97 protein-coding genes and 5 pseudogenes (2 of these 102 running past the window's edge) are annotated in these 115,343 nt (G+C 40.0%); 6 read left to right on the plus strand and 96 right to left on the minus strand.

What is annotated here, in order from left to right; all coding sequences use genetic code 11:
* The 39 genes and pseudogenes from ACZ47Z_RS08020 to ACZ47Z_RS08210 form a co-directional block, all read right to left on the minus strand.
* Nucleotides 1-667, minus strand: the 5' portion of a protein-coding gene (locus ACZ47Z_RS08020) for a BaiN/RdsA family NAD(P)/FAD-dependent oxidoreductase (RefSeq protein ID WP_054751215.1). 554 nt of this gene lie to the left of the window's left edge; 667 of the gene's 1,221 nt are visible here — the first part of the coding sequence; the start codon lies at nt 665-667; its stop codon lies off the left edge, out of view.
* Nucleotides 668-777: 110 nt separating this feature from the next.
* Complete coding sequence (locus ACZ47Z_RS08025; RefSeq protein ID WP_054751216.1) at nt 778-2,091, minus strand: methionine gamma-lyase family protein; 1,314 nt, start codon at nt 2,089-2,091, stop codon at nt 778-780.
* 82 nt (nt 2,092-2,173) lie between these two features.
* A complete protein-coding gene (gene miaA / locus ACZ47Z_RS08030; protein ID WP_270347173.1) occupies nt 2,174-3,133 on the minus strand; it encodes a tRNA (adenosine(37)-N6)-dimethylallyltransferase MiaA in 960 nt (319 codons plus the stop codon).
* A 21-nt stretch (nt 3,134-3,154) separates the two neighbouring features.
* On the minus strand, nt 3,155-5,281 hold the full coding sequence (mutL, locus tag ACZ47Z_RS08035; protein WP_270347172.1) for a DNA mismatch repair endonuclease MutL: 2,127 nt from the start codon (nt 5,279-5,281) through the stop codon (nt 3,155-3,157).
* A 16-nt stretch (nt 5,282-5,297) separates the two neighbouring features.
* The gene (gene mutS, locus ACZ47Z_RS08040; RefSeq protein ID WP_015529249.1) at nt 5,298-7,964 is read right to left on the minus strand and encodes a DNA mismatch repair protein MutS; all 2,667 of its coding nucleotides are present in this window, start codon (nt 7,962-7,964) and stop codon (nt 5,298-5,300) included.
* A 235-nt stretch (nt 7,965-8,199) separates the two neighbouring features.
* A complete protein-coding gene (locus ACZ47Z_RS08045; RefSeq protein WP_054751219.1) occupies nt 8,200-8,847 on the minus strand; it encodes an ABC transporter ATP-binding protein in 648 nt (215 codons plus the stop codon).
* A 20-nt stretch (nt 8,848-8,867) separates the two neighbouring features.
* Nucleotides 8,868-9,782: a hypothetical protein gene (locus ACZ47Z_RS08050; RefSeq protein WP_117826243.1), complete on the minus strand. Its 915-nt coding sequence runs from the start codon at nt 9,780-9,782 to the stop codon at nt 8,868-8,870.
* The gene (locus ACZ47Z_RS08055; RefSeq protein WP_288598148.1) at nt 9,779-10,534 is read right to left on the minus strand and encodes a hypothetical protein; all 756 of its coding nucleotides are present in this window, start codon (nt 10,532-10,534) and stop codon (nt 9,779-9,781) included. Before ACZ47Z_RS08055 ends, ACZ47Z_RS08050 begins: the two co-directional genes overlap by 4 nt.
* A 6-nt stretch (nt 10,535-10,540) precedes the next feature.
* Nucleotides 10,541-12,142, minus strand: a complete 1,602-nt coding sequence (locus tag ACZ47Z_RS08060) for a DUF6034 family protein (protein ID WP_054751222.1) — start codon at nt 12,140-12,142, stop codon at nt 10,541-10,543.
* A gap of 154 nt (nt 12,143-12,296) precedes the next feature.
* Complete coding sequence (locus ACZ47Z_RS08065; protein WP_054751223.1) at nt 12,297-13,637, minus strand: sensor histidine kinase; 1,341 nt, start codon at nt 13,635-13,637, stop codon at nt 12,297-12,299.
* Between the two features lie 2 nt (nt 13,638-13,639).
* Complete coding sequence (locus tag ACZ47Z_RS08070) at nt 13,640-14,356, minus strand: LytR/AlgR family response regulator transcription factor (RefSeq protein ID WP_464525431.1); 717 nt, start codon at nt 14,354-14,356, stop codon at nt 13,640-13,642.
* A gap of 141 nt (nt 14,357-14,497) precedes the next feature.
* Complete coding sequence (locus ACZ47Z_RS08075) at nt 14,498-15,541, minus strand: hypothetical protein (protein WP_464525432.1); 1,044 nt, start codon at nt 15,539-15,541, stop codon at nt 14,498-14,500.
* Between the two features lie 193 nt (nt 15,542-15,734).
* Nucleotides 15,735-16,229: pseudogene (gene udk / locus ACZ47Z_RS08080) on the minus strand (uridine kinase); the annotation flags it as partial.
* Entirely contained in the window at nt 16,193-16,315 is a 123-nt protein-coding gene (locus ACZ47Z_RS08085) for a hypothetical protein (protein ID WP_264292605.1), read from the minus strand. The gene ACZ47Z_RS08085 and the pseudogene udk, both read right to left, overlap by 37 nt.
* Nucleotides 16,316-16,317: 2 nt before the next feature.
* Nucleotides 16,318-17,766 carry a tRNA (N6-isopentenyl adenosine(37)-C2)-methylthiotransferase MiaB gene (gene miaB / locus ACZ47Z_RS08090; RefSeq protein ID WP_238013356.1) on the minus strand — a complete coding sequence of 483 codons (1,449 nt, stop codon included), beginning with the start codon at nt 17,764-17,766 and terminating at the stop codon, nt 16,318-16,320.
* 11 nt (nt 17,767-17,777) lie between these two features.
* Complete coding sequence (locus ACZ47Z_RS08095; protein WP_020437024.1) at nt 17,778-17,960, minus strand: DUF4250 domain-containing protein; 183 nt, start codon at nt 17,958-17,960, stop codon at nt 17,778-17,780.
* A 4-nt stretch (nt 17,961-17,964) separates the two neighbouring features.
* Complete coding sequence (locus tag ACZ47Z_RS08100; RefSeq protein ID WP_015529262.1) at nt 17,965-18,198, minus strand: DUF896 domain-containing protein; 234 nt, start codon at nt 18,196-18,198, stop codon at nt 17,965-17,967.
* 122 nt (nt 18,199-18,320) lie between these two features.
* Entirely contained in the window at nt 18,321-18,695 is a 375-nt protein-coding gene (locus ACZ47Z_RS08105) for a hypothetical protein (protein ID WP_054751224.1), read from the minus strand.
* A gap of 46 nt (nt 18,696-18,741) precedes the next feature.
* Nucleotides 18,742-20,436: a putative polysaccharide biosynthesis protein gene (locus ACZ47Z_RS08110; RefSeq protein ID WP_464525433.1), complete on the minus strand. Its 1,695-nt coding sequence runs from the start codon at nt 20,434-20,436 to the stop codon at nt 18,742-18,744.
* 52 nt (nt 20,437-20,488) lie between these two features.
* Nucleotides 20,489-20,986, minus strand: coding sequence for an rRNA maturation RNase YbeY (gene ybeY, locus ACZ47Z_RS08115; protein WP_464525434.1), 498 nt, complete (start codon nt 20,984-20,986; stop codon nt 20,489-20,491).
* Nucleotides 20,983-21,975, minus strand: a complete 993-nt coding sequence (locus tag ACZ47Z_RS08120; protein ID WP_015529266.1) for a PhoH family protein — start codon at nt 21,973-21,975, stop codon at nt 20,983-20,985. Before ACZ47Z_RS08120 ends, ybeY begins: the two co-directional genes overlap by 4 nt.
* Entirely contained in the window at nt 21,950-23,218 is a 1,269-nt protein-coding gene (locus ACZ47Z_RS08125; RefSeq protein ID WP_464525435.1) for a sporulation protein YqfD, read from the minus strand. Before ACZ47Z_RS08125 ends, ACZ47Z_RS08120 begins: the two co-directional genes overlap by 26 nt.
* Complete coding sequence (gene yqfC, locus ACZ47Z_RS08130) at nt 23,215-23,502, minus strand: sporulation protein YqfC (RefSeq protein ID WP_117541321.1); 288 nt, start codon at nt 23,500-23,502, stop codon at nt 23,215-23,217. The genes ACZ47Z_RS08125 and yqfC overlap by 4 nt, the downstream gene beginning before the upstream one ends.
* Before the next feature lie 84 nt (nt 23,503-23,586).
* On the minus strand, nt 23,587-24,066 hold the full coding sequence (rlmH, locus tag ACZ47Z_RS08135) for a 23S rRNA (pseudouridine(1915)-N(3))-methyltransferase RlmH (protein WP_015529268.1): 480 nt from the start codon (nt 24,064-24,066) through the stop codon (nt 23,587-23,589).
* A 48-nt stretch (nt 24,067-24,114) separates the two neighbouring features.
* A complete protein-coding gene (locus ACZ47Z_RS08140) occupies nt 24,115-26,184 on the minus strand; it encodes a HelD family protein (RefSeq protein WP_464525436.1) in 2,070 nt (689 codons plus the stop codon).
* A gap of 298 nt (nt 26,185-26,482) precedes the next feature.
* Complete coding sequence (gene gltA / locus ACZ47Z_RS08145; protein WP_054751225.1) at nt 26,483-27,871, minus strand: NADPH-dependent glutamate synthase; 1,389 nt, start codon at nt 27,869-27,871, stop codon at nt 26,483-26,485.
* Nucleotides 27,871-28,758: a sulfide/dihydroorotate dehydrogenase-like FAD/NAD-binding protein gene (locus tag ACZ47Z_RS08150; protein ID WP_015529271.1), complete on the minus strand. Its 888-nt coding sequence runs from the start codon at nt 28,756-28,758 to the stop codon at nt 27,871-27,873. The genes gltA and ACZ47Z_RS08150 overlap by 1 nt, the downstream gene beginning before the upstream one ends.
* A gap of 218 nt (nt 28,759-28,976) precedes the next feature.
* Nucleotides 28,977-30,158: an iron-containing alcohol dehydrogenase gene (locus ACZ47Z_RS08155; protein WP_015529272.1), complete on the minus strand. Its 1,182-nt coding sequence runs from the start codon at nt 30,156-30,158 to the stop codon at nt 28,977-28,979.
* Nucleotides 30,159-30,308: 150 nt separating this feature from the next.
* Nucleotides 30,309-31,661: a chitobiase/beta-hexosaminidase C-terminal domain-containing protein gene (locus ACZ47Z_RS08160; protein ID WP_054751226.1), complete on the minus strand. Its 1,353-nt coding sequence runs from the start codon at nt 31,659-31,661 to the stop codon at nt 30,309-30,311.
* A gap of 13 nt (nt 31,662-31,674) precedes the next feature.
* Nucleotides 31,675-32,514, minus strand: coding sequence for a bifunctional methylenetetrahydrofolate dehydrogenase/methenyltetrahydrofolate cyclohydrolase FolD (gene folD, locus ACZ47Z_RS08165; RefSeq protein WP_464525437.1), 840 nt, complete (start codon nt 32,512-32,514; stop codon nt 31,675-31,677).
* A gap of 92 nt (nt 32,515-32,606) precedes the next feature.
* The gene (locus tag ACZ47Z_RS08170; RefSeq protein ID WP_055145409.1) at nt 32,607-34,277 is read right to left on the minus strand and encodes a formate--tetrahydrofolate ligase; all 1,671 of its coding nucleotides are present in this window, start codon (nt 34,275-34,277) and stop codon (nt 32,607-32,609) included.
* A gap of 40 nt (nt 34,278-34,317) precedes the next feature.
* Nucleotides 34,318-37,062, minus strand: a complete 2,745-nt coding sequence (locus ACZ47Z_RS08175; protein WP_464525438.1) for an FtsK/SpoIIIE family DNA translocase — start codon at nt 37,060-37,062, stop codon at nt 34,318-34,320.
* Between the two features lie 142 nt (nt 37,063-37,204).
* Nucleotides 37,205-37,894, minus strand: coding sequence for a ClpP family protease (locus ACZ47Z_RS08180; protein ID WP_020437035.1), 690 nt, complete (start codon nt 37,892-37,894; stop codon nt 37,205-37,207).
* A 216-nt stretch (nt 37,895-38,110) separates the two neighbouring features.
* Entirely contained in the window at nt 38,111-39,388 is a 1,278-nt protein-coding gene (locus ACZ47Z_RS08185) for an O-acetylhomoserine aminocarboxypropyltransferase/cysteine synthase family protein (RefSeq protein WP_020437036.1), read from the minus strand.
* A 26-nt stretch (nt 39,389-39,414) separates the two neighbouring features.
* Nucleotides 39,415-40,146: a YebC/PmpR family DNA-binding transcriptional regulator gene (locus ACZ47Z_RS08190; RefSeq protein ID WP_020437037.1), complete on the minus strand. Its 732-nt coding sequence runs from the start codon at nt 40,144-40,146 to the stop codon at nt 39,415-39,417.
* A 139-nt stretch (nt 40,147-40,285) separates the two neighbouring features.
* Complete coding sequence (locus ACZ47Z_RS08195) at nt 40,286-40,633, minus strand: type II toxin-antitoxin system PemK/MazF family toxin (protein WP_020437038.1); 348 nt, start codon at nt 40,631-40,633, stop codon at nt 40,286-40,288.
* A gap of 147 nt (nt 40,634-40,780) precedes the next feature.
* Nucleotides 40,781-41,947 (minus strand): alanine racemase, encoded by a 1,167-nt coding sequence (gene alr, locus ACZ47Z_RS08200; protein WP_054751228.1) that lies wholly within the window; start codon nt 41,945-41,947, stop codon nt 40,781-40,783.
* Between the two features lie 3 nt (nt 41,948-41,950).
* A complete protein-coding gene (locus tag ACZ47Z_RS08205; protein ID WP_054751229.1) occupies nt 41,951-43,468 on the minus strand; it encodes a bifunctional ADP-dependent NAD(P)H-hydrate dehydratase/NAD(P)H-hydrate epimerase in 1,518 nt (505 codons plus the stop codon).
* A 118-nt stretch (nt 43,469-43,586) separates the two neighbouring features.
* Nucleotides 43,587-44,222 (minus strand): redox-sensing transcriptional repressor Rex, encoded by a 636-nt coding sequence (locus ACZ47Z_RS08210; protein WP_054751230.1) that lies wholly within the window; start codon nt 44,220-44,222, stop codon nt 43,587-43,589.
* A 165-nt stretch (nt 44,223-44,387) separates the two neighbouring features.
* Here ACZ47Z_RS08210 and ACZ47Z_RS08215 point away from each other — a divergent pair, with 165 nt between their 5' ends.
* Nucleotides 44,388-46,328, plus strand: a complete 1,941-nt coding sequence (locus ACZ47Z_RS08215; protein WP_464525439.1) for an ABC-F family ATP-binding cassette domain-containing protein — start codon at nt 44,388-44,390, stop codon at nt 46,326-46,328.
* A 104-nt stretch (nt 46,329-46,432) separates the two neighbouring features.
* Here ACZ47Z_RS08215 and ACZ47Z_RS08220 read toward each other — a convergent pair whose 3' ends face one another.
* The 7 genes from ACZ47Z_RS08220 to ACZ47Z_RS08250 all read right to left on the minus strand — a co-directional run bounded on the left by ACZ47Z_RS08220 (nt 46,433) and on the right by ACZ47Z_RS08250 (nt 54,113).
* Nucleotides 46,433-48,421, minus strand: coding sequence for a 2-isopropylmalate synthase (locus ACZ47Z_RS08220; protein ID WP_464525440.1), 1,989 nt, complete (start codon nt 48,419-48,421; stop codon nt 46,433-46,435).
* Nucleotides 48,422-48,519: 98 nt separating this feature from the next.
* The gene (locus ACZ47Z_RS08225) at nt 48,520-49,812 is read right to left on the minus strand and encodes a D-alanyl-D-alanine carboxypeptidase family protein (protein WP_464525441.1); all 1,293 of its coding nucleotides are present in this window, start codon (nt 49,810-49,812) and stop codon (nt 48,520-48,522) included.
* Between the two features lie 80 nt (nt 49,813-49,892).
* Nucleotides 49,893-50,465, minus strand: a complete 573-nt coding sequence (gene scpB, locus ACZ47Z_RS08230) for an SMC-Scp complex subunit ScpB (protein WP_054751233.1) — start codon at nt 50,463-50,465, stop codon at nt 49,893-49,895.
* Nucleotides 50,466-51,218, minus strand: a complete 753-nt coding sequence (locus tag ACZ47Z_RS08235) for a segregation and condensation protein A (protein ID WP_055163155.1) — start codon at nt 51,216-51,218, stop codon at nt 50,466-50,468.
* A 12-nt stretch (nt 51,219-51,230) separates the two neighbouring features.
* Nucleotides 51,231-52,160, minus strand: a complete 930-nt coding sequence (locus ACZ47Z_RS08240; RefSeq protein WP_464525442.1) for a metallophosphoesterase — start codon at nt 52,158-52,160, stop codon at nt 51,231-51,233.
* Nucleotides 52,157-52,822: a deoxyribose-phosphate aldolase gene (deoC, locus tag ACZ47Z_RS08245; protein WP_015529287.1), complete on the minus strand. Its 666-nt coding sequence runs from the start codon at nt 52,820-52,822 to the stop codon at nt 52,157-52,159. Before deoC ends, ACZ47Z_RS08240 begins: the two co-directional genes overlap by 4 nt.
* A 133-nt stretch (nt 52,823-52,955) precedes the next feature.
* Complete coding sequence (locus ACZ47Z_RS08250; protein WP_464525443.1) at nt 52,956-54,113, minus strand: D-alanyl-D-alanine carboxypeptidase family protein; 1,158 nt, start codon at nt 54,111-54,113, stop codon at nt 52,956-52,958.
* A gap of 159 nt (nt 54,114-54,272) precedes the next feature.
* Here ACZ47Z_RS08250 and ACZ47Z_RS08255 point away from each other — a divergent pair, with 159 nt between their 5' ends.
* Nucleotides 54,273-54,980 (plus strand): J domain-containing protein, encoded by a 708-nt coding sequence (locus ACZ47Z_RS08255; RefSeq protein ID WP_464525444.1) that lies wholly within the window; start codon nt 54,273-54,275, stop codon nt 54,978-54,980.
* 51 nt (nt 54,981-55,031) lie between these two features.
* On the plus strand, nt 55,032-55,496 hold the full coding sequence (locus tag ACZ47Z_RS08260) for a low molecular weight protein-tyrosine-phosphatase (protein ID WP_118173927.1): 465 nt from the start codon (nt 55,032-55,034) through the stop codon (nt 55,494-55,496).
* Between the two features lie 40 nt (nt 55,497-55,536).
* Here the strand turns inward: ACZ47Z_RS08260 and ACZ47Z_RS08265 are convergent, their stop codons facing one another.
* The 13 genes and pseudogenes from ACZ47Z_RS08265 to ACZ47Z_RS08325 form a co-directional block, all read right to left on the minus strand.
* Nucleotides 55,537-55,821 carry a hypothetical protein gene (locus ACZ47Z_RS08265; protein WP_015529291.1) on the minus strand — a complete coding sequence of 95 codons (285 nt, stop codon included), beginning with the start codon at nt 55,819-55,821 and terminating at the stop codon, nt 55,537-55,539.
* Nucleotides 55,822-55,958: 137 nt separating this feature from the next.
* Nucleotides 55,959-58,604 (minus strand): ABC transporter permease, encoded by a 2,646-nt coding sequence (locus ACZ47Z_RS08270; protein ID WP_464525445.1) that lies wholly within the window; start codon nt 58,602-58,604, stop codon nt 55,959-55,961.
* Between the two features lie 15 nt (nt 58,605-58,619).
* On the minus strand, nt 58,620-59,291 hold the full coding sequence (locus ACZ47Z_RS08275) for an ABC transporter ATP-binding protein (RefSeq protein WP_054751236.1): 672 nt from the start codon (nt 59,289-59,291) through the stop codon (nt 58,620-58,622).
* 135 nt (nt 59,292-59,426) lie between these two features.
* Entirely contained in the window at nt 59,427-60,326 is a 900-nt protein-coding gene (locus ACZ47Z_RS08280) for a sensor histidine kinase (protein ID WP_464525446.1), read from the minus strand.
* Nucleotides 60,319-60,996, minus strand: coding sequence for a response regulator transcription factor (locus ACZ47Z_RS08285; RefSeq protein ID WP_054751370.1), 678 nt, complete (start codon nt 60,994-60,996; stop codon nt 60,319-60,321). Before ACZ47Z_RS08285 ends, ACZ47Z_RS08280 begins: the two co-directional genes overlap by 8 nt.
* 29 nt (nt 60,997-61,025) lie before the next feature.
* The gene (locus ACZ47Z_RS08290) at nt 61,026-61,232 is read right to left on the minus strand and encodes a hypothetical protein (RefSeq protein WP_054751238.1); all 207 of its coding nucleotides are present in this window, start codon (nt 61,230-61,232) and stop codon (nt 61,026-61,028) included.
* 28 nt (nt 61,233-61,260) lie between these two features.
* On the minus strand, nt 61,261-62,151 hold the full coding sequence (locus ACZ47Z_RS08295) for a Fic family protein (RefSeq protein ID WP_054751239.1): 891 nt from the start codon (nt 62,149-62,151) through the stop codon (nt 61,261-61,263).
* A gap of 154 nt (nt 62,152-62,305) precedes the next feature.
* Nucleotides 62,306-62,389: pseudogene (locus ACZ47Z_RS08300) on the minus strand (SDR family NAD(P)-dependent oxidoreductase); the annotation flags it as partial.
* 154 nt (nt 62,390-62,543) lie between these two features.
* Nucleotides 62,544-62,702, minus strand: coding sequence for a rubredoxin (locus ACZ47Z_RS08305; RefSeq protein ID WP_054751241.1), 159 nt, complete (start codon nt 62,700-62,702; stop codon nt 62,544-62,546).
* A gap of 137 nt (nt 62,703-62,839) precedes the next feature.
* Nucleotides 62,840-63,796: an L-lactate dehydrogenase gene (locus tag ACZ47Z_RS08310; RefSeq protein ID WP_054751242.1), complete on the minus strand. Its 957-nt coding sequence runs from the start codon at nt 63,794-63,796 to the stop codon at nt 62,840-62,842.
* 15 nt (nt 63,797-63,811) lie between these two features.
* Complete coding sequence (rbr, locus tag ACZ47Z_RS08315) at nt 63,812-64,354, minus strand: rubrerythrin (protein WP_426743212.1); 543 nt, start codon at nt 64,352-64,354, stop codon at nt 63,812-63,814.
* Nucleotides 64,355-64,396: 42 nt separating this feature from the next.
* A pseudogene (locus ACZ47Z_RS08320) lies at nt 64,397-64,555 on the minus strand (rubredoxin-like domain-containing protein); the annotation flags it as partial.
* Entirely contained in the window at nt 64,519-64,926 is a 408-nt protein-coding gene (locus tag ACZ47Z_RS08325; RefSeq protein WP_054751243.1) for a Fur family transcriptional regulator, read from the minus strand. The gene ACZ47Z_RS08325 and the pseudogene ACZ47Z_RS08320, both read right to left, overlap by 37 nt.
* A gap of 333 nt (nt 64,927-65,259) precedes the next feature.
* Between ACZ47Z_RS08325 and ACZ47Z_RS08330 the strand changes: the two genes are divergently transcribed.
* The gene (locus ACZ47Z_RS08330; protein WP_008688150.1) at nt 65,260-65,466 is read left to right on the plus strand and encodes a DUF6219 family protein; all 207 of its coding nucleotides are present in this window, start codon (nt 65,260-65,262) and stop codon (nt 65,464-65,466) included.
* A gap of 245 nt (nt 65,467-65,711) precedes the next feature.
* A pseudogene (locus tag ACZ47Z_RS08335) lies at nt 65,712-66,065 on the plus strand (transposase); the annotation flags it as partial.
* A gap of 177 nt (nt 66,066-66,242) precedes the next feature.
* Here the strand turns inward: ACZ47Z_RS08335 and ACZ47Z_RS08340 are convergent.
* The 29 genes and pseudogenes from ACZ47Z_RS08340 to ACZ47Z_RS08480 form a co-directional block, all read right to left on the minus strand.
* Nucleotides 66,243-66,953 carry a succinate dehydrogenase/fumarate reductase iron-sulfur subunit gene (locus ACZ47Z_RS08340; RefSeq protein ID WP_464525447.1) on the minus strand — a complete coding sequence of 237 codons (711 nt, stop codon included), beginning with the start codon at nt 66,951-66,953 and terminating at the stop codon, nt 66,243-66,245.
* Nucleotides 66,950-68,494, minus strand: coding sequence for an FAD-binding protein (locus ACZ47Z_RS08345; protein ID WP_464525448.1), 1,545 nt, complete (start codon nt 68,492-68,494; stop codon nt 66,950-66,952). Before ACZ47Z_RS08345 ends, ACZ47Z_RS08340 begins: the two co-directional genes overlap by 4 nt.
* Complete coding sequence (locus ACZ47Z_RS08350; protein WP_054751244.1) at nt 68,491-69,030, minus strand: hypothetical protein; 540 nt, start codon at nt 69,028-69,030, stop codon at nt 68,491-68,493. Before ACZ47Z_RS08350 ends, ACZ47Z_RS08345 begins: the two co-directional genes overlap by 4 nt.
* Before the next feature lie 10 nt (nt 69,031-69,040).
* Nucleotides 69,041-69,559, minus strand: a complete 519-nt coding sequence (locus ACZ47Z_RS08355; RefSeq protein WP_005608562.1) for a DUF6921 family protein — start codon at nt 69,557-69,559, stop codon at nt 69,041-69,043.
* Nucleotides 69,560-69,575: 16 nt separating this feature from the next.
* On the minus strand, nt 69,576-71,699 hold the full coding sequence (locus ACZ47Z_RS08360; protein ID WP_464525449.1) for a heavy metal translocating P-type ATPase: 2,124 nt from the start codon (nt 71,697-71,699) through the stop codon (nt 69,576-69,578).
* A gap of 59 nt (nt 71,700-71,758) precedes the next feature.
* Nucleotides 71,759-72,118, minus strand: a complete 360-nt coding sequence (locus ACZ47Z_RS08365; RefSeq protein ID WP_005330964.1) for an ArsR/SmtB family transcription factor — start codon at nt 72,116-72,118, stop codon at nt 71,759-71,761.
* Between the two features lie 131 nt (nt 72,119-72,249).
* On the minus strand, nt 72,250-72,612 hold the full coding sequence (locus ACZ47Z_RS08370) for a PBECR4 domain-containing protein (RefSeq protein WP_054751246.1): 363 nt from the start codon (nt 72,610-72,612) through the stop codon (nt 72,250-72,252).
* A gap of 624 nt (nt 72,613-73,236) precedes the next feature.
* Nucleotides 73,237-74,919 (minus strand): hypothetical protein, encoded by a 1,683-nt coding sequence (locus tag ACZ47Z_RS08375; RefSeq protein WP_464525450.1) that lies wholly within the window; start codon nt 74,917-74,919, stop codon nt 73,237-73,239.
* A 100-nt stretch (nt 74,920-75,019) separates the two neighbouring features.
* Nucleotides 75,020-78,163, minus strand: a complete 3,144-nt coding sequence (locus tag ACZ47Z_RS08380; protein ID WP_464525451.1) for a type I restriction endonuclease subunit R — start codon at nt 78,161-78,163, stop codon at nt 75,020-75,022.
* Between the two features lie 22 nt (nt 78,164-78,185).
* Nucleotides 78,186-79,322, minus strand: a complete 1,137-nt coding sequence (locus tag ACZ47Z_RS08385; RefSeq protein WP_464525452.1) for a DUF3800 domain-containing protein — start codon at nt 79,320-79,322, stop codon at nt 78,186-78,188.
* Between the two features lie 2 nt (nt 79,323-79,324).
* A complete protein-coding gene (locus ACZ47Z_RS08390) occupies nt 79,325-80,548 on the minus strand; it encodes a restriction endonuclease subunit S (RefSeq protein ID WP_464525453.1) in 1,224 nt (407 codons plus the stop codon).
* Entirely contained in the window at nt 80,545-82,371 is a 1,827-nt protein-coding gene (locus tag ACZ47Z_RS08395; RefSeq protein ID WP_464525454.1) for a class I SAM-dependent DNA methyltransferase, read from the minus strand. The genes ACZ47Z_RS08390 and ACZ47Z_RS08395 overlap by 4 nt, the downstream gene beginning before the upstream one ends.
* 19 nt (nt 82,372-82,390) lie before the next feature.
* On the minus strand, nt 82,391-82,582 hold the full coding sequence (locus ACZ47Z_RS08400; RefSeq protein WP_022400559.1) for a MerR family transcriptional regulator: 192 nt from the start codon (nt 82,580-82,582) through the stop codon (nt 82,391-82,393).
* Between the two features lie 462 nt (nt 82,583-83,044).
* Nucleotides 83,045-83,134 carry an integrase DNA-binding domain-containing protein gene (locus ACZ47Z_RS08405; protein ID WP_464525455.1) on the minus strand — a complete coding sequence of 30 codons (90 nt, stop codon included), beginning with the start codon at nt 83,132-83,134 and terminating at the stop codon, nt 83,045-83,047.
* Nucleotides 83,134-83,343, minus strand: coding sequence for a MerR family transcriptional regulator (locus ACZ47Z_RS08410; RefSeq protein WP_054751253.1), 210 nt, complete (start codon nt 83,341-83,343; stop codon nt 83,134-83,136). The genes ACZ47Z_RS08405 and ACZ47Z_RS08410 overlap by 1 nt, the downstream gene beginning before the upstream one ends.
* Nucleotides 83,344-83,576: 233 nt before the next feature.
* On the minus strand, nt 83,577-83,714 hold the full coding sequence (locus ACZ47Z_RS08415) for an NAD(P)H-dependent oxidoreductase (protein ID WP_181981432.1): 138 nt from the start codon (nt 83,712-83,714) through the stop codon (nt 83,577-83,579).
* 2 nt (nt 83,715-83,716) lie between these two features.
* The gene (locus tag ACZ47Z_RS08420; RefSeq protein ID WP_464525456.1) at nt 83,717-84,715 is read right to left on the minus strand and encodes an alpha/beta hydrolase; all 999 of its coding nucleotides are present in this window, start codon (nt 84,713-84,715) and stop codon (nt 83,717-83,719) included.
* A gap of 53 nt (nt 84,716-84,768) precedes the next feature.
* The gene (locus tag ACZ47Z_RS08425; RefSeq protein WP_054751255.1) at nt 84,769-85,536 is read right to left on the minus strand and encodes a carboxymuconolactone decarboxylase family protein; all 768 of its coding nucleotides are present in this window, start codon (nt 85,534-85,536) and stop codon (nt 84,769-84,771) included.
* A 28-nt stretch (nt 85,537-85,564) separates the two neighbouring features.
* Nucleotides 85,565-85,789: pseudogene (locus tag ACZ47Z_RS08430) on the minus strand (flavodoxin); the annotation flags it as partial.
* A gap of 81 nt (nt 85,790-85,870) precedes the next feature.
* The gene (locus tag ACZ47Z_RS08435; protein ID WP_006426953.1) at nt 85,871-86,614 is read right to left on the minus strand and encodes a hypothetical protein; all 744 of its coding nucleotides are present in this window, start codon (nt 86,612-86,614) and stop codon (nt 85,871-85,873) included.
* A 140-nt stretch (nt 86,615-86,754) separates the two neighbouring features.
* Nucleotides 86,755-87,138 (minus strand): DUF6262 family protein, encoded by a 384-nt coding sequence (locus ACZ47Z_RS08440; RefSeq protein WP_015513361.1) that lies wholly within the window; start codon nt 87,136-87,138, stop codon nt 86,755-86,757.
* Entirely contained in the window at nt 87,113-88,612 is a 1,500-nt protein-coding gene (locus ACZ47Z_RS08445) for a tyrosine-type recombinase/integrase (RefSeq protein WP_006426955.1), read from the minus strand. Before ACZ47Z_RS08445 ends, ACZ47Z_RS08440 begins: the two co-directional genes overlap by 26 nt.
* Nucleotides 88,602-89,663 carry a tyrosine-type recombinase/integrase gene (locus tag ACZ47Z_RS08450; protein ID WP_226853056.1) on the minus strand — a complete coding sequence of 354 codons (1,062 nt, stop codon included), beginning with the start codon at nt 89,661-89,663 and terminating at the stop codon, nt 88,602-88,604. Before ACZ47Z_RS08450 ends, ACZ47Z_RS08445 begins: the two co-directional genes overlap by 11 nt.
* Before the next feature lie 697 nt (nt 89,664-90,360).
* Nucleotides 90,361-91,485 (minus strand): tyrosine-type recombinase/integrase, encoded by a 1,125-nt coding sequence (locus ACZ47Z_RS08455; RefSeq protein WP_006426957.1) that lies wholly within the window; start codon nt 91,483-91,485, stop codon nt 90,361-90,363.
* Nucleotides 91,486-91,640: 155 nt separating this feature from the next.
* Nucleotides 91,641-93,608 (minus strand): ATP-dependent DNA helicase, encoded by a 1,968-nt coding sequence (locus tag ACZ47Z_RS08460; RefSeq protein WP_007886452.1) that lies wholly within the window; start codon nt 93,606-93,608, stop codon nt 91,641-91,643.
* 534 nt (nt 93,609-94,142) lie between these two features.
* Complete coding sequence (locus tag ACZ47Z_RS08465; protein ID WP_007886453.1) at nt 94,143-94,577, minus strand: helix-turn-helix transcriptional regulator; 435 nt, start codon at nt 94,575-94,577, stop codon at nt 94,143-94,145.
* 328 nt (nt 94,578-94,905) lie between these two features.
* The gene (locus tag ACZ47Z_RS08470) at nt 94,906-95,532 is read right to left on the minus strand and encodes a hypothetical protein (RefSeq protein ID WP_007884654.1); all 627 of its coding nucleotides are present in this window, start codon (nt 95,530-95,532) and stop codon (nt 94,906-94,908) included.
* A gap of 17 nt (nt 95,533-95,549) precedes the next feature.
* A complete protein-coding gene (locus tag ACZ47Z_RS08475; RefSeq protein WP_007884653.1) occupies nt 95,550-96,410 on the minus strand; it encodes a contact-dependent growth inhibition system immunity protein in 861 nt (286 codons plus the stop codon).
* Nucleotides 96,411-96,476: 66 nt separating this feature from the next.
* Nucleotides 96,477-104,660, minus strand: coding sequence for a DNRLRE domain-containing protein (locus ACZ47Z_RS08480; protein WP_464526050.1), 8,184 nt, complete (start codon nt 104,658-104,660; stop codon nt 96,477-96,479).
* A gap of 278 nt (nt 104,661-104,938) precedes the next feature.
* Here ACZ47Z_RS08480 and ACZ47Z_RS08485 point away from each other — a divergent pair, with 278 nt between their 5' ends.
* Nucleotides 104,939-106,147 carry an IS110 family RNA-guided transposase gene (locus ACZ47Z_RS08485; RefSeq protein ID WP_054751258.1) on the plus strand — a complete coding sequence of 403 codons (1,209 nt, stop codon included), beginning with the start codon at nt 104,939-104,941 and terminating at the stop codon, nt 106,145-106,147.
* Nucleotides 106,148-106,234: 87 nt separating this feature from the next.
* Here the strand turns inward: ACZ47Z_RS08485 and ACZ47Z_RS08490 are convergent, their stop codons facing one another.
* The 8 genes from ACZ47Z_RS08490 to ACZ47Z_RS08525 all read right to left on the minus strand — a co-directional run.
* On the minus strand, nt 106,235-107,437 hold the full coding sequence (locus ACZ47Z_RS08490) for a hypothetical protein (protein WP_464525457.1): 1,203 nt from the start codon (nt 107,435-107,437) through the stop codon (nt 106,235-106,237).
* A 192-nt stretch (nt 107,438-107,629) separates the two neighbouring features.
* Complete coding sequence (locus tag ACZ47Z_RS08495; protein ID WP_138373598.1) at nt 107,630-108,904, minus strand: sensor histidine kinase; 1,275 nt, start codon at nt 108,902-108,904, stop codon at nt 107,630-107,632.
* A complete protein-coding gene (locus ACZ47Z_RS08500) occupies nt 108,901-109,614 on the minus strand; it encodes a LytR/AlgR family response regulator transcription factor (RefSeq protein ID WP_054751262.1) in 714 nt (237 codons plus the stop codon). Before ACZ47Z_RS08500 ends, ACZ47Z_RS08495 begins: the two co-directional genes overlap by 4 nt.
* 403 nt (nt 109,615-110,017) lie before the next feature.
* The gene (locus ACZ47Z_RS08505; protein WP_006426967.1) at nt 110,018-110,578 is read right to left on the minus strand and encodes a hypothetical protein; all 561 of its coding nucleotides are present in this window, start codon (nt 110,576-110,578) and stop codon (nt 110,018-110,020) included.
* An 80-nt stretch (nt 110,579-110,658) separates the two neighbouring features.
* Nucleotides 110,659-112,920: a glycoside hydrolase domain-containing protein gene (locus ACZ47Z_RS08510; protein WP_007884642.1), complete on the minus strand. Its 2,262-nt coding sequence runs from the start codon at nt 112,918-112,920 to the stop codon at nt 110,659-110,661.
* 170 nt (nt 112,921-113,090) lie between these two features.
* The gene (locus tag ACZ47Z_RS08515) at nt 113,091-114,782 is read right to left on the minus strand and encodes a lysozyme family protein (protein ID WP_006426969.1); all 1,692 of its coding nucleotides are present in this window, start codon (nt 114,780-114,782) and stop codon (nt 113,091-113,093) included.
* Between the two features lie 29 nt (nt 114,783-114,811).
* Nucleotides 114,812-115,162 carry a hypothetical protein gene (locus ACZ47Z_RS08520; RefSeq protein ID WP_006426970.1) on the minus strand — a complete coding sequence of 117 codons (351 nt, stop codon included), beginning with the start codon at nt 115,160-115,162 and terminating at the stop codon, nt 114,812-114,814.
* Nucleotides 115,162-115,343, minus strand: partial view of a VirB4-like conjugal transfer ATPase, CD1110 family gene (locus tag ACZ47Z_RS08525; protein WP_199596345.1) — the 3' end only. Its footprint extends 2,149 nt past the window's final position; only the last 182 of its 2,331 coding nucleotides appear in the window; the start codon falls outside the window, past its right edge; it ends in the stop codon at nt 115,162-115,164. Before ACZ47Z_RS08525 ends, ACZ47Z_RS08520 begins: the two co-directional genes overlap by 1 nt.

Raw genomic sequence — 115,343 nt, forward strand, 5'->3', positions numbered from 1 at the left:
CAGCAGCAGTTAATTCACCGTCAACAAACAACGAAACTTTTCCCTGTGCACGTACTCCGGCAATTGCGCGGAAATGCTTTCCGGTACAATGTAAAGCACAAAGAGCAGGAAGTACAGGAATTATCTGATGCCCAAGCTGTTTGGCTAAAGCGTATCCGGAACCGTCAGAACCGGTGGAAGGTGCAGCTTTTGAACCATTGCAGAGAATCACTTGATCTACGGTTAAAGAACCGTGTGATGTCTGCAAGGAAAATCGTTCATTTGTTTTCTGTATTCCAGTACAGGAGATTCCTGTACGTACATCAACTCCAAGACGGTATACTTCCTGTTCTAATACATCACGGACTGCGCTTGCCTGATCGGAGAATGGATACAGATATCCATTTCTGTCTTTTGGATAGATTCCGAGTTCTCGGAAAAAAGCAATGACTTTTTCCGCCGGAAATTGATCCAGTACCTGCGTGATAAAGTCAGGCTGCTCCGAACGATAACAGGAAGCGTCTTGATAAGTATTCGTATAATTACACCGGCCATTTCCAGTCACTAATATTTTCTTACCCAATCTATCGTTTTGCTCCAGAAGGAGAACTTTCGCTCCTTTTCTGGCAGCGAAAATGGCGGCCATCATTCCTGATGCACCGCCACCTATAATTGCAATTGTGTTCATTAAAATTCATATCCTCTTACTTTCTTAGCAGATTACATCTGTCTGAATTTTAACATAACAATTGATTCAACTCAACTGAATTTTCGATAGAATTCTCTCGAAAAATTGTTTTACAGAAGTTCTCTCACACGCTCGATAGAAAGAACGCCTGCATCAATAACGCTCTGCAGTGATTTGAGAATACCAAGCTTTGCATGATACCATGTAAGTCCACCCTGGAAATAAACAGCATACGGTGGTTTTACCGGTCCATCAGCACTCAGTTCAATCGAGGAACCCTGAACGAAAGCACCAGCTGCCATGATCACATCACTGTCATATCCCGGCATTGCCCATGGTTCCGGGCTTACATAACTGTCTACCGGAGCAGCTGCCTGAATTCCCTTACAGAATGCAATAACACCTTCTGCTGATCCAAGTGTAACCGCCTGGATGATATCATGACGGGATTCAGAACCGTTCGGGATCACCGGATATCCTAAAGCTTCGTAGATATTTGCTGCAAAAGTAGCACCTTTTAAAGCACCGCATACAACAGTTGGTGCAAGGAAGAATCCCTGATAGAAGGACTGCGTAACACCAAGTGTAGCACCGACTTCTTTCCCGAGTCCCGGAGAAGTCAGACGGTAAGCGCAGTTTTCGATCAGATCGGCTCTTCCGGCAACATATCCGCCGATCGGAGCAAGTCCGCCACCCGGGTTCTTGATCAGAGAACCGACGATCATGTCTGCACCGACATCACTTGGCTCGATTCGCTCAACGAATTCACCGTAACAGTTATCTACCATACAGATAACATCCGGGCGACGCTCTTTGATAAATGTAATCAGTTCGCCGATTTTTTCTACGGAGTAACTTGGGCGTGTCTGATATCCTTTGGAACGCTGGATCGTTGCCAGTTTGATTGTTTTATCTTCCAGAGCTTTTTCAATCGCTGGATAGTCGAAATATCCATCTTCCAGAAGTTCTACCTGTTTATAGGAGATTCCATATTCTGCAAGAGAGCCGTTAGATGGACGGATTCCGATTACTTCTTCAAGTGTATCATATGGTTTTCCAACCGGAGATAATAAAGTGTCTCCAGGACGAAGATTCGCTGCAAGCGCAAGTGCAAGCGCATGTGTTCCGCAAGTGATCTGTGGACGTACGAGTGCAGCTTCTGTATGAAAAACAGAGGCATAGACATCCTCTAAAGTATCTCTTCCCTGATCATTGTATCCATATCCGCTTACATAGTTAAAGCATCCTTCACTTACGCGGTTCTCCTGCATGGCATGAATTACTTTTAACTGATTGTATTCAGCGTTTCTGTCAAATTCTTCAAAACGTTCTTTTAGTTTCTCTTCTGTCTTCTGTCCGAACGCCCAAACTTCTTTGCTGATTCCTAGCTGTTCGTAAATTGTTTTTGTAGTTGGTGTATTCATTTTTCTTCTTCTTTCTTTTTAAGTTTTTTATCGTTTGATTTACATGGCAAAGCTGCATTTTATCTAAATGCAGCCTGATATCCTAATGAGTAATTTCTTTTTCCTTTAAAACAGTGAGCATCTGTTGGATCAGTTGTTTATCTTCTCTTTCAATCTCACTTTTATCAAGCCAGATGACATCTCTTTCTCTTCTAAACCAGGTCAGCTGTCGCTTGGCAAAATGTCTTGTGTCTCTCTTAATAATGCGTACAGCTTCTTCCAAAGGATACTCTCCTTCAAAATAGCCAAACAGTTCTTTGTATCCAAGTCCCTGCATCGCAACACTTTCTCTTTTAAGTCCGCGCAATCTTAATGCATTGACTTCTTCAAGAAGTCCTTCCTGCATCATCAGATCGACACGTTTATCAATCCGGTCATAGAGAATCTTACGATCATCTGTCAGCACAAAATATGCGGAGTTATAAGCAGATTCTTTCTCACGCTCCGCCTCATTGTGCTCGGAAATCTTCTGTCCGGTCTGCTGATAATATTCCAGCGCACGGATCACACGTTTTACATTATGAAAATGAATTTGTTCCGCAGATTCCGGGTCTACTTTTTCAAGCATTTCATGAAGATATTCTGCACCCTGGGTTTTGGCAAGTGCTTCTAATTCTTCCCGATAAGCAGTATCGGCATTATTTTCTGTGAAATCAATGTCGTAAAGTAATGCCTGAATATAGAATCCTGTTCCGCCGACAACGATCGGAATATGTCCCCGCTGATAGATTCCTTCCATTGCTTCTTTTGCCATCTGCTGAAAGAGAACAACGTTAAAATCCTCAGACGGATCAAGAACATCTACCAGATGATGCGGCACACCGTCCATCTCTTCCGGACGGATCTTGGCAGAGCCGATGTCCATCTCCTTGTAGACCTGCATAGAGTCAGCAGAAATGATCTCTCCGCCGATCGTTTTGGCAAGTCCGATGGAGGCAGCAGTCTTCCCGACAGCTGTCGGTCCGGTCAGAATGACCAGTGGGCGTTTATTTGTCTGTTCCATCTTGTGTTTCCTCGATTCCAGTTATACAATTCGTTTAAATTTCTTTTCCAGATCACGCTTTGTCATGGCGATAATCGTCGGTCGCCCATGTGGACAGTGATATGGATTGTCCAGTGTCAAAAGCTCACCGATCAGTTTATCTACTTCTTGTGTAGATAGGCGGTTATTCCCCTTTACAGCAGCCTTACAGGACAAGGATGCAACCTTTTCATCGATCAGCTCCGGTGTCATAGAAGTAGAAAGACCTTCTGTCAGATCATCGATCATTTCCATCAGTAACTCTTTCTTGGCAATGCTGAATAGATTGTCAGGTACAGCTCGGACGGCATACTCTTCCCCACCAAAAGGCTCAATCTCAAACCCAATACGTGAAAAGCGGTCCATATTTTCATTCAGAAGCTGTGCTTCCTGCATGGATAAGCTTAAAATGATCGGAGGACTTAAGTACTGAGAAGTAAATTCTCTGCTTTTCATTTCACGTAAGGTACGTTCATATAAGACACGTTCATGAGCCGCATGCTGGTCAATGATATAGAGGTTATCTTTGAATTCTACGAGCCAGTAGGTGTCAAAGACCTGACCGATCAGTTTATATTCTGCACGGACATCCCTTTTTAAGAAATTTTCTTCAAAGAGATCCATCTGAGTGCCTGTTCCTGGATCTGATTTTGCATCAATTGCATCACGATCCGATGTTGTGTCTGCACTCGTGGCAGCAGTCTGTGTTTCAACTGCCGGTTCAGATTTCTGAACTGCTGCCGTAATTTCCGGTGCAACTGTCCTATCTGTTGTTTCAACGGCGTATTTAACATGTTCAGCGATTTTGTCTTTCTGTTGATCTGCACGGAAAATTTCTTTCCGGTCTGCAACTTCGGCGGAAGAAGAACGATTATGGTAAGAAAGTACGCGCTCTTTCATCTTACGGATAAAATAATCCTCATCTTGAACATCATCCTTAACCGTTTCCCTGGATTCTTTGATCAATTCCGCAGCTGTTACTTTTTCATTCTCCTTACGCGGACGAAGAAGAAACGGACTGCCGGTATCCTCTTTATCTTTGGTCGAAGCGGATGTGAATGTCTTTTTCACTCGCTCCGGTCTTTCTGCCTTGTTTTCGTTCGATTCCACCGGATCAGGAACCTCTGCTTTCTGGATCAGTTCCGGTTCCAGCAGGGTTCTGTGTACAGCTTCAAAGACGGTATTATAAACCTCCTGCTGCCGTGAGAAGCGAAGCTCCATCTTTGTCGGATGCACATTGATATCTACATTTTCCCCACTCAGATGAAAATGCAGAACTGCAAATGGAAACTTGTGCTGCATCACAAAATCACGATAAGCATCTTCCACGGATTTAGAGATCATTGCACTTTTGACATAACGGCCGTTTACGAAGAAATTTTCAAAATTACGATTTCCTCGTGTGATGATCGGCTTGCCGAGAAAACCTGTAATGTGGATTCCATTTTTCTCATAATCGATTTCAATCAGGTTAGCTGCTACGTCACGACCATAGACATTGTAGATCACATCTTTCAGTTTTCCGTTTCCGGACGTACGCAGTTTTTCCTGTCCGTTATTCAAAAACTGAAAAGCAACTTCCGGATGAGACAGGGCAAGATGCATTAATAGATCCTGCACATGTCCGGCCTCTGTCATAGGTGTTTTCAAAAATTTTCTTCTCGCAGGAACGTTGTAAAATAACTGATGGACAAGAAAGGTTGTTCCGTTTGGCGCGCCGGTATCTTCCAAGGATACTTCTTTTCCGCCTTCAATGACATAACGGGTACCAAACTCTGCATCGGCAGTCTTTGTGATCAGTTCCGTCCGAGTGACAGCTGCAATACTTGAAAGAGCCTCTCCACGGAATCCCAAAGACGCAATATGAGACAGGTCTTCCACTGTCTCAATCTTGCTTGTAGAATGCCGCAAAAATGCACGCTGTACTTCATCCTGCGGTATGCCACAGCCGTTATCTGTAATACGGATGAAGGAAATGCCGCCGTCTTTGATCTCTATTTTGACGGAAGTTGCTCCTGCGTCGATCGCATTTTCAACAAGCTCCTTTACAATTGACGCAGGACGCTCGATCACTTCACCTGCGGCAATCTTATCAATTGTGATCTGGTCTAATACATGAATGTGTGGCATATTTCCGCCTTTCCTTTTACCAACGGTTCTTCAGCTTATTCTGTAACCGGTAGATTGTATTTAAAGCATCGATCGGTGTCAGATTACCGACATCGATATTTTTCAATTCATCAAGTACGTCATCATCTTTTACAGTGTCAAACAGAGACATCTGTGCCATATCGACTTCGTCATACTTCTTTGCCTTACTTTTTTTCTTTGCAGTATGTTCCTTGGCCGCGATCTCACTGACGCGGTTTGTGATATCCTCATCGCTGAGTTCCTCTACGATTTCCTTCGCACGGGAAATGACAAGATCCGGAACGCCGGCAAGCTTTGCAACCTGGATACCATAACTCTTGTCAGCACCGCCTTTTACGATCTTTCTTAAGAATACGATGTCATCGCCCTTTTCTTTTACAGCAATACAATAGTTGTTGACATTATCAATCTTTCCTTCGAGTTCTGTCAGTTCATGATAATGTGTAGCAAATAAAGTTTTTGCTCCCAACAGTTTGCTGTCGCTGATGTATTCTACAACAGCCCAGGCAATTGACAGACCGTCAAATGTACTTGTTCCGCGTCCGATTTCATCAAGAATGAGAAGACTTTTTGAGGTTGCATTTCTTAAAATATTGGCAACTTCGGTCATCTCAACCATGAATGTACTCTGTCCGGAAGCAAGGTCATCGGATGCTCCGACTCTGGTGAAAATACGGTCGGAAAGACAGATGTTCGCGCTCTCTGCCGGGACAAACGATCCGATCTGAGCCATCAGTGCGATCAATGCAGTCTGACGCATGTAAGTTGATTTACCTGCCATATTCGGACCTGTGATGATTGAAATTCTATGTTTCTTATCATCCAGATAAGTATCATTGGCAATAAACATATCATTTGGAATCATTCGCTCAACGACCGGATGACGGCCTTCTTTGATATCAAGGATTCCTTTTTCATTAATTTTCGGACGGACATAGTTGTTGCGCTCTGCAACAAGTGCGAGAGAACTGAAAGCATCCAGTGCGGCAACTGCTTTGGCAGTTTGCTGGATTCTCTCCACCTGTCCGGCAATCGTTTCACGGACTTCACTATAAAGCTCATATTCCAGTGCATACAGTTTATCTTCCGCACCAAGGATCATATCTTCAAGTTCTTTAAGCTCCGGTGTGATATAACGCTCAGCATTCGCAAGTGTCTGTTTTCTTGTATAATAATCCGGGACAAGATCCTTGTAAGAATTCGTCACTTCCAGATAATAGCCGAATACTTTGTTGTATTTTATTTTCAGGTTTTTAATGCCTGTCTTTTCTCGTTCATCATTCTCAAGTTTTGCAAGCCAGTCTTTTCCGTCCGATTTCGCCCGGCGAAGCTTATCAACTTCTTCGTTATAACCGTCGCGGATAATATTTCCCTCTTTCATGGCAAGCGGCGGATCCTCACGAATGGCTTTCGTGACGAGCTCGCAGAGATCTTCTAATGCATCCAGATCTTCATAAATCTCTTTTAAAAGCGGTGCCTGCAGATCCTGTAAAATATAGCGGATCGGTGGCAGCATCTCCAGAGAACCTTTGAATGCGGTGAGGTCTCGCGGATTCGCAGAACCGTAAGTGATCTTCGTGATTAGACGCTCCAGATCATAGACCGGAGATAAATATTCTCTGATCTCTTCACGGGCAATGGCCTGATTTTTCAGTTCTTCTACTGCATCCAGTCTGCGGTTGATCTCGGATTTATCGATCAAAGGCTGTTCTACATTTTTGCGAAGCGTACGTGCGCCCATTGCAGTACGTGTTTTGTCAAGAACCCAGAGAAGGGAACCACGCTTCTGCTTTTCACGTAAAGTTTCGCACAGCTCCAGATTTCGACGTGTAGAACTGTCGATCAGCATATATTTTCCTGTGATATATGGTGTAATATGTGTCAGGTTGGAAAGTGAATTTTTCTGTGTCTCAAATAAATAGATTAGCAGCGCTCCGGCACTGATGATTCCACAGTCATAATCAGCAAGTCCAAGCCCTGCAAAATTCTTTACTTTGAAATGCTCAAGCAGCTTATCTTTGCAGACAGCATCATCAAAATACCAGGAATCGAGAGAATAAATCGTGATCCCAAGCTTGTCTCTCATCGCATCCAGATCCATACCGCTCATATAGAACGCTTCGTTGCAGATGATCTCAGACGGACTGAATTTATAAATCTCATCCATAAGACGACTGCTGTCCGGAAGTTCTGTGACAAAATAATCCCCGGTGGAAATATCTGCGATCGCAACTCCATAACGGTCTGCAATATAGACGATACACATGATGTAATTATTCTTCGTTTCATCTAATGCCTGTGTATCCAGATTCGTTCCAGGTGTAACAATTCTTACAACTTCACGCTTTACAATCCCCTTTGCAGTCTTTGGGTCTTCTACCTGTTCACAGATTGCGACTTTATATCCCTTCGCAACAAGACGGTTCAAGTATCCTTCCACGGCATGGTATGGGATTCCGCACATCGGGGCACGTTCATCCAGACCACAGCTTTTCCCGGTCAGTGTGATCTCAAGCTCTCGAGATGCAGTCAAGGCATCATCAAAGAACATTTCGTAGAAATCGCCGAGGCGGTAGAATAAGATGCAATCCTTGTACTGCTCTTTCGTCTCGCAATAAATTTTCATCATGGGCGTCAGCTTATCTATGTCAATATTTTCCATCAATTTCTCCTTAGTTTTCAAGGGTTTTCTAAAAACTCTTTAGAATGTAAGTTCGCAAATCATTCTAACAAATTTTAACATGAATTTCAAGCTGATGTTGAAGATGTTGAGAACGTAGAAATGTATCATTTTGTCGGAGTACCTATATCGCAATGTGCGAAGAGAGCGAACTGAAGAATATTCGTTTAATATTCTTGGGTTCGCTCTCTTCTTTTAATTTGAAAAAATTATTATTTCATTTTTCATAAACAACTTCTAACTGTCCGGCATCCATTTCGCACACTGTATCACACAACCATTCCATTTCCATCACATTGTGTGCAGCTAACAGAATAGTTGTCCCTTTTTCTTTCAATTCAACAAAGAGTTCGCAGACATCCTGTGCGCCTCTTTTATCCAATCCATTGAATGGTTCGTCTAAAATTAATAATTTTGGCCGCTCCATGATCGCCTGTGCAATTCCAAGGCGTTCTCTCATCCCGAGTGAATATTGACCTACTTTCTTTTTAGAAAACGGATCAAGACCAACTCTTGCGATTGCATCCCGGATCTCAGTATCTCCTATTTTTCTGTTAAGTTGTGCAAGTCGTTTTAAGTTTTCATATCCACTGATATATGGAAGAAATCCCGGACTCTCAATAATCATTCCGGTATTTTCCGGAAAATCAATATCTTTTCCAATTCTTTTTCCATAGACATATACGCTCCCTCTGTCAGGTTGAAGAAAACCGCAGATGCATTTGAACATTACTGTTTTACCGGAGCCGTTGAATCCCATGATTCCGTGGATTTTTCCTGCCTCAAAGGTATGACTGATTCCTTTTAATACTTTTTCTTTCCCAAAAGATTTTGTTAGATTTTTAACTTTCACAGCAGCTTTCATAATTTTCCTCCTCTATTCAGTCAGGATTCATCAACCTGAGAAAATGTAAAATTATATCGTTTAATACATTTTCTCGAGATGAAAAGCAAAATACATATCACTGCAAGGAATAACAGGATGCTTATTTTTATTTGTGGCAAATAATCATATCCGAAATTATGCATTGGAAATGTTGCGTGATTTAAGGGCGATAACCATCCGCAAAGAACATTTGCCCGATAGGAAAGCCCACCACCCAGATGAAAAACTTTTTGAAAAATATCCGGAGTCAGAAGAATTCCATAAAGATTTATCAAGAGTGCTCCAACAACGCCTCCGGCTCTTCCTTTCTGTAGATTTAATACAAGCATGACGGAAGTAATAAATAATGAATAAAAAAGCATAAGAAATACAACACAGATTGCACATTTATATGGTGTTGTCATTTCCATTGTCTTTATTGATACAGGAACCGTAAGATGATTATTGCTTCCATATCCAATGCTTGCAGCAGTCTGGCTCCATACATTTCCAACATAAGCCCAAGGACTTGCAATTAGAAGTTCTGTCAGGCAAAGGAAGACGGTATAAAGGCAAGTAGCCAGGATTACATACAGTATCTGACTTGCCATCCATACGCTTCGCTTCGTCCGGATTAGCCAATAAGGCGTCATCTGATTTACAAAAGGCATATCTGCAAATAATAACAGTAGCAAAAGAGACGAAAGCATCACAGACTGCGCATCACCGAAAGTCCAGATCAGTGGCTCGAACATCTGCACCGGTGTCTGGAATGTCTGTGCCTGCTCTAAAATCTGATTTGTCAACATTAGACAAAGTACAAAGCCTAATGCAAAAGTCATCCAGATTCTTGGATTTTTGCCCCAGTCAGAGAAATTTCTTTTTGTTAGAAGAAAGATTTGATGAATGTCCGTTTTAAATTGCGATTTTTTCATGCAACCACTCTCCTTACCACGCATTTACGCAAAGCCAGTGCCAGAAGACTGCTAATCAGAAGCAGAGCCAGAAGGCAGAATCCGTTTCCATAATATGCCGGGCTTGCCCACTGCTTTGGACTGAGGAAAAAATAATTGCGGTAATAGCGTTCTTGAAACACTGTGAGTACATAATATAAAATAAATGGAACAGCACAGCTCAGATACTTATTTTTAGTCAAAACTGCTGTCAGTGAACCGCATAAAGACCACAATGCTCCATTTAGAAAAAGTCGGATAAATCCAATTCCTGTGCTACTTATTACCTCTGATATATTTTGCAAAGTATTCAGAGTCGGGATATTTCTACAGATAACTATAAAAACAACCAATGCAATTCCTGCCGCTGAAACGGAAATGGCACCACCTGTGAATGCGACTCCAAAACTTTTCATCCAAATATAATTTCTTTTTCCTATTCGGTTAATAAGAAACCATGCATAGCGGCTGTGTAATTCTTCCTGTATATCTGCGGCTGTTGCCAGAGGAACCAACAGTGGAAAGAAAAGCAAGGCTTTTTCTGAAGTGATTGCATAGTTGAAGGTGCATAACCAGGCTTTCCCTTCTGTTGATCCACCGAAAGCGATCAGATGATTTCGATAAGGAAGTGCAACAATCAAAAGAACCGCACACAATGCCAGTACAGAGATATAAAATCTTCGATTTCCAAAGTCATATTTCAATTCTGTTCTAAAAAGATGTCTTCGCTTCATATTCTATCATCTCCAATAAGAACCTATTCTTCCACCGTCTGTTGCATTTAATACAATGTAGTCGGTCTGATATCCTTCTCTTTTTCTTCCGGCTGTTCCAAGTTCGGCAGTTGTATCTGTACTCTCGCTTATAGTGAAAAACCATGCCGGAACCAGCCAGGCATTTTGTGGATTCTTATATGCCGGTATATAAGTATATCCCAGTTCGACAGTTGCAACATCATAACCAAATATCATCTTGTCCTCAGCAGGCTGACTGGAAGGGTAAAGATATTTCACCTGATCGATCAGACGGCTTTCTATTTCATCAAATGCAAGGAGTTTTACATTTTCTGTAACTACCTTTTCTTCCTGACTCATGCCCTTCCATTTGAAGGAGCGAATCCCATCTTCTGTCACTACAATATAAATCTGCTCTACCGGCATGGAAGGTGCATATGCAAATCCACTATCATCTAAATATCCTGTTTTATCCTGATTTATTTTTAATCCGGAAACAGAAGGAACGTAAGTAAGCTGATAACCTGTTTTTCCAAGATTTGGATCAGCATTCCATAATGCTTCCTGTTGTTCTAATATAGTGGTTTCCGGATAATCAGACTGTGCATACCAGAGGATTTTGTCTGATGACAACAACTGCATATTTTCGAGGTTCAGATCTTTCAGAACTTTTTCAGCTTCATCTTCTGCTGTCTCTTCTAAGAGAGTGGTTTCTTTCATCTGGTCTTTCAGTGTTTGTAGTTTCTCCATAAAAGATTCTTTTACGCTTCCTGCAGGAACTCCATATTCGGCTGTGCGATTCTCTCTTGCCAGATAGTTTTCAATAGTTGCCAGTTCAATCCCATTTCCTTCTGACCAGGAGAAAATACTATAATTTCCTGCTTCCGGATCGTAAGTTTCTGCATTGATCGTACCTTTTGCATCTGCACCAACCGTTGCCTGAAAATGAATCTCCATTCCATCCTGCTTTGTGGTATCCGGAAGAATATCATATCCGTCAGCTTCCAGTGATTTTCTTTCTGCTTCATACGCCGGATCCGTCTTTTTTGATGTGTACTCAATCTGTCCAATCTCTTGCAATGGTGTTTGTTCCGGCGCAAGAGGAAGAACTTCTTCCACTAACTTTTCAAACCCTGTTAAATCATACTCCACACTTTTGTCAGCATAGAATCCTTCCCTGTTCTTAATCTTATCTAAGAGGTTCTGATAGTATTCTCTGGTAAGTTCCTGCGCCTGATACAAAGTCTCTCCGCCTGCAAAATAGGAAATCAGTTCTTTTAATTGTTCAAGCTCCAGTTTTTTCTGACTGACTTCAATCACCGGAAGATTTCCTGTCGTAACAGATTCTAATTTCTGATCTGCGCGAAAAACTCCGCGGTCATTACTCCATGTTACTGTTGTGTCCCAGTGTTCCGGCAGATCTAGTGTCTGTGTCTCTCCATCTTTCAATGGTTCTGCAATTACATCCTCGCTTAATCCTCCGGCCTTACTGACAACTGCACTCTGGTCAGGTGTCTTCTGACATCCCGTAAGTAACAGACCACAAGTAAGACTGACTGTCAGAATCGATGGTAAAATGATTTTAGTTCTCTTTTTCTTAATCGTCATGGCATCATTCCTCCATTTCCATTCCTGTTTGTGTGATACGAATTTCGTATCCTGAAAATTTGGAACAGTTTTTTTTCTTATATTCAGTTTAATCTTGTGGTGAAAGTACTGCAAGCGGATGGCCTTCAAGTACTGGATTACTGGACATGAGTATTTATAAATCGAAAAATGTTATTGAAACAACAAACATTCCATCTTCCATTTCATAGGCCAGATCTCCATCATATCGTGTAACAATCCGTTCCACACTTTTCAATCCATATCCATGAAGAGATTTATCCTGCTTCGAAGTCAGAAAAGTATGTCCTGATTTGGCAGGAAGCTTATCGGTTCCATTCTTAATTTCAAGAAACAACATTTGCATGTGCTGCTCAATCTTTATACTGATTTTCTTACGTTCTTTATCAGTCACTTTCTCACAGGCTTCCAAGGCATTGTCTAACAGATTCCCAAAGAGTGAACAGATCTCTCTTTCTTCCATCGTCAGACTGGATAGTGGTGTTACATCCAATTGGAAGTCAATCCCTTTTTGTACTGCCAGGATTCGCTTTTGCCCAAGAATCAGATCCACTACATGATTTCCTGTATAAATCTGTGGATTGATTCTTACGAAATTTCTTCTGATTTCATCTACATAATTTTCCAGTTTTTCATATTCCTGATTTTTCATATATTCACTGATCACAAGATAATGATTCTTTGTGTCATGAACCAGTTCTTTGTTCTGCTCGATGGAAGCTCTTATTTCCTCATACTTTTGCTTCTCCATCTCTTCTTTCATCAGAAGAAATGTATTTTGTCCCGTTATGTTTCTGTTTTTCCATATAAGAAATGTCATGACGCTGACAAGCACGATCATAGTAAGAAAACTGATGAGACTTCCTTTTAAGACATCCTGAATCACCGGAATTCCAGCTGTGGAGTACAGTAGTCCATACTTTAAAAGTTTCTGATACTCCAAAACGAGTGCTGATAACAGTACACCACATAAAACAAATACCCATTGAAATGCTTCTATGTCTTTTTTCTTCTTCCAGCTTCTTATTTTGAAAATGATAAAAAAGGAAATAATTAATAACAGGCTTTGTATCACACAAAATACTTCATTTTCATGGTAACGGAAAAATAAAATCTGAGGGTTTTCTGCCTGATTCCCATAAATAAATGCGAGAAGGTAAGCAATGACATATAAAAATAATGTCATTGCTGCTTCATACATAGATGCGATCCCTGTAAGAAGAATCAATTTCTTTCGATAGGCAAGGAAACTTCCGAAAACCAAAATCAAAATTGTCAACAGGTATCCATAAGGACTAAACACAGATCTTTTGACCCATACAGAAATAATTGTTGAAGTGACGATTAAAACAAAATAGAGAATCCATTTATCTTTCGTTTTCAGAGTCTTTCTGTCTATAACTGTTCCGAATAACAGATAATAGAAAAGGAAGGTTTCAAGAAAATTCAGTCCAATACATATTCCAAGTGTGTCCATTGTTACGAATTCCTCCAGTAGAGATTGATTTCTCGCTTTACTTCTGCAAGTCTTGCCTTACTTACCGGTACTTCATATCCTTTTTCGAGATAGATAGTGTCACCACTTACTCTGCAAATCTGCTTTATATTAACAGCGTATCCACGTTCCACCAGAAGAAATTGTTTATTATTTAACATTTTCAACGCATTTTCCAAAGAAGTTCGTTCCCTCACAACGCCTTGGGTAGTAACATAATTTACATACTTAGCACCTTTGGATTTATACAGATAAAGAATATCCTTATAAAGCAATTTCACCTGTTCTGTACCGTCTTTTATAATACAGAATTCTTTCTTTTGTTTTTGCAGCTTTTCAATAAGCTGTTCAGCAACTCCGGGAAGACGAAATTCTAGATCCTGTTTCAAAATATACTGATATGCTTCGATCCGATAACTTTCTGCCGCATATTCTTCATAAGATGTAATGAAGACAATGTACATGTCAGGGCAAATCCTTCGGACCAATTTCCCCAGTTCCACTCCATCCAGCTGTTGCATCTGAATGTCTGTAAATAAAATATCTGTTGTTTCGCCCTTCTGAATTTCCTCAAAGAAACTTTCTCCGGATGCATATAGTTTAATCTCTACTTCGTGTTGTTTCTGTATATTTTCCTTTAGAGTCCGGAGAATTTGTTCTCTTGTCTGTTCTTCATCGTCAACGATTGCAATTTTTATCATAAGTTGAATTCACCTCGCCTTACATAATCAGTATCAGTATAACATACTTCGAACACGCATTCCTATCATGGCCATAAAATATATTGGTTTGGGACATAAAAAAACGAAAGGCTCCTGCAGGAGCCTTTCAGACTACGGACTTCACACGTTTCCGTTTTCATCTAGAAGATATATAGCAAAGACTTTTCCAAGTTGCAGAGGATAACTTTCCTTGATGATGCCATCAAATGCAATACGAATATGGTCACCGGCATTCAAATCAGGGAGCTCACCACTTTCTACTCTATTCGTTGTTACAGAGAATTCTTCATCAACAGGAATACCACTATCAAAGGATTCTGAACATTTTACCTTAATTGATTTTTTCTTTACTTCAAGAACAGTTGCATCAAAATATACTTGTTCTTTTTCCTGACTTGAATTCAAATCTGCTACAGCTCCATCATAGACCATTAATTTTATCGTTTCATTTTCAGGAACATCAGCGTATACACCTACAGTACATGCCTTGTTTTGGGATATCTGATACAAGGAACTAACACCGCCCGCTGGAATTTCTGCTGTTCTTTCTTCTTCATCCGGTATTTGTAGATGAACAATAATATTGAAATTATTGCTGTTTTGAAAGGTGAGTATTCCAGTTTGGGAGAATACTTTTTTATCAGAATATGTAACTACATAGTTATTTGTCTCAGAGGTTTCTGCGCAAGTAACAGAACAATCCCATTTGTCTTGCTGAGAGGTATCTTGTTTACTATTGAAAGTGACAAATTCATCCCACAATTTATCGAAATTAACAAACTCATAATACTTTTCATCAACACCGAAATAATGTCCCGGACAGAGTGTAACGATGTCTTTTCCTTGGAAATAAAGCTTATAGTAAGTAACTGCTCCACTTGATAATGCTTGATTTTTATCAACTTCATCACCAAGCTCAACTTGATTTAGCAAATGGACGAACTCCTTCTTTTCCTGATCAGACAATGTATAGGAATAATTTCCATCTTTTCCACCTGTTGTGCCAGAAAGTTCGATTTTATCAATTTCAGACACATCTATAGTTCCAAACTCAATAGCAGAATTGATGGTATTCTTTTGACAGCCGGACAATAGAGTTACCGTAATCAGTATGAATGATAGGATCATTTTTGAAACTGTTTTTTTACATTCTGTGTTAAACATTTTTCTGCCCTCCTGCTAGTGTACTGCCTCATTGTTCGCTATTTTATCAAGTTTGGCAAAGTATTTTTACCATTTTTCTTTGAATCAATTATAACATGAACAAGTTTGCTTTTCACTTGTTATATGATAAATAAACGAAAAAATACATGTGTATGATTTTTAGTTTCATACTCATGCATTTTTTCTTACTTAATTATTGATTCATTTCATCCAACAGCTGTTCGATTTTCGATACAAATAGATCGAATGCTACATCATTTTTTCCACTGTTGATCACGATGTCTGCCTTGGAACGTGTTGGTTCTACATACAGATAATGCATTGGTTTTACAGTTGTCAGGTATTGTTTAATGATACCGTTAAGATCTCTTCCGCGCTCTTCCACATCTCGGGATATTCTGCGGAGAATTCGTTCATCTGCGCCAGCCTCTACGTAGATTTTGATATCCAGAAGATCACGAATCCGTTCATCGGCTAAAAGAAGAATTCCTTCTACGAGAATTACAGGTTTTGGTTCGATTCGAATCACTTCATCAGAACGATTATGAAGACTATAGTCATATACCGGACAATCAATTGCTCTTCCGGCTTTTAATTCTTTTAAATGTTCTACCAGAAGATCTGTTTCCAGAGAATCCGGATGATCATAATTCATAAGAACTCTTTCTTCGAATGGAACTCCTTCTTGTTTACATTTCTTCCGGCAGGAATATACGGTGAGATCGAATATCCTTTGATATCGATAAAAACTGCCCCAATTACAACAATCCCCATATTTAGTTACTCTCTATTCTTCCCATATAGTAAAATCCTTTACATTCATCAAGATGAACGTCAACCAGCTGACCGATCAGGCTTTCATCCCCTGGGAAATGAACGAGCAGGTTGTTGCTCATACGACCTGTCATCAGGTGATTGTCATGTTCATTGACACACTCTACAAGAACGGTCTGTACCGTTCCCTCATGAATTGCACATTGTTCTGCGGAAATTGTCTGAACCTCATGTAAAAGACGATTGAAACGATCTTTTACAACGTCTTCCGGAATCTGATCTTCCATTACAGCAGCAGGTGTTCCGGTACGTTTTGAATAAATAAAAGTAAATGCACTGTCATAGCGGACTTTTCTTACAACATCAAGAGTCTCCTGGAAGTCCTCTTCTGTCTCACCCGGGAAACCGACAATAATATCTGTAGTAAGTGATATATCCGGAACTGCTTTGCGGATTTTTTCAGCAAGTGCAAGATACTGTTCTTTGTTATAATGACGGTTCATAAGTTTCAGGATCCGACTGCTTCCGGACTGAACCGGAAGATGCAGATGTTTACAGATTTTTTTTGATTTACTCATCACTTCAATCAATTCATCTGACAGATCCTTCGGATGTGAAGTCATGAAACGGATTCTTTCAAGTCCTTCAATTTTTTCAATCTCCTGAAGAAGCTGTGCAAATGTCATCGGTTCTTCAAGGTTCTTTCCATAAGAATTGACATTCTGTCCAAGCAGCATGACTTCTACAACACCATCTGCAACAAGACGTTCAATCTCACGGATGATTGCCTTCGGTTCACGGCTTCTTTCACGTCCACGCACATATGGTACGATACAGTAACTACAGAAGTTGTTACATCCAAACATGATATTTACACCGGATTTGAATGGATATTTTCTTTCAACCGGAAGATCTTCTACAATCTTGTCTGTATCTTTCCAGATATCAATGACTGTTCTGTCAGACTGTATTGCAGATGTTAAAAGTTCTGCAAATTTGTAAATGTTGTGTGTGCCGAAAATAAGGTCAACAAAGCGGTAGCTCTTTTTTAGTTTCTCAACAACTTCCGGTTCCTGCATCATGCATCCGCAAAGTGCGATCATCTTATGTGGATTCTTTTTCTTAATGGAACCAAGTTGTCCAAGACGTCCATAAACACGAAGGTTTGCGTTTTCACGAACAGTACAGGTATTGTAGATTACAAAATCCGCTTTCTCTTCATCCGTTTCTTCTGCATACCCAACCTTCTCTAAAATACCAAGCAGTTTTTCAGAGTCCCTCGAATTCATCTGACAACCAAATGTCGTCACACACGCAGTTAATGGACGCCCCAGTTTCTCAGACATTTCAGCAACATATTCTTTTGCTTTTTCCATAAAATAATACTGGCGTGCAGGCTCTTCCAACGGAGCATTCTCCACCAGCTTTACATTTTCAATTATTTCTTTCATTCTCATTTCCTTTATACAAACTGATTGCAGGATGCATCATAAGCATAGTCAATCAGATCTAATTTATCTGTAAGTTCTTTTTTATTCACTTCCATCTCTTTACATAACTGATCCAGTGATGGATAAAAATCTCTGAGCTTTGTATTTATGACGCTCAGAAGGATGACAGGATCCTGTGGTAAATTCTGTAACATGATCCTAGTTTCCTTTCTTGTTCATATATTTTTCGCCATACTTCTCACCAAGATTAACAATACTTCCATCTTTTTGTTCCATGTCAATATTGTTCAGCTGGCTTCTTAAGTTCACCCGGATAAGTTCCATATATTCTTTACGAAGAATCTTCTGTTCTTTCGCTTCTTCCGGAGTGAGTCCTTCCGCTTTTGATTTTTTATATAATTCATTGATGCGATCAATCTTCTTTTGTTCCATTGTCTATCTCTCTCCTTTTTCTTGTTCCGTTTAATGTTGCGATATTCTTTACTGTTCACTCCCGTGTCAATCACTCCGCTGATTCTGTATTATACACGATTCTGTGCACTTCGTCCACTTTTTTAACTGGAATAATTCTCAAGAAAACCATACAGTTCTTCGGCAGACTTAAGATAGATTCCATTTTTCAGATCCTGTTGTACTTCATCCGGCAGATTATTTACGGATAGGCTGGTTGTTTCGTAAAGGGTTGTCCCATCTTGCAGATAGACAGCAACATATCCATGCAGCTCTTTCAGATAATAGGCATCATCTGAAACAGACTCTCCTTTGGCTGAACTGCGTCTGGTTTGAATGGAATCATTTTTTTCATTTTTAGTCAGTTCTATAGCTTTTTCCTTTTCCAGTAGATTGTTGTAACTAACCTGATAACCTGCAATCAAACATCCGGTAATCAGAAATAAAACAGAAAAAAAGCCAATCATGTATTTTTTCATCGCAAATCGCTCCTTTTTTCATACAGTATTGGCTTTTTTATTTTTTTTATTCTTCTACTTTTACGGCTGGAAGCAGATGGAATTTCTTAGAAATTCTCAGGATACGTTCACCCATTGGAAGATCAAGGATATCATCTTCAGAAAGTGTTCCGATCTTCAACATAAAAACCGCATAAACAAGTATTGCTACAAACAGTGAAATGCATACTGGAATTACACGACCGCCGATCAGTGTATCAAACAGTCTGAATACGCCGAAAGTTACAATGCCCATCACTGCTGCTGCAGCGAATGGTTTTCCGAAAGTGCTTACAAAATCGATTTTGAAACCGCTGACTTTTCGAATCTTGAGCAGGTTCAAAATACTCATTGCAAGTGCAAATACAATATTTCCACCCACCAGTGCATAGACGTTCATCTTGAATACAGTCATCATCAGTACAAATGCTACCAGATGAATCCCAAGAGCTGCTGCAGCATTCTTTGCGGGACTTGTCATGTAGTTTAATCCATGAAGAATGGAATTCGTTACAGAGGAAAGTCCATACAGTACAACAACGATAGCTCCTGCCATCAATAGATGTGCCGGTGTTGCACTGGAGTCATTGTACAGCAGAACCATAATTGGGGAAGCAAGTACGAAATAACCGATACAACTCGGAATAGCAATTACCATTGTAAGACGTAATGTCTGGTTAATCTTACTGTGAACCTGTTTTTTTGTACCTGCTGTAACAACAGCTGTAAGACTTGGCACAAGAGATGTTCCAAGTGCATTTGCAATTGCCATCGGGACATTGATCAGGGTGTCGTATTTACCGGTGTAAATACCCTGAAGAGCCATGTATTCTTTCTCTACATAGCCTTGTGACTCCATAACATGATTAAAGATTGTAAGGTCGATAATCTGGTTAATATTATATACAGCGGTACTGAATACAACGGGGATTGCTGTTAAAAGTAATGCTTTCAGAAGGAAAGAATAACTTTCAACATTCTGGGTGCGGTCTCTTTTAAGCTGTTTGCGTATCACATTTTTATATAAAAAAATGACAAACAAAAGAAATAACAATCCAGATAAAGAGCCGACAACCGTTCCAAGTGTACTTCCGGCAGCACCGTAAGCAGGTCCGAGAAGCTCCTCTCCGGATTTTTCTCCTGCTTTTGTTCCGATACCAAAGAGGACACTTGCGCCGACAATACTGATCACGGCATTAAATACCTGCTCAATGATCTGTGAGATAGCTGTTGGAAGCATTGTTCCCATTCCCTGGAAATATCCACGGATAACAGCCATAACTGCAACAATCAGAAGTCCCGGGGCAAGAACCCGCAGTGCGTAAACGCTAAGTGGAGATTTCATTAAATGTGTTGAAATCAGTCCTGCTCCCAAAAAGATTGTCAGCGAGATGAATAATCCAACACCGATTGCAAAAGCAAGAGAACAGATAAATACACGGAATGCATTTCGTCTCTGACGCTTTGCAAGTCGGATCGATACCAGCTTGGATACGGCAGTCGGAAGGCTGAATGATGAAATCATCAGAGCGATTGCATAAACCTGATAGGCATATCCATAAAATCCGTTTCCTTCATCTCCTAAAATATTCGTCAGCGGAATCCTGTAGACTACGCCTATGATTTTTGTAAGTACAGCTGCTGCTGCAAGTATCGAACCCTGGACAATATAATCATCCTTTTTCGTTCGTTTTTTCGTTGTTTGTGCCTCAGTTTCAGACATAACTTCCTCCTAGTGTCCCATTCCTTAAAATCTATTTAATATATGTATCCAATCAGCGGAAAATACCGACTTTTTCCATGATTTCTTTCTGTTTTGCTTCCATAACAACACGCTCTTCATCAACCATGTGATCGTATCCAAATAAGTGAAGCATACTGTGTGCAATCAGGAAAGCATACTCTCTTTTGGGTAAATGTCCATATTCTTCAGCCTGGGATAACACTTTTTCCTTTGAGATAACGATATCACCAAGCATCAATTCTCCGGATTCCGGATTAAAGGCTTCTGCACTTTCTTCATCAATCATGGAAAAATCTCCCGGTTCTTCGTATTCGATCATAGGGAAAGAAAGTACATCTGTTGGGCGGTCAATTCCACGTTGTTCCAGATTCATTTCGTGAATCTGGGCATTCTCAGTCAAAAGAAGATTGATCTCTGCTTCATAAGGACAGTCTGCAAGTTCTAATGCAGCGTCAATAACTAATGCGGCAATCTCTTCTGTATCAAAGTCTAACTTTATATTCCCCTCTTCTTCGATAAAAAGACTCATCCTTTTTTCCTCCTGTTTTCTCTCGGTCTGGACGATTTCTTCTCATAGTCCTCATATGCTTTTACAATTTTCTGAACTAATGGATGTCTTACAACATCTTTGCTTGTCAGCGTACAGATGTTGATCCCTTCCAGATCTTTTACAACCTTTACAGCAACATCAAGTCCGGATATTGTTCCGGACGGAAGATCTTTCTGCGTAGAATCACCTGTAATGACAACTTTGGATCCAAAACCAATTCTTGTTAAGAACATCTTCATCTGGGCCGGCGTTGTATTCTGTGCTTCATCAAGGATAATGAACGCATTATCTAAAGTACGCCCGCGCATATATGCCAGAGGAGCAACCTCAATCAATCCTTTTTCAGAATTCTTAAGAAAACTGTCAGCTCCCATGATCTGATAAAGCGCGTCATATAAAGGTCTTAAATACGGATCAATCTTGCTTTGCAGGTCTCCCGGAAGAAATCCAAGCTTCTCTCCGGCTTCAATTGCCGGGCGCGTCAGGATGATTCTGCTTACTTCTTCGCGTTTGAATGCTGTGATTGCCATTGCCATCGCAAGATAGGTCTTTCCTGTTCCGGCAGGTCCGAGACCGAAAGTGATCATTCCATTACGAATTGCATCAACATATTTTTTCTGACCTAATGTTTTAGGTTTGATTGGTTTTCCCTGTAGTGTATGACAGATCAGATCTTTATCAATAGAAACAAGGGCTTCTTCCTGATCTTCAAATACGAGCGAGATTGCATAGTCTACATTCTGTTCCGTAATCGTATTTCCTCGTTTAGCAAGTTCCACAAGCTGTGTAAGTACACGCTGGGCTTTCTGTGCAGCAATTGTATCTCCTACAATCTTAGTTGCACCGTCACGTGAAATCAATGTGACATGAAAAGTTCTTTCTATTTTCTTTATATAAGTATCAAACTGGCCAAATACATTCATCTCGTATTCAGCCGGAATATCAATGATCAGTTCCGACAGACTCATCCGGTTCGTTCCTTTCTAAAGTTATTCTTTCGGTCTCTGTTTCCTCTTCAATCTGCTGATTCAGATAGAGCGTACCTGAAGCCGTTGCCTTTTCGGCAGATATATATATCTTAACATTTTTTTCATTAATTTGAATACCCTTTTCCTCTAAATCTTTACAAAAATAGCGAAATCGACTGCTTAAAATTGTCTGTATCTCTTTTTTTGTATATTTTATTTTCTTGAAGCTGTATTTTTTTATTGTTTCATGACCATAAAAAACAGGAAGTGAAAAATTTTCTCCCAGTTTTAACTGATGCTCTATACAAAGTTTTTCAGAACGGTCAGATGGTTTCGGTTTCCATGTTTCTAACCGGACAGATCCGATTTGAATAAATCCGGACTTTTTTGTTTCTTTTGTATATACTTTTTTATTATGATAACAGGAAATTGTATCCAGATAAGAAATCTGTGTATCAGCGAAAATATCTGCATCGGCATGCGTATATTGATATCCGGTAATTTCACCACTGTCATCCAGGATGTCAATCCGCCCAGATACAAGTAAAGTTCCTTTTGTTACAGAATCCCCGATATGTACCTGGGGAATGCCGGTGCGTGTAATTAATTTTGTAATGATTCCATCAGTAGAAGCAACAAGATCAGCAGGTAAAGGATCTGTCTTGTTACTCTTATCTGCCTGAGTAGATGAGATGATAGGAAACGCATCTTCATTTTCTTTTATCTGTATTTTTAATCGGCTGCCGTCAAGAGAAGCAGATACCCAAACGATATCATTATATTCTTTTCGAAGGGCTTTGACAATCCCTTGACAATCTACATTTTTCTTTTGCATTCCAGGATAAATCCCCTCTTCTTTCAGAAATGTTGTTAAGGTCGTGTCGGTCCATCTTTTATTTCCCTGAAAATGAATATCCCATAGAAATTGTGAGTAACAATTGATTAGAAAAATGCATAGGAAGATGCTGATAAAGAATAGTTTTCTTTTTCGATAGCGAGAAAGAAAAAAAGGAAAGCCATACCGTTTTTTTAGTATGACTTTTGTATGTGTTTTTCTGACATAGGGACGAAGCTTTCGAAAATCAGATAAACTCAAGTATAATTCATAATTTGTTCCGATACGGGTCAATCCCCAGAATCGGATGCGGTGATAACAGCAGAGATTCAGAAATCGTTCAGGGGAGTATCCTTTGATCTGAATCTTCACATAACCGGACAAGTAGCGGATCAGGCAATGAATCACCCCGGATTCCTCCCCTCGGTAAATTCTAAAGATGATAATGTTCCAGATACTTTCATCTCATCATTTGTGTAATATTGAATCCGGAGTCGTTTTCCCTGAATCCGGATCTGTCCTGCCCGCGTCTGCACACGGATCAGTGTATCTGTGTATTCAATAATGCCTCGATAATTTTCAATGCATAATTCATTTCGGCCTAAAATGGTTATAACAGAAGCATTCTGAATCACATCTTTTGGGAGATCCATTGCGGATATCATCTTTTCTTTGATCTGCTCTCTGTTCATTGAAGTTTTTATATAAAAATCCTTTGTCATCAGTATATGAATATATCACGATGTCCTATACCAGTTGTTTTCTGTGACAGATTTCTATTTATGATATGGTTCACCGTTGATGATCCGATAACTTCTATATATCTGCTCCAACAGAATGACCCTCATCAACTGGTGTGGAAAGGTCATCTTGGAAAAGCTTAATGCATAGTCCGATCTTGCGAGCACTTCTTTGCCCAAACCAATGGATCCGCCAATGATAAATGTGATATGGCTTGTCCCCTGGATTCCAAGCTGATTGATCTTTGCAGAAAGTTCTTCGGAACTAAGAAGTTTTCCGTTAATCTCAAGCGTGATCACATAGGCATCCTCTTTTACATATTTCATAATGCGCTCAGCTTCTTTGTCGCGAATTGTATTTTCCACGACATCACTTGCATGGTCAGGTGTCTTTTCATCAGCTACTTCTATAATCTCCAGTTTGCAGTATCGGCTTAATCGCTTGCTGTATTCTGCGATCGCATCTCGCAGATATTTTTCTTTTATCTTTCCTACGGTTATTAATGTAATCTTCATTTTTCTGTTCTTTCTGAATAAATTTTAATCATGCATGCCTGTCAACTGTTATTTTGATAAGCTGTCAGCAATTTCGTAAACATAGAGTTCGTGAAGAGCTCTTGTTGCACAAATATATTCCGCCTGATTTTTAAGCGGATTTTCTTTTGCACCGCGAAGTGCGAAAACCTGGTCAAATTCCAGCCCTTTTGCAAGATAAAATGTGGTTACTGTGAGGCCTTTCTTAAATGCGGAACTGTTACGATCCACATAGGATACGTTGATACCACGAAGTTGCAGGAGACGGCTTAAGTCAAAAGCTTCCTCTTCTGTTGTTGTGATCAGGGCAGCAGTTTCAAAGTCTCCCGGACATTTTAAATGACAGACAAGTTCATCAAGCAATTCCGTATCTGTGTTAAATGTCTTTTCTACTACTTCTTTCCCATGGCGGTCCAGTAACTCAAGATCAGATACTCCACTGACTTTTTCTGCATACCGGGCAATTTCTAATGTATTCCGGTAACTCTTTTTGATTTCAATCGTTCGGATCTCACGTCCAAGTAATTTGGGAAGAAATCTCAATACATCCTGTTGCTTTGTATCCAGGGTCTGTGCACGGTCTCCAAGGATAGTCATTCTGCAGTGGAATAGCATTTCTAAAATTGTATATTGCAGATAAGAATAATCCTGCATCTCGTCGATTACTAAATGTTTGATATTCTTATGAGTAGAATTGCCACCTGACAGGCGATATTTCAGATACAGCATAGGAAATACATCCTCATATGGTAATTTTCTTTTCTCATAAAGGACGTCTGGCAGCAAATTACACCCGCAGTCTTCTAACATCCAATTATAGATGGCATAAATGTCTTTTGTTTTGTACATCTTATCGAATTTCATCTGAAGTGTTTCTTGATCATCATCTGAAATATTTCTTCCGTTTAAAGTTTCCCAGGAATCAATGAAATAATCTTTTATGGCATCCATACGATTTAAAAGAGGAGTCTCTGTAAATTTGAAATAAAACAGTTCAATCATTTCTTCTTCCGTCAATGTCATCCCGCGGAAATAGACTTCCTTAAACTCAATCAGACGATCTTCTAAAACTGCAAGAAATCCTTCGATCTCACCAATGAAAGCTTTTGATTGTTTCCAGTCAAAACGATCCTGTGATTCTTGATCTGGAAATCTCATTCTGCGTTCTAATTGATCATATCTGTCTTCGCAATCAGCAGAAACACCTTTCCGAAGCTCTTTGTAGGCGTAGAGATCAAAACTCATCTCACGGATATTCTCTTCTCCTAATTCCGGAAGAATATGTGAGATATAATCTGCAAATACGCTGTTCGGTGAAAGAATCAGTATGTTGGATGATTTCAGAGTGTCGCGTTCATGATATAAAAGATATGCAATTCGGTGTAAAGCAATCGAAGTTTTTCCACTTCCGGCAGCTCCCTGGATTACAAGGATCTGATCTTTTGTATTTCGGATAATTGCATTCTGTTCTTTCTGGATCGTGCGGACGATATTTTTTAATTTTACATCACTGTTTGTTCCAAGTTCTTTTTTCAGTATATCATCATCGATCTTTGTATCACTCTCAAAGGCATAGACAAGTTCTCCATTCTGAATCTTAAACTGCCATTTTGAAAGAATCTCTCCATCCAGTTTTCCGGCAGGAGCCTCATAGCTTGCCGGCCCTTTATCATAATCATAAAACAAACTGCTGACTGGAGCTCTCCAGTCGTAGATCAATGGTTGCATGCCGTTCTTTGCAGCGAAATTTCCGATTCCAATATAAAACGGTTCCGGTTCGTCATCTCCATCATACATAAAATCAACACGTCCGAAAAAAGGTGCATCTAACATTTTCTCAAATCTATGCTTTAATTGCAGCTTCTCATTATTAGCGTTGACCTGATGCAGAAGTGCTTGCTGATTATCATAATCTTCGTAACCATATTCATCCATCTCCGTATAATTTTCCCAGTAATATTCCTGCATGTTATCAATCTCTTTCTGTCCATCAGAGAGAGACTGCCCTATTTCTTCCAGTCGTTTTTGTAACTTTATCTCAACATCTTCAAGGAAGCATCTTCCATCAAATCGATTGTCATTGCTGTTATAATTCGTCATATGTTTATATTTCCCCCAAAATAGATTTTTGCTTCTTAGGTTTATTGAAATTTGCAAATATTTGGTTTATTATTTTACCATATCTTCGAACAGGTTGTCATCTGATTTGAGCAAAATTGCTGTATGTCACAAAAACTTTTCCGTTGTCTCCCTCAAATTATAACACGACAAATTCATTTTTAATATATAAAAAATATCCTGACAAGCACAGAGTTTTCTGTATCCTGTCAGGATATTCTGTTTTCAAATTCCGATTTTCTCAAAGAAGCTTATGCTCCTATATACAATCTTCCTTCTATTATTTATTTCTCAGATATTCATCGATACCTTTGGCACCTGCTTTACCAGCTCCCATAGCAAGGATAACTGTAGCAGCTCCTGTAACAGCATCTCCTCCGGCAAATACGCCTTCTTTAGATGTCTGTCCGTTCTCTTCTTCCGCAACGATACATTTTCTGCGGTTTGTCTCCAGACCTTTTGTTGTAGAAGAAATCAGCGGGTTCGGTGATGTACCAAGAGACATGATAACTGTATCAACCTCGATGTCGTACTCGGATCCCTCGATTTCAACCGGACGTCTTCTTCCGGATGCATCTGGCTCACCAAGTTCCATCTTAATCACTGTCATGCTTGTGATATTACCGTTCTCGTCAACATTGATCTTCTTCGGATTTGTAAGAAGATCGAAGATGATTCCTTCTTCTTTTGCATGATGAACTTCTTCTGCTCTTGCAGGAAGCTCTGCTTCACTTCTTCTGTATACTACATGAACTTCTGCGCCGAGACGAAGAGCTGTTCTTGCAGCATCCATAGCTACGTTACCACCACCAACAACGGCTACTTTCTTACCGGCAGCGATCGGTGTGTCGTAATCCTCACGGAAAGCTTTCATCAGGTTACTTCTTGTCAGGTATTCATTTGCAGAGAATACTTCGTTTGCATTCTCTCCCGGAATTCCCATGAACATTGGAAGTCCTGCACCGGATCCGATGAATACTGCCTCGAATCCTTCCTCTTCCATCAGCTGATCGATGGTTGTGGATTTACCGATAACAACATTTGTCTCGAATTTAACACCGAGCTCTTTTACTTTCTCGATCTCTTTCGCAACGACTTTCTGTTTTGGAAGACGGAACTCAGGAATACCATATACAAGTACTCCACCGAGCTCATGTAATGCTTCGAATACTGTTACATCATATCCGAGTTTTGCAAGGTCTCCGGCACATGTAAGTCCGGACGGGCCAGAACCGATAACAGCTACTTTGTGACCGTTCATAGTCTCTGCGCCTTCTGGTTTGATATCGTTCTCAAGTGCATAATCAGCAACGAAACGCTCCAGTTTTCCGATAGAAACAGGCTCACCTTTGATTCCACGGATACATTTTCCTTCACACTGGGATTCCTGCGGGCAAACACGTCCACAGATAGCCGGAAGTGCACTGGATTTACCAATGATCTTGTAAGCTTCTTCGATATTTCCTTCTTTTACCTGCTGGACAAATGCCGGAATGTTGATGGATACAGGACAGCCCTGGATACATTTTGCATTCTTACAGTTAAGGCATCTTGTAGCCTCTTCCATTGCTTCTTCTTTGTTATAACCGAGACAAACTTCTTCAAAGTTTGTTGCACGTACTTTTGGATCCTGCTCTCTTACAGGTACTTTTTTCATCATATCAGCCATTATTCGTCACCTCCACAATGTCCGCATCCGCCGTGATGTGTATCGCCTTCCTGAAGCTTCAGCATTGCGCGTCCTTCTTCAGATTTGTACATCTGGCTTCTCTTCATTGCCTGATCAAAGTCAACAAGGTGTCCGTCGAACTCTGGTCCGTCAACGCATGCAAATTTGATCTCGTCACCAACCTGAAGACGACAGGCACCACACATACCTGTTCCGTCTACCATGATCGGGTTCATGCTGACGATTGTCGGAATCTCAAGTTTCTTTGTTAAGAGACAGACGAATTTCATCATGATCATCGGTCCGATTGCAACGCAGACATCGTATTTATTTCCGTTGTTTACAAGTTCTTCTACCATAGTTGTAACCATTCCGGCGTGTCCGTAGGAACCGTCATCTGTACATGGGTAGTAATTACCTGCAACAGCTTCCATCTGATCTTCAAGGATCAGCATATCTTTTGTCTTAGCACCAACGATAACATCAGCATCGATTCCGTGTGCTTTCAACCATTTTACCTGTGGGTAAACCGGAGCAGCCCCAACTCCACCGGCTACAAACAGCATCTTCTTATTCTTAAGGGACTCCAGGTCTTCATGAACAAACTCAGAAGCGCATCCAAGCGGTCCTGTAAAGTCACGGAAACTGTCTCCGGCTTTGAGTTCTCCCATTTTCACTGTAGAAGCTCCAACTTCCTGGAAGACGATTGTGATTGTTCCTGCTTCTCTGTCATAATCACAGATTGTCAGCGGAATACGTTCGCCTTTCTCGTCCATTTTAACGATGACAAACTGACCAGGCTGACAGTGACTTGCTACACGTGGTGCATGAACATTCATCAGATAAATCTTATCAGCCAGTTTTTCAGCTTTTAATATCTTATACATGTTTCTCCTCCTTGTAAATAAATCGACGTTATTGTCTTCAAACATTGTGTAAACAATAACAGCTCGCTCTTTGTTAATAATACGACACTTCAGCTATGAATTCAAGTAAAACATACGGGCAGACACACAATTTCATGCATCTACCCGTATTGTTTAAGACAAGTTTACAGCGTTATCTTATTTTATAAGAACACTGAAACCTTTATTAATTTTTGATTTTAGAAATCAACTTCTGTTCCGTAGTATGTACATGTAAGAAGTTTAGCCATAGCAGCCGGATCGATTGCACGTGGGTTGGATCCTGTACAGGCATCTCCTACAGCCAGTTCTGCAATCTTGTCAACTTTTTCTTTGAATTCTTCTTCATTGATTCCGAAGTCTTTCAGAGTCTTAGGAATGTTCAGTCTTACATTGAACTCATCAATCTTCTCAACAAGGCTGTTGATCAGAGCCTGCTCAGATGTTCCGGCAAGTCCCATTCTGCGTGCGATTTCAGCATAACGTTTTGCAGCTACAGCATCTTTGGCGTTGTATTTGATAACGTATGGAAGGTAAATTGCGTTAGCACATCCGTGCGGAATATGTCCTGTAGAGAATGCAGCACCTGTTTTATGAGCCATTGAATGAACGATACCAAGTAATGCATTAGAGAATGCCATTCCTGCAAGGCACTGTGCATAATGCATCTGCTCTCTTGCAACCATATCACATTTGTAAGATCCTGGCAGATAATCAAGAACCATCTCAATTGCCTGCAGTGCAAGTGGATCTGTGAAAGGTCCGTTCAGTGTGGATACATATGCTTCAATTGCATGTGTAAGAGCATCCATACCTGTATATGCAACCTGTTTAACCGGGAGTCCTGCAACAAGGTCAGGATCAACGATTGCAACATCTGGTGTGATGTTGAAGTCAGCCAGTGGATATTTCACACCAGTCTGATAGTTTGTGATAACTGAGAATGCTGTAACCTCTGTAGCTGTTCCTGAAGTTGTAGGAATTGCTGCAAATTTAGCTTTCTGTCTCAGTTCCGGGAAGCTGAATGGTGTGATCAGGTCTTCAAAGGAGATCTCCGGGTACTCATAGAATGCCCACATAGCTTTCGCTGCATCGATTGGTGATCCACCACCCATAGCAACGATCCAATCCGGCTCGAAAGCACGCATTGCTTCAGCACCTTTCATAACAGTTTCAACAGATGGATCTGGCTCAACACCTTCAAACAGCTGAACTTCCATTCCGCCTTCTTTCAGATAATTAACTGCTTTATCCAGGAATCCCTGACGTTTCATAGAACCGCCACCAACTACAAGAATGGCTTTCTTTCCTTTCAGGTTCTTCAGTTCTTCCAGACATCCTTTTCCATGATAAATGTCTCTTGGTAAGCAAAATCTACTCATAACAAATCTCTCCTTTTTTATGTAGTATTGTTATTTTTTTAACAGATATTATTATAACTCTGTATGCTAAAAAAAGCAACCCTATTTTGGAAAATTTACATAATATTTTCCAAAATCAAGGTTGCTTTCTAGTTACTTTACACAGTTTACTTAATATGTAGTAATATAGTTTCGTGTTGTTGCTTCCGTTGCTTTTCCATTTTTATCGTTCACGAGAATTGCTGAAAAAGTTGTTTGTGAATTTTCTGGCATATCAATCGGGTCAGTATATTTCTCAGAGGATGCGGTTGGAGTTGAACCGTCCATCGTGTAGTATGCCGTATATCCATCCGGTACCGTAATCGTGATCTGAGTGGCTGTACTATATTGTCCGGTTGATGGAGAAACTGCCGGAGCGTCTACAAGTGGAAATTCAATGGAATATTTTGCACTGGAAACAGCACTTGGTATTCCCTTTTTATTAACAGCAATTGCACGGATCTCTGTGTCACCTTCGGACTGAAGCAAAACAGCTTCTTTGTATTCTGTACTTGACTCCGTCGGATCAGAACCATCTGTTGTATAATAAATCGTTCCGCCTGTAGCAGATGTTAATGTTACCTGCTGTACTTCATCATAGGTTCCTTCTTTCAAACTGAATTCAGGAGCAGATGAAACATAATCATTCATAGCAGATAATACATTCTTATCTTCACAATCTTGCAGGAGATCAGAAATCTTATTCGGCTGTTCTGTTTTCTCATAGAATTTTACTGCAGCTTTATAGAGATTTACATTCGACGGTTGTGTCTCCAGTGCGTTGAGATAGACGCTCTCTGCACTGTCCAGATCATCCTGGGCAACATAGATATTAGCAAGTCCGGTATAAGCCTCTGCCTTTGATTTATCCTTTATAATTGCTCTGTTAAAATAATTCTCTGCAGAAGTATAGTTACTATTCTGCAGTGCGGCATTCCCTTTTTTGATCATGCCTGTATAGGAATTCTGATATCCGATATAAATTCCGATACCAACCAGAAGAATGAGCAGGAAAAAAACCGTAAGTAATTTTTGGCGTTTTTTTCTGGCAGCTTCTTGTTTTTTGATCTGCTGCAGGCGTCTGCTTTCAGTAGATGTCCGGCGCAGATTCTCTGTTGACTGACGCGCATCCTGATAACGCTTTGCATCTGTTTTCTGACGTTGTCTTTGCGCTCTCTGGCGCCGTAGCTGCTCTCTTCGCTCTTCTCTTACTTTATCCAGTTCCGCCTGGCTTAAGACGCGTGTGGAATTAGGATTCGATCGTTGATTTTGCCGATTTCTGTTTTGTTGGTTTTGGCTCACATTCTGTCTTCGGACTACATCTGCCTGAATCTGACGTGTAGCTCCGGCTACTGAGCCTTTCACTTCGCGTGCGAGTACATCTTCCAGAGGGTTATAATCTGGTACAATCTGTACTTCAGCACCGCATACGGGACAAATCAACTGATCGTCTGGTATATTTGCTCCGCAATGTGTACACCTCATTTACAAGTTCCTCCTACTTACGAACTGTTTCAACGCAATTATTCATCAGCATCGCAATTGTCATTGGACCAACACCGCCCGGTACCGGCGTGATTGCAGAAGAATGAGGTTCAACATCCGCAAAATCAATATCTCCGCAAAGATGGTTCGCTTCATCACGATGCATTCCTACATCGATGACAACAGCTCCCTCTTTGATATATTCAGATGTGATAAAACGCTCTTTTCCAATTGCAACAATCAGGATATCTGCTCGTTTTGCTACTTCTTTAAGATCTTTTGTCCGGGAATGTGCAACGGTTACAGTTCCATTTTCACGAAGCAAAAGGGCTGCCATTGGTTTACCGACGATATTGCTTCGTCCAATGATCACACATTCTTTTCCTTCGATCGAAATATTCGATCTTTTCAAAAGCTGAATGATTCCGGCCGGAGTACAGGATAAAAATCCTTTTTCTCCGATCCAGAGTCTTCCAACACTTACAGGATGGAATCCATCCACATCCTTATCCGGTGAAATCGTACGGATGATCTTATCTTCATCAATATGATCCGGTACCGGAAGCTGTACAAGAATTCCGTTTACGCTTTCATCCGCATTTAACTCTTCTACTAACTTAATCAGTTCTTCTTCCGAAGTCTCTTCCGGAAGTTCATATGATCTGGATTCTACCCCGATATAGGCGCATGCCTTTTTCTTGTTTCTGACATATACAGAAGAAGCCGGATCACTTCCCACCTGAATAACAGCAAGGCAAATATCAATGCCTTCTGCCTTAAACTGTGCTACTTCTTCTTTCAACTCATCTTTAATCTGCTGAGAGATTAATTTACCATCTATCAACTGTGCCATGTGTATCTCCTTAATTAATTATCTAACTCCACGAAAACAATTGGCATTGCCGGTCAAAAAATACTATAACCGGCAGCCAATCATAAAAAACTTTAGAAAAGTCCGGTGATCTTTCCGTCATCTGTAACGTCGATTCCGTTTGCAGCAGGAACTTTTGGAAGTCCAGGCATTGTCATAACAGCGCCCGTCAGTGCGACAACAAAACCGGCTCCTGCACTTACATATACCTCGCGGATATGAATATCAAAGTTTTCAGGTCTTCCAAGCTTTGTAGCGTCATCTGAAAGAGAATACTGATTCTTTGCCATACAGATCGGGAAAGAACCAAATCCCATAGATTCAATCTTGGCGAGCTGTTTCTCAGCTGCAGGTTCATATACAACATCATGTGCGCCGTAAATCTCCTGTGCGATTGTACGGATCTTGTCTTTCAGAGAAAGCTCATCATTATAAAGCGTATGGAAATCACTTTCTTTTGTCTCAAGTGTCTCAAGAACCTTCTGCGCAAGATCTAAACCGCCTTCTCCGCCTTTCTCCCACACTTCTGAGAGGGCAAACTCGCATCCGCGTTCACGACAGAATTTTTCAATAAATGCATTTTCAGCATCCGTATCTGTTACAAATGAATTCAGTGTAACGATTACCGGTACACCGTATTTCTGAATATTTTCAATATGTTTCTCAAGATTTACAATACCTTTTGCAAGGGCATCCAGGTTCTCTTCTGCAAGGTCAGCCTTCGCAACGCCACCGTTATACTTTAATGCACGTACTGTTGCAACTAAAACTACTGCGTCTGGTTTCAGACCCGCCATACGGCATTTGATATCAAAGAATTTCTCAGCGCCAAGATCTGCACCAAATCCGGCTTCTGTGACAGTGATGTCACTTAACTTCAGAGCCATCTTTGTTGCACGTACACTATTGCAGCCATGTGCAATGTTTGCAAATGGACCGCCATGTACTAAAGCCGGTGTATGCTCAAGTGTCTGGATCAGGTTTGGCTTGATCGCATCTTTCAGAAGTGCAGCCATAGCACCTGTTGCCTGAAGATCATCTGCTGTAACAGGTTCTCCCTTGAAATTGTAAGCAACAATGATTCTTCCAAGTCTGCGTTTAAGATCAGCAAGATCATCTGCAAGACAGAGGATCGCCATGATCTCAGATGCCACTGTAATGACAAAATGATCTTCACGGACCATACCGTCTGTTTTGCGTCCAAGTCCGACAACAATATTTCTGAGAACACGATCATTCATATCGACACAACGTTTCCATACAACCTGTCTTGGATCAATACCAAGTGTATTTCCCTGTTGGATATGATTATCGAGCATTGCTGCAAGAAGGTTGTTTGCTGAAGTGATCGCATGAAAATCTCCTGTAAAATGCAGGTTCAGATCTTCCATAGGAACGACCTGGGCATATCCGCCACCGGCTGCTCCACCTTTGATTCCGAAACATGGTCCGAGAGATGGCTCGCGAAGTGCGATCATTGCTTTTTTTCCAAGTTTTGCAAATGCCTGTCCGAGACCTACAGATGTTGTAGTCTTACCTTCTCCGGCCGGAGTAGGATTGATTGCTGTTACAAGTACAAGCTTTCCATCCTCGTTATCTTTGATTCTGTTCCAGAGTTCATCGGAAAGTTTTGCCTTATATTTTCCATAAAATTCAAGTTCATCTTCTGAAATACCGGCCTGTACCGCTACCTCTTTGATGTGTTTCATTTCTGCTTCCTGTGCAATCTGAATATCTGTTTTCATCTTTCCCTCTCCTTTGTATCACTTTTGGTGTTTTTAGATTTTACGAAGTCTGATTCTGCATATATTCTGCAAATTCTTCTTTTGTCATAAGCACTTTTCTTGGTTTTGTTCCTTCCTCCGGACCTACAACACCGGCTTCACATAGCTGATCCATAATTCTGGCAGCACGGTTGAAACCAATCTTGAACATCCTCTGAAGCATACCAATCGATGCTTTTTCCTTGTCGATGATCAGATTTCCTGCATCTGCAAAATAGACATCCCTGCTGTTCTCGCTGTCCTGTTGTCCCGGAAGCATCCCCTGCCCCGGAAGATCTGCGCTGCTTGAAATCTGTTCTTCTAGTTCATTACTGTACGAGGTATTTCCGTTCTTGTCAATCAAATAATCAACAACTTTTTGAACTTCTTCGTCTGAAACGAAGGAGCCCTGCACCCTGACAGGTTTTGGATATCCGGATGGATAAAAGAGCATGTCTCCCTTTCCCAGGAGCTTTTCGGCACCATTCATGTCGATAATTGTCCTTGAATCGACACCTGATGATACAGAAAAAGCAATTCGGGAAGGCATGTTTGCTTTGATCAATCCGGTAATAACATTTACAGATGGTCTCTGTGTTGCAAGAATCAAATGAAGTCCCGCTGCTCTGGCCAACTGTGCCAGACGACAGATAGCACCTTCTACTTCTCCCGGAGCAACCATCATAAGATCAGCAAGCTCGTCAATGATAATTACAATCTGAGGAAGCTTTTTCTGAATCTCCGGTCCGGTTTCCCCATGCTTGACCTTTTCATTAAAGCCCTTTAAATCACGTACATTGTACTGTGCAAAAAGTTTGTAACGCTTTTCCATCTCAGCAACTGCCCAGTTCAAAGCACCTGCCGCCTTCTTCATATCTGTGACAACCGGAATCATCAGATGTGGAATTCCGTTATATACACTTAGTTCCACAACTTTTGGATCGACAAGGATCAGTTTAACATCATCAGGATCTGCCTTATAAATAACACTCATGATCAGAGTGTTGATGCAGACAGATTTACCGGATCCCGTTGCACCTGCAACAAGAAGATGCGGCATCTTGGCAATGTCAGTCACAACAACCTTTCCGGCAATATCTTTACCAACTGCAAATGAAATTGGCGATTTACTGTTTTTGAACTCTTTTGACTCCAGCAGATCTCCCAGCATAACCGCTGTATTTTCACTGTTCGGAACTTCGATACCGACCGCGGCTTTACCAGGGATTGGAGCTTCAATTCTCAGATCTGCAACTGCAAGATTTAACTTGATATCATCTGCAAGTCCAACAATCCGGCTTACTTTTACGCCCTGTTCCGGTTGAAGTTCATATCTTGTAACAGATGGACCACAGCTTGCGTTTGTTACATGTACTCCAACTCCAAAATTCTGTAGTGTCTGTTCCAGTTTTAAAGCCGTGGCACGAAGGTGTTCATCCGAATCACCGCCGCCTTTCTTCCCCTTCTTTAACAGATTCAGCGGAGGTGTATGATAAACCGGCCGTGGTTTTTGCTCCTGTTCCCGTATGGTCTGTTCTACACTGGCTGTCTCTGCGGCAACCGCCTGCGCGTCTTTTTTGCTGCTTTTTCTGGAATGCTCCTGTTTTATCTCCGGGCTATTTTCAATCATAGGATCCGCAGCCGGATCATGTTCAGAACTCATCTCGTTTTCTTGTCGGGAAGCGGGTGTCTGTACCGGTTCAAGATGCAGTGCATCGTCAAACGGAATCTCTTCTTGTACATCCATTGCCGGTTCTGCTCTGTTAATGACAAAATGATCTTCAAAGGAATCCGTCAGATCTTTTGAATCCGGCTCTTTCTCCGGGACAAGTTCTGTCATTTCAGGTGATTTTGGAGTCCGCCCAAAGCCACCAACAGGTGATTCTTCCTCTGAAAGAAGCGTTGTGGCGAATGTAATACCTGATGCTTTAAGGTCTGTCCGCTTTGTGCGTTTCTTTTTCTCACTTGGAGAAGATGCATCTGCCTGTAAAGTTTCGACTTTTTCTCTTTGCTTCAACGCAAGTGCCTCTTTGCGGGCATCCCGCTCCAGTGTACGGATCTCAGCAGTTTCCTGATGTTTCCGTTTCACTTCCTGGTAAGCTTTCTTTCCATGTCTTCCAAGTGGAGCTAATAAAGAACGTTCTGTTACCAGAATGATACAAATGATTGAGAAAATGATCAAAATAACATAAGTACCTGCTTCTCCGATCAGTGGACATAAAATGCTGATCAGAATTCCGCCAAGTAATCCACCCGCATTTTTATCAGCACTGGAATCTTTGTAGTAAGATAAAACAGATGTTCCGGCAGTATATGGATGAAACATCAATTCTAAAATTCCACAAAGGAGAATGACCAGAACAATTGCGGCACCTACTTTTATGTAAGCATGAGGATTTCCTTTATTGGAAATATAAAAAGCAACTGCTCCGAAAAATACAAATGGAAATAAATATGCCATTGCTCCTACAAGTCCAAATCCTACAGAAGAAATTGCTCCTCCCGCTATGCCACCCATACCAAAATTACTCAGGATAAGAAGGATGCAGATGGCAAGGGAACCCAATAGAAGAATCTCTGAACGGATTTCCTGACTTTGTGCTGTATTTATATGATTTGAAGTTCTTTTTGTCTTACTGCCAGAACTTTTCTTTGTGGAGGCAGAAGCTTTTTTTGCTGTCGATGTTTTCTTAGTTGTAGCATTTTTTGCTGCTTTCGCTGTGTTGTTCGTAGAACTTTTTTTCGTATTTGTAGAATTTGCAGCCATCTGATTCCCCCTTGATTATTATACCATTGTACTGATTCAATCAAACGATAGATTGAATACATACTATTTCAAGTATAACATCAATTAAAATTCATGTCATTACAAAATTTCTTTGATCAGATGCCATTTTTTTGTTCTATATTTACATTTCCGAAGGTTTTTCCCGTTTTTCATCAATCAATTCATAGAGTTTTTTAAATGCCTGGTGAATGCCTCCGACTTCGTCGATGATCCCTTCTCTTACAGCTTCTTCTCCTTCTAACAGTGTTCCTACATCCTTTACAAGCTGGGTAGGGTTTAGCATCAGATCAACAAGACGTTTTTCTGTGATTTTAGAGTGTGCAGCAATAAATCTGGCAATTCTGTCCTGTGTACGTTCCATATTTCTCAGACTCTGTGTCACACCGATAAAAGTACCGTTTGAACGAACCGGATGAACAACCATGGTTCCTGTCGGTACAATAAAGGAATAATCTGCCGAAACAGCAAGAGGACCGCCAATAGAATGACTTCCACCAAGGACAAGAGAAACGGTTGGTTTTCCCAAAGAAGCTATCATTTCCGCAATTGCAAGTCCAGCTTCCACATCTCCACCCAGTGTATTTAATAAAATGAGAACCCCCTCTACTTCATCACTTTCTTCAGCTTCAGCCAGCTGTGGGAGTAAATGTTCGTACTTTGTTGCTTTTGTATTATTTGATACTGTTTCATGTCCTTCAATTTCACCTATAATTGTCAGAAGACGAATTTTGTAATTCTTTTTATTTTCATTTAACATTAACGCACCAAATTCTTTGATTTCATCTGATTTTTGCTTTTTTTCCTCGCTCATATAAATATGCCTCCTGTTGAAAGTAAATAAATACTATTACTAGAATGCACAGAATACGGGAAAATATGTATTGTATCCAATTCTGCATATCAATCTCCACAATTTAGGCAAAAGAGCTAACTACTGTTTAAAACCTGCAATTCGGATACAAAAAAACAGGAGGTATGGATACAAAATCATGGGAATCCATACCTCCTGAATCATATGTTATTTATATTAATCTTCCAGTGCCTGTTCTACATCGGCAATCAGATCTTCAATATTCTCAATTCCAAGACTGAAACGAATCAGATCTGGCTGTACACCTGCTTCTAACAGTTCCTGCTCATTCATCTGTCTGTGTGTATGACTTGCAGGATGAAGTACGCAGCTTCTTGCGTCTGCTACATGAGTTACAATCGCAACCAGTTTCAGTTTGTCCATCATCTTTACTGCTGCTTCTCTTCCACCTTTTAATCCAAAAGTGATAACACCACATGTTCCATCCGGCATATATTTCTGAACGAGGTCATAATCTTTACTTCCCGGAAGTGATGGGCAGTTTACCCATGCCACTTTCTCGTGTCCCTGGAGATACTGTGCCATCTTTACAGCGTTCTCACAATGTCTTGGCATTCTCAAATGAAGACTCTCGAGTCCAAGGTTCAAAAGAAATGCATTCTGTGGAGACTGGATCGATCCAAGATCTCTCATCAGCTGTGATGTTGCTTTTGTTATATAAGCAGCTTTGCCAAACTTTTCTGTGTATACAATTCCGTGATAAGTCTCATCCGGTGTTGTAAGTCCGGCAAACTTGTCTCCGTAAGCAGCCCAGTCAAAGTTACCGCTGTCAACGATTGCACCGCCAACACAGGCTGCATGTCCATCCATGTATTTTGTAGTTGAATGAGTAACAATATCTGCACCCCATTCAAAAGGACGACAGTTGATCGGTGTTGCAAATGTATTATCTACGATTAACGGAACATGATGTGCATGTGCAGCTTTTGCAAATTTCTCAAAATCAAAAACAGTCAATGCCGGATTGGCAATCGTCTCTCCAAAAACAGCTTTCGTATTCTCCTGAAATGCTGCATTCAGTTCTTCCTCTGTGCAGTCTGGGTCTACGAAAGTTGCTTTCACACCCATTTTACGGATTGTGTGAGCAAACAGATTGTATGTACCGCCATACAAGGCAGACGCACATACGATATGATCACCTTCTTCAGCAATATTCATAATCGCATAAAAGTTTGCTGCCTGTCCGGAAGAAGTCAGCATTGCTGCTACTCCACCCTCCATATCACAGATCTTTGCTGCTACTGCATCATTCGTCGGATTCTGAAGTCTTGTATAAAAATATCCGGACTCTTCAAGATCAAAAAGTCTTCCCATCTGATCACTGCTGGTGTAACGGAATGTTGTGCTTTGTACGATCGGGAGCACACGTGGTTCACCGTTTCCCGGATTGTAACCGGACTGTACACATTTAGTTTCCATCTTGTAATTACTCATCATTGTCCCCCATTTCTTATAACTGATTATTCGTTCCAGTTATGGTATACGTCCTGAACATCATCATCTTCATCAAGAAGATCAAGTGTTTTCTGGATGTTTTTAATATCTTCTTCTTTTGTAAGATCAACATATGTCTGTGGAATCATTGTAACTTCAGCAGAAACCATAGGGATTCCGGCTTCTTCCATCTTCAGACGAACATCACTGAAGTCTTCCGGTGCTGTTAATACTTCGTAGCTGTCTTCTTCTTCGTTAAAGTCTTCAGCACCTGCATCAAGTACAGTCATCATAAGATCATCAGAGTCCATATCGCACTCTTCTTTATCAATAATGATCTGTCCTTTTTCATCGAACATGAAAGATACACATCCAGGTGTTCCTACGTTTCCGCATCCCTTTGTAAATGCATTTCTTACATTGGAAGCTGTACGGTTCTTGTTATCTGTAAGAGTCTTAACGATAATAGCGGTTCCGTTCGGTCCATATCCTTCATATGTAATACGCTCATAGTTATCAGCAGTTCCTTCTCCGGCAGCTTTTTTGATATTTCTCTCGATTGTATCATTCGGCATGTTGTTTGCTTTTGCTTTTGCAATAACATCACGAAGTCTGCTGTTGTTTGTCGGATCAGCACTTCCACCTTCCTTAACAGCAATTGCAAGTTCACGACCGATCTTTGTAAAAATCTTTCCTTTCGCTGCATCATTCTTTTCTTTTTTATGCTTGATATTCGCAAATTTAGAATGTCCTGACATATTCTGATTCTCCTTTTCTATTGTATCAATGTATTTTATATAAATTCACTTGCATTTACAGATACACACTAAGTTCTGTAAAGCACTATCCTTATGATTTTACCACGCTTTTTTTGTTCTGTAAAGAATTTGGTTGGATTTATGTAGTAAGATCCAGACTGATTCTTATTGCTTGGTCAATTTTTTTCATTCGTTCCTGATCGATATGACAGACATATTCTCTCAGTCTTTTCTTGTCAATTGTACGGATCTGTTCCAGCAGAATGACTGAATTTTTCATAATGTTATAATCATTTGTACAGATTTCAATATGTGTCGGCAATTTTGCCTTATTCATCTTCGACGTAATTGCGGCACAGATGATGGTTGGACTATGTCTGTTGCCTATGTTATTCTGTATTATAAGTACCGGCCGGATTCCACCTTGTTCGGAACCAACGACAGGACTAAGATCTGCGTAATAAATGTCGCCCCGCTTAATTATCAATTCATTCACACTCCGATATTCCAGTTACTTTTCGTATTTGTTCTCTGATTCTTCTCAGAACCTTTTGTTTTTTTCTAAGAACATACTAAAGTATCTCCGGTTTTATCGGATGTATGCATGTCAACCGGATTCTTTCAATTATTCCGGTTATTCGAAATAATCAATCTGTTTTACGATCGTACCGTTTTTATAATACTCTCTCGGAACACGTTTGCTCAGATCACAGACAAATTCATAATTGAATCTCCCACTCAGATCAGAAAGATCTTCTACACGGATAACGGCGTCCTTGTCTTTTCCGACCAGAGTAACCGGATCCATGAATTTTGCTTCCGGAATCTCTGTTACATCTACCATAAACTGATCCATGCAGACTCTTCCTACAATGTCTGCACGTTTTCCATGGATAAGAACATAGCCTTTATTTGAAAGGGAACGCGGATATCCGTCACCGTATCCGACGGGAATCGTAGCAATCCGCATCTCCTTTGGCGCGACGAAAGTTCCACCGTAACTGATGGAAGTTCCTTTTTCCACATCCTTTACAAAGCTGATATGGCTGATTAATTCCAATGCCGGTTTCAGGTCAACAGCATCTTTTTTCACTTCATCTGACGGATACATTCCATAAATAGAGATCCCGGCTCTGGCAAGATCATGCTTCATATCCGGAAAATCAATAATTCCGGCACTGTTATCACAATCATAATAGGAAATCTGAACTCCATTTTTTTCTAACTGTTCTTTCATCCAGAGGAATTTTTCATGTTGGGCAAATGTATAAGACTTGTCAAATTCATCTGCCTTTGCAAAGTGTGTGAACATTCCTTCCATTTTAATATTAGGAAGTTTGCTGATTCTGGAAATTGTCTCAACACTCTCTTTGCTTACTTTGAATCCAATTCGTCCCATTCCTGTATCAATTTTTATGTGAAGAAATGCGGTCTTTCCTGACCTTACGGCAGCCTCAGCCATTCCCTTGGCCATCTCTTCTGTATAAACTGCTGCACGGATTTCTTTTTCAACCATTTCTTCATACTCATCAGGAAAAACACAGCCAAGAATCAAGATTGGTTTCTTGATTCCATGTGCTCTTAAAGTTCTTGCTTCTCCCATGCATGCTACAGCGTAACCCCAGATATAAGACGTTTCCTCAAACATTTCCGCAAGAGGAACTGCTCCGTGTCCGTATGCATCCGTCTTGATAACAGCTATTAAACGTCCCTCCTGACCAATGCGATTTTTCATCTGTTCCATATTATATGCAATTGCGTCCAGATTGATCCTGGCACATACTCTGTTATACTGTTTCATAATTTATCTGCACTCCTTTGCATTTTTCATTGCATCGGCCATACCCTGAATCAGGTCTCTGGCTAATACGCTGTAACTTCCTTTGCTCTTTTTCGCTTCATCTCCACCACAGGCATGTAGGAAAACTCCCACAGCAGCGGCTTCGAATGGTGCCATATGCTGTGCAAGAAGTCCTGCAATCGTTCCGGCAAGAACGTCTCCGGAACCACCTTTTGCCATAGAGTTATTACCAGCGAGATTTACAAATTTCTGCCGATTTGTCTGTGCGACAACAGTACGACTGTCTTTTAACACACAGATTATGGATGATTTTGTATCCGGTCCGGATTGTTTTATGATCTGATCAAGTGCCTGGAAGCGATCTTCCATGATCGTATCAATACTCCATCCGGTCAGCCTTGACATTTCTTTCATATGTGGAGTTAAAATCACAGGTGCACAACATTGATTTAATAACTCTATATTCCTGCTCAGTAAATTAAGTCCATCGGCATCTATGACACATGGACAAGATACCTTTTTCAATACATTTTTCAATATCTTTTCGGAAATCTGTCCCATTCCAAGTCCACAGCCAATACAAACCACATCAGCCCAGTCAAGAAGATGAGACAGTTGACTGTCATCATAAGAATCATAGCAGGATATGATTGCCTCCGGAAGAAGTTCCTGCAGTGCCAGACGGTTTTCACTTGCTGTATAAATCTGTACTAGACCGGCACCAACTGTATAGGCAGCACAGGCAGAAAAAAATGCAGCACCAGCCATCCCGGGACTTCCGGTGATCATAAGAACTTTTCCATAACTTCCCTTGTGCGAATTCATCATTCTCGAAGGAAGAAGTTTTCCAAGATCATTTTTGTCAAAGGTATAACAAACATCCAGGTGATTCGAAAAATATTTCGGATCAATTCCAATCGCAACCGGAATGCTCTCTCCTGCATACGACTTGCCAGGGAAAAGCTCACAACCTAATTTTACACATGCCATACATACTGTAAGGTCGGCTCGAAATGCTGTCCCAAGAATCTTTCCTGTTGCAGCACAGATTCCGGATGGAATATCAACAGCAACTTTTTCTGCATCCTGAAGATTCATCCAGTCGATCACATCTTTATAATGTCCTGTGATTTCACGGCAGAGTCCAACACCAAATACAGCATCAATTATTACAGTATATTCTTCATCCGGGAATTCTGTGAATACAGAAATCCCCATATTTTCGACAATCTGTTTCTGACATCGACATTCTTCACTTAAAGAAGCTTCTCTCCCTGCAAATAGTACATCTGCATGCTTTCCCTGTTCGGTTAAGAGCCTTGCTACTGCAAATCCGTCTCCACCATTGTTGCCGCTTCCACAAACAATCAGACTTTTTTCTGTGGAAATATTTTTCTTATGCATTGTCTCGACAATCTGAAGTGCTGCACGTTCCATAAGTACAAGGGATGGAATCCCAATTTTATGAATTGTGTGTGCATCAGCTTCACTCATCTGCTTCCCATTTGGAAGATATCTCATGCTTATCGCCTGACCTTTCTATCACTTTACATTCCGTTACATTCCTTTAACATGAACAGATGCTGCGGAACCTCCTTTCGTCGGTTGGTCCCGCAGCATCCTTGCAGCCTGCCAGATTCTATTCTTTATCCTGCTGACAAAGGTTGTAAGATAACTTCATCAGTGTGTCAGATAAATGTACATTCTCAACGACCACATCCTTTGGAAGGGAAAGGTCCGTATGTGCAAAATTCCAGATTCCCTTCACACCGTTATCTACCAGAATATCAGCAACTTCAATTGCTTTCGATTTTGGAAGTGTCAGTGCAGCAATTTCAATGTCATTATTCTTAAGAAAATCTTCTAGTTCATCAACCATACGCACAGGAATCCCTCTGATCGTTACGCCTTCCAGTCGAGGATTCACATCGAAAAGACTTTTCAGAATAAATCCGCTTCTTTCGAAAGAAGCATAGTTTGCCAGTGCCTGTCCTAAATTACCGGCACCAATGATAATAAAATTATGACTTCTATCCAATCCCAAAATCTTGCCAATCTCTGTATAAAGATATTTCACATTGTATCCGTATCCCTGTTGGCCGAAACCACCGAAATTATTCAAATCCTGACGTATCTGTGAAGCCGTTACATGCATCTTCTTACTCAGGTCACTGGATGAAATTCTCTCTACGCCAGCCTCCAGCAGATCTCCTAGATATCTGTAGTATCTCGGAAGTCTGGAAATGACTGCACGTGATATCTTTCTCTGTTCCAATTTTTAGCCCTCCACTCTTAAACTACTCTTTATTATATAAAAGAGTTAAAGTTCTGTCAAACTTTTGTTTTGCAAAAACCCTTAAAATCCATATATTTTCCTTGTATTTTCGACATTTTTCTATATAATGATAATGTTAGAAGTCAAAAAACGAGGTGAAAACATATGATACTCGCATGTCACAATATAGAAAAAGCGTTTGGGGAACACGAAATTGTACGAGACGGCTCCTTTCATATCGAAGATCGTGAGAAAGCTGCTCTTGTCGGTGTGAACGGCGCCGGAAAATCAACAATCCTTAAGATGATCATCGGAGAAGAACCTCTTGATGGTGGAGATGTTATTCTCGCGAAAGGAAAGACACTCGGTTATCTTGCGCAGCGTCAGGATTTAAAATCCGGAAATACCATTTATGAGGAAGTGAAAAGTGCAAAAGCGGATATTTTTGCAATGGAAGCTCAGATTCGTTCCATCGAACATGAACTGAAGCATTTGGAAGGCGAGGAATTGCAGAACCGCCTGGAGACCTACAACCGTCTACAGTCCGAATTTGATGCAAGAAACGGTTATGCCTGCGAAAGCGAGATTACAGGTGTATTAAAGGGACTTGGGTTTACGGAAGATGATTTTAATAAACAGACAGATACACTTTCAGGAGGTCAGAAGACCCGTGTTTCTCTCGGGAAATTACTTCTTACAAGTCCGGATATCCTCCTGCTTGACGAGCCGACAAACCACTTGGATCTGAATTCCATTGCCTGGCTGGAAACATATCTGATCAATTATTCCGGAGCTGTATTTATCGTCTCTCATGACCGTTATTTCCTGAATCGTGTTGTTACAAAAGTTGTTGAGATTGATAATGCACAGGTTCGCATGTACCTTGGAAATTATAAAGATTATGCAATGAAAAAACAGCAGATCCGAGATGCACAGCTGAAAGAATACATGAATCAGCAGCGTGAGATCAAACATCAGCAGGCAGTTATTGAAAAATTAAAGTCTTTCAATCGTGAAAAATCAATCAAACGTGCAGAGAGTCGTGAGAAAATGCTTGACAGGATTACGCCATTGGACAAACCGGTTGACAGTACGAAAGAAATGCATTTTACGCTGGAACCATCGCAGATCAGCGGAAATGATGTTCTTACAGTGGAACATCTCTCAAAGCAATTTGACAGTCAGGTTCTCTTCCATGATATCAGTTTTGAAATCAAACGTGGCGAACATGTCGCTGTGATTGGTGATAATGGAACCGGAAAGACAACACTTTTAAAGATTATTAATCAGGTAATTGCAGCGGATCAGGGTGAATTCACACTTGGATCCAAAGTGACGATTGGTTATTACGACCAGGAACATCACGTACTTCATGATGATAAGACCATTTTTGATGAGATTTCTGATGACTATCCTGATCTTACCAATACACAGATCAGAAATACACTCGCTGCATTCCAGTTTACCGGAGATGAAGTGTTCAAAGAAATTCATACATTAAGCGGTGGAGAAAAAGGCCGCGTATCACTTGCCAAACTTATGCTTTCGGAAGCAAATTTTCTAATCCTTGATGAGCCAACCAACCATCTGGATATTACTTCCAAAGAAATTCTGGAAGAAGCATTAAATAACTACAGCGGAACGATACTTTATGTATCCCATGACCGTTATTTTATCAATCAGACCGCCTCCCGGATCCTTGAACTGGTGAATCAGACATTTGTTAATTACATCGGAAACTACGATTATTATCTGGAGAAAAAAGAAGCACTGACACTTGCTTATGCTTCTGGAAATGAAACAAATGCAGAAAATGTATCCAATTCAGGTGATTCTGCTGCATCCACTCCTGCTTCGGATTCAAAATTAAGCTGGCAGGAACAGAAGGAACAGCAGGCACGTGAACGTAAACGTAAAAATGAGTTGAAGAAAACAGAAGAAGAAATCGCAAAACTTGAAGATCGCAACACAGAGATTGACGAGGAACTGACGAAAGAGGAAGTTTATTCGAACTCTATTGAGTGCCAGAAACTTTCAACAGAACGTGCTGCAAATGAAGCAAGATTAGAAGAATTGTATGCATTGTGGGAAGAATTAGCAGAATAATGAATCTGCATAACAGTAATCGCCTGACAGCTACTACTTATGGTAACTGTCAGGCGATTTGTTTTAAGATTACATTTTTAAATTTAGTCAAACTCGAATTGGGATCAAGGTTTGTTTCTATACTGTACCGGTGTGATATTATACAGTTTTTTAAATGTTCTGTTAAAATGCTCTACATTCTGATATCCCACAGATTCTGCAATACTTTCTACAGTTGCACTGCTGCTCTTAAGCATTGCTCTTGCCTTTTTCATACGGATTTCTTTCAGAATATCCCCAAATGTCATTCCTGATTTTTCTTTAATGTATTTTGACAAATATGGTTTTGAAAGGAAGAACTTCTCAGCAAGATCGTCCAATGTAACTTCTTTATAATTTGCGTAAATATAATTTGTAATATCTAATAATCTTTCATCCTTGCATGTCTGGGATCTCTGTACGCTATCCAATTTATTCACTGCAACAACGAGTGCTTCAATAGATGCTTTGATAATATCGGCATCAACTCCGACACCCCAGTAACGCTTCTTGTTGGAAATAACACCGACATAAGCAACAGCTCTGGAAGAAGATCCTTTTGTCAAAGAATGCTCCTCGTAAAATGCAAGTTCAAACTCGATATCAAAATAATGCTTGATTGCATTGCTGACAGCATCCAGACGTCCGTTTCCAACACCTGTGATCTTGCGGTTGCTTCCATTGTGGTGAATCGTTGCTTCTGCGACAATTCCATCTTCTTGTTTAAAGTGGCATTCATCAACACTGAAAATTGGTTTCGCATTGATGTAATGGTCTTCAAAGATATGATATACATTGTCTGGTGTAAGTTCTTCGTGAGCCTTGTCGGAAACATCTTTTATAAGATATCCGACTTCTTCTCTCATCTTTTCCGGTAAGCTGATTCCAAAGCTCTGCTTCAGGATATAGTTTACGCCACCCTTTCCTGACTGGCTGTTAATACGAATTACATCGGAATCGTATCTTCTGCCAACATCCTGTGGATCGATCGGGAGATATGGAACAGTCCATGTCTGACAGTCATGCTCCTCTCTCCAGGTCATACCTTTCGCAATCGCATCCTGATGTGAACCGGAGAATGCTGTAAATACAAGATCTCCTGCATATGGCTGGCGCGGAGAAACTTTCATTCTTGTTACGCGTTCATAGATTTCACAAATGTCACTCATATTAGAGAAATCAAGTCCCGGATTCACACCCTGAGAAAACATATTCATTGCAAGTGTAATAATATCTACGTTACCTGTTCTCTCTCCGTTTCCGAACAATGTTCCTTCGATTTTATCAGCACCGGCAAGGATTCCGAGCTCAGCATCTGAAACTCCTGATCCTCTGTCATTGTGCGGGTGCAGAGAAAGAATTACATTCTCTCTGTCGCGCAGATGCTTGTTAAAATACTCTACCTGACTTGCGAATACATGAGGCATAGCATTTTCCACTGTTGTAGGCAGGTTGATAATTGCTTTGTTGTCAGCTGTTGGCTGCCAGATCTCAAGAACTGCATTGCAGACTTCTAAGGCATAGTCAACTTCTGTTCCCTGAAAACTTTCCGGGCTGTACTGGAACGTAAAGTTTCCATCTGTTTCTTCTGCTAACTCTTTCAAAAGTTTTGCACCGTCAATTGCAATCTGTTTTACCTGCTCTTTATCTTTCTTAAATACCTGTTCTCTCTGTGCAACAGATGTTGAATTGTATACATGGATAATAGCATGTGGAGCACCTTTGACAGCGTCAAATGTTTTTCTGATAATATGCTCTCTTGCCTGTGTCAGAACCTGGATCGTAACGTCATCCGGAATCATGTTCTGCTCGATCAATGTTCTTAAAAACTGATATTCCGTCTCAGACGCAGCTGGGAATCCGACTTCGATCATCTTGAATCCTACATCCACAAGCAGCTGGAAGAATTCCAACTTTTCATCCAGACTCATCGGCTCGATAAGTGCCTGGTTACCATCTCTCAAGTCAACACTGCACCAGATTGGTGCTTTGTCAATTGAATCTTTCTTTACCCAGTCATAACATGGCTCAGGTGGCATAAAGTAAGTCTTTTCGTATTTCCTCCAGTTTTCCATAATGTGTACCTCTCTTATATTTAATCAATTTAGTTGTTGTTTTTTAACACTCGTTTATATTAGCACAGGAAAGTCTTAGATTGTAGTGACTATTTTAATCACCTCGCTTGATCTTTTTTAATATTTCCTGCTTTTTGGTACGAATTTTGTATAGAAAACAGGTGGAAAATATATTCTACACATTTTTTGAAGGTTCTCTTTTCTGCATTCTGTGTTGTATAGACGGGATATTCACGGATCAATTTGTCATTTAACGTGCAGCGAATCCTGCCGACTTGCATTCCTTTCCTTACAGGAGCATCCAACTGATCAGGAATCTCATAGTCAACAGAAATCGTTTCATCTTCTTTCAATAGGAAAGAAACAGGTGTCAGATTTGCAGTAAGAGAAATCTTGGTTCCGTTTTTACCGGGATAAGCTATCATATCTGAATGTGCTTTTATCCCATTATTAATAAATATCTGTCGGACAGGTAATTCCATTTCAAATGTCTTATATTGATAATGATCTAAAGCATAAGTCATAAGAGTTCTCATATCGGACCATTTATAACTCTTATTATTTGGCCATCCGCAGGCAAGGAGTGCAACAATAAATGTCCGCTTATCTCTACGCAACGCACCGACATAACAATATCCGGCATCTGAAGTAAATCCTGTTTTTCCGGAAAGAGCGCCGTCCATCATATTTAAGAATGCATTATGATTATAACAGCTGAACGACCGTTTTCCTTCAACATCTTGAAACTGATAGGTTTCGGTACGCGTGATCGTAAGAAATTCTTCCTGTTTCTTAGAATTCATAATACAATAACGCATGATCCTTGCAAGATCTTCTGCTGTAGTGTGATGGATTCCATTTGAATCTGCTGCATCTAATCCATTTGGTGTGATAAAATAAGTAGAATAACAGCCGATCGTCCACGCTTTTTGGTTCATCAGATCTGCGAATTTCTCTACACTTCCGGCAACAGCTTCTGCAATTGCAACCCCAGAGTCATTATGTGACTCCAGCATTAAGGAATAAAGAAGATCTTTTAAATAAAACCGTTCTCCTGCAACCATTCCAAGATGTACCTTTGGCTGTGCCGCAGCCTGATCGCTTACTGTAACAATCGGATTTTCTGAATCCATTATGCCGCTCTCTAATGCAAGGATGCAAGTCATAATCTTTGTTGTACTTGCCATTGCCCGTTCTTCCTGTCCATTTTTGGAAAATAAAATACGCCCACTGTCTGCATCCATTAAGACGGCAGACAGGGCGTATAATTGTTTTAGCTCAGTAGTTCCAAAAACATGAACCGGAAAAGAAATTCCAATGATCATGCTGATAATCAGTATGCGAACAAAGAATAAATAGATTCTGAAATACCACTTTTTAAATTCTATCATCAATTGATTTCCTGTTTATATTGGAAGCTCCATTCTTCTTTTAATTTTATGATTCCAATGCAAGTTGTAGAATTCAAAAATCAAATGTCCATACGGATCTTTGCCTCATCTTCTGCTTCTTCTTTGAAATGTTCCAGCTGTTCCGGATTCAATGACGGAAGATCATCAATCGACGGTACACTGAATCTTCTTAAGAATTCTTCCGTCGTGCCGAAAAGAATTGGTCTTCCCGGTGCATCAAGTCTTCCGACTTCTTCTACCAGACCATATTCCACAAGTTTATTTACTGCGTGATCAGATTTTACTCCGCGGATCTTCTCTACCTCGATCTTAGTGATCGGCTGTTTGTATGCAATGATTGACATTGTCTCAAGAAGAACGTCCGTCAGAGTATATTTCTTTGGCTGCTTTGCCACACGGATCAGATAGTCATACATTTCCTTCTTTGTACACATCTGATAAGACTTGTCCAGTTCAATGATGCGGATTCCTCTGTTCTTTGATTCGTATTTCTTCATCAGATCCCGAAGTAATTCTTCGGTTGTCTGTTCATCCTGTTCGATTGCTTTCGCAATTTTACTTAGTTCAACAGACTCTCCCATTGTAAATAAAATAGCTTCAATTGCAGCCTGAAGTGTTTTTACTCCTGCCATTTACACTACGTCTCCTTTTCTCTCAATCATGATCTCACCACAAGTAGATTCTTGTTCAACATAAATTTCACCCAGCTTCATCATTTCAAGAATCGCAAGAAATGTAACAACAACATGCATTTTACTCTTCTGCTTCTGAAGAAGCTGACGGAAACTGAACCGGCGGTGTTCTTGTAAATAATCACGCACATAAAGGAACTTATCTGTGAGTGAAACTTCCTCTTTCTCAATCTTGCCAAATTTACTTCTTACCGGATCCACTTTATCTGTCTGCCGACGCATAACTTCCTGAAAAACTTTCTTTAACTGTACCATTGTCAGATCCCCAAGTAAAAGGTCAAGATCAACTGGCTCCACATATTCCAGAACTTCTTCCGGAATTGTCGGATTCTTATATAAAATCAGATCCGCATCTACCTGACGGTCTCTGAGCTCATAAGACATGTATTTATACATTTTATATTGCAGCAGCTGTTCAACCAGTTCCTGCCTTGGATCTTCTTCTTCTCCGTCTTCTTTGACTTCTTTTGGAAGAAGCATCTTGCATTTAATATCCAACAACGTCGCTGCCATAACAAGAAATTCACTCATCACATTCAGATCTTCCCGTTGCATCTGACGGATATATTCCATGTACTGATTCGTAATCTCCACAATGGGGATATCGTAAATATCTACTTTATTCTTCTCGATCAGATGAAGGAGCAGATCCAACGGCCCTTCAAATACTTCCAGTTTTACCGGTATTCCCATAATAATCTCCTTTTATCTGCAAAGGGTGATTGCAATCACTTCTGCCGGATTGAACAGTCTCACATTAAATGTATGCGTTCCAAGCCCTTTGCTGACGATGATCGTCTGTTCTCCCTCCACGGTCATCTCTCCTGAATATTTTGGAAAAAGAAATGCCTGCGGAGTGATCACGCCGCCAATTCCCGGCAAGCGTACACATCCTCCATGTAAATGTCCAGACAAAATCAGATCGGAACCCCATTCCTTATAAGCTTCCATATAGGATGGATTGTGGGCAAGCAGAATGTGATAACTGTTGTCTGCGAAATTCTCTGTTGTCTCCTGCTGTTTTTTCTGATTTCCTGTAGTGTGCTTTTCTCCCAGGCATCTGCGTACATCTTCAGCGGTGACATCCGCCTTGCGGAATTTTTTATTCACAATCAGTGGGAGTTCCAATCCGCTGATATAAATGTGTTGATTTCCCAACAGAATATCGCAACTTTCATTTTCCAGAAAACGAACCCCTTCTGCCTGTAACTTTTTACGATACTCTTCATAACACAAAGAATAGTTTTCCTGATTCTCTTTGATTCTCTGTTCATGATTTCCACTGGCATAATAAACCGGGCAGAGCTGCGGCAGACGACTGACAAAATCCAGTGCCTCTTGGTATCGCACGTCATTTTTTGCCACCAGCATATCTCCGCCAATCAAAATCAGATCCGGCTGCTCTGCTTTTATAGCTTCGAACAATTTATTGTTCTGCTTACCATAAACATGGTTGTGCATATCACTTAAAAAAATAATTCTGTTCACTGGGTCTTTTTCGGCTGTGCAAGTTATCTTTGGTGAATGTACTTCGTAATGTGTTACACAAAAAGAATGCTGCTCCCGATACATTTCTGCTAATATAACCGCGCACACAATCGGAAAAAGAACAGTGAAAAAACCTAAGATGCTCATATCGTATGTATCTCGGACATCTCAGCTTCTGCAATCGCCACACCGGAGCTTGATCCAATACGGTCTGCACCTGCATAAAACATCTTCCGTGCATCCTCCAGTGTATGAATACCACCGGATGCCTTTACCTTCATGTCAGAGCCAACCGTACGCTTCATAAGAGATACTGCTTCTACAGTTGCTCCGCCGGTTGAGAAACCAGTAGAAGTTTTTACATAGTCTGCACCTGCATCACGGCTTACAAGACAAGCCTCCTGAATCTCTTCGTCTGTAAGCAGACATGTCTCAAGAATCACCTTTACAATCACGTCATCCCCGGCAGCAGCTACAACCGCACCGATATCTCTTCTTACATAATCCCAGTTTCCACTCTTCAATGCCCCAATATGGATAACCATATCCAGCTCTTCTGCGCCGTCTTTCACTGCTGCTGTTGCTTCTGCAATCTTCGCAGTTGTTGACATTGCTCCTAACGGAAAGCCAATCACGGTACATACTTTAATTCCTGTATTTTTCAGAAGAGAGGCACAAAGCGCAACACAACTTGAATTCACACAAACAGAATGAAATCCGTACGTAACTGCTTCCTCACATAATCCACGGATATCTTCCTCTGTTGCATCTGCTCTTAATAATGTATGATCAATACGTTCTGTAATCATTAATTTAATCTGCCTCCTGTATTTTTATATCCATTGCGGGTAGTAAAATTTCATAAAACAGACTAAAAATTATTCTGAGCTACCCGCATTCGTACCCTTTATTATAAAACATTTTCCATGTTCCAGACAAGTGTTATAATAATTTCTTCCAAATCTTTTTTAGATAATCTCCAAATTCTGCCTTTTCCACAGGTGTTGAAGCGATCAGATTTACGGATCCGATTTCTTTCCCGCTTATCCGATAACAAATCCGGCCAATTGTGTCCCCTTTTTTCACAGGTGCTTTTACTTCATCTGGAATTTCTGTTACTTCTTCGACTTTCGATAAATCGGATCCTTCCGTATCTACATAAGTAAATCCTTCCTCATATTGAATCTTTAGATGATCTTCTTTGCCACCTTTCACCAGAACCACTGGCAGTTTCCGTTCTTTTGCTTTATAAATCTGACATTTTCCAAATCCATAATTCAATAAAGTTACCGCATCCTTAAAACGGCTTTTTGAATCTTCAGCGCCCATAATTACTGCGATCAGATCCACACCATTCTTACTTGCCGTTGCTGATACACAGAACTTTGCCTTTCCGGTGGATCCGGTTTTCAGACCAGTGGCATATTCGTACTGCCGGATCAGTTTATTTGTATTCGTCAGGCCAAATTCTGAAGATCCACGGGCAGTTGTATGCGTGATATTTTCCATCCAGACCGTACAGTAGTCCTTTATCTGCGGATATCTGATCATCAGTTCCCGCGACATGAGTGCAATGTCTCTGGCACTCATCTCATGACCATCTGTATCTAATCCGTTACAGTTTACGAAGTTTGTATGTTTCATTCCAAGTCCTTTTGCCCGCGCATTCATTTGTTTTACAAATTCTTGTTCATTACCGCAGATACATTCACTCATAGTTACACATGCATCGTTTGCGCTTGCGACAGAAATGCATTTTAGCAGCGTATCTACCGTCTGGATCTCTCCAGGTTCCAGGAATACTTGAGATCCTCCCATAGAAGCTGCATACTCGGAAGTGGACACTTTATCATCAAGTGATATAGTTCCGTTTTCTAATGCATCAAAGATTAACAGCATTGTCATGATCTTTGTAACACTTGCCGGTGGCCGTGCAGTATCTGCATCTTTTTCAAATAAAACCGTTCCCGTAGACATTTCCATAAGAATACCAGACGGCGCACTTATTTCTACTTCTTCCGCGTGGACTACAGTTGTTGGAAATGCAATCCTATACAGCAGAAAAACACTCAGCAGAATCACTGTAAAACCTTTCTTCATCTGCAATTCCCCCATGGACTATTCTTTTACCAGTATAGTAGCGATGGAGGGGAAATATGTCTGGAGAGAATTGACTTTTCAATTTTACAGGCGTATATTAGAAGTACTGTCCATTTTCTGTGATTTCAGAAAAATGGAATCTAATATTAGGAGGTCAAAATGAGCTCACGCACTTATTACGATATCTTAGGTGTATCCAGAGATGCGACTCTGGAAGAAATTACTTCAGCGAAAAATGCATTGGCTAAGGTCTACCATCCGGATGCCAATATGCATAAAGATATAGATACAACTGCTTTTATGCAGGAGATTCTGGAAGCCTACCGGGTTCTTTCCAATCCGGCGAAAAGAAAAGCTTATAATCTGGAAATTTTTGGAGTTACAGACCGTGTTTTTAAGACATTTAAACTTACGCCGGAAGATGAGAAAGAATCCGTTTCTTTCGTGACTTACTGGAATGCAGCCGTGCAGCTCCAGGATATCATTGATCAAAGTGTTCGTGTAATGGAACGTGCTTCCAGGACAAAGACACTTTCTCAAAAATTAATGAAAAAGCTTGGGAAAAATGATCCGGATGAGATGCACCGTGAACGCCAGCTCAGCCGCCTATCCATGCAGGCAATGCGTCAGATTACCACATTGAAAATGGCAGGAATTCCAAGCGAATACTGGAATATAGATGCCATGAACTGGGTACTGGTCCGTTGGGGGCAAAGACAGGATACAGATTTCCGAAATTTGTTCAAACGATATGATATCTACGTGGAGAAACACTATTCCGTTTCTGAGAAGAAAAAACTGCATGCATATAAACGTCAGTTTCATCACAATTTGAAAAAGCTTCTTTCCTATGCATTGGAGGCATAAGAGACAGGGAGAAATATTTCCAGTATATTTATTAGAAGAATGAGGTACATCATGAAAATAAGAGTAGCATTTGTATGTTGGGGGAATATTTGCAGATCAACTTTAAGCGAAAGCGTGTTTACCTATAAGGTAAAAGAAAAAGGGTTGAGTGATCAGTTTGTAATAGACAGTTTTGCGACAAGCACAGAAGAAATCGGAAATCCACCGCATAGAGGTACAGTAAACAAACTAAAAGAGGTTGGAATTCCTTTAGTACCACATCGTGCAAAACAGATTACATTTTCCGATTATGATAATTTCGATTATATCATAGGTATGGATTCGATTAATATAAAATATCTTAACCGCATGCTTAAAGGTGATCCGGACGGTAAGGTTTCTAAACTTTTAGATTACACATCACGGAAAGGCGCTGATATCGCAGATCCCTGGTATACTGGGAATTTTGATGCAACTTACAGAGACGTAAATGAAGGATGCGACGCTTTATTGGCTTATATTTTAGAGCAAAAATAATCGAGGGGGCAGATTTTGCTCCCTCTTATCTATTCCACTTTTATTTAATATCTAATCCAAATCTGTAAATCTCACTGATCCTGGCCTGTGCCTGTTCAGATTCTTTTTTCTTGATAAGCTCGTTACGGTCACTTAAAATAGCAAGCATTTCATCCACAACTTCTACATCCGGCAAATCAGAATAATGGGATAAATATCCGATCATCCTTGTTGCTGTATAATCGGTATTCAGATTTCTGGTGACAAGATCACATAAATTCTCCGGGTAACCTCGTTCCATCATCAGATTGTAGAGCTGCATGCTGATTTCTGTTCTTGGTTTCATGGGTGTTCTCCTTTTTTTGTTGTAACCATTCTATCATGTTACGTCCAAAAAATCATCTATATTTACATGTAATATCTGCATAAAATCCCGTGGGTTATTTTCTAACCGTCTATGCCTTCCAACCCTTGGTTTAACAGTTATTGAGCATCTCTTAATTGCTCTACAACGCTGCATTTTGCTGCATTGTCATACATCATGCAGGGGATCAGCAACCCCAGCAGAAGAAATACCGGAATTGTCAGCAGGACAGGCAGAACGGTGAACTGATACTCAAAGAACCAGAACATACTGCCCAGCATTTTCCCTGCAAGAGGTCCCACCGCCAGCGACAGAATAAAGGCCGCCGCTACGGAAGACATTGCGTAAAACAATCCTTCGTAGATCAGCATGGTTTTGAGCTGCCGGTTTGTCATTCCTACAGCCTGAAGCACAGCAAATTCACGGCGGCGGGAAAGAATACCGGTCATCATGGCGTTGAAGAAATTTAAGAGTCCCACCAGCCCAATGATAGTACAGAGGATACCACCGATCAGAAGGAACATCTGTCGGAACTGAGCGAACTCAGAGCGAGCCGTAGCTTTGCTTTCATACATCAAGGGCGAAAACTCACCGGCAGTGAGCATCGATAGATATTGTTCTGCTTCGGCCTCGTCAGCTTCGTCCGCTGTGTCGAACAGGTAGAGCATCGGAATGGTCGCACCACCGCTGTCCCTCTGTGCGGTGTCCACAGACAAAACTGCATCATAGCCATCACCACCATAACGATAACCCATGGAATACGGAAGTTCTACCAAAGCGCATACCGTGTACTCTACATCTCTGGCTCCATACAATTTTGCCTGAAGGTACTCCTCCGGTGTATCTTCGGTGCAGAGTTCTCCGGTGCGGCTGTCGATATATTTCACATCATCCGCATAGGTAGCCGTGATCGTGTCTCCAACCTCGGGGTAGTATTCAGGATTGGGCAGATTGCCGTAATCATCCAAAGAAACCGCAATGGCAATGGCGTTATTGTCCGGCTTCAACATAGGAGAAATATCTCCATCAAACACTTGCAGCTTGTCAAACAGGCTGTTATCCAGAGCCTCGATTCTGCTATCTCCCATCACCATATTGCCCCGGTGCTCCATGCGGCTCATATGGCTGTCCACCTGCTCAGCACTTTCGAACAATGCATAGTCCTGCCGCAGAGCATCCTCCGTCATCCACAGATATGCGGGTTTTCGCACAGCATATCCCGTGCCGGAAAGACTGGCCTTTGTGTTTGCTGCGATCTCTCCGATCTGTTCTGGCGTGATGAATTCATCTGCCGGGTTGTAGCGGAAATAGTCGGGCGTGCTGACGATAAAATCGGCGCAGGTCATGCTGGACACATACTTCTCCATGCTGAAGCCGCCCACAAAGGCACACAGCGCATTGAACAGCGTCACCGACAGTGCCAGAGACAACACCACCAGCACCGTCTTTTTCTTGTTTCGTCCCAGATTGGCAAAGGCCATCTGATGGAGCTTGGCCCCCCGGGTGCTGCGCTGTTTTTTCTTAGTCTGCATTGCATCCGTATATTTGATAGCCTCTACCGGAGAGACCTTGGCTGCCATTTTTCCAGGCTTGGAACAGGACAAGAGCACCGTCAACAGGGCAAACAGCATGGAACCAAGGAAGATCACAGGCGAAGTGCTGATGGTGGTGATGCCTGCATCCAACTGGGTGGAGCGCAAGACAACAGGCATCAGAACAGCACCGATGCCGTAGCCCAGTAGCAGCCCCGCCGGAATGCCGATCAGACAAAGCAGAAGTGCCTGCTGGCGAATGATGCGTTTGAGCTGCCGGGGCGTTGTGCCAATGGTTTTCAGGAGTCCGTAAAACCGGATATCCCCTGCAACAGAGATCTGAAAAATGTTATAGATGATAAGATACCCCGTGAAAATCACCAGCAGCAAAAAAGCTGCTATGGCGACCATCAGCTCTGGATCGAGCTGCGACTCCAGCTGGGATGAGGTATATCCCCAATTGACGCCGATTCGGACGCTGTTGGGATCGGTATAGCTGTCCCATGTGTAACCAAGATCGGTATCCACCTGCTCCATCTGCCCTTGAATGTTTGTGCCGGAAACCAGCATGACATTCAAATCGGTGCGGAAAGGCTGTAAACCTGTTTTCACTGCCTGCGCTTCGATGTCATCTGCGTAATCACGGCTGATGTTGATGTAATGAACAGGCATTAGTTCATCATAGTCCCAATAGCCCACCAGCGTAAAGGTATCTGTTACAGTAAAGGCGGTTTGATCCTTGTCCGTAATGGAATAGGAAACCGTGACCTCGGCGCCCAGCTCCGGCGTTACGCCAAGCAGCTGCAACGCTGCCGTATCCATGGCTACCTCTTTGCCGCTTTCGGGCATCCGTCCGGTAGTAGGGGTTGCATAGCTCCATTTAGTGCAGTTGGCATCCATGTAGCTGATCTCTGCCGGTATTTTGGCAAAGACCCCCTCCGCAGTGATACCGATTACCTTCCGTACCCCCGTAGCCTTCACCTTTGGGTGGGCAGCGATGCGTTCCGCCTGCTCGGGGGAAACATCCTTAAAGGTGCCATGCGCATAGCCGCCTACCTGCCGAAACTGGTAGGTTTCATAACTGGCGTTCAATGACAAGACAATGGTGAACATGGAAGTAAATAACAGCGTGGTCAGCGCAATAGCAAAAATTGCAATCAGATTGCGGCGCCGATTTGCATAAAGAGATTTTAAGCTGAGCTTTCGAATACATTTTCTGTTTTTAACATTCATCGTAGCCACCTCCCGTTAGTTCTCGGAGACGATCCGACCATCTTCGATACGGATAATGCGGTCTGCCATCTGCGCAATTTCTTCGTTGTGAGTGATCATTACGATTGTCTGGGCGAATTTTTGACTTGTGACTTTCAAAAGACTCAATACATCCTGGCTGGTTTTGGAATCCAGATTACCTGTCGGTTCATCTGCCAGAATGATAGCGGGTGCTGCCGCCAAAGCACGGGCGATTGCCACACGCTGCTGCTGACCGCCTGAGAGCTGATTTGGCAGCGCATCCAAGCGGTCGCTCAGTCCAAGCGTCTGCACGATCTGCTGCACAAAATTCTTGTTTACCTTTCCACCATCCAGTTCAATGGGTAAAATGATATTTTCATATACATTCAGCACCGGAACAAGATTGTAGCTCTGAAATACAAAGCCGATTTTTCTGCGGCGGAAGATGGTCAGCGCTTCCTCCTTCAGGGAGAAAATATCCTGTCCGTCCACCATGACCGTACCGCTTGTAGGGCGATCCAGCCCGCCCAGCATGTGCAGCAACGTGGACTTTCCGGAGCCGGACGTGCCGACAATTGCAACAAATTTGCCCTTCTTCACACTTAAATCAACTCCATCCAACGCATGAACTGCGTTATTGCCGGAGCCATAAATCTTTTTCAGGTCTTTTGCCTGTAAAACTTCCATAAATGAGTACCTCCATGAAAAAATCTGTATGTATGAAAGGAAATGATCCTTTTACACATACAGATTATCGCATAGGATTCTTTCCACATTCTTGCGAGTGCGCAAAAAAATCTAACAGTTTTGAAAGAATTGTTGTTATTTCGGCAGAAATATGGAAAACACACTTCCTTTTCCCGGAACGGAAGCAACCTTGATATAACCGCCCTCGCCGGATATGATCTGTCGGGCAAGATATAAGCCAATGCCCACACCTTCTTGTTTCTGCACACTATTTGAGCGGTAAAAGCGAGCAAATATCTTCGCTTGCTCACTTTCCGAAATGCCTGTGCCAGTATCCGATATATCGATCCTTGCAAACATTTCGTAACTTACGGCAGAAATCCTGATTGTGCCATGCTCCGTATATTTAATGGCATTGTCTACGATATTAGCCAGCGCTTCCGCTGTCCATTTGAAGTCGAATACAGCAAAAGCATCGGTATCCTGCAGTTGCAAAGACAATCCTTTTTCAGAAGCCTTGGCGGTATATTGTTCTACTACGCTTTCAAGCAGTGGCTGTAGCGCTGCTTGCTGAGGGGCAAGTGAAATGATCCCGTTTTCCAGTCTGGAAAGCTTTACGAGAGAATCGATCAAAAATCGCAGCTTTTCCGATTGTTTGTACAGCGCCTCGACATTTGCCTTCGCCGATACAGGCAGCGCTTCCTCCATTAAAAGCTCGCTGTATAACAGCAGATTTGCTATCGGCGTTTTCGTCTGGTGGGAAATGTCCGCAATCAAGGATTTGATTTTGTCTTTTTCCTGCGCTACATTTCGAGAAGATGCTTCTGCGGCAGAACGATAGTGTGCAAACTTTGTTTCTAAAGCAGACAGCCGGCTTTCATCAAAATTGGTTTCAGAAAAGGAGCCGGTCATGGCAGCATCCAGCATCCTTTCGATTTCTTCCATCGTTTTTCTGGTCTTTCTCCGCTCCCATAATACAACAGCTACCGCCACCAGAAAACACAGCAGTATGATCACAATGCCGGTTCTATTCATCTTTTGTCACCCAGCTATAACCGATTCCATAGACGGTTTTAATGTATTTCTGTGCACCAAGCTTATCCCTCAGACGCTTGATCGTAACAGACAAAGCATTTTCATCCACATATTCTGCGCCATCTGTCCAAATCCGGTCTACAAGGTCTCCACGTGCCATGGTTCGACCTCGGTTTTCAACAAGCAGGCGCAGTAATTTTTGTTCTGTTTTACTCAATTCCACTTTTGAATCTCCCGCATAAAAGGTCATCGCCTCAAAGTCAAATTGAAAAAGATCAATACAAATCGGCGCATTTTTATGGTTTGACGCTTGCTTTCGCAGTTGGGTATTCACCCTTGCCCGCAAAACCGAAAGAGAAAAGGGCTTGGTAATGTAATCATCAGCGCCTCTCTCCAATCCGTCTACGATGTCCAAATCAGTATCATTGGCAGTCAGCAGAATAACAGGAATCCCGGGCGTGTTTTCCTTGATCTCCCGGAGCAGCTCAAGCCCACTGCCATCCGGCAGATTAATATCCAACAGGATCAGGGATACACCGCCGCAAAGTAGCTGCTCCTTCGCCGTTTTTAGGTCTTGACAGGAAATGATCTGCCGAGCATCTGCTTTCAGTGCTTTGCATAACCCTTGATTCAAACCGATATCATCTTCAACAATCAGTAATTGCTCCATATATCTCACTCCCATTTTTTCTATATCTATCATTCGCTCCTCCTTATTATCAGAGCTATTTCAGCCATAATATTCTTTAAATACTCTTTTATCTGTCCCTGTTTTTCCTGAATACGCTCAAGAATTACTTTTTCCGCATTAGTAACAGCAACAAGACCAAACAACTCAGAAAGCGGCTGATGATTTATCTGTTTTTCCAGTTTTTCAGATACCTGTTCAACTTTATCATTTGTCAAAGCGCAAATTTTTCACTTTGGATCACGTTTAATATGCAATTCTAAAATAATCCAAATACGCCTTATACTTATCCTGTGCGGTCAGACAGGTATCTGTCAAATAACCTTTCTCATTGTTCCACTCTTTCAGTCCACGGTAGTAGAACATCTTCAGATTGTCCTCGATAATGAACGGCACGATATTATATTTCAGACATTCCTTAAACATAATCAATCTGCCTACACGGCCGTTTCCATCCTGGAACGGATGGATTCTCTCAAACTTCACATGGAAGTCGAGGATATCTTCAAAAGTCTTTTCTTCTTTTCCGTTGTACTCTGTAAGCAGCGCTTTCATTTTATCTGCAACTTCTTCCGGAAGTGCAGTATCCATGCCACCGACTTCATTCGGCATCTTTTTATAATCGCCTACAGCAAACCAATCTTTTCTGGAATTACTGGTACCGCTCTTCAAGATCAGATGAAGTTCTTTGATAAACTTCTCTGTCAGAGCTGCCTTTGCATTATCAATAATCATATCAATACACCGGAAGTGATTTGCTGTTTCAATCACATCGTCCACATTCAGCACATCTTTTTCTACACCGATGGTGTTGGTTTCAAAGATATATCTGGTCTGATCGTGGGTCAGGCGGCTGCCTTCAATATGATTGGAGTTATATGTTAAGTCAATCTGTGTCTTATGGTAAATACCACCGGAATACATACTTGCCTTCTGCTCCTGTAGAATATCCAGCAATATAATTGGCTGCTCTTTCTTTTTATTGGAACGCTCCGGCTTCTCTGCATTCTCAGGAATGTTCCAGGTCTTGCCGGTAAGAAATGCACCGTTTACGCGTCCATGGGCACAGTAATTTCTAACACTGCGCTCGGACACATCCCACTTTTTCGCTATTTCAGTAACTGAAAGATATCGCATCTATGATCCTCCGCCATAAAATCTATCCAAAAAACTACGTTAATCTATTACATAGTATATCACACCATCGGCAAAAATACCAACACATTCCAAGATCGATTTCTGCTCTTTTTGCCGACATAGGAAATGGCGCTTCCGGATATAGAAAGCCGGACTCCATCAAGAATTTATCAGCTGTAGCAAATCCTATGCCACGGCTTCCACCCGTAATGATTGCAACTTTGTCTTTTAATCTCATTTAGACTACCTCCTCACTTAGTTTCTAGCTACATTATAAGCAAAAGGTAGATTATTTTCTGTGATATCATCACAAAATATCGCAATAAAAAACCCTGTTGCTCACGCACCAGAGTTTTGGTTTATCCATCCGTATTTAACACAAGATTAGGCTTCTATTCAACTTCTGAAAACTGATCTTTTCCAACATTACATAATGGGCATTCAAAATCTTCCGGAACATCCTCCCACTTTGTTCCTGGTGCAATACCACCATCAGGATAACCTTCCTCTTCATCATATTCCCATCCGCAAACGTCACATACATATTTCATTAGTTTGTTCCTCCTTATAAATATATTAATACACAGCATATATTACTGTTGTATCTGAATTGTTTTGTAATCTTAGCATGAATATCAAGTGTTTTTAGCATTTCCAGAACCCATGAAGATTGCAGTATGCGTATACTTTATAATTCAATTGTCTCCATAATCTTTTTCAATGAATCTGCAGATTCCTTAAGCTTTAACGCTTCTTCGCCACTTAAATTAATAGGTATATCAGACTCAATACCATCTGCACCTACAATAGCTGGCATACTTAACGATACTCCGTCAATATCATATACTCCATGAATCATGTGTGATACAGGAAGTATTGATTTTTCATCTCTCATAATCACTTCGCAGATTCTTTTTACAGACATTGCAATTCCATAATAAGTAGCGTGCTTTTTGTTTATGATCTCATACGCACTGTTCTTGACTGCTGTAGCTATTTCTGCCGTGTTTTCCTTGTGCTTATAATGTCCACGCATTTCACACATTTCACTTAATGGAACACCAGATACATTGGCTGATGACCATGCTACAACTTCGCTGTCTCCATGCTCACCTACTATAAATGCATGAACACTCCTGCTATCCACAGATAAATGCTCACCAAGCTTATATCTTAATCTGGCACTATCTAACACAGTACCCGATCCAATAACCCTGTTTTCTGGAAGTCCTGATAACTTTATGGCTACCTGAGTCAGGATATCTACCGGATTCGCAACTACAAGCATGATACCTGCAAAATTTCTCTTTGCTATTTCAGGAATGATTGACTTAAATATTGCTACATTTTTATTTACGAGATCAAGCCTTGTCTCTCCCGGTTTCTGTCCCGCTCCGGCAGATATGACAACAATTGCAGCATCAGCCACATCATCATAATCTCCGGCATATATTTTCATCGGACTCGCAAATGGAATACCATGACTGATATCCATCGCTTCTCCTTCTGCCTTGTTCTTATCTGCATCGATAAGGACAATCTCTGTAAACAAGCCACTCTGCATCAGAGCAAATACCGATGCAGAACCAACAAAGCCACAGCCTATCATTACTGCTTTTTTTGAATTAATCACTTTCTTCTTCATAATAATCTCATCTCCTTAATAATTCTCTTCATGTACTTCAAAATAGCTCTGTGGATGATTACATACCGGGCATACTTCAGGCGCCTTAGTTCCTACCACAATATGTCCGCAGTTACGGCATTCCCATACCTTAACTTCGCTCTTTTCAAATACCTGTGCAGTTTCAATATTCTTAAGAAGTGCACGATATCTTTCCTCATGGTGCTTCTCAATCTCACCTACTGCCCTGAATTTTGCTGCAAGCTCAGGGAATCCTTCTTCCTCAGCTGTTTTAGCAAAGCCTTCATACATATCTGTCCACTCATAATTTTCGCCTTCTGCCGCTGCCGCCAGGTTTTCCTTTGTATCACCAATTCCTGCTAATTCCTTGAACCACATCTTTGCATGTTCTTTCTCATTATCTGCAGTCTTTAAAAACAATGCTGACATCTGCTCGTAACCTTCCTTTTTTGCTACAGAAGCAAAAAAGGTATACTTATTTCTTGCCTGTGATTCCCCTGCAAATGCCTCCTGTAAATTCTTCTCTGTCTGTGTTCCTGCATATTTGTTTGCTTCCATCTCTTTTACCTCCGTTTTCTTTACTACTTTTTCAAAATCTGATGCTGGGTGCTTGCACAAAGGACATATAAAGTCATCTGGTAATTCCTCGCCTACATATTCATATCCGCAAATTCTGCAACGCCATATTGTCTGACTGTCCTCTGTTTTAGTAACTGTCACAGCTATCCATGCTGTTCCTCCTTTACCTTCTCCCTGCATTTCGGGCAAACGCCTTTAAATGAAATATCATAATCCACAAATTCAATTCCATGAGTGTTATGAATTCTTTCCAGCAAATCCGGTATTTCATCCATATCCACATCTGAAACTTCACCGCATTTTACACACCTGACATGGTAATGATTTTTCAATGTAAAATCGAACCTATTCGGTCCATCCGGAACTTCAACCTTCCTTAACGAACCCTCATCTACCAATATATCAAGATTTCTATATACAGTTCCTTTTCCGATTGTAGGATATGCTTCTTTTATAAATTCATACACTTCATTTGCTGTAACATGTCTTCTCATTTCGTATACGGCATTTCTTACAAGATCTTTTTGAATGGTATTTCTCCTACTTGTCATTTCTCCTCCTTATTAGGATTAGTTCTTAATAAGGATTATATACCACTATTATCCTGTTGTCAATTAAAATAGTAATAATTATCATTATTATAAAAACTGCCAAACTGAGCATCTTTTATCTGAATAACTATTTTATTTCGTGTTCAAATACATCGTAACACCTCCTCCAGAACGAATAATCGTTCTGAATTTAGTATACTTGTGGATATCTTAAATATACAGAATCGCAAAACCAGGTTCTAATTCTATAGAACTATATTCAAAGTTTTTCTTTGCATTTTCGTAAAAAAAGCGTTATGATTGAATCAGTTAAATCAAAGGAGGTATCAAATCATGAAATCACATAAATACTGGTCCTTAGGCGCACTTTTCTGTATGTTGGGATGCATTTATTCTGGAATCAAAAAATCTATGACTGCACATAAATACTTTGCCTATTCTTCATTGCTTTGTATGGGCATGTCCATTTATTCTGGTCACAAACTTGTTTCTCCAAAGAAGAAAAAAATTACTGAATCAAATAATAGTGAGAATAGTTAAATAAAAAATTGACCTTTATTCATCAAAGACAAAGGGGATGTTGCAAAATAGATGAGTAATCAATCTATGGAGCAATAGCTCCATTTTTATGCCTAAAAACAAAGGAAGCGGTCGCTCTGCTAAACCGGGAGTACCTACAGTCTTTCAGTGTATCGAAAGAAACCAGAACATACGATATTCAGAAGATATGCTGTTTTATAGAACGCCAGACTGTTTATGACTGGCATACAGCCAGTTTTCAGGGAAGGAATAATTATTGTAAAACAGACCCAGACGCTACGTTTATGCACATGAAAGATGATCACATGAGAAATGCACAGCTAAAGCCGGGATATAACGTGCAGATTGGTGTAGATAGTGAAAATATTTTAAGCGAAAAGGGAATCTTATACCGGATGAATCGCTCGACACAAGTGGAGGGAGCATTCGGAGTTCTAAAAAATGACTATGAATTCCAAAGATTTCTGCTTCGTGGGAAAACCAAAGTGAAACTGGAGATTCTTTTATTGTGTATGGGATATAATTTGAATAAGTTGCATGCAAAAATACAGAATGAGCGAACAGGAAGCCACCTATTTCCAGTAAAAGAAACCGCATAAAAAGGCGAAAAACTGGTAGCTTTATTAAAGTACGCAAAAAATTGGAAAGAATCAACAGTTCAAAAGATTCTTTCCGATTTTTTTACATATGATAGAGCGAGGGCATCACTCTATCATCTAATCTGATGATTTTGCGACACCCTCTTCATACATTCATTATAGCTTTTATCATCCATTTTATTTGCCCCAAACAGCCGCTGCATTCGACCTTACAAGCAGTTCTTCTACAGGCAGACCAATCGGACAAATATCATGACAAGATAACGACTTCCCGCATCCTTCAAAAAATCTCTTCTTATATTCAGCAGAAATCTCATTCAAATGAGTGCTTTCCTGTTCTTCATTCAGAATCCGAAATGCGTTGACTGCAGCAACAGTGCCTGCGAAAGTCCCATTTGCAGAGAAGTTAGGACACACTTCAAGGCAGCAGCCACACATCAGACAGCGTGCCGACTGGTATCTCGGTTCATGTGTCCACGGATTCATATAAGCTTCACTTTCAAGCCAAAGGTTCAGTTTTTTCAAATTTTCAAACAAAATTGACCGGTCAACGATCAAATCTCTTACAAGCGGAAATTTGCTTAAAGGTTTCAAGGTGATTGTAGAACCTTTTAACGTATGTAGAAATGTAGAGCATGCCAGCCTCGGACGTTCGTTAATCAGCATGGCGCAAGCCCCACATTTTCGCACCATACAGCTACATTCCCAGCTGATGGGAGTAACTATATTCCCTGAATTATCTTTCAAAGGTGTTCTACTGTTCAATTCCTTTAGAACATTGGCAACAGAGCTGTTTTTGCTTCCGTCAAACTCAAATTCCTGCCAATAACTGTCTGATTTCTGACTCTCCTGCCGCCTGATTCTTATTTTATATATCAAGTGAATCACCGCCTTTCTGGAACAGGTACAAAGGAAATCTGTATCTGCTTTCCATCAAATCTGGCTACCGTTGTTTTAAGGTAATCATCGTCATTGCTCTTCGGATAATCCTCCCGCCAGTGTGCACCACGGCTTTCTTTTCTTGCAAGAGCACTCTTTAGAACTGCCATGCCAAGCAATGGAAGATTTCCTGTCAGCGCTTGTACCGTTTGAATCCCATTTAACAACGTATTCTCATTTCTGACAACGCCCATAGTCTCCTGCATCACTTTGTTTAATTGCTTTATTTCTGAAATTTGAGACGCTGGTGGAAAATCTATCTGTGTCGCACAAGATAGATCTACTACATCTGCCTGTTCGCATGCTGATTTTGCCGCAACACGTCCTCCGTATAACGCTCCTAACAGAGAATTTCCACCAAGACGGTTGGCACCATGATATTGGGCACAGCATTCTCCGGCAGCGCAAAGATTCTGAATCGGCGTTCTGTGCTGCTCATCCACCAGGATGCCTCCCATAAAATAGTGAATTCCCGGTAAAACAGACACCGGTTCTTTTCGTATATCTTTATGCAGATAGGTCATACAATCATCTGCCAGACCAGATAGCTTATTTGAAATAATCTCCTCCGATATTTCCGTCATGTCAAGAAATACCTCTGATTCATGGCTGACCTTCCATATCTCTCTGGCGGTAATATCTCGTGGCATCAGATTTCCAAGCTCCGGGTATTTTTCCTCCATGAAATACCATTGTTTTCCATCTTTCATGGCAAACAACCTGCCACCTTCCCCTCTGGCCGCCTCGCTGATGAGCATGCGTTTTCCACCACATTTCACAGTTGTCGGATGATACTGGATCATCTCGCCATTTGCCAGAGGAACACCAAGCCGGAACAATTCTGCGGTGACTTCTCCTGTATTGCTCAGCGAACCCGTTGTATTTCCAAACAATCCGTGCATACCACCGGTGGCAACAATAACCGCATCCCCCGGTAATTCCACAGTCTCCTGACTGTATTCATCCCTGATTACGCAGCCACAACAAATATTGCCACACAGACGAAGTGTTAGGAAAGAATGATGGCTGAACCGTTCTACCATACCAGATGCTTCTTTCCTGCGAACAGCGTCTATCATAACTGTCATGATCTGCTTCCCGGTATCGCTCTGTGCAAAAGCAGTCCGTTTCTTTTTCTGCCCGCCAAAATTTCGCAGATCCACATCATCATAGCCACTCATGTTAAATTTAACTCCAAGTTTTAGCAGCCAGTGCACCAGCTCCGGTGCTGCCTGTGTCATTCCCCAAACTGCATTTGGATCTGCCAGACCACATGCTGCCTTTATTGTATCTGTAAAATGTTCTTCGGGACTGTCGTTTTCATCTTTTGTATTCAAAGCTGCGTTGATACCGCCCTCCGCCATAACAGACTGTGCCCGCTCTGACGGAAGGGAGGAAACCAGTTTTACATTGCATCCATTTTCCGCTGCCTGCAAAGCCGCTGAAAGTCCTGCCAGTCCAGCACCTATAATAATAATTGTCTTACTCATAGATATTGCCACCCAACATAATAGAAAATAACTGCGCCCGCTATAAACAGAAGGAGCACCGAAAGAATCAAATAAATATCACCCCTTCTTTCTTTATAACTGATGATTCCCAGCGATACGAGCAATGGGCGGATATTGATAAAAATATGAACAAAGATTGCCGCCACGAACAAAAGCTGAGTTACCATCTTTACCGTTGTAAAAGGGAACAAAATATATGTCCCATTCTGCACCTTTCCAAACAAGCCAATATGGAAGAACAGCAGGATCAGTATTGCCAGTCCACTGGCTCGTCTCGCCCAGAATATGGCGTTCTGTTTCAGATACATTTTTCCGGATTGCTTCGCTGTCTGTAAACTCTGAACTGTCAGGATGACACCAATCACCGTATGCACAACAAGAATACCAACACCAATCCATGCAAGAAGTTTCCCTGCACTACTTCCAACTCCGTTCAGCATAAAGCTTCCCATGATTCCATGAATCATAAAAATGAGAAGCATTAAAACAGACAAAATCGTATTCCATTTTCTCATAAATTCCCGCTCACCTCATTTCTTCGCTGTCCATGATCATATAGTCCATCTGTGATAACGTTGTAACGTCAATAAAATCATCCGATGCCAGGAATACATCATACTTTCCACTTACCACTCTTGATAGCATCATTGTGTTACTGTACTCTTTCAGATCTACGGAAAAACCGGCCTGTTTCAATCTGTCACAGAGTTTCTTAGCATAACTGACAAGCGGATAATCCGTCTCAGATACATATAACCGAAAACTAATGTCCGTTTTCATGAGATCTGTTTCATTTGTTTCCGAATCGTCCAGTGCCAATTCTTTTAATTTATTCCGGGTGTTCTCGTTGTCGAGACCATCTGACATCATATTAATACCGAGAACATAAGAGCCTTCCAACTGTGCGGAGGCTTGAGCCGCCTTTTTTGACTTCGGTGTTGCTCCTGTGACTGCATCAATCATAGAAGGCGGTGAATGTAAAATGGCACCAAAACCTACAAGAAAAACAATCGTAACAACTAACAGAATCAGTTTTCGTTTCACATTCCCACCTCATTTCCTATTCTTTCAAAATTCTCATTGCGTTCAAAACAGCAATTATGGTAACGCCTACATCACCAAATACAGCTTCCCACATTCCCGCAATACCAAGAGCGCCAAGAATCAGGAACACACTTTTAATCCCAAGAGCAATCACTATATTCTGCATGACAATCTGTTTTGTCGCTTTTGCTACTTCAATCGCATCCACCAGCTTAGACGGTTCATCTGTCATCAGAACTACATCTGCTGCTTCAATGGCCGCATCCGAACCAAGCCCACCCATTGCAATACCAACATCTGCACGGGCAAGGACAGGAGCGTCATTGATACCATCACCAACAAAAGCCAATTTGCTTCCCGGTCTCTTTTTACTATCTAAAAGCTCAACCTTTTCCACTTTTTGGTCAGGAAGCAGCTGTGCATAATATTCATCCAACTGCAATTCTTCTGCAACGGACTTCCCAATTTTTTCATCATCACCGGTAAGCATGACTGTTTTTTCCACGCCGATATGTTTCAGGTCAGAAATTGCTTTTTTACTGTCCGGCTTCACTTCATCTGTTATCAAAATACATCCTGCATATTGACCATCTACCGCCAAATAAACTTTTGTACCTGCGTTTTCACAGGTTGTGTACTCTATACATTCTGTATCCATAAGTTTCGTATTGCCAGCAAAAACTTTCTTTTCCCCTGCCATTACACTGATTCCATATCCTGAAATTTCCTTATAATCAGAAATCACTGACTGATCAATTTCTTTTCCATAAGCAGCAAGAATGGATTTTGCAATAGGATGGTTAGAAAAACTCTCTGCCTCTGCCGCATACTCCAAAACCTGTTCTTTTGAAAATCCATTTGCAGGCAAAATATCCGTCACATTGAAAACACCTTTTGTAAGTGTTCCGGTTTTATCGAACACAATAGCGCTGACATTATTAAGTGCCTCTAAATAATTGCTTCCTTTTACAAGAACACCTCGTTTAGATGCTGCACCAATGCCGCCGAAGAAAGTCAGCGGGATTGAAATAACCAATGCACATGGACAAGATACCACAAGGAAAACAAATCCTCTGCGAATCCACTCTGTCCAGCCTCCGCCAAGAATGATCGGTGGCAGAATCGCCAGAAAAGCTGCTAAGATTACAACCACAGGTGTATAATAACGTGCAAATGTAGTAATAAAATTTTCTGTTGGTGCTTTTCGGCTTGACGCATTTTCCACAAGATCAATAATCTTTGAAGCCGTAGATTCACCAAATGCTTTTGTTGTCTTAATCATTAAGACACCCGTCTGATTCATACAACCGGAAAGTGCTTCGTCTCCTTTATGAACACTTCTCGGAACTGATTCTCCTGTTAAGGCGCTTGTATCCAGCATAGAATCTCCATCCAATACCACACCGTCTAATGGAATTTTTTCACCAGGCTTTACAATAATAATCTCACCAATGGAGACATTTTCTGGAGATATGGTAATCAATTCCCCATTTCTTCTTACTGTAGCAGAATCTGGACGTATATCCATTAAGTCTGATATAGATTTTCTGGAACGCTTAACAGCCAATGACTGAAAAAATTCACCTACCTGATAGAATAGCATAACAGCAACTGCTTCTGGATATTCACCAATGACAAAAGCCCCAATCGTAGAAACACTCATCAAAAAATGTTCATCAAATACACGCCCCTTTGAAATGTTCCTCACAGCCTGCCATACAACATCTCCACCAAGAATAACATAAGAAACAATGAGAAAAGCTAACTCGATAGGCAGTGGCACTTTCGCAAAAACAGTCAATGCCATACCAATGGCATAGATTGCTGCACCAATCGCTAAACGAACTGTCAACTTCTTATCCTCATTGTTATAGGATTCATTGGCCTCCTGCTTTTTTTCCGGTATATAAGATTCCTGTACATTTTCAGAAACTTCCACATCTGGCTCATGGCTATGAACAATCGTTTCAATCTGACTGGCTATCGTATCTGCGGCTGTCTGAGTAACATTGATTGTAAGCGTCTGCTTCATCAGATTTACCACTGAGGATTGCACTCCATCCAACTCTCCGACTTCTTTTTCAATTTTTGCGGAACAATTTGGACAGTCCAACCCTTTTAATAGAAATATGCGTTTCATGATAATCTCCTTACAATTTGTTTAGTTGTTCAATTACTCAACTATAATGTTAAAAAATATTATTTCTGCCAAAGATGCTCAAATCCCTTGTCAATAATCTCTTTCACATGATCATCTGCCAGCGAGTAGTAAACTATCTGTGCTTCTTTTCGGAATTTTACCAGATTCGCTAGGCGTAATGCCTTTAACTGATGCGAAATTGCAGATTTTGTTACCCCCAGTAGCACTGCAAGATCACATACACACATCTCACTCTGTTCTAGAGCGTGTAAGATTTGTACTCTAGTTCCATCTCCAAATAGCTTAAACAAAGAAGCCAACTGGATATAATCATCTTTTGGCTGCATCTTGGATTTCACATCATTCACAATATCCTCATGAATTACATCGCAATTACAAATATAAGACGTTTTTGGCATATATTCACCTCCAAATAATAATAGTTGAACAATTACTCAACTATTATTATACTTATTTTTAAATTCATGTCAATAAGCTGATGTTAGTTCCCCATAAATTTTACAATTAAAACCAGCTCTTTATTCTTTTCTTAATCTTTTTTCCCAGTATACCGTTTTGGCTTTCTTGTCACACTTCCTGTAAATTCCAAATTTGTAACGCTGAGTTTATATGTAATTGTCATGGTTTCCATATTTTTTAGAACACATACCATTTCATTCGTTAATTCCGGCAAGCGTTTTAAACACGGAAGTTTCCTTTTGGCATTTGCATATACATGTCTTGCGTCAAAATAGAACTGATTATTTGTAAGAATAGATTTTTTTGCATTCTTATAAAAATCCTTGGCCGAAAGTCTTGTCTCCACTCCTGTTAAATGTAGAAAGTGATCTATTGGAAAAGAAACTTCAAAATATTCATCTCCACAAACATACAGAAATGTTTTACCTGCCAAATTTTGGAAATATACGATTTCCGCCTATGTAATACCTTGTCGTATTGCGTTTTTCTTATCTACCTTTGTTGCCACTTATACCTCACATGCAAAAAAGAGTGTGGCATTAAACCACACTCTTCTGAGAATTACTTTTGTAAAAGAGTTTTCTGCTGGTTGTCAGCCTCGGTACCCAGTTAAGACATCTAATGAGATGGAAGTTTACCCTGCTCCATCTGCAGCTCAACTTTTAATGATGCTCTTACATTGAGAACATTTCTGTTCTTGCTTTTATTATACTCAATCATAAAAAAATCAACACAGATTAGCAAATTATATTATTCCGATCCGATCTTCCAAAGGTATAAATAAGGTGTAAATTTTACGTTTCTATCCAAGAAGCCCAATAAAATCAAGACTTTTGCCCAGTCCCTTAAACACTGCCGTGGCAAACGAAAAGTACTCGAATGCTCATAATTCTCCTTTCAAAAGGCGCTTTCCTGCTGCCATTTGCAGCGTTTTGCGCGGTGTTATTTTTTCTTTATGTATTGGTCATTTCTGTACATAAAATGCAAATCTTAGCAAAATTTTGCAAGATGTGTACAGCAATCGTAGTAGAAACGGAGTAAAAAGCGGGTGGGGTTACTACTCAATTTTGACAAAAATCTCATATCCTTTTTCCAGTTCAATATCGGTCACTATTCCAACCTCACCATTGTCTACTTGATCTACATCCTTATCATTAAGCTGTATACTTACAATAGAAGTACAAATCCATTTTCCATCTTTTTTTGCATATATCATTTTTCCAACTTCCAATTTAACATTGTTAAGTGTCAATATACCTGCTTTAGGTTTCTTAAAATATTCCTCATAAATCCCCACTCTAATTAAATTCTTTGGAAGTAACGAAATAAGCCCCCATTTATCTAATGATTCTCTTGTTTCTTTTTTCGTAAATATACCGTTTTCTATCAACTTATATTGATTGTAAAGCTGCCATGTAGTAAGAAGACCTCTTTCATCATTTTTAGCATAATCTATTTGATTATCACTAAATGGAGGATTTTGTCTTAATGAAGGCCTTATATACCTTTGATGATTCACAATATAAATTGGCAATATTTCTTTGTCACGATGCTCTTTTTCTCTTCTTCGTCTATGTTTTGCTACCTGTGAACATTCTGCATCTGTAGATGTTCCCCCAATACCTTTAACTTCAATAATAAATAATTTATCATCTTCCAAAATCTGTATATCTTCTCTTAAAATATCTTCATTTCCATCAATTGCTTCTACATTTGCAAAACCAAGCCACTTGAAGTATGTACATACAGCTTGAACTAACTTATCCCCTGTTTCTATCAACAAATCATTCAAAAATTTATACTTCTGGTCAATAGCATTTCTTCTCTCATTCAATGACTTAATTTTCGAATTATATTGTTCTTGAATTAAAGTCCGTTCTTTCTCAAGTTCAAGTATTTCTTTAGGTAAAAAATCTTGTTCTTTTATCCATTCAAACTCTTTTGATTCAGGGAAAAAATCTGGCAATATTTCTGGCAATACAGATGTTACTAACCTTTCAATCAATTCATCCTTCTTTTCACAAAACGGAAGCAACAGTTCATAGCCTGAATTTTCTGAATATCCTATATACGAAACTACCTCTCCATCTTGATTTTTTAACAATGGTAAGAAATTAGGATCTGTAATTGATTTTTGAGAAGTTCTATCCCATTTTGTTGGTAACTCAAAAATTACATTATATCCTTTAACATATTTTGCTATTAAATTTGCAAGATTGCTATTGTCTGATATTATTTTCTTTCCGAATTTTGATGTTGCACTAGCTTGAATAGTTTCATATATGTTATGTACTTCTTCACTCGGATAGCTATATTGATTTTGTTTTAACACTTCTATAATATTATATTTTTCCGAATAACTACTTCCCGCAAAAATAATTTTCAGTACTTTTGTTTTTAACTTGTCTTTCATAATGCTCAAAACAAGAGGACTAGGTCTAAATTTTTTCTGAGGAAAACTCAACTCAAATAAATATGGTATACCATCCGGTTCATCATCCTCTAAACAGTGTCTTGTATCATTCTCATTTTGTAAATCAATTATGACCACACTATATTCATGCAAATTATTTATCATACTATATTCTAGGTCAACATATCTCTTATTCACATATTCTTCGTACTCAACAGTTTTAGCCACTCCCATATCACCAGTTGCAACAATATAATTCTGACTCAACCTTTCTGTTATTTCTCTGTTATTAACTATATATATTTGTGGTTCTTTATACTTTTCCATTTATCTTTCATCTCCAATCATAAGAAAGTATTATTCACATTCGTTACCTCTTTTAAATACATTTTGTCTCTCTCCAATCCATTTCTACTAATTATTTTATTTACGCCACCTGCTTATATCGCATAAACACATACTCAAATATCAGTTTGCGATATTCAAAGATTGCGCTATCCGAATAACTCTCCGGCAATTCTTCCCACAGAATTTTTCCAATCAGTGTATCTACCTCAGCCTTAGTCTCCTGCTTGTCAGTCCAGTGATCCAGTTCTGCAATCTTTGTTTTAATCTTATCCAACAAGTCTACAGCAACCTTCTTGATCTTCTTGATGTCCTCCTTGGACAGATTTTCATCAAAAAGCATATCATACATGGAAAGTTCTTCATCGCTGCTGAAGCCTTCACGGACATAGCGCTGTTCTTCTTCATTCATGGAATTTGCCAGATCCATCAGTTCCATAAATGTCTTTTCAATATTGACCCTATCCTGCTCCGAATTATATTCCTCAATAATCTGCTGATATCGTATGTAATAATCCACTCTGCGAGGATTCTCCCTTATCATGGCATCCAGCCTGACTTGAATCAATTCATCCAAATCCATGAATGCCAGATTTTTCTTTTTAACTTTGGCAAACTCTCTCCGCAATAAATCAAAGTCAATTTTACTGATATCAAAACGTTTTGCAAATCCACGATCATCCGCTGCTCTTTCAATCATGATATAATCACCCAGAATTCCGTTAATCTGCACCATTAAATCTGTATTATCAACATGCTTCTTCTTTTTCTTTAATTCATCAACAATGGCAATTATGGCATCTTTTCTTTCACGGTCTGCCTTGGAAATGTCATCACGATCCAGATATTTCATCATGCGGTTAAGTTCATTGCCGTATGTTATAAACTGCTTCTTTGATTCCCTAGAGTCGGATACTGCATTAGCTGCTGTCAGTAGTAAGGAAATCTTTGCAAAATCCTTTGCATATACCAGATCATCCAAATCGAAATCTTTGGAATCCAGGAATTCATCAGCCGCTGCAATTGTCTCAAGCACTCGTTCTATCAGTTCACCCTTGTCAATCGTCGGGTCAGTACTTCCACCACCTACATTAGCGGTATAATCAGCAAGTGCCTTTCGCAATGCTTTTACAATACCTATATAGTCAATAATAAGACCATTACTCTTGCCTTCTGCCACGCGGTTTGCCCGGGCAATTGTCTGCATAAGAGTATGTGCCTTGAGTGGCTTGTCCAGATACAGACATGACAAACACTTCACATCAAAACCGGTAAGCCACATTGCGCAGACAAATACTACTCTTAGCGGATTGTCTTTGTCCTTGAATTCCTTATCTAGCTCACGTTTTTCCATCTTTTCACGATGATATTTGATATCCAGATTCCACTTTTTGAAGGTTTGAATTTCATTCTGTTCCTGCGAGATAACAACTGCCATCTCCGTTTCTTTCATCCAGTTCAGTTTTCTCTCAAGTTCCTGGACTTCCTGCTGTGATGCTGTCTGTATCTGCTTTTCTAAAGCTTTGATATCGTCCTGCCAATATTTCTGTACAAAGTTATACATACGCACGCAGGTAACTTTATTCAAGCAGACAAACATAGCCTTACCACTAGTCCACAAATCAGAGTAATGTGAAACAAAATCTCTGGCCACAGACTTAAGTCTCGGTTCAGCAGTAAGCAAATGAATTTCCTTTTCAAATTCATGCTCCAGTTTCTCCTCCTGTTCCGGATCCAAATCCGCTGCTTCAATAGCATCCAAGATTTTGTCTGTAATATCCGGATTATGGATATCCAGAATCTTCTCTCCTCGATTTTCATAATATAGAGGAACGGTTGCCTTATCTTCTACCGCACGTTTGAAATCATAAATGGAAATATATCCACCAAAGGTCCGCTCCGTAATATTGTCATTTGACAGAAGCGGTGTGCCGGTAAAACCAATCCTTGAAGCAGTCGGCAATAATCCAACCATATTGTCCGCAAAGACGCCATACTGACTGCGGTGTGCTTCATCAGACATAATAATGATGTCGTGGTCAGGTATAATCGGCTCATCCACTTTCTTGTTAAACTTCTGGATCAGTGTGAAGATAAAGCTTGGATTTCCTTTCAATTTGCTGATTAGGTCTTCACCACTAGTCGCTATGAACTTGGATGCCTTTGTTTTTCCCAATAATCCGCAGTTTTCAAACGTATCTGAAATCTGGGAATTCAGTTCTTCACGGTCTGTAAGTACAACAATGGTCGGAGATCCGGCAAACTTTCTACGAATCTTCTGCGACAAAAAAACCATAGAATAACTTTTACCGGAGCCCTGGGTATGCCAAAACACGCCAAGCTTTCCATTATTGAGTTTACGCACCTCATAAGCCTTGACTGCTTCATTAACTCCAAGATACTGGTGGTTTCGGGCAAGGATTTTGACGGTTTTACCACCGGAATGATCATATAAGATAAAGTTTTCTAACAGATCCAGAAAGTTCTCTTTCTTACAAATACCACGAAGCATGGTTTCCAGAGCTACACTTCCCTGCTCCTGCTCGGAAAGTCTTTTCCACTCATGGAAGAATTCATACTTACTGCCCAGTGTACCAACCTTGGCTTCTACACCATTGGACAACATTAGAAATGCATTGTAATAAAACAGTTGCGGAATGGTATCCAGGTAATCGGTGTAATTGTCTGTATATGCATTCTGAACATCCACAGAATTCTTCTTTAGTTCTACAAAGAGAAGCGGAATGCCATTTACAAAACCTACAATATCTGTTCTGCGGCGATAAAGATCACCATGAATTTTCATTTCTTTCACAGCCAGGAAATGATTTCTCTCCATATCATCTGGATGCTGGAAATCAATAATCATTGCACGCTTTTCTTCAGTCTGACCGTTTGGCTTCTTCTCAGTAACCGGAATTCCATCACGAATATATGCATACTTTTCTTCATTGATCTGCATCAGAGATGCGGATGAAAGATGCTTCTCAAAGGTATTCTGAGCTTCTATAACCTGAGCATCTGTAATCCACGGATTGAGCGTACGAAGAGCTTTCTGAAAATAACGAACTAAAAGAATGTCCTTGTAGGAACTTCTTCCAAATGTTCCATTCTTTCCAAGGATTTCCTGATTATAAGCAAGTTCTACCTGCCATCCAAGTTCATCAGCAAGCAGATGCCCTGTGCTTTCTTGTACTAATATATTTTCTGAATAGTCATAGCTCATCCAATTACCCTCCCTTAAGTATTTAACATGATCTTCCCAAAATCTGAAGTTTCATCATTCTCTCTTGAATATTCTTGGGTGTATTTGCATTCTTTATTAATAATGGTGACTTTTCATCCGATCTACTTATTAATCTCCAAAGAATATTAAAATTGTTGATTTGATTTTCGTTAAGCTTCTCTGCTAATGACTTGATTTCTCCTATAGATTTCTCATCCAAAAATATGAATAGTCTTCTTAGCAATCCAGCTATCATATCTGAAATTTGAACAAATATATTCTCATGGGATTTCACAAATTTATAATGATTTAGTATTTTTCCGTGTTCATACAATTGAATATTTGACAAGTTCTTCTCTACAGCTTTCTCTTCGTCAAAAATGTGTAGTGATTTGCTAAATATCTCACATCTTTCTAAATAGAAAAGATAATATTCTTTTATCAACATATTAGGTTCATTGTCTTGAATAAAAGGTAATTTTCCCATCTTTCCAGCCGCTTTTAACATTTGTCTAAAGAGTTCAAGAAAAAAGCCCGGATTGTATATACTATCATCATTATACTTACTGATAAGATCACATAATTCATAACAAAAAGATACCGTATCTTTCACATCAGGGTATGTATGACGGATTAGGATATCTATCACTTCATCTTGATGTTCAATTGTAAAATCATATAGTGCATTCTTAATATCCCAAAAGTACATAATACACATCGGATGTGTTTCCCATAATGAATCAACTATATCAACCAATGAGTAGAACAAATTGTTCAGTGCACTATAGTGGATATATAATCCACTTTTATCAAGCCACTCTAAAAATTCTGTCGCTCTTTTACTCCCCATAAAAGATACAAAATCCGCAGAATTATGATACAAATGCTTAAACTTTAATTCCTTCTGTCCTTCCTTATACTCAAGAGCCTCATGTAGAGATACCAAATCTATCTCATAACTTTTTCCATTATGTGCAATACCAGCTAATACAAAATCACCTTTGATTGCTTCCGGATCATTAAATCCATTATCCGTTAAATAAAACTTTCTACAATTGCCACTTTCATCATAATAGAATGTCATTTCTTCATTGAATGGTTTTATGCCATTCAATTTCCATACAGTATCTTTCTGATCTTCAACATTGATTCTAACCAATGTTATACCTCCACTTCTCCGCTCATAAGTTTGGGTAATAAGCGGTCACGGGCTTCTATTAGCTCATTACATATTTCTTGTTTGACTTTAATTTCATTTAATATCGGATCAACAACATTTGAAAATTTTTCAATAGTATCGTCATTCGGCATAACAAACGGCATTGCTTTAATGATTTTTGAATTAACCGCCTTTGATATCGACGACGTATTTCCCAATGTATCGTATTCAAAATTGCTCAAATAACAGTAAGTATATGCTCTCAATTTATCATTCTCAATGCAAAAGTGTGCTATCGCCTCATTAGTACACATATCTTTTATTGCAATTGCAACACGACCAACTGTTAGTTTGAAGCTCACAAACACAGTTCCAGCAGGAACAACCTTCATATTGTATTTTTGAACTGCATCACTTGTTAATCCCTCACTTGTGTTGAAAACATATACTCCAGCATTCCCCATATCCGAGATAGATAGCCAAGGCATACCCACGCTACCATCTACAAACCATTGCTTTTCTGCACGAGGAGGTGTTTTTCCAATTGTAATTTTGAAAAAATTATCTGCTCTGTCTTTGCTCCAACCTTCCGGCACTCCATCCACAATTTTGCAATTCTCATATCCAGGAAATCTCAAATCAATAAACCATTCCTTGTATAACCGCTGTGCTGCCTCTTCGAGAAGTTTGATTTGTTTTTTGTTATTTTCAATTAATTGATCATAGTTTTTTAAAATAACTACTACCTTTTTCTGAATAGGATTTTCGGGTATTACTATCTCTATTTCTTTTAATAAGGCTATAGGTACTGCCTTTTGAGCTGTCCCTTTTGCTATAGCATCTATCTTCTTCTGTCCTTCATATGAATTAATCCAATAGTATAAATATTCTGCATCTAACTTATCATCAAAATCCTTTAGCCACGTTAAATTACCATCCGCAAAATAAAATTTGTCATATTCTTTATATATATATGGAATTCCATAAGTACCTCTTGTTGTAATCAATAAATCCCCCGTCTGAGGTACTCCATACTCTTCTTTTACTCTGTTATATGCATCCTCTGAAATATAGTCACACTCTGTAATCTTTTCTCCATTCACTTTCTTTATTATTTCTTTTGAACAATAAAATGGCACACCATCCTTTGTTCTTTCTGATACATGAAATCGCTTGCTCGATGTAACGGTACAATGCAAACCTATTGTTGTTTTTTCATAGTTCATAACCCCATCTCCTTCATATTGTTTGAGATGGTATCCATCAAATCATTGGATTCAGCCTGCAATGATAATAATTCTCGATGAATTTCAGCCATTCTTTCTTCAAAGTCAACACCATCATCTTCAACCGGGGCTACCCCTACGTAAGCACCGGGCGTAAGAGACCATCCTTTTTCTTCGATTTCCGTCAGGCTTGCCACTTTGCAAAGTCCCAGGATGTCTTTATATTCTCCTTCACCAAATTTCTCATAAAGCCAAACTGCTTCCTTAGCCACAATAATTTCATCATTCTTTGCAGCTATCATTTCATCATATTTAGCCTGAATTCGTTTTTTATCCTTTCTATCAGCCTGTTCTACTTCCAGCTTTGCTTTCTTCTGCAAATCCTTTAATTCATTCTTTAAAAGCTGCAAAACTTCCTCAAAAGAAATCACCTGTCCCAAAATTTTTCTGTATTCCTGCAATAAGGCTGTATACTTGTCTATTTCTCCACGATACAGCCATACTATGGCATTCAGATTCTTTAACTGCCACTCCGTCCACTCATTCAAAGTACGATCAACTTCAGTATAATAATTTCTCGCATCAATAAACAGAACCTTATCCTTCAGTTCCTCAACCTTTCCTTTATCAAAAAACCATAGAGAACATGGCAGGCTCTTCGTATAAAAGAAGTTATTGCCTACAGAAACCATTACATCCACATGACCTGTCTTCACCAATTTTTCACGAATCTCTTTATCATGTCCCTGACTGTCAGTTGCAGAAGAAGCCATAACAAATCCTGCACGACCTGTCTCATTCAAGTATGCATAGAAATAAGAAATCCAAAGATAGTTTGCATTACCGATTTCCTTGTTTTTATTTTCCTTCGGTACACCAAAGGGCAGTCTTCCGGCATTGGCTGCTGTTTCTGCTTTTACCTTATCAACATTAAATGGCGGATTTGCCATAACATAGTTACACTTGCCCTCCAAATGATGAGCATCATGGTAGAAGCTGTTTGCTTCATCACCGGATTTAATTACACCGGTAAGCCCATGAACCGCTATATTCATAAGGCAGAGCTGTGCATTGTATTCTACCTTTTCCTGACCATAAAAAGTCATGCTCTTGTTGGCCTGCAGTCCAGTTTCATTTACGAAATCACCGGTTTGTACAAACATACCGCCAGATCCACAGGCAGGATCCAACAAAACTCCGCTTTTCGGCTCCAGTATGTTTACAATCATTTTTACCAATGACTTCGGGGTAAAGAACACACCATCGTCAGAGGCAATATTTTTTGCAAATTTATTCAGAAAGTACTCGTAGATACGTCCGATTACATCTCCACCAACTTCATCCAATGCATTGTTATTAAAGATTCTGAGCAACTCACCCAGAAGCTCATCCGAGAAATCAGTGTAGCTTTTAGGAAGAACTCCTGTCAGCTGGTCACTCTGCTGTTCCACCAACTCCATGGCGTTATTTACCACTTCACCTAGGCTCCCCATGGTCTGTCCTGATACATTCAATAGTCCCAAAGAAGCAACATTTTCCGGAAGATTTACCAGATAATCAAACTGCGCCATTACAGGAAGGAACAATGCGCTCTTAGCCGTGAAATCACTTGCCTCCACCGGCATCTTACGACCATTTCTTATCGGCCTATCCTTTAATATTTCTTCCTCAACCATTTTATATCTGCTGTATGCATATCTAAGGAACAACAGGCCCAGTACAGGCATACAGTACTGATTTGATGTAAGCTTTGATCCAGCTCTCAGGAGATCCGCAGACTCCCACAGATCTGCTTCCAGCTTCTTAATACTTGCGTTATCCATTTATCCATATCCTCCAAAATTAATTACTTTTATTCTGTTCAAGCTTTCTGGCCTTACGTGGGTCTATAGGTTTCTCTGTTCCAACCGGGATGAACCACATTCTCCCTTTCTGAATGGCTCCTTCAATTCTGCCTTCTTTGCAATATATCGCTACCCATCTCTGGGATACATTCCACTTTTCTGCGCATTCTGCTGAGGTCAAATATTCCATGTGTTTTCCTCCAAAAATATGTAAAAACTGCTCTTTCATTATATTCTATTGAGCGAATACTTTCAATTAAATTCTTCTTAGAAGCGAACACTTTTTCGCCAACTATATTTCATACATTGTTCCGCACTAAAAAAGCACCAGTTTCCTGATGCTTCAAAACTTTTATATGTAATTAATCATGCTCTGTACTATATAATTTCTCGCTTATCAAATGCTTGATATTATCTGGAATCATTTTATTCTTATCTTCTACCAATAATGTATCATACTTTGCAATCTATGGCTTTTCTCTACTTTCTTTCAAACTTTCCCTCCTTCCGACAAGGTGGTCACACAGCTGACTGGAATTATTCCAGACCCTCAAACCAACCCCTCAAAAACTGACACGTCCACGATATTTACCAGCAAATCCAAATCCGTATTGACCTGCTTCTCCAATTTCCTGAGTGACAAGCATGGCTTTTATTTTCCATCTGCCCTTACGCTCTCTCCCGGTCTGAGGACTCTTCTTTTGGAATCCCGTCTTGACTGTCCTCTTCCTACCTTTGCCATTAGCCTCGCTTCCTCAGCTCTGGATGATGCAGCAGATATTTCTCAAATGCAACACGAAGAATCAGCTTGCGTTCTCCGTAGTATGCCAAGAAATCCACTCCATCCGTATTTTTCAATAAATCATAGAATTTTCTTCGGCTCAGAACGAAATAGTCGATTGCCTCAGAAGGATTCAAAATATCCTTTTCTGCTAAACTTGGTCTTGCCATAAAATCACATTCCTTTCTGCCAAAAGTGGCTGTTTTCAAGGGTTTTCGGGGTCATCCTATGTTCGCTCTTATGTCCTGTTTCAAGCGGACTCTAACATTACTATTAGTTTTAATAATTAGAATTATTTTATCAACTTATAAATTCTTTCCAAGTTCATATGTCTTCTTCATTATATCCACATGATCCTCAGCTGTATTTGCTGCATCAATTCCACCGCCACCGACCATGCCTTTTAAGGAAGCCTTTTCAAAGAAAGAAGTTCCACATCATGCCCCACTTCTTTTGCTCCCTTTGCACACTCATTTGCAAGTATATCAGAATTGCTCCCTCCTCGAAGACTTGTCGATATGATCAATACTTTTTTTGCCATAATTAACCAACTCCGTTTTCTTCAAAAAATTTCTGGATTTTATCAAATGGGATTACATCCAGATTATCGTAAAGATCTGTATGAACAGCCCCTGGAATTGTTAGCAGCTCTTTATTGGATGTGTACTTGCTGTCCTTAATCATATTTTCATAAGCATCTTTTCCAAAATAATAGCTGTGTGCTTTTTCTCCGTGAACAATGAGGACTGCACTTCTGATTTCATTACTGTACTTTAATATTGGCTGATTCATAAATGACATACATCCAATACTGTTCCAGCCATCATTGGAATTCAGGCTTCTTTTATGATAACATCTGCCTTTATAATACTCACTGTAATCTTTTACAAAGAACGGGGCATCCTCTGGAACCGGAAGAGAAACACAACCACCAGCTCTGAAATATTCGCCTTTACAGTATTCTTGTGTTCTGAGGGTATTCAGCGACTGCTTCTTCGCATAACGTGCTTCTTCACTGTCCTCAGAATCAAAGTACCCATTCGCATTTACCCTTGTCATATCATACATGGTAGATGCAACCGTTGCTTTTATTCTTGTATCGAGTGCAGCTGCGTTAAGAGCCATCCCACCCCAACCACAGATTCCAATGATTCCTATTCTATCTTGATCTACCTCTTCCCGAACAGAAAGGAAATCAACAGCAGCCATGAAATCTTCTGTATTAATATCCGGAGAAGCCATGTATCTTGGATTGCCTCCACTTTCTCCCGTAAAAGAAGGATCAAATGCAATAGTAAGGTATCCTTTTTCAGCCATCGTCTGCGCATACAGTCCGGAACACTGTTCTTTGACTGCACCAAATGGTCCACTTACAGCAATCGCTGGATATTTCCCAAATGCATTTTTCGGCTTATACAAATCTGCAGCAAGTGTGATTCCATAACGATTTACAAATGTCACTTTCTCATGATCTACTTTTTCACTTTTTGGAAAAGTTTTATCCCATTCAGATACTAGTTTTAATTCTTCTGCTTTCAACATAAATATAACCTCCATATGCAAATTGTCTTATAAATACACTTTTTTCAACCTTCCTATTTTAGTTTTCTATATTCTTCATCACTTACCGGTTCAAGCCATTCATTGGAACTATTTTCGCCCGGAACTTCTATTGCCAGATGTGAAAACCATTCATCCGGTGCTGCGCCATGCCAGTGTTTTACTTCTGCCGGAATATTGATGCAGTCGCCTGGCTTCATTTCCACAGCTTCTTTACCTTCTACCTGATAATATCCTCTTCCGGCAACGCATACCAGAATTTGTCCGCCTCCACTTTTTGCATGATGGATATGCCAGTTATTTCTGCATCCAGGTTCGAATGTCACATTGAAAATTCCAACCTGAGAAGTAGAAATCGGTGCAAGAAAACTCCTGCCCGAAAAATACTGTGCAAAGCCATCATTTGGTGCACCAATTGGAAATACCATCTTTTTTGCATGCGCCCGCATCGCTTCCTCTTCGTATGGCAAATCTCCTTCGCCTGTTTCCCACACTTCCTTTGCAAGATTGAAAACAGCCCATGCTTTTGGCCAACCTGCATAGAATGCGGCATGTGTGATCACTGCAGCAATCTCTTTTTGTGTCACACCATGATTTTTTGCATTTTGAAGATGATATTTTAAAGAAGAATCCGTAATTCCGGAAGCCATCAGAGCAACCACGGTAATAATACTTCTTGTTTTTACATCGATATCCTGATTATTCCAGTTTTCACCGAAAAGTACATCATCGTTAAAATGTGCAAACTCCGGTGCAAATTCACCAAGTGCATTTTTTCCTGCTGTCTGTACTATTTTTTCCATATTCTGTATATCTCCATAACGCTGTTATTTATAAAGAGTTTATCCATTCAGTGATTTCCTGTTTCGTTCCACAATTTAATAGTCTGCCTTCTGTAATAACTGCGTCCGATGCAGATGATTGCAATTCTTTCACAGTGTTCCCAAATCCACTTCCTCCGGATGTTGCAAAAAGCACAATCTTTTTACCACTGAAATCGTAAGTTTCTAAAAATGTATTGATGATTGTCGGAGCCACATACCACCAGATTGGAAATTAAAATGTAGCCAGTTCCCCTCATGCGTTGATTTTACTGGGTTTAACTGTATACAAAACTGTGTTTACTGTTACTATCTTTCATTCTTTTCCAAAATAGCTTTGAAGCATAGGCCACATTATTTTCATATATGACACAAAGCTCAGCTCTACTTGTGCTTCATTAAACCATCCAACCATAAAGCTATTTATCTCTTCAAATAATACTTTTGAAAGTTTCTGAATAATAATTGTGTTATCCACTTCTTCAGTATAATCTTTCGCATACATTTTACATATAGAACGCACTCCAAAATAATTATATAGCACACCTACCGTTGTTTTTAATGCTTCAATATCTCTTGGAAAATCTGTTCTATTCATCATATTCACTACTAATTGATGTCTTGAGTTTAGGTAATTCCTAACTGTACTATTACCTATTTCAACATCAACTGTAAATGAAAAATCTTGAGTTTGTATACTATCTGCTCCTAACATTATCATCAATTCAACTTGTGCTGCATGATATTCTGTATAACCAGACAAAGCCATATATTTCCAAGAATCTTGCTTTGCATACATTTCCGTATCTAAAATATGCGTAAATTCATGAAACACAATATACCTTGGTATTTCCGAACTTTTGCATATCCTTAATATATGTTCATCTGTTTTCGTATTATAGTAAGCTTGGGCGGCTGAAGCGAATCCTGCTGCATCGCTTTCCTCAACATTAATTTCAAAAAAATCTATCTTATACTGTGGTAATTTCTCAATTTCCATAAACTCAATATATTCTTTTTCATATTCTTTAATTAAATTTTTAATTTGTATTTCTGTCATATTGTTTTATACCTCATATCAAAGTTAGCATTTCACTTTTAGTATACCATAAAACAATCCCATTCTCATTCTATATATTTTATCCTCAACGATGAAAAGATGTGTCTGCACACATCTCTTCCATCTTATTATTTTCAATGTTATAAGTTCTTAATAAAATTCAAATCCTGTTTCCGTAATGCCTTCTGTAACTTTTCGTTCTTTCTCTTCAGTTCCTTATTTTCTCTGCTCAGAGCTGCCACCTTCTGGTTCAACAGTTCAATCTGTTTTTCCATCGCCATGTTCAGAATTTCTCTTCTTGGATCTATCATTCCGGCCTGTTGCTCTACTGCTTGGTTCAATGTATCCCGGACGGTTGGATTTTTATAAAAGAATCCTCTCGACAATCCAGTTTTCTTCATCAGCTTTGGAACGCTGATACGTTCTTTATTTGCCAGCATATCTTGTATTGCTTGCAATGCCAGTTCAATTTTCTCTTTACTTTTTCTCTGATTTTCCTCAATCATCTTGTCGTATTTGCTCATATTCTTCACCCCATCTTGCCAGACTCATATATATGATGTCACTCATCCTCTGTCTTACTTCTCTGGTTTCGTCTGCCATTCTTTGATTGCTCATTTTCCGGTAATGCTGTACATTATTCAGTCTTTTATGCCCCAATAGTCTCGCTATCGTCCAGTCATCCAGATGCATTTCTGTAAGTTTGACGCCATAGTAGTGCCGGAACATGTGCGTTCCAAACCCGAATAATTCGCCATGATCATCTTTCAACTGCTTTTCCTGTATCATGGACATGACTTTTGTTTTTATAGCCATATACTGCATCGGGCGGTCAGGTTCTTTTTCATTAACAAATATGTATTCTGTATCACCGAACTTTTCCTGTGTATATTCAATAGAACTCTGTAACAGTTTTGCAAGTTCTTTACTGATCGGTTTTTTATATCTTTTAGTTTTAACTTGATATATTTCAATCATATCTTGGCCATTTTCTCTCGTCAGACAATCTGGTCTCAGTGTAAGGGTATCTGATATCCTAGTTCCAAGCATCTGATGTATCAGAAGACATCTTGCAATCTGTACATCCATCTGTGTAATTTCCGCATTCAGTCGTTTCATTTCATCATCAGAATACACTCTAAATTCTGCATTTACTTCCGGTGGAATATCCGTATTAATAAATAAATGCTCCAATCTTTCATAGCTGTAAATTTTTCCGATTGTCTCTAACTGTCGTCTTAATGAAATTACATAAGAACTATTCGCACTATGGGAAGTATCTTTTGTTGACAGATGTATCAAAAATTCTTCCAACACTTCTCTGTCTATTTCACTGCAGCTTTTTATTTTGGAATACTCTTTTTGGAGATATTCTGAGAATATCCTCATTATTGTCAATTCTCCCTGTACAGTTCCTATTGCTTCATACTGCAGATTCATATAAACAGCTTTCTTACATTCTTCCCTGATATCTGGCTGATATATTTTTCTGAAATCCAGTGTTTTTACATTATAAATTGGATTGGATCTGATTTTAATATCCAGATTTTTTAGTTCCCAAACATCTTTTTCTATCTCATCCCGTAAATCTTCTGGCCCTAAAAATTTCAGTACGTTTCTGAAATATAATATCGTCACTGCTTCGCCATAGCTTACTGTACCATACACACTCTTCTTTTCTTTTACAATAGTTATTCCCTGTTCTAACATCCAGCCTTTTAAAAGTGATATCCATTTTTCTGGATTTCTATCTCCAAGGCTTTTGATTCTCCGATTTATTCTGCTGTTCAAAAACTTTGCAATATGATTATAAGCTGTTCGATCCTGAATCAATGCTCTAAACGTTCCGTTTTTGCAGCGATACATAATATAACCTCGAAACTCTTCCTTTAATTCTTGCGTTGGAAGCAACGTTAAATCAAATTTTCCATTATCCTTACGTGTCCCTGTTTCTTGTAAATTGGGGAAATCGCTGAAGTATATAATATCATTTTCCATCTTTTTCCTCTTTCTTTAGCCATGATGCTAAACTACTTCCTTGCATTTCAAAGAACTCATCATTTGCTTTTGCAATCCTTTGCGGCATATAATCAATATACTGTCTTGTCATCTCTTCATAAGTATGTCCAAGATAATCCCTGATACTTTGCAGTGATACATGACTGTCATAAAACATAGTTGCTACTGTATGTCGATAATCGTGTGATTGAAATAAATATTCTCCATTTGCAATCTTATTTTCCCGGCACGCTTCTATCATCTGAGTTCGGAATGTACCATATAGACAAGCACCACCTCTGCTGTTTTTAAAAATGAATTCTTCAGGCTGAATTTCATGTTTTTTCAAGTATACTTTCATAATCTGATAAAGTGCCTGTGGGATTGGAATCCTTTTATAATTCTTCATTTTGACCTGATACACCTGAATCCAATAATCCTCGCCCTGCTGATAATAAGCATTTCCTTTCAATGTACACACTTCACTCGCCCGTAATCCTAGACACCACAGATGTAGGAACATACATCGTAATCGCTCTGGAAAAAGATATAATTTTTTCAAAATTTCCATATATACTGTTTCCTCAACGCTACGATCATGATGTACTATTACTTCTTTTTGTTGGAAATATTCAATTCGGAATGGCATTCTTGTAATATACTGTTTAACTTCCATGAATTTATAAAAATGACCGATACCGAAAATTCTTTCATTAAATCCCTTTGCCTGTATTCCCCGTTCTCGCAAGCCGTCTGCATACTTTTTTACTTCTGCGACAGTTGCATGAATCGCCAGTATCTTTTCTTGTTCCAGCAGTTCAATAAAATTTCTAATACATACAAATCTTCGTACAATCGTGCTGACTGCCTGTCCAGTAATTCCCAGTTCATATTTCATGTATGCCTGTAAAATTTCTCGATTCTGTATTTCCTTGACTTCCATAAAAGAAATGCTAATTAAGGATTTACTTTCGTCTATCCGATGTTTTCCAAGATGTAATCGTTCCAGATACCATACATTTGCTTCCCATTGGATCTGTTCCTGCTGCATAAACGCATCTCTTCTGCATTCACCTAAAATACTTCGTTGACTCGTTTCGGGAAAATTCTTTAAAATAGTTTCCACTTGTTCCATTTCCAGCAATCCAATATCCGTAATATTTAACTGAACACAAGAATCATAAAGAAGTTTTAAGGATTTTAACCTGACATTTCTATAAGCCTTAGACATTGAAGTATTGGCAATGATACGACTCAACGTATAAAAAATTTGTTTCTTTAAAACTTCTGAACAATTTTGTGTAAAATCCCACACCAATAGGTTTGTTTTATAAGAAGTTTCAAAGGTCTCAGCTATTTCCTTTTCCGGATAATACTTCAGAAAATAAATTTTATTTTGATATTTCCATTCATATATCCGCTTTCCATTTAGCGTCTGCATTTGTTGATAGATATGTTGTTGTTTTACCGTATCATATATTTTCAAATAGAAAGATACAATTTGTGATCGTATCTGTCCTCTTAAATATTGTTCATACGAATTTCGCAAAGGATAATCCATTTCTTCCAGATGCCAGATTTTTCTATCTGCCAAGAACTTTTTCAATTTGTTAATTCTTGAATCGCTTTTTATTCCAAGTGCATCAATTTCTGAATATAGTTCCTGCTTTTTCTTCTCAATATCTACTTCAGATTCTGTTATGTGTTCTGCCTGTTGCAATAAATATATAGGTATTTCTCACACCTCCCTACTCCAGCAGACGTTCCGCCCCATAAATAGCAGTGTGTTGTGCATAAAACTCATTACTTGCTTCTATCAGTTCATCATCCAGCCAGTCCAGATACTTTATAGTCGTATCCAAATGTTTATGCCCCAATGCCTGACTGATCATTTCCAGTTCCCATCCTGCCTGCTTTCGCATATTTGCAAAATAGTGACGTAACATGTGGGGTGTGATTTTAACTCCGGTTTTCTTTTCCATTCGGTCCAACATATCATATACACTGTCCACTCTTAATGGCTTTCCAATGTTCTCACCCATGATATTCACAAACAGGTAATCCTGATGTTGCAGGATTTTCCGATATTTTGCCAGATAATCCATGAGAAATTCAAACGTATCATTACTTATCTTGGCACTTCTGTATTCCGCATTTTTGGCTCTCGCTTCATTTTCATTATCTTCCCGGAAGCATACCCTTATCATGTGATTCCTATAATCAATATCTTTGACATATTTTACTCCCAGTAGTTCCCCAATTCTGTATCCGGTTTCTGCTAACATAAGTAACAGAAGCTGATCTCTTCGGTTCGTACAGGCCTGTAAAATTGTAATAATCTGATTTTCTTTTGCTGTTCTCCCACGATGTTCCTCTTCCTTCAGATAGGCTTTAAAAGAATGATTCCGCAGTACCTTTTTTACTCCCACCTGATTAACCGCTATAATCTGGTTATACGATAAGGTTTTGAGACTTCCGTACTGTTCATATTCTGCCTCTATAAATAAATAGAACCTGAACACATCTTTTAAGTATGCGTTGCAGGTTCCTTCATTCGGACACTTCTTTTCTCCAGCCGTTTGCTCTGTATGGTTTCCGGCTTTAAGCCAGTATAAAAATTCCACAAAGTGTTCTGTCTGTTTTTCATAATCTAACTGATAGACTTCTGTGAGTTCCATTTCTTTCTCTGCCATATATTTCATATAATAGCAGATTGAAAATGCTGTGCGTTTCACTGTATTTGGTGAACGTTTACATTTAATCTTATGCATTAGATATTTACTTGGCAGTTCTTCAATACTCATTGTTTCCAGATTTCTGATGAAAAAATATTTTTCTGTTCCATCTTTTATCGTTTCCACCTTGTATATCATAAGCTGCCTCCTTTCCTCTAACGCTATACACAGTATACCCACTTCATGCCGAAATAGCTATTCATCAATACCAACAATCCCACCGAAAACGCCCTTGAAATACCACCAAACTTTTCGTGCAAAATCTGCTTTTTCTGTAGCAGAACCACGAACGGTTACAGGTAGTATTCCACGCCTTTTCGGTTTCGAATAAAGTGCTGGACATCCTTGATATCTTTTGCCATCTTGCAGCTCGGAAGCGCACACATTACTTCCTCATGATACCTGCCACCTTCTCCTGCACGCTCGTCTAAAATGGACACGACACAAGTATCTGTCTCGGTGCGGAGAGCACGTCCGAATCCCTGTCTTAGTTTTTTCTGCATGTCTGGAACAATCACTGCCTGAATATAATCTTTCAGGCTGGCATATTCCTTCTTCTGTGCTTCACTGATGGGATCAGGAACAGCAAAGGGCAGTTTTACTATAATCAGCGAAGATACCATATCTCCAGGGAAGTCTACTCCTTCCCAACAGGAGCCGGCTGCAAAAAGGACAGCATTGTCCATCTGTTTAAATCTTGTGATCTCTTCCGGTGAATGTCTCCACACCTCTATCATCGGGAACGGAATTTCATCCCTTAACATCTGGTAAACGTTTCCCATCAAATGATAAGATGTAAACAGCACTAGCGTATGCCCGTAAGTCGAACAGATCAGTGAATGGATATGGCCTGCTATCATCTCTGCCTCTTCCTGACTTTCTCTTCTGCATGTCTTCAAATTCTTTGGCAGATATAACAGACAGTTCTTCTGATATTCAAACGGGGAGTCTGCCACATATTCCCGGACTCTCCGCACTCTCTGTAATCCTGTCATTTTCCGAATGTGGGAAAATCCCTGTCCGGTTTTTAAAGTTCCGCTTGTCAGAATCGCTCCCATTCCTCTGCTCCATAACATCTGGTCCAGATACTGTGGAATCCGTCTGCTGGATGCACACAATATAATCCGGTGGTCATGGTCCTGCTTCAGATGCAGCACATACTTCTTATCCTGATGGAAAAAGCATTCCAGCACACTTTTGGTTTCTTCCAGCTTGTTTCTGATCCACTTTGGAATCTTCTTTTCTAATTTTTCTATGATCTTATTCATGGTCTGTATCCCCTCATATAAATACATTGCACACTCTTCTGTCATGTGGAATTCTTCTTTTATCCCATATCTGGTTCTGTGGTTTTCTCCTATGATGTCCAGCACCATCCGGATCGTCCCGGACAGTTTTCTTATCTCCGGGCCTTGGTACTCATTCCCAAGATAAAAGCAGATTTCTCGGATATCGTCATAACAGAGGCTCTTCCCAAACATCTGCTTTGCCGCATCCGGCAGCTTATGTGCTTCATCGACAATCAATGCTCGGTAGTCTTTTAATAACGGGCGGTAATCCTGCAGCCTGTGATAACCATCAGCCAGCAGATAATTGTGATTACAGATCTGAATGAACATTTCATGATCTCTGGAACGCTCCAGATACTGCTGATACCTGCATGAGCCTCTTTTCGGGCAGTCTCCCGAACAGAACTTCGGTACACTCACCATCCTTCTGTCAAACCCACTTAAGTTGGACACTTCGTCCATATCATAATGTTCTTTCAACGACAGCAGAGCTTCTTTCTGCAACGCATTTTTGTTTTTTTCTTCGATTGCAACGATTCGGTGCTCCAACCTCTCATCGCAGACAAAATGCTCTTTCCCTTTTCGTATCACAGCTTTAATAGGGGCCTGAATCGTCCCGTTCTCCTGAAGAATCCGGGAGAGAAAAGGGATATATTCTGTAAGAATTGCTTTCTGGAGTGCAATGCTGGAAGTGGATATCACGACCGGACGCTGCTCATAAGGGGAACATCCTTCTGCAAGGAGGGAATATTTTCTCATCAGAACACAGGCCACCAGATAGGCATACGTCTTGCCGATACCGACACCCGCGTCACACAGTGCTATGTTTCTTCCCAGCAGGTTATCCAGCATTTTGTGGCATAACATAATCTGTTCTTCCCTTACTGCCATTCCATGTTCCGGGAACAGCACTCGGAAAATAGTATCAATTTCTCGATGCGCTCTATTGAGATATTCTCTTGTGTAATACATAATTTGTTACCTGATATGCGTGCTGATATCACATCAATACGGCTGTAAAGGATTTCTCCCTACAGCCGTATGTATCTGATATCAACGACACATTCTTCCTTGATTTCTTATACTTTTGATTTTTGGCGTTGTATTTGTCCTCGACTCCCCCATTGCCTTACGGGAACATTACAGGCGGATGCTTGGCATTGCACCGCTCACGGATTTTCTAAAAGTCTTGCTGATTACAACCCAAAGTCCATCCTCTGCTCACTGGCAGTTCCTATGTATCATTATCCCCTCGTAAGTGATCCTCGCAAAAGACCGCCACGGTCCTGTTTCAGTTAAAGATGATTCGCTCGAAACGAAAACGCCACAAAAGAACTCTGCCTCTCACTTTCTGGTCTAATTTCTTCCATGCCCTTTTCATCTGTCCTCGCGTCTTCCTGCCACGCTTCTACTTACGGGAACGTACCTGTAATGCTGGTATGAGGTTGTCAAAGTACACTGGCAAAATTTACCTGCCTATTAAATAGCCGACGAAAAACGCCATAATTATTCAATTTTTGATAAATTTTTTAATTTTTTTCTCAAACGGTTTCTTTTGGTATAAATCGTCTGTTCTGCCATTCCCATAATCTTAGCAACTTCTCTTCCAGAATATCCCCATGTACTGAGTAAGAGGATTTCCAGTGTCTGATGCTCCGTTTCTTTCAATAGTTCATAGATTCGCTTATCACCTATGTGATCCAGAAGCTCCTTTACATCCCTTGCAAACAGCTCGCTGTCCTTTTCTTTTATGGAATCCATATCCTGCATCGTTTCATCCAGATGTTCCCGGTATCTGCGCTCTTCCAGAAAGTCTTCCCTGTCCATCTGGCGCAGCTTTTGGATCTTCTCTTCTTCCATTCCCAGTTCACGCAATTTCTTTTCTTCCTGTTCTTTCCAATAATTCCACTTTCGTTCTTCACTTGTCTTGTTATAAGCCATTTATCTTTCCTCCGATCTGATTTTTGATATAGAAATCAAATCGGAGCATGGCGGTGACCGGATAGGTACGTTATAATGTTCGAAAAATGTCGAAGAAAAAAATGCTGCAACCTCTTCGATTACAGCACTTTTTTCCATCTTACGTGAATATTTCTTGTTGGTTCATAGGAGATTCCTTCTTTTTCTCATAATGAATAAAAGACTCTTGTCATCCATTATTTACTACTAATTTTTCTACTATTACAATAGCTTTTTTAACAAGTTTTCTTGTCTTGGAGTTTAAAAGAAAGCTACCAGTTTTTTTCCTCTGATAGCTTTCCATTCATTCTTATTCTGTTGGGAACATCGCTGCTTCCAACTTATTCATCTCTGTATCCAAAAGACCATATTTTCCTGAGTTATCTTTTTCCACGGATACGTTTACAGTAACAGCTTTTCCATATCTGTTCTTTTCAAGACTCTTCTGGACACTTTCTGTTAATACAGCTGCAAAGACTTCCGGATCATTTCCATCCAATCCCTGCTTTATTTTTTCATTGCTTACCTCTGTAGAGCTTTGTTGCAATGTCTGAAATACATTGGATGGTTCAACTTGTACACTTACTGTATAGACTCCATCCTCTTCTTTCACATCTTGTACTTTGTATTTTGCCAGTTTCTTTACTTCTGTCAGTTTTTCCGCATAATCAGCAATTCCTTTATCCGTAATGTTATCGGAATCATCAAATTGCTGTTGGATACTCTCATTAAAATCCTCTTCGATTTCTTTCTTGGCATCTTTTTCCGAGATTTCTAACAGATTCGCATAGTCCTTATATTCTCCATGATAGTGTGCATCAAGAGAACTTTGGACGTAGGATTTGGCATCAAAGTCTGGTTGTCTGGAGCAAGCTGATAACAATATACATACTATAATTCCTATACTTATGCACAAAACACAATTCTTCTTTTGCATATTCTCTCCTTCACGCTTTATTTATCTTCAATTTTTATCGAAAATAACATTTTTAAATACTGTTCTATTGACTCCTTTTGAACTTTTCTTTCAATATTATATGGAATGCACATAAAAAACTCCACATAACCATTATCAATAAAACTCAGCAATACTTCTCCATTTTCTGTTAAAAAATGTACATATTTTTTATTACATTTACTTTCAAATTTAATATTCGACATTTGCTTGTATATTTTTTTGTAATGATTTTTTATGCTTACTTCATCTGTACAATCAGTTCCATCACCTATCAAAAAAGAAATATACAACTTATCATAATCTTCATTTCTATATGTCATATAAGAATCTGTATGACCATCACCAATATTTTTATAATGCTCATTTGGAATCGAATAACTAATTATTTTCCCCTCTAATGTTTCAAATCTTTCTGTTTCATCAATTCTAATTTCACATGGTTCAAACATTTTTTTTATAAACAAGCCCAATTCATAATCCGACATTTCTATAAAATTAATATAATCTTTTTCTTCCGTTTTTCGCGAATATCCCCCTCTATTATTCCGTTCCCATCTTCTAATTTCTAATTCATCTCCATTTTGTTTCAAATCAATTCTTTGATAATTCTTGGAAAATGTTGGAAAACTTTTATATTTTGTTTGTTTCCAAAAATTGTTTAATTGAGATTCGTCTACTTTTGGGGAACTTTCTGCAATTTTTATTCCTTTTCTAATTGCACAGCCTATCTTATCTATTGTTTCTTCAGCCATAATTTCAATTGTAGGTTCGATAGAAATATAACATCCCATAAACCTTTCAATGGCATTAGGCACAATTAAGAAACCATATTTTTGATTATAATATACAGAAATCATATCCGTTTTCTCCTCTCTATTACTTAAGGGGAATAAAATATTCCCCTTAAGCTATTTACTTTGCTATTATTTTCCTACTGTAATAATGAGTTTAACACCTTTATCAATACCATGTTTTGTAGCATTATTAACTGCATTTATCTGAGCTTCGCTTAATGTTACATTTGGAACAACTACTTGTAATTGTCTACCCACTATTTCTTCCGCATTAACAAATTTACCATTAAATGTTTCTCCTATAAATCCTGAAACTTTATTAATGTCCTTGACAATTACCTTTTCCAATTTATTACCATTTTGATAAGTCTTTGCACCTAAGTCTCGGCTTTTAACACTAGTCACAACACCATTTTCTACTTTATCTATGGTCGGGAAATTGTGTCCCAAGTTATTTCCCATAGCTTTGTCAATAATATCTCCTCGCTCTAATGGTGGTTTTTCCCAAGTGCCTTCTGGCAATTTTGTTTCGGTTACTTCTGCAACTAATTTTTTAAACGATTTATCAATCCCATCATTATGGGTACTTCCTGCACTCCTTACTACATTCAAAAGTTTCCCAGCCCCATAACTAAGGCCACCCATAACGCCACCTGTCACTGCTCCTGCAATACCACCGACTAACGTATCTTTTGCTACTTGTTTCAGACTATTTCCAGACAAACCTGAATTCACTGCACTATATGAAGCTCCACCAATAGCTCCAATAACTGCTCCTGAAACCATCGCCGTTCCTAAGCCACCCATTGCTGGCAATGCTGCCAGAACTGCTCCTGCAGCCAAACCGCCTGTTGCAGCAACTACAAGACCAGAAACTGTAACCGCAGTTATACCAATGGCTACTTTTTTCACCGCATTCCAGTCTACTTTTCCAAGCTTATCTGTAATACGATTTGTTGTCGTACACATATGTCGTACCACTTCTGAGCGGATTTCTGCCGTTCTTTCTGAAACATAGGATTTGAAAGATGTATAAGTTTTTCCAATTTTCTGTACCCCATTGCTTACAGAACGAATAAACTGACTTCCTCTGGATGTGATCTTTTGATATGTACTGCTACTGGTTACACGATTTTTCACAGATTGATATGTCTGTTTTGCATGTTTAGCTGCATTTTTGGCAGTTTTTGCTACCCCCTTCACTGTGTTAACAATAGTTTTTGCTGCTTTCTTAGCTGTATTTACTACTGTTTTGACTACCTTTTTCGCAGTATTAACGATTTTCTTGCCGACACTCTTGACTGCTTTCGCTGCTTTTTTAGCTGTACTCTTAATCCTGCTCCACAATGAATGTCCTGTCGGATCACTGTAATTCAGCGGATTATTGGTCGTATAATCGTAGCGGTTTCTGGTCAATGGATTTTCTGTCGTTCCAAGGTCACTATCTTCAGTTGTAAAGGTTCCGTTCTCTGCGTTATAGTATCTTGCCCGCAGATACTGAAGTCCTGTTTTTACATTTGTGGACTCCCCATTATAACCGTAGTAATTGACACCGTCTGCTGTTCCTGATGTAAGGTTTCCGTATGGATCATACTGATAGCTGTTCGTTAGATTAGCTGTTTCGGTCAGGATTCCGGTCACGCTGTTTCTTCCGTCATATAAATAATAACTGCTTTCTGTGGATTTATCAACGCTTATACGTTCTCCGATTCCACTTTCTCCATAAGTATAAGCCTGACGGACTTTCTCGTCTGCCCCATACTCTGCGAGGACTTCTGTATTCTCACGATTGATATCGTTGATATACTCTGTCAGTGTGTATCCTTTGGCATTGGAACCGCCTTTTACCAGAGAGGCAAGCTGCTCTTTCGGGCTGTTCCCATCTTCGGTACGCTGGTTCTCCGGGATCAGGACTTCATCGCCATAACAGTCTTCCCATTTATAGGTGTTATCCAGTTCGAATACCCGGTTGTTATCTCCATCGTACATGGCTGCCATTAGGACTGTTCCACCCTGTTTTACCACTGCCAGACGATTTTCTGCTGTATATTCATAAGTAACCGGATCAGCACTGTTTGTCTTATCGCATTCCTGAATCAGATTGCCATCTTTATCATAGCTGTAGGTTGTTCCCGGATCGCCCCAGATCTTTGCATTGGTGCGTTTGATGAGCTGGTTGGAATCGTTGTACTTATAGTTATATTTTGCTTTGCTGACACCATCTTCGATCTTCTCATAAGAAGTCCGGTTTCCGATCTTGTCATACGTATAATTATGAATCGTCTTTTTACCGCCCTCTGCTTTTTCCGTGCAGCGTGTCAGTTCCCAGTTGTCATCGTATTCATAGGTACGAGTCGTCTGGATCTCTTTCTCCTGATGCTCACAGTCTGCTTTGTCTGTCTCTTTCTGTGTATCGCCCCAGTTGTACCAGTCTTCCCAGCTTGGTGTCTTTCTTGTTCCCGCTTCCAGTTCCGTAGCTGTTTCTCCAACTACATATCCCTGATCATTGTACTTGTACTTATAAGTACTGATTACTTTGCCACAGGAACCACAGGTATTCACAATCTTTGTAATATGATCTTCTGCATCGTAAGACACTTCCGTCTTTGTTCCGTTGCTTCTAACGACTTCTGTCACACGATTCAGTGCATCATGCTTGTAAGTGGTTACTTTTCCATTACGATCTGTCAATTTTACGAGGTTATCATTTAAGTCGTATTCATAGCTGACCTTTGTCCCATCCGGGTATACGATTGCCTGCAGATTATCTGCATCATCATAGACGTAGCTGACATCCTTTTTCGAACCACTTGTTACTTTTGTGATTCTTCCGAGTGCATCGTATTCGTAGCTGCTCTTGCCTGTCTGATCCTTCATGGATACCCGTTCCCCGGCACTGTTATATGCGTAGGTCACGTCCTTTTCGGATTTCTCGCCTTTTGCATCCTGATATGATTTCTCCAACAGGTCATTCAGTTTGTCGTAATCATACGTGGTTTTCTTGCCACTTGCCTGTGTATGTCCGGTCAGTCTGCCTTTTTCATCATAGTCGAATTTCTCTGTTCTTCCTGCCGGATCTTTGATGGATGTCAGGTTGCCTTCCAGATCATAAGTATAATTCGTTGTCTTATTTGCTGCATTGGTGAAGGTCACCAGGTTATCCATGTTGTCGTAACCATAAGTTGTTACACCGCCAAGGGCATCAGTTACTTTGGTCAGGTTATCATTCTTGTCATATTCCAGATGGCTCTTTAATCCGGTCTTATCTGTAACAACCTGAATATTACCATGTGCATCGTAATCAAATCCCGTTGTGAATCCACGCTTGTCTGTAATAGAAGTTACCCTGCTGTCCTTATCATAAGTATAGGATTCCTTCTGTCCCAGTGCATCCGTCTCTTCTGTTACACGATTATCTTTATCATAGACGGTCTTTGCAACATAGCCCATCGGGTCTGTTACAGATGTCACATTATAATTCTTGTCATATCCATAGCTGGTCTTTCTTCCACCCGGTTTGGTGATCTCAGTAATATTTCCTGCCGGGTCGTAAGTATAAGCAGTTATCTTACCAAGCGGATCAGCTGCAGAAGTCATCTGGCCTGCCAGGTCATAACTGTAGGTATTGCTCCGTCCAAGTGGATCTGTCTCCTTCACCAGATTGCCATACTTATCATAAGAAAAGCTGGTTGTTCCATCCAGTGCATTGGTAGAAGACTTCATGTTATGGAGCTTATCGTAAGTATAAGTGGTAGTACTCTTTAAGCTGTCGCTTTCTTTTACCACGTTGTCCACTTTATCATAAGAGAAATTCTTGGTATAACCCAGTGGACTGGTCATACTCTTCAGACGTCCGGCTTTATCATAACTATAGGTATACTCTCCGCCATTCGCCTGTGTCATCTTTGTGACATTGTCATTCAGGTCAACACTGTACTGTGTCTCATTTCCCTTTGCATCCGTTGCAGAAATGACATTGCCATGCTTGTCGTAATCATATTTGGTAACTGCTCCCTTTGGAGAGATCTGTTCCGTCAGATTACTTAAGCTGTCATATTTGTATTCCGTAATAAGTCCCATCGGATCTTTTGATTTGGTAAGATTTCCAATGGCATCATAACGGTATTCATTTGTTTCTTTTAACGGAGAAGTCTCCCCGATCTTGCGGTCCAGTTCATCATACTGGTAGGTTGTCGTATTTCCATTTCCGTCTGTCTGGGATACGAGATTGTCATTTTTATCGTAAGCATACTTGGTAACCGTACCGTTTTCATCGACAGATTCCGTCACATTATCATTTCCGTCATACTTAAAGGTGCTGGATGCTCCCAGTGGATTTGTCTGAGAAATAACCCGGTCTTTCTTATCGTAAGCGTATTTATATGTGGCTTCCTCTTCTTCTGTCATGGATAACTGGTTGCCGACTTTATCGTAGGTAAAGGTTGTTTTATGACCTTCCGCATCCGTTACCGCTGTAATGCGGTCCATAACATCATATTCATAAGATGTGGTACTTCCGTCTGCTTCAGTAAGTTTCAGGAGTCTGCCGTACTGATCGTACTTGTATGTTGCTGTCCTGCCAAGTTCATCGGTCTGTGTCAGTACATTTCCGGCACCATCATATGTATAATCCATACTGTTTCCGCCATTGTCGGAGGAATGGATCAGATTGCCTGCTCCGTCATATTGATAGGTAATTACGAGTCCCTGTGCATCCGTACATTTTACAAGCTGTCCGATGGCATCGTACTCCATCAGCACCTTGTCTCCTGTCGGCAGTATTATGGATGTGTTATTTCCCTCTTTATCATATACATAGCTGTACGCATTGCCGAGGGCATCTGTCATCTTTGTGCTGTTGCCCTGTGAATCGTATTCGTAAGTGGTCTTTCCTTTCAGGGCATCCACCGTCTGTTCCAGATTGTCGGTGGAATCATATTTCATTGCTGTAATGTTGCCCTTTGCATCGCTTACCGATGTCATGTTTCCATTACCATCGTAAGTCATGGCACTGGTATTTCCATTTTCATCGGTAGAGGATACCAGATTTCCATTTAAGTCATACTTCATGGATACGGTATATCCAAGGGCATCTTTGGATGTAGTCAGATTTCCTGCCTTGTCGTAAGCATAAGTATCTGTTCTTCCCTCTTCATCGGTAGAAGATACCAGATTTCCTGCTTTATCATAAGTATATGTGGTAGTTCCACCTTCTGGGTTGGTTTCACTTAAGCGATTTCCTGTATTATCGTAGGTATAAGTCCAGGTTCTTCCACTGTCATCTGATTTTGATACCAGATTGTCTGCCGCATCATAAGCGTAAGTGGTAACTGCACCTAATTCATCTGTCTCTTTAGCGAGTCTTCCGCAGTTATCATATTCCTTGGAATGGCTGCTTCCATCTCCATAAGTAATCTTGGTTTCATTTCCTAATGCGTCATATTCATATTTGGTTATATTACCAACTGCATCTTTGGACTGAAGCACCTGTCCAAGAGAATCAAACTTGGATACGGTTGCATTTCCATTTCCATCGGTATATTTTTTCAGATTTCCTGCTTTGTCATATTCATAGAGCTTTGTTCCAAAATCTTTATTACTCTCTTCTATGACACGTCCCATGCTGTCATACTTATAAGTAATTGTATTTCCTTTTGCATCGGTTGCTTTGACCTGCTGATAATTCTTATCATAAACGTAGCTGATCTGATTTCCTTTCGGATCTGTACCACTGGTCATGTTGTACATCTTATCGTAAGTATAAGTGGTGGTATTCCCCAGTGCGTCAGTACTTGCTGTAATATTTCCCACACCATCCAGTGTATAAGCGGTCACACCGCCATCGGCTGCTGTCTTGGAAGTCAGATTGCCATTCGCATCGTAACTGTTCGAGGTTACATTTCCAAGTGGATCTGTCATGGTAACTGCACGATTCATCGCGTCATACGTGAATCCCCATGCTGCTCCATTTCCATCCACATATCCGGTCATGTTTGCTCCGTCATACGAATACGTTGTTGTGACACCTCTGCCGTCTGTCTGGGATACCATACGATGTTTGTCATCGTAAGTATAGGTAATGGCTGTTCCATCCGGTTTTGTAGATGTGACCATATTTCCATTACCGTCATAACTGTAAGTAACCGTTGCTCCGTTATATCCAGTTGCACTGGTCAGCTTATTCTGCTCATTATAAGCATAAGAGGCTGTCTTTCCATCCTCTCTTGTCTCCGTTGCTACATTGCCAAATGCATCATAAGTGTAAGTTTTTGTTCCGGCTGCTGTCGTTTCGGAAGCAAGCTGATTCTCTGCATTATAAGTCTTTTCACAGGTTGTTCCATCCGGATATTCAATGGATGTTGTGCGGTACTGATCATCATAATGATAAACGGTCTTATTTCCTTCGTTATCCGATGTTATAGTAGAACTCTTTCCGTACTTGAAAGTTGCCGTTCCTTTTTCTGCATCAGTCTGCTCTACAACTCTTCCTTCTTTATCGTAAGTATTCTTTACAACCGTATTGCCATTCTCATCTTTCCAGCTTGTCATACGGCTGTCATCATCATACTGATATTCTTTTGTTGTTCCATTCGGGTCTGTTACAGATATCAGGTTTCCCTGCTCATCATATTTGTAAGAAACTTTTCCACCATCTGGAAGAGACAGTTCCTTGATATGCCCGAATTTATCCTGTTTTACCCCGAATGTTTTTCCGGATGGTGTGGTAATCTTGCTCAGATTATAATCATCGTCATAATCTAATACTGTCTTAAATCCATTCACATCCGTTACATAACGTAAGATTCCGTATTTATCAAATGACCAGATACTCTGATCCGCATCTGTCAGTTCCCATCCAATGTAGTCATGGTCTGTATCTTTATAGCTGACTGCTTTTAAATCGTATACATAACCATCCGGAGCAGTGTAGCTGCCATCTTCATTCTTATCAAAGATCAGATAACTTCCGTCCCCTCTCATATACAGAAGGCTTCCGTCCTCCATCTGAGAAAGTGACTGGTCATAGTTGAAGCTCCATCCACGTCCGAACATGGAATGCTGGTCTGTTCCTTGGGAATTGTAGCTTCTTGTAATGGAAAATTCCCCATTCAGCTCATTCATCGTCACATCGGACTGATCCATGTAGAAGTTACCAGTATTTAAGTTGACTGGTTCAAATCCAAATTCACAGTGCAGGCCTCTTCCCATCAATGCTCCGTCAATCCGCATCTTATCCTGATCGGTAAGCGGTGCAGGACTATATGGAACATTTGTCTGTGGGTTACGGATAAAGATCGTGTTGTTTGCGACTACCAGTGCATCCATAACCTGATTGTCTTTCATAATGTTCTTAAGCGGAACACCATAATATTTTGCAATCTTTGGGAATGTATCAAACTGCTTCACTTCATAGATCACAAAGCTGTCACTGGTCACTTCTTTTCCGGTTTCCAGTTTGCCATCGATTTCTTTTGATGCTTTTGCTTTTATTTTATAGAGTTTATCTTTTGTCAGTCCTGAATATAAAGCACTCTGCCAGTTGGAATCTTTGCTGTAATACTTATTCACCTCCGGGAACTGCTTATTGTATTCAGTGCTGTCTGGATAGGAATACAATGGTTTTGCATCTGTTTCGTGATGTTCTTCATTTTCCTCATCTGGGAGCAGATAATATTCTACTGTAGATTTGCTCTTTGCAATTCCGTCTGCAAATACGGCATCAAATTTCAGTTTTCCATTGGTATTCTTTTCTGTCATCGGGCGAAGCAGGATGGTTGTCTCATCCAGTGACATATCTCGCAGATATGGATCTTCTGCCGGAGACCACTGGATACTGAGCTTCGGTCCATAGGCTGAATTTCGGTTATTCAGCACTTCACACTGCATGGATGCCCCAAGATTATTTGCCTCTGCGATTGCTACCAGTGCAAATCCGTTGTTCGCATGCGTTCCCTGCACCCAGTCATTTACCAGATCTTTAACGTCATAATTGATATAACTGTTCCTTGCGGTACTTGCATTCTGTACATCCTGGAATGTAAGCTGCATTGGTTTTGTTTTCCATGTAATCGATGTGTTCCAGGTTTGATCCACACGGTAAAGACCAAACTGCGATGTACCGCCACTATATGCTGTCCGCTGGCTCACTGCAAAGGTTGCACTGTCGATTTTTGAATCTTTCGGAATCTGACTAAAATCAGAATTGACTTTGATATAAGTCCGGCAATTCTGGTGTGCTGTTCCAAATCCTGCAAGGTTTCCGGACTTAATACCATCATCAAATCCGACATACGGATAATTGTTGTCTCCAATCTACTACAATATGTTTATGGTTAATATCCCTTACAGCCAGTAAGGAATTATCCATCTTGTTGCTTAAGCTGTATAATGATGGAGCAATCGGTATATCGTCTTCCAATCTTGGACTTCGCGTCCGTAAATTAGACTGATAACCAGCTCCTCATTCGCAGCGTTCGTTTTATGCAGGTTGAATCGCCATAGGTGCATTCGCGTCACACCACAGTAGATTGAATAGGCAATGAGTAAAACTGGTATTTATCCATTGCAATAATCTTAAGGAGTGACAATTTATGAACGCAGTAGGTATCGATGTTTCAAAAGGTAAGAGTATGGTTGCTATCATGCGACCTTTCGGTGAAATTGTTTCCGCACCTTTCGAAATCAAACACACAGCCAGTGATATCCATTCACTTGTAGAACTCATCAACTCTGTTGAAGGGGAGTCCCGAATCGTGATGGAGCACACAGGACGTTATTATGAAGTCCTCGCCCATCAGCTTTCAAAGGCAAATCTTTTCGTCAGTGCCATTAACCCAAAACTTATCAAAGACTTTGATAATGATTCTCTTCGTAAAGTGAAATCTGATAAAGCGGATGCTGTTAAGATTGCCCGATATGCTCTTGACAAATGGCAAAATCTTAAACAGTATAATGTTATGGATGAATTACGCAATCAGCTCAAAACCATGAACCGTCAGTTCGGCTTTTACATGAAGCACAAGACGGCTATGAAAAATAATCTTATCGGCATCCTTGACCAAACCTATCCTGGTGTTAATACTTACTTTGACAGTCCTGCACGCAGTGACGGCAGCCAGAAATGGGTTGATTTTGCATCTACATACTGGCATGTGGACTGTGTCCGTAAAATGTCTCTGAATGCCTTTATCGACCATTATCAAAACTGGTGCAAACGTAAGAAGTACAACTTCAGCCAATCCAAAGCTGAGGAAATCTATGGAAAAGCAAAGGAACTTGTTCCTGTACTTCCAAAGGATGCCATTACAAAGCTTATAATTAAGCAGGCTGTGGATCAGCTTAACAGTGCCTCTACAACTGTTGAGTCACTACGCACTCTCATGAATGAAACTGCATCCAAACTCCCTGAATATCCTGTCGTTATGGCTATGAAAGGTGTTGGAACTTCACTCGGATCTCAGTTGATGGCTGAGATCGGAGATGTTTCCCGTTTCACTCACAAAAGTGCTATTACTGCATTTGCCGGTGTAGATCCCGGTGTTAATGAATCTGGAAGTTATGAACAAAAAAGTGTTCCAACCTCAAAACGAGGTTCCTCTGATCTTAGAAAGACTTTATTTCAGGTAATGGATGTCCTAATTAAAACACATCCTCAAGATGATCCTGTTTATCAGTTCTTAGACAAGAAACGTGCTCAAGGCAAGCCTTACTATGTCTATATGACTGCAGGTGCCAACAAGTTTCTAAGAATCTACTACGGACGAGTGAAAGAATATCTTTCATCTCTTCCAGAATCCTAATCATCATTATAATTCTCAGACCAGCACTGGTGTGGTGGTCTTATTTTGATACCTAATTTTCAACCTGTATAAAATTTTCAATGTTCTTCAATTTAGCCTTGACTTTTTATTTGCAGGCTGACTGGTTGGACTTCCCTCTTCCACACCGATCATGTTAAAGGAACTCTTCTGAATCTCCACTGGTGTCGGATCAATCCTGACCGGATACTGACGTTCTTCTGCCGAAAGCCAATCCCTGTCTGGTTTTACGGTCAGGATTGTTTTTCCATCTTCTTCCCGAAGTTCCAATGTGATCAGGAAACTGATTTCCCCGGCAGCATCTTCCATTGATGGAGTCTCCAGAAGATACTTTGCATCTTTGATTGTCTTCCCTTCCGGATAGATATAGACCTGATTATCTTTTACTTCAGCCTGATATCCCGGAATCTGAAGTTCATATTCATACGATTCTCTGTCTGTTGGTTGCTGAAGTACGATATCTTCCTTAATGCTGGAATCCAGTACCGTATACTGAACATCCGCTCCTTCATAAACTTCATTATAAAGGATCGCATTGTCCTTAATAACGGAATGTGTATAATCTCCATCTACCGGAATGATTCCGATTCTGGTCTTTCCATTTTCAATCGTTACACCATTCTCTTCTGACATCTGTTCCGGAAGAAGAATGGCATAGTCATTTGCCTTGTTCTGATAAACTTCTGTTTTCTCTTCCTTTTCCTCAGTTGCCACTACACTGCTGGCTTCCTGTGCTTCTTCAGATGCCGGAGTATCTGCTTCTTCTGGTTTTACAAGTGTATTATCAACCAGCTCGGTATCTCCATCCTCATTCTTATAAGTTCCGACATAACCTCCATAAACGGTTGTATACTGCTTGTCCCCTGTCTTATAAGTCTTGGAGATGGCATCATAATCAATCAGTTCACCTTCCGGTTCTTCTGGAATCGGATAGTAATCCTGAGGTTCTTTCAACTCCACTTCTTTTTCCTGCGGATTTTCTTCTGTTTCTTCCGCTGGAGTTGTCTGTTCTTCCTGAGTCTCTGTATCTTCTGATGGCGTCGTTTTATTTTGTACGTCCGCATCAGACTGCTGACTCTTGTCTTGTTCTCCAGATGTGGAATCTGTTATCCCGGCTTCCTCTTCCGTCAAAGCCTCTGGTCTGGAGAAATCTGCATTCTTCTGTACATCCTCAATGGCCTCTTTTGCCTGTACAAAGATAGGTTCTGTTCCCTGTAGTGCCATCAGGAGTGCAAGTACTAAGGCTATAGCCGACTTTCGAAATCTCTTCATAGTCTCTTTCTCCCTCTTGTAATCTTTTTCTATAATTCCTTTACAAAATAACCGCTACCCTCCTTTTTTTCTGACTTTTGCACTACTATAATCTGAAAAATCACAAAATTTTCACAAATGGTAAAAATGACCCTTGAGGTGGCAAAAATAGACGAAATCGGTCGAAAAAAATAGTAAGACACCATCGCCTTACTATTTTTCATCTAATTTCATATATAATAATATTTTCACTTGAAAGGATTTCTCCGTATGGCAGATCTCCATCTGACCATGATACTTTTCTACTACGAGTTTCACATTTTGTAATCCTATTCCATGTCCTTCTTTCCTGCTTTTCGTTGTCAGATAAATTCCATTCCGCACTTTTGGTGTATCTTTTATGCTATTCTCAATCTGGATATTCATGATTCCTTTTCGATAATACATCTGAAACGATAATCTCCTTTCATCTGAAGCTGCTGTCCCACGAATAGCATTATCCATAAGATTTCCCACAATTATACTTAAATCAAATAGTTCTTCCCCTATATGATTCGGTATTTCCACAGAAATCTCTGGATTTTCAATTACTGATTTCGAATCTTCCAGAATATAATTCAGCAGATTATTCATATTACGGTTTTCTGTATATAAATGATGACATAAGGCTGTTCCGGCTATATTCTCCATTTGTTTCAGATACGATAGAATCTCTTCATTTCCTCCCGTTTTTGCCATTGCCCCTATTGTTGTAAGATGGTGATTGTAATCATGATGTATCTTATTCAGCCTGTCCTGTGATTTCATCATCATCTCCAGTTCTTTTGCATACTGGCTCATCTGAATCTTCATCTCTTCCTGTTTTGCTGTTTCAATATAACTTTTCTGAACCTCATCGTGCAGATAAAAAATAAACACATTGATAAACAGTAAGAATAATACAATCGTAGACCGCACACCTCTTCTGTCTAGCAGCAATATCCTGATACAGACTATAATACTGATCACCGGGACAGAAAGCATAGCAAGCCAATGACGGTTCTTTATATAATAACTTCTCTTTACATCCACTTTTCTTTCAATAATAACTTCCAGTAAAAAGAATATAAAATTTCCCATTACGATAGTTCCCGGTCCCATGTGATGATGCACCGGATTTCTTGCTACCGCATACCGTTGAAAGAGCACGATTGGAATCCCATCACATAAAATTCCCATAATATATACCATAAGTGTATTCCAGACATGATGTTGCCAGTCTGCCTGATATGCCACTGTTATAATTAACAGAGCGATCAGCTCAAAGATCAGATCTCCGTACATCGTTCCCCACTGCATACTTCCCCAGCAGGAAAGTAGATATGCACAAAAATATGCAAATAGCTTTTGTGTATCCTCATTTCTTGGATACAGGATGGTATTATAACGGAACACAGTATAAATCCAGAATAATTTACTTGTCAGATAAGTGATCAAATGGATATTCATAATCTTTTCTTCTCCGTTTGTAATAGTCTTTCCCTGACCTTCTTGCGATTTGCTTTACTGATACTGAGACGTGTCTTGTCTTTCATAACCACGTTGTCATATTTGTAATGCTCCACGTGTTCCATATTGATGAGATAGGACTTGTGAATCAGTAAGAAATATTCTTCTGTTACATCCGCTACATCCTTTAATTTTCCTCGATATTCAAATTCTTTTTCCGATGTCACGATATGTACTCTTTTTCCCAGACTATAAAAATACAGGATCTTGTCATAAGAAATCTTGTGGATTCCTTTTGTATCCGTATATTCAAATATTTTCTTCCGTTCTTTTAACAGTTCCCGTAATTCACCTATCACCCGGAAAAGTTCTTCCTCTCGGATTGGCTTTACAAGAAAATCAAATGGATGAATACGGAATAATTTCATAGCATATTCCTGATATGTTGAAATATAGGTAATCCGCAGTTCTTTTCCATAATTTTTCTTTCGTATCTCCGTTCCGATATCAATTCCATTCTCATGTTCCAGACAAATATCAAGGAATAACATATCGTAGGATTCTTCTTCCAGCCTGTTAAGAAGCTGCTCCGCAGAATAGTATATTTCTATAGATATCTGACAGTCATTCGCTTTCCCATAATGGAGCAGCTTCTGTTCTAACCAATTACATAGGATGATGTCATCATCACAGATTGCAAGTTCTAGCATATTTTCTTACCCTCAGTCTTTCGTAACACGACAAATGGGGAAAAGAATCCCCTTCAATTCTTTTCCCGAATGGACATCACTAATTTTGTGTCATTTTTCCGATGCAACAGCACCACTTCCTTTGCTGTCTTATTTTGTCCTCTATATAATAAACACTTGAACAAGAAAAAACTGTCGCCATTTTATAATTTATTTATATTTTTTATGTTTTATTTATATTTTATCCAAATATTACAGCGATAACTAATAATGTCACCCCCTGCATTATTCTTTTTATTTTTAGCGTCATTTGATAAAACATCAACGTTTTTGATGGCAAAAAGGGAACCTGCAAAACCAGATTCCCTTTAAAATACATGCTCTTCTCTAAAAGGATGATAAATCCACCATCCTCTGCTTATTTTTAAAAACTTTTTCCTTTTTTACAATACTTATAAATATTAAATGGTTTTTCTTTTTTTTCAAATAAAATCCCTGTTGTTTTAATAATTTTTATAAGTTCATCCGACTCCATATCTGTCGTTTTAAATATAAATATTTTCTTTTCATTTGTTATGAAAAAAAAGAAGTTTTTATATAAGAACATTCTATCAATATTTTTAAATTCATAAATTTGATCTTCATCTATTTTAATTGCGTTTTCATCGATATCCACCGTTTCATATCCTGATCTACCCCAGACAAATTCATGAACATTTTTTTCAAAATTTTTACCAATCATTTGATACCAAATAATCCAAGCCACACAAGCCACACAAGTTCCAATCCCTATTCCAAACATCAAATAACTTTCCGACAGATAACAATTAATCGACAGTAAAAATTCTACAGGTGTAAAAATATAGATAATCATTCTACTTTTCTGTCTTGTTTTAAATAATTGATTAGGAATTATAAACCCAAGCGAAAGCATTCTTTCTAATTCTTCCCTATCCTCATCTGACACAATTGATTTAATATGCATTCTTCTTAATCCCCCTTTTGCCAGAGGTCCTCTTTATAAAATCGAACCTCTGGCCATTGTCTCTTTTATTCTTTTACAATTTACAGCGCTTGAATCAACAAACCAAAAACAGTACCTGCTCCAGCTGAAAATAAAGCAATAATTGACGGAATTGCATTTACAACTAATGCACCCGCAAGAACTAATATTACGGCTCCTGCCAGTATATTACTATGCTCTTTTGTGAATTCTACAACATTAAATTCAAGACCACTATTAGAATTTAATGTCATTGTAAAAATCAAAGCAACCGATATTGTCCACTCTTTTTCCTCTTCTGGCAGCAAATCTGATGTACTAAATACAATGGAAAACTCTACACTATTGGCAAAAACATTATTTATTTCAAAAGCAATATTACCAGATTTAACCGATAAAGCAATTTTTTCTATCGTATTTCCAAAGTTATCTGCTCCCTCTATACCTGTATCTGATAAATTTGATGAAATCTCCATAATTTGATTTTTGCAAGTTTGTGTCAATTCTCCATCATTTCCTATATCCACTTTTATATTATAAATTTTACCAGTTGAACTTTCAAGCGATGTGGATATTTTAGTAGAAATATCAATTGCTCCTTGAGGACTCATCATTGTTCCCAGTGAAATTTCCTTATCATACTCCACACCCACATCCATAATTTTATTCAGATAACCAAGCGGCTCCATTACATTATAGACATATTGATTTCGTGCTATTTTTACCTTTGCCCGAAGATTTTCTTGCGCTATTTCCTCATCTGTTTTTGTCGATACGGCATCGAACTTTTTAAATCCAGTATCTCTCCCTGAATATGCATCTTTATCCAGTGGGAACGAAGGTGATGAAGAAAATGAGTTCAACTCACAAAATTGATCAAATGCCCAGTTCTTCGGCATCGAATATCCCAAATTACAGCTAAATCCAGTTGACATATCTGCCACAAATGATTTACTTGCCAATCCTGCTTCATAAACTTTAGTACATACATATCTTGGTGCATAAATGCCGACTTTATAATTTTTATCATTTGTCGAACTGAAAAAGATCATGTGAATCTGTTCAAAATAAGGTATAATAAATGTATCAATCTGATATGAATAACAATCAAAATCCACTGCAAAGTATATAGTCGTTCCACTTGGTATACCGATTCTCTCGGCTGCTAAAATTGCTGTCTGTGCATCAACACTTCCCTGGGACGGATCCTTAAAATAGTTTAATTCATATCCTCCATCCTGATATATCGGGAATACCGATAATCCTGCATTTTCAATGTTTTTCACTTCTGTTGATGTCAAATATTTCGGTGTATGTTCTTTTCCAACAGAACCTGTCAGATAACGTCCTACATGAGTATACCCTGCATTTTTTATATCTAATGCCTGTTGTTTATTTAATACTGTTGCACAGTCACACGCTTTTGCTGCCCTGTTTGTATCGCCTTTACTCGTAAGCAATGATTTCATAGTAGAAACATTTACTTTTCCTTTTGTTACAAGTCCAATTCCTGTCAGACCATAAAACTCCTGAAATTCTGACACCTTTGACTCTGTAGTCGAATCAAACACGCCATCGAATCTTCCCGGATTATATCCGTTAAAATATAGTCCGTATTGAGCAATCTTATTAAATGGAACATATTTCGTCGAGTTCTGTCCGTTCTGTAATGTACCCGGAAACGCATTTGTTGTTGCATCGCCAAAATTAACTGAATTCAAATCTGTAATTAATTCAGTTGTAACTCCTTCAGCCGCCTGCAATGCACCAACTAAAGACAAAATTGTCTGTCTTGAGGCAATTCCATCACAAGGTCCAACACCAATAACATCTGACCAGTCACTATTTAATTGCTGTTGAATAAGAACAATATTGGAATCCCCACCAGAAACCTTTGTAAACCAGTTTAGGGATAACAATCCAGACCAAACTTTCCAATCAATTTTGCCCGTAACTTCCAGTCCTGCATTTTCCTGCATCTTTTTAACTGCATTTACTCCTGATGTATAATAAATTCCAGTAATTCCTCCAGCAGCATATCCTTTGCAAAACAGAGCACACTGAATCAAGCATACATTAACCTGCGGAGTATCATTCGGATCCATTTTTGTAATAATGGCTAACTTCTTCATGGTATTAATAGTAAGTGGTCCAACCGTTCCTGTAATCGTTGAGATTCCATTCTGAATCTGAAATGCACGAATGATTCCCTGCATCACGGCTGTTCCGGTCTTTCCATCTTCATCCAGTTTTACCCAATCCTTATGTCCACCAAACATCGCATTTAAATATTTTTGTGCTGCTTTTACATTCTGATCACTCATATTCACTACCTCCTAATTCAAGTCAATTATAAAGATTTCTAACTCTTTATATGTCTATCACTAAAAGTTACAATAACAATTTATCAATCAACTGTGCCTATTTTGTGACTATTTTCCAAAGGATTCATTAACTCCCTTATAAAATCCTTAACAAATTATGAAAGAAACCATCAATTTATCACCCCATATCCCATTATAGAACTGTAATCTACTGCATAATTTCTCTGCCGTACCTGATCACTGGAATTTCCCTCAATCGTGTAAACTCTTCCACCTTCACACTTTTCTACTATTCCTACATGATCCGATGTTCCATCATGATCCCAGTCAAAAAAGATGATCATTCCAGCTGTCGGAGTTGTTCCGCCACTCTGCCACTTATTCTTTCCCTGAAACCAGGACACTCCATCACTGCACAATGAGAATTTAGGAACATTCCCACTTGCAATCAGACCGCTCTGATCCGCACACCAGCTTACAAAACAGGCACACCATTCTACCCGACTGTCAAATCCGTACCAGCTCCAGAACTTCTGACCGCCACTGTTTCCAAGCTGCCCCATTGCAACCGACACAATCTGCTGATTACCAAACAAACCAGCAAACAGGCTGCCACCGGAATAATACCGCATCACATGGGGAACGTATTGGGGATCTCCGTAACTGCTCCATCCATGCGAAGCTGCCTGTTCCTGTGAAAACTGCAATGCATTGGCTTCTGTATAACCGCCTCTTTGCAATGCCCATCCTATGTAGCCATTTCCATAGTTATATCCCTGCCATGCAAGTTTCAGCTTGTCCAGATCCTGTGGACTGCTGCATCCTGCCTGTCTGATACAGTCTGCAAAGGTCTGTACTCCAACCTCTATCGAATAATCCGGATCAGTAATAGAACCAGGAGTGTGTGGGAATCTTGTATTATATGGACTTTCCGAACACTGCATCGGGTCTGTTCCCCTGCCTCCAGATTCCTGCATCATGATGGCCTGTATCGCAGACACATATTCCGGAATGCCGTATTGGGATGCATACTGCTGTATCACAGAAGTATACGCAAGCACTTCTTCACTTAGGGATTCGGAGCTTTCCGAATTACTGCTGAAAGCTGCTCCTGCAATGATTCCCACAATCAGAATAAATACCAGAAGAAATGCACTACCTCCGGCAGCAATCCATTTTCCCATTTTTTCAAGAGCTACTACCCCTTTTTGAATCGCTGCTGTAATTCCCTGTACGGATAACTTTGAACCCTTTCCAGTTACCTGAAGGACTGCTTTTCCACTTTCTGCCGATGCCTGTGCTGACTTTCTTGCCATCTGGGCTGCTCTTGCTTTCTGCATCGCCTGAAGACTTTTTTCCATCTGCTGTTTCTGCATGGATGCCTGTGTCTTTATTTTTTCTTGAGACAGACCGGATACTTTTACCACTCTCGGTGCTGCTTTCACCTGCCGTTTACCATTCTCCTTGGCAAGTGCTGCCTGCTCCGGTTTCAACTTGATTAATTTCTTTCCGCTTTCTGCCCCCTGCTCCATTGCTTCTTCGGCAGCTTTCGCTTCTTCCTGTCTGCTTTTTCTTTCCTTTATCTTCCTGTAGGTCACTCCAGCAAGTTTTTTTCCACCTTGATATGTGGTTTTCCCTATACTTTTTCCTGCCACACTCGCCGCTCTGTACTGTACGGATTCTATTTTTTCAGTTCCATACTGTGTTGGGGATTCTGACTGCCCACTGCTTTTTTCATGTAGTTCCCTTGGCTTTTCTTTTGCTTCCAGAACCGCTGAGCGAACCAGTTCTTTCGGAAGTCGGGCAGCCGGATTTCGAATCTTCGGATTCTTATCCCTTACCCGTTCCTTGATATCTTTCATCCGGTCACCCTCTTTCCGTATCTCTTATCTCATCGGGCAACATCCCGATGTTTCTTTTTTTCCTGCTGTTTCTGCAACTGCTCCACCTGTCTGATTGCCTCATTTACCAGTGGATGTTCGTTGTAATATGGCACAAGTTCCAAGTCTCCCCTGTCTTTTGATGACAACGGTAATGGATATTCCATGTCTGAATAAATTGATTCTGGATCATGAATAGAAAACTCAATAGCCGGACACATATTGGCAGATGTTCTACAATATTTCTGGTACTTTTTATATGCCTCTTCCAGCGTTCTGCATTTTGTATATTCTCCTAAATCATGGAACTCACCGCACTCTGCAGCATAAAAAGTTATCGTTACTTCTTCTTTTTTCTTCATTATGATTCTCCCGGTTTTGTTGTCATTAGTTTATAAAGGTCTGTATTCTTTGGGAACGTATTCTCAAATGGTACGATATTCCCAGAGCAACGGATTAGGCCACTGCCAACCGATACATTTGTAATATAGGACAGTTGGTTTTCGGAAATATTCAAAAGAGCTGCCAATTCTTCCCTGTCTG

It is taken from the genome of Mediterraneibacter faecis (assembly GCF_055383675.1).

Bases quoted from the DNA above. Each gene is read 5' to 3' on its own strand.
- ACZ47Z_RS08185 (WP_020437036.1), bottom strand. From the start codon at position 39,388: ATGAGTAATTACAAGATGGAAACTAAATGTGTACAGTCCGGTTACAAT.
- ACZ47Z_RS08390 (WP_464525453.1), bottom strand. From the start codon at position 80,548: ATGAACTATGAAAAAACAACAATAGGTTTGCATTGTACCGTTACATCG.
- ACZ47Z_RS08270 (WP_464525445.1), bottom strand. From the start codon at position 58,604: ATGAATGTTAAAAACAGAAAATGTATTCGAAAGCTCAGCTTAAAATCT.
- mutS (WP_015529249.1), bottom strand. From the start codon at position 7,964: ATGGAAAATATTGACATAGATAAGCTGACGCCCATGATGAAAATTTAT.
- ACZ47Z_RS08085 (WP_264292605.1), bottom strand. From the start codon at position 16,315: ATGGGGATTGTTGTAATTGGGGCAGTTTTTATCGATATCAAAGGATAT.
- ACZ47Z_RS08440 (WP_015513361.1), bottom strand. From the start codon at position 87,138: ATGAGCAAATACGACAAGATGATTGAGGAAAATCAGAGAAAAAGTAAA.
- ACZ47Z_RS08475 (WP_007884653.1), bottom strand. From the start codon at position 96,410: ATGATTTCTGTATATTATAATCAAAAATATGGTTTCTTAATTGTGCCT.
- ACZ47Z_RS08460 (WP_007886452.1), bottom strand. From the start codon at position 93,608: ATGTATTACACAAGAGAATATCTCAATAGAGCGCATCGAGAAATTGAT.
- ACZ47Z_RS08235 (WP_055163155.1), bottom strand. From the start codon at position 51,218: ATGGGAATACCGGTAAAACTGGAAGTATTTGAAGGGCCGTTGGATCTG.
- ACZ47Z_RS08425 (WP_054751255.1), bottom strand. From the start codon at position 85,536: ATGGAAAAAATAGTACAGACAGCAGGAAAAAATGCACTTGGTGAATTT.
- miaA (WP_270347173.1), bottom strand. From the start codon at position 3,133: ATGGAACAGACAAATAAACGCCCACTGGTCATTCTGACCGGACCGACA.
- ACZ47Z_RS08375 (WP_464525450.1), bottom strand. From the start codon at position 74,919: ATGGAAAAGTATAAAGAACCACAAATATATATAGTTAATAACAGAGAA.
- ACZ47Z_RS08310 (WP_054751242.1), bottom strand. From the start codon at position 63,796: ATGAAGAAGAAAGTGATTAATTCAAAAAAAGCAGTAATGATAGGCTGT.
- ACZ47Z_RS08260 (WP_118173927.1), top strand. From the start codon at position 55,032: ATGAAAATAAGAGTAGCATTTGTATGTTGGGGGAATATTTGCAGATCA.
- ACZ47Z_RS08100 (WP_015529262.1), bottom strand. From the start codon at position 18,198: ATGGAACAAAAGAAGATTGATCGCATCAATGAATTATATAAAAAATCA.
- ACZ47Z_RS08500 (WP_054751262.1), bottom strand. From the start codon at position 109,614: ATGCTAGAACTTGCAATCTGTGATGATGACATCATCCTATGTAATTGG.
- ACZ47Z_RS08515 (WP_006426969.1), bottom strand. From the start codon at position 114,782: ATGAAAGATATCAAGGAACGGGTAAGGGATAAGAATCCGAAGATTCGA.
- ACZ47Z_RS08255 (WP_464525444.1), top strand. From the start codon at position 54,273: ATGAGCTCACGCACTTATTACGATATCTTAGGTGTATCCAGAGATGCG.
- ACZ47Z_RS08225 (WP_464525441.1), bottom strand. From the start codon at position 49,812: ATGATAGAATTTAAAAAGTGGTATTTCAGAATCTATTTATTCTTTGTT.
- yqfC (WP_117541321.1), bottom strand. From the start codon at position 23,502: ATGAACAGAGAGCAGATCAAAGAAAAGATGATATCCGCAATGGATCTC.
- ACZ47Z_RS08240 (WP_464525442.1), bottom strand. From the start codon at position 52,160: ATGAGCATCTTAGGTTTTTTCACTGTTCTTTTTCCGATTGTGTGCGCG.
- ACZ47Z_RS08070 (WP_464525431.1), bottom strand. From the start codon at position 14,356: ATGATAAAAATTGCAATCGTTGACGATGAAGAACAGACAAGAGAACAA.
- ACZ47Z_RS08485 (WP_054751258.1), top strand. From the start codon at position 104,939: ATGAACGCAGTAGGTATCGATGTTTCAAAAGGTAAGAGTATGGTTGCT.
- ACZ47Z_RS08065 (WP_054751223.1), bottom strand. From the start codon at position 13,637: ATGGACACACTTGGAATATGTATTGGACTGAATTTTCTTGAAACCTTC.
- ACZ47Z_RS08180 (WP_020437035.1), bottom strand. From the start codon at position 37,894: ATGAGCGAGGAAAAAAAGCAAAAATCAGATGAAATCAAAGAATTTGGT.
- ACZ47Z_RS08250 (WP_464525443.1), bottom strand. From the start codon at position 54,113: ATGAAGAAAGGTTTTACAGTGATTCTGCTGAGTGTTTTTCTGCTGTAT.
- ACZ47Z_RS08110 (WP_464525433.1), bottom strand. From the start codon at position 20,436: ATGTCTGAAACTGAGGCACAAACAACGAAAAAACGAACGAAAAAGGAT.
- ACZ47Z_RS08455 (WP_006426957.1), bottom strand. From the start codon at position 91,485: ATGATATACAAGGTGGAAACGATAAAAGATGGAACAGAAAAATATTTT.
- folD (WP_464525437.1), bottom strand. From the start codon at position 32,514: ATGGCACAGTTGATAGATGGTAAATTAATCTCTCAGCAGATTAAAGAT.
- ACZ47Z_RS08055 (WP_288598148.1), bottom strand. From the start codon at position 10,534: ATGAAGCGAAGACATCTTTTTAGAACAGAATTGAAATATGACTTTGGA.
- ACZ47Z_RS08205 (WP_054751229.1), bottom strand. From the start codon at position 43,468: ATGAGATATCTTCCAAATGGGAAGCAGATGAGTGAAGCTGATGCACAC.
- ACZ47Z_RS08360 (WP_464525449.1), bottom strand. From the start codon at position 71,699: ATGAAACGCATATTTCTATTAAAAGGGTTGGACTGTCCAAATTGTTCC.
- ACZ47Z_RS08265 (WP_015529291.1), bottom strand. From the start codon at position 55,821: ATGAAACCAAGAACAGAAATCAGCATGCAGCTCTACAATCTGATGATG.
- ACZ47Z_RS08105 (WP_054751224.1), bottom strand. From the start codon at position 18,695: ATGAAAAAATACATGATTGGCTTTTTTTCTGTTTTATTTCTGATTACC.
- ACZ47Z_RS08160 (WP_054751226.1), bottom strand. From the start codon at position 31,661: ATGAGGTGTACACATTGCGGAGCAAATATACCAGACGATCAGTTGATT.
- ACZ47Z_RS08450 (WP_226853056.1), bottom strand. From the start codon at position 89,663: ATGCAGCAGGAACAGATCCAATGGGAAGCAAATGTATGGTATCTGGAA.
- ACZ47Z_RS08120 (WP_015529266.1), bottom strand. From the start codon at position 21,975: ATGAGTCTGTCGGAACTGATCATTGATATTCCGGCTGAATACGAGATG.
- mutL (WP_270347172.1), bottom strand. From the start codon at position 5,281: ATGCCACACATTCATGTATTAGACCAGATCACAATTGATAAGATTGCC.
- ACZ47Z_RS08505 (WP_006426967.1), bottom strand. From the start codon at position 110,578: ATGCATATTAAATCAATTGTGTCAGATGAGGATAGGGAAGAATTAGAA.
- ACZ47Z_RS08490 (WP_464525457.1), bottom strand. From the start codon at position 107,437: ATGAAGAGATTTCGAAAGTCGGCTATAGCCTTAGTACTTGCACTCCTG.
- ACZ47Z_RS08435 (WP_006426953.1), bottom strand. From the start codon at position 86,614: ATGACAGAAATACAAATTAAAAATTTAATTAAAGAATATGAAAAAGAA.
- ACZ47Z_RS08395 (WP_464525454.1), bottom strand. From the start codon at position 82,371: ATGGATAACGCAAGTATTAAGAAGCTGGAAGCAGATCTGTGGGAGTCT.
- alr (WP_054751228.1), bottom strand. From the start codon at position 41,947: ATGAAACAGTATAACAGAGTATGTGCCAGGATCAATCTGGACGCAATT.
- ybeY (WP_464525434.1), bottom strand. From the start codon at position 20,986: ATGAGTCTTTTTATCGAAGAAGAGGGGAATATAAAGTTAGACTTTGAT.
- ACZ47Z_RS08410 (WP_054751253.1), bottom strand. From the start codon at position 83,343: ATGGCAAGACCAAGTTTAGCAGAAAAGGATATTTTGAATCCTTCTGAG.
- ACZ47Z_RS08495 (WP_138373598.1), bottom strand. From the start codon at position 108,904: ATGAATATCCATTTGATCACTTATCTGACAAGTAAATTATTCTGGATT.
- ACZ47Z_RS08280 (WP_464525446.1), bottom strand. From the start codon at position 60,326: ATGAATAGAACCGGCATTGTGATCATACTGCTGTGTTTTCTGGTGGCG.
- deoC (WP_015529287.1), bottom strand. From the start codon at position 52,822: ATGATTACAGAACGTATTGATCATACATTATTAAGAGCAGATGCAACA.
- ACZ47Z_RS08150 (WP_015529271.1), bottom strand. From the start codon at position 28,758: ATGTATAAGATATTAAAAGCTGAAAAACTGGCTGATAAGATTTATCTG.
- miaB (WP_238013356.1), bottom strand. From the start codon at position 17,766: ATGAAAGAAATAATTGAAAATGTAAAGCTGGTGGAGAATGCTCCGTTG.
- ACZ47Z_RS08050 (WP_117826243.1), bottom strand. From the start codon at position 9,782: ATGAAAAAATCGCAATTTAAAACGGACATTCATCAAATCTTTCTTCTA.
- ACZ47Z_RS08330 (WP_008688150.1), top strand. From the start codon at position 65,260: ATGAAATCACATAAATACTGGTCCTTAGGCGCACTTTTCTGTATGTTG.
- ACZ47Z_RS08175 (WP_464525438.1), bottom strand. From the start codon at position 37,062: ATGGCTGCAAATTCTACAAATACGAAAAAAAGTTCTACGAACAACACA.
- ACZ47Z_RS08470 (WP_007884654.1), bottom strand. From the start codon at position 95,532: ATGCAAAAGAAGAATTGTGTTTTGTGCATAAGTATAGGAATTATAGTA.
- ACZ47Z_RS08350 (WP_054751244.1), bottom strand. From the start codon at position 69,030: ATGAGAAAATGGAATACGATTTTGTCTGTTTTAATGCTTCTCATTTTT.
- rlmH (WP_015529268.1), bottom strand. From the start codon at position 24,066: ATGAAGATTACATTAATAACCGTAGGAAAGATAAAAGAAAAATATCTG.
- ACZ47Z_RS08400 (WP_022400559.1), bottom strand. From the start codon at position 82,582: ATGGAATATTTGACCTCAGCAGAATGCGCAGAAAAGTGGAATGTATCC.
- ACZ47Z_RS08420 (WP_464525456.1), bottom strand. From the start codon at position 84,715: ATGTTGAAAGCAGAAGAATTAAAACTAGTATCTGAATGGGATAAAACT.
- rbr (WP_426743212.1), bottom strand. From the start codon at position 64,354: ATGGAAGCAAACAAATATGCAGGAACACAGACAGAGAAGAATTTACAG.
- ACZ47Z_RS08305 (WP_054751241.1), bottom strand. From the start codon at position 62,702: ATGAAATATGTATGTGACGTTTGCGGATGGGAATATGATGAAGAGGAA.
- ACZ47Z_RS08170 (WP_055145409.1), bottom strand. From the start codon at position 34,277: ATGAAAACAGATATTCAGATTGCACAGGAAGCAGAAATGAAACACATC.
- ACZ47Z_RS08465 (WP_007886453.1), bottom strand. From the start codon at position 94,577: ATGGCTTATAACAAGACAAGTGAAGAACGAAAGTGGAATTATTGGAAA.
- ACZ47Z_RS08190 (WP_020437037.1), bottom strand. From the start codon at position 40,146: ATGTCAGGACATTCTAAATTTGCGAATATCAAGCATAAAAAAGAAAAG.
- ACZ47Z_RS08220 (WP_464525440.1), bottom strand. From the start codon at position 48,421: ATGGAAAACTGGAGGAAATACGAAAAGACTTACTTTATGCCACCTGAG.
- ACZ47Z_RS08415 (WP_181981432.1), bottom strand. From the start codon at position 83,714: ATGGCAAAAAAAGTATTGATCATATCGACAAGTCTTCGAGGAGGGAGC.
- ACZ47Z_RS08365 (WP_005330964.1), bottom strand. From the start codon at position 72,118: ATGCCAAAAACGTCTTATATTTGTAATTGCGATGTAATTCATGAGGAT.
- ACZ47Z_RS08155 (WP_015529272.1), bottom strand. From the start codon at position 30,158: ATGAGTAGATTTTGCTTACCAAGAGACATTTATCATGGAAAAGGATGT.
- ACZ47Z_RS08025 (WP_054751216.1), bottom strand. From the start codon at position 2,091: ATGAATACACCAACTACAAAAACAATTTACGAACAGCTAGGAATCAGC.
- ACZ47Z_RS08285 (WP_054751370.1), bottom strand. From the start codon at position 60,996: ATGGAGCAATTACTGATTGTTGAAGATGATATCGGTTTGAATCAAGGG.
- ACZ47Z_RS08445 (WP_006426955.1), bottom strand. From the start codon at position 88,612: ATGGAAAATGATATTATATACTTCAGCGATTTCCCCAATTTACAAGAA.
- ACZ47Z_RS08325 (WP_054751243.1), bottom strand. From the start codon at position 64,926: ATGACAAGTAGGAGAAATACCATTCAAAAAGATCTTGTAAGAAATGCC.
- ACZ47Z_RS08215 (WP_464525439.1), top strand. From the start codon at position 44,388: ATGATACTCGCATGTCACAATATAGAAAAAGCGTTTGGGGAACACGAA.
- gltA (WP_054751225.1), bottom strand. From the start codon at position 27,871: ATGGCTGATATGATGAAAAAAGTACCTGTAAGAGAGCAGGATCCAAAA.
- ACZ47Z_RS08405 (WP_464525455.1), bottom strand. From the start codon at position 83,134: ATGGCAAAGGTAGGAAGAGGACAGTCAAGACGGGATTCCAAAAGAAGA.
- ACZ47Z_RS08140 (WP_464525436.1), bottom strand. From the start codon at position 26,184: ATGACGAATTATAACAGCAATGACAATCGATTTGATGGAAGATGCTTC.
- ACZ47Z_RS08060 (WP_054751222.1), bottom strand. From the start codon at position 12,142: ATGACGATTAAGAAAAAGAGAACTAAAATCATTTTACCATCGATTCTG.
- ACZ47Z_RS08295 (WP_054751239.1), bottom strand. From the start codon at position 62,151: ATGCGATATCTTTCAGTTACTGAAATAGCGAAAAAGTGGGATGTGTCC.
- ACZ47Z_RS08075 (WP_464525432.1), bottom strand. From the start codon at position 15,541: ATGTTTAACACAGAATGTAAAAAAACAGTTTCAAAAATGATCCTATCA.
- ACZ47Z_RS08095 (WP_020437024.1), bottom strand. From the start codon at position 17,960: ATGTTACAGAATTTACCACAGGATCCTGTCATCCTTCTGAGCGTCATA.
- ACZ47Z_RS08510 (WP_007884642.1), bottom strand. From the start codon at position 112,920: ATGAGTGATCAGAATGTAAAAGCAGCACAAAAATATTTAAATGCGATG.
- ACZ47Z_RS08345 (WP_464525448.1), bottom strand. From the start codon at position 68,494: ATGAGTAAGACAATTATTATTATAGGTGCTGGACTGGCAGGACTTTCA.
- ACZ47Z_RS08275 (WP_054751236.1), bottom strand. From the start codon at position 59,291: ATGGAAGTTTTACAGGCAAAAGACCTGAAAAAGATTTATGGCTCCGGC.
- ACZ47Z_RS08520 (WP_006426970.1), bottom strand. From the start codon at position 115,162: ATGAAGAAAAAAGAAGAAGTAACGATAACTTTTTATGCTGCAGAGTGC.
- ACZ47Z_RS08380 (WP_464525451.1), bottom strand. From the start codon at position 78,163: ATGAGCTATGACTATTCAGAAAATATATTAGTACAAGAAAGCACAGGG.
- ACZ47Z_RS08045 (WP_054751219.1), bottom strand. From the start codon at position 8,847: ATGAAAGCTGCTGTGAAAGTTAAAAATCTAACAAAATCTTTTGGGAAA.
- scpB (WP_054751233.1), bottom strand. From the start codon at position 50,465: ATGGCAGGAGTAAAAACACTTCAGGCTGCAATTGAAGCTATTTTATTT.